The sequence below is a fragment of the Muricaecibacterium torontonense genome (assembly GCF_004793925.1).
Taxonomy (GTDB): domain Bacteria; phylum Actinomycetota; class Coriobacteriia; order Coriobacteriales; family Atopobiaceae; genus Leptogranulimonas; species Leptogranulimonas caecicola.
This window is the reverse complement of record NZ_SRYE01000002.1, coordinates 1-115,343: the sequence shown is the minus strand read 5'-3', so window position 1 is coordinate 115,343 and position 115,343 is coordinate 1. Positions and strand designations below refer to the sequence as shown.

Genomic DNA, 115,343 nt, shown 5'->3' with positions numbered 1-115,343 from the left:
TCGGATCCCTGCTGGCGCACGAAGGCGTAACCTACGCCGTCAGCTTTGGGCTGCACAGAATAGGTGTAGCCGCCATAGGAGATGCCTTGGTTCTCGTCGTCTTGGGTTTGCTCCACCCGTTGGTCTGCCAGGGGCACCGAGCTGGTGTCCAGCGAGGTAGGCACAGTATTGAGCGCGTTGAGCACAAAGAGCACCAGGCCAACGATGACTGCAGCGGCCACCACCACGATGCCGATGACCGCTGGGCGGCTCAACGAGCCGCTGGAGCGCGGGCGCTGGCTTACCTGGGGGCGCGCCTTGGAATTCATGCGCACCGGACCACCCTTGCGAAAATTATGGCGCGCCGCCGAGGCCGCCTCAGACGCCGAGTCGCGATCATGTAACACCGCCCCCTGGCCAGACGCCAAGGTGGAGAAGCTTCCCGTGCGCGACGGATCCACCCCGATGGGACGCGGGGCATCTCCCGAGATCGCCTCCAGCGCATCCTGCGCCCCCAGCGAAGCTGGCGGACGTGCGGCACCCTGCGACAGGCGCGTGGCGCCCTGCGCTGGAGCGACATCCTGCGAGATTCCGTGAGAAGCACCTCGACGCGCGCTGTAGCTGGGCGCTTGTCCGGGGCGCGCCGCATGGCGCCCATGCTTGGGCGTGTAATCCGAGCCGTTGGGAGTGGGAACCATGATCTCCTCAAATGATTGAGTGCCTGAAGGGCACCGGAATAGCCTACCTGGCCATCTTAGCCCCTTTGGCCCCCATTCTCTAAGGGCAACGGCCACCGACAAAAGACTGCCACCTCCAAACGGCCCTGATGCAGCCTTCGCACATCACCCGTACACAAAAACGCCCGCCGTTGGCCTTGAAAAAGGCCAACGGCGGGCAGCAGGCAGGTTGCGGGGGCGAGGGCTTCTCGGCAGCGGAATTGGAAGGGAACAAGACCAGGAGGAGAAGCAGGCAGGCCAAGGCCCTGCCTCACGACAACCCTGAGCATCAGCCCTGAGAGCGGCGGGCTCCTAGGAGCGCATGGGAGACGGCGCCTCGAGCGGCCCCATAGCTCACGGCGAAGTAGCCTCCATAGACCACTAGGAAGACGACGCCAGCAAAGAGCAGGCCGGAGACCATGTCGAAGGGCAACACAAGCGCAAAGAGGTCCATGAGGGAGAACAGGGCCACCAGCGAATGGGCGATGCCCATAAGCAGCGGCAACAGGAAGAAGAAGAGCGTCTGGGAGAGCAGCGAGCCTGAGAGCAGGCGCTGGGGGCAGCCCAGGTCATAGAGGAGACGATAGCGGGAGGTGGAATCGGCTACGCCGGAGAGAAGCTGGATGGCCAGCACCGCAGCCACGCTCATGACCAGCACAAAGCCAATATAGACGGCCATGTAGCCAATGATGGCGGTCATCTGGTTCATGGACTCCACAATCTCTGTGCGGGTGTTGTCACGGAACAGCACATCCTCGCTTTGAGAGACAGCGGCTTGAAAGTCCAGGTTGTCGGTGGCTTGTTCCACCTGGCCCTCGTAACCCTCGTTGGCCTGGATCTCCAGGTAGCTCATCGAAGGACTCATGTTGGCCACCACTTCGTCGGGCACCACCAGGTAGGGGTCTGCGCCTTCGCCATTGGAAAGCATGAGGCCCTGTTGCATCTGATCGTTGGCCGGCCTGAGCGTATGGCCGTTGAGGGTGATGGGGGTGTCAGCCACAAGCACGCGGTCGATGCCGGCTTTGAGGCGGTCCAGGCTTCCGCAGGTATACATGAGATAGCCGCCTTCGGACACCTCTACCGGGGGCTCGCCCTGCAAGGCCAGCAGCTTGTTGTACTGAGAGACCGGGATTGCAAAGATGGGCACGCTTCGCAAAGACTCTTCCAGGTCTTTGCTGTAGGTGCTGAACTCTGCATAAGCCTCGCGAGCATGGGTGTCTGGGGAGTCATCAAAGAGGTCGCCCACGGTATAGCGGTCGCCCTCGATCTCGCCCTTGGGCACCACATAGGTGTTTACCTGGGTGTAGTGGGAGTGGCTGGCAACATCTGGGTTGTTGGACTCCCATACCTGGGCAAGGTCGACGGGTTGGATAGGCGTGGATTTGTCTACCTGGTGCTCGGAGCCCTCATCGTAGAGATCGCGCAGGTAGGTGGCGCTCAGAGCTGCCGTATAGGGAGCCGAGGTGCCCCAGTACGTAGTGAGGCCGCCAGCCAAAGCCATGCCCGTAGACACTGAGGTGAGCGCCAGGAAGAGCACTACTGCAGTGACTGCCATGGCAAAGGAGCTGGAGTTGATGCGGCTCACCAGCTGGCGGATGGTGAACATGTTGAGACCGCGCAAGTAAAGTGCACGGGTCTTTTGGCAAAGGGTGGCAAGCACTGTGGGCAGCGACCAGAAAAAGGCGAAGGTGCCCACCAGCATCATGCAGGTGGTGATGAGGAAGTCGAGGTTGGACTTGCCGCCGTCCAACGAGCCGCCAAAGACTTCTACGGGATAGCCCAGGATGAGCAAGCGATAGTAGGCCCAGACGATAAGGGCCACAGAGGCCACCAGCATCACCGAGCACAAAGGCAGGTTGCGCAGGCGCACGCTCTCGTTCTTGCGGCCAGAGCTCATAAGGTCTACCAGACGCACCTTGGAGATGGAGCGCAGGTTGAGCAGGAGCATGACGCAGAAGGTGACAGCAAAGCACACCGCCACAGCCAGAAGCGCCTCGGGAGAGAAGATGAAGGTGAAGTTCTTTACCGTGTCATGAAAGAGCGCTGCGGTCACAAAGACCAGCAGCTGAGAGATGCCCACACCCAGCACGATGCCAGCCGCAAAGGCTACCAGCGAGGTAAGCAGGGTTTCGATGGCCATGATGGCGACCACTTGGCCGGTGCGCATGCCCAGCACGCGATAGAGGCCAAACTCCTTCTTGCGTCGGCGCACAATGAAATTGTTGGCATAGACCATCAAGAAAGCCAAAAAGAAGGCCAGCACCACGGTGACGCCAGTGAGCAGGTCTGCCACCATGAGGATGACGCTGGAGATGCTGGCCGAGAGGAAGTCTGCCTGGCACCGAATGGTGTTGAAGGCATAGAACACCGCCACACCCAGCGCAATGGTAAGAAAATAAATGGCATAGTCGCGATAGGACCGCTTCATGTTGCCTAGGGCGATCTTAGTCAGCATCGGCCCCTCCGATCACCGAGACTACGCGGCCAATCTCATCAAAGAATTCCTTGCGGGAGCGAGCGCCGCGGCGCACCTCGGTGAACAGGCGCCCGTCGCGAATGAAAAGCACCCGCTGGCAGAAGCTGGCGGCATAGGCGTCGTGAGTCACCATGAGCAGGGTGGTGTCATAGGCGCTGTTGAGCCCCTGGAAAGCCTCCAGCAGCACGCGGGCCGCTTTTGAGTCCAACGCGCCGGTTGGCTCGTCGGCTAGCACCAGCGCCGGGTCGGTGACAATGGCGCGACAGGCAGCGATTCGCTGGGCCTGACCTCCCGACACCTGATAAGGGTATTTGTCCAACACATCGGCCACGCCCAGGGAGCGCGCGACCTTCTCGGCACGTTCTACCACCTGCGCGGGCTTCACATGGTCGATGGTGAGGGGAAGCTCGATGTTCTCTCGACAAGTGAGGGTGTCCAGCAGGTTGGAGTCCTGGAAGATGAATCCTAACTGGGTGCGTCGGAAGTCGGCCAGGGCGCGCTGGCGCATGGTGGAGATGGAATGGCCGTCGACCTCCACCTCGCCGGAGGTGGGCCTGTCGATGGTGGCGACGCAGTTGAGCAGCGTGGACTTGCCGGATCCCGAAGGCCCCATGATGGCCACCAGCTCGCCCTTGGCCACCGAGAAGGACACCTTATCCAGCGCGGTGGTAGTGGCGGCCAGACCACCTCCGTAGACCTTGGTGAGGTCGCGCACTTCGAGCACGTTTGGCATAACAATCCTTTCTTGAGGATGCAAAGCTTCAAGGCGCGGGCGGCAGGCGCGGATGCACGGCGGGTTACGAGGGTGTGCCTGCCGCCCACATGTCACGGAACGTCGGGCTGCCAACCCCGACGAGGCTCCCGGAGGGGCCTTAGCGCGAGAAGATCCAGAGCGCTGCCATCATGGCATAGCCCAGAATGTTCATGCCCAGCGTCCAGAGGGCCAGCTGCAAAGTAGACATAGTGCCGTCGAGCACTGCCTGGTTGCGGTCAAAATACGTGGATACTGCATGACGAAACATAACGTCCTCCTTTGCACTACCCCGGATGCGGGGCACCCGTCGCTTGGCTACCGTGTGACTTTATCTTCGCCGGCCGGCCGTCCTCCTGCCATCGATCCCGCTTACAGTGTCGTGACAGCTCTGTAAGATTGCGGGCGTATCCTTAGCTCCAGCTACCAAAGACCAGGCTGCCGAGAAACCCTGCTATTCCGTCATGGAAGACGGTTTGTACCGGATGCGCGCGAGGAGAAGGCTGACATGCGAGATATGCGGAAAGAAGGTGCCGGCGCTTACGTGCGGGATGTGCGTCTGGAGGATGCAGCTTACGTGCGGGATGTGCGTCTGGAGGATGCAGTTCATCTTCTCAATATTTATGATTACTATGTGCGCGAGACGGCAGTCTCTTTTGAATGGGAGACGCCCTCGCTGGAGGAGTTCGTTGGCCGCATGAAGCACATCAGGGAGCGCTATCCCTACCTGGTGGCGGTTGATCGAGGCGCTGTTGCAGGCTATGCCTATGCCCAGCCCTTTGTGGAACGCACGGCCTACGACTGGACCTGTGAGCTCACCATTTACCTGGATCCTCAGGTGCGCCGCCGCGGTCTGGGGCGCCTGCTCTACGAAGCACTTGAGCAGCGCTTGCGCGCCATGGGAATCTTGGACCTTTATGCCTGCATTGGAGTGCCCCACGTGGAGGGGCGCATCAAGCTAAACCCCACCGGCTCACACGCCTTAGACGACCCCCATCTGTCCTGGGACAGCCCCCGCTTCCACGAGCACCTGGGATTTCGCGAGGTGGGGCATTTTGATAAGTGCGGCTACAAGTTTGGCCGCTGGTACGACATGATCTGGATGGGAAAAACCATTGGCCCCCATCTAGAAGTGCAACCCCCGATAGCGTGGTATCCGCAGCGGGAATAATGCGGCACATTTTAGATTCCAAGATATTATGGGTGCTAGGGACAGCAGTCAGCATTAGCTACGTGAATTCACGTAGCTAATATTTTTTGTGACCTGGAGTTTCCTCATTCACTCCGTGAATCCACGGAGTGAATGAGGTCATTTTGGCTTCATAATTCACGTAGCCAATGTCCAAGGATCCGTTACTGCTTTCTTGAACCTCTACCCCAGAAGAGTTAGACCGTACAGTATATTCTTGCTTATTTTATTAGTAATAAGTTTATCCAACCTTCCGCCATCAACCTGGGTTTTCCCTCTTGGTGGTAGATCCACTTTCAAGATGGCCGCTATTTGGCCTAAAAAGTGCTTTCAAAATGAGACATGCCTCGATATGAGAACTACCCCAATCCAAAAAACTGCCTCAGAGACGAAGGGCTCAGGGGCAAATAGCAAGTCGTGCCAGGTACAGAAGGCATGTCATCCTAAGACAGCCCCTCCAACCTGACACGACTACAGGATTCAAATGGTCCAACGCCTCTAGAACACCTCAGCTAGGCGTCCCGACGGGCCTCGATGGCGCGCGCAAGAGTGACCTCGTCAGCATATTCCAGCTCGCCGCCCACAGGAAGCCCCAGGGCAAGCCGAGTGACTTTGACCTCCAACGGGCGCAGAGTGCGCGCCAGATAGGTGGCCGTAGTCTCCCCTTCCACATCGGGGTTGGTAGCAAGGATGACCTCGGAGACCTCGCCAGATGCCAGACGGCTCAAAAGCTCGCGCACGTGCAGCTGCTCGGGACCAATCTTGTCCATAGGAGAGATGACGCCGCCCAACACGTGGTAAAGGCCGCGATAGGCTCCGGTACGTTCGATTGCCGAAACATCGCGCGGCTCAGAGACCACGCAGATAGACGTGCGGTCGCGGCGAGGATCCGCGCACACCTCGCACAGATCGCCGGTAGCGTAGGAAAAGCACACCGGGCAAAAATGCACGCTGCGCTTGACGTCCAAAATAGCCTGCGCCAACCTGCGCGCTTCCTCCGCGTCTGCAGAGAGCAGATGGTAGGCAATACGTTGCGCCGATTTTGGCCCAATACCTGGAAGCCGCGACAATTCGTCTAACAACCTCTGCAAGGCGTGGCGATCGTTGCGACCATCCACATCCCCCTCGCCCGTAGCTGCCGAGAAGGACGTGCCATCCCAAGAAGCACCGGTATCCGCAGTTGTTTGGAAATCATTAAAGTAACTAGCCACGATTTAGAACAGGCCCGGGATATTCATGCCGCCAAGGCCGGTGGCTGCGGCCACCTCGTTGTTAGCAGCTTCAGAAGCCGAGGTCAGTGCGTCATTGACCGCCGCCAGGATCATGTCCTGCAAAAGCTCGACGTCCTCGGGATCCAGGGCCTCAGGATCGATCTCGATGGCCTTGAGCTGCATGTCGCCCGAAGCGGTGACCTTCACCATGCCGCCGCCCGCGCTGGCCGAGACCTCCAGATCCTTGGCCTTGTCCTGCGCCTCAGCCAGGCTCTCCTGCATCTTTTTAGCCTGCTGCATGATCTGGTTCATGTTCATGCCGCCCATACCACCACGGGGCATACCGCCACGAGGCATACGATTCTTAGCCATAACTCACCTTTCTGTAAGCGTTCAAAGACGCGCAGTTGCATTCTTAGCCGTCGATGCAGCCAGCATCCGCCCGCACACCAACCTAGCCACTCTACCCTACTGAGATAGGGGATTTGTGGGATCTGCCGGAAGCACCCGCACCTCCGAGCCAAAGGCTGCCTCCACAACCTGGAAGACTCGTTGCTCCTCGGCAGACAAGCCCTCCGGCATCACCGCGGCCGGGGCATCAGGCTCTATTGGCGAGGCCGACGCCGCTGAAGGCTCTGGGGCCACAGAAGCTCCCTGGACAGCCTCTATAGGCGCGATTTCTGCAGGTGCGGGAGGCGTCACAGCGGGTTGGGCCACCGGAGCAGCAGGTGCGGACACAGGGCCGGGCGCAGGCGTCGAAGGCGCCTGAGGCTCCTGGGTCGGCTCAAAAGAGCCAAAGTCCTCGTAGCTTTCTGCCGGGACGTAATCGTCGTAGGGCGGCATGTCGTCGGGATAGGACTCAGGAGCAGGAGCGGGTTCCGGCTGCCGAGAAGGAGCCTCCTCCCAAGGCGGGGTCATAGACGCTGCTGAAGCCGCAGGCGAACCGCTGGGAGCCGGGGTCAGCGAGGGAGCTGTCGGGGGCGCGGAAGCTGGCGCGGGCTTCGCAGCGGCGGGCACAGGCAACGGCGCAGCAGCGGATACCTGAGTGGGCGCGGGCTGAGGCGCAGGAGTTGACACAGGCGCGGGCTTCGCAGCGGCCGGTGCGGGTTTTGCGGCGGGTACCGATGCGGCTTGGCCCTCGGTGCCAAAGCGCACGCTGCGGCGTCCGAGGACCGACTGGACCTGGGCATCGATGGTGGGCTTGATATCGGCACGAGAGAGAATGCCCAGCGCAAACCCCGAGGTTGCAGGCAGCAGAATCTCAAGCGTCTGGCCGTCGTCGCTCAAAGGATGCGACGCTGCGATAAGCGCATGGGCTGCGGGGATGGCCTTTTTGAGCTCTATCAGCACCTTTTGCCAGGCGGCCTCAAGGTCGGCATTGGCGGCAGACGCGGGGGTCGGTGCGGCGGCGGACTGCGTGGCAGCCGTAGGCTGTGGCGCCGGTTGCACTGCGGATGCAGGCTGGGGCTCTGCTGTGGGCGCGGGCTGCGGGGACGGCGCAGGCTGCGGCCCGGACGCAGGCTGCACAGGCTGGCTAGGTGCCGTGGCCTGCGGCTGGGCAGCGGGCTTCGGCTGGACAGCGGACCTCGGCTGGATTGCAGGTTGCGGTGCGGGCTGGGGCTGCGGTGCAGGCGCCGTAGGGGATGCGTGTAGGGAGGGCGTGAGCTTCTCGGCACGGGGGGCGCCAGAAGCAGGCAAAGTCTGAGGCATCGCGGGCGAGACCGGCGCCGCAGAAGAGGTGGACGAGGCGGGTGCAGGGACGCCGGAAGCGAGGGCCTGCTCGAGGGCCTCGACGCGGGCGGCCAAGGCAGAAAGCGTGGCGTCGTCCTGGGGGCGCGCCATGCGGATGAGGGCCACTTCGCAGGTGAGCCGGGGGTCGGGGGCTCGGCGCAGGTCAAGCACCAGGTCGCCTAGGGCCATAAGCAGATTTAAGATGCGCTGGGGCGAGCCAAAGGCAGCCGCTTGGGAGGCCAGCTGGGAATACTCGTCGCCGGTGGCGGAGACCAGCTCAGGGACGTCGCCTGCAATGGCAGTGACGTAGAGGTCGCGCATGTGGGACTCGAGGCCGGAGGCGAACTGAAGCATCTCCTCGCCGTCGGCTGCGGCCTGAGCCACGAGCTTGAAAAGCGCAGGCACGTCACCGGATTGTAAGGCGGCGCACACGAGGTTGAGGCGGGATTCGTCGGCCATGCCAAAGAGGGAGCGGGCGGCGTCTACGGTGATCGACCCGTTGCCAAAGACCGAGAGCTGCTCCAAGCTCGAGAGGGCATCGCGCATGCCTCCGCGAGCATGGCGGGCAATCATGGCGAGAGCCTCGGGTTCTGCGGTAAATCCCTCCTGCTCGCTGACGAAGGCCAGGTGATCTTGGATCTCTGCATTGGTGATGGAGTGGAAGTCGAAGCGCTGCACACGGGAGAGGATGGTTGCAGGAATCATCTGAGGATCGGTGGTACAGAGGATGAAGACCACGTGCGACGGCGGCTCTTCCAAGGTTTTGAGCAGCGCGTTGAAGGCCGCCTTGGTGAGCATGTGGACCTCGTCGATGATATAGACCTTGTATTTACCCTTGGTGGGGGCGAAGTCCACGCGGTTGATGATCTCGTCGCGCACCGCGTCGACGCCGGTGCGGCTGGCAGCATCGAGCTCATGGACGTCGGGATGGTTGCCCTCGGCAATGGCCTGGCAGGTCTCGCAGGTGCCATCAGGCAACTGCCCTTCACCCTGCTCGCACAGCAGCGCTTTGGAGAGAATGCGCGCCATGGTGGTTTTGCCGGTGCCGCGAGGGCCGCAGAACAGGTAGGCGTGGCCCAGGCGGTTCTCCTGAATACCGCGCTCTAGGGTCTCCACCACCGGTTTTTGACCAACTACCTGCGAAAATTTTTGCGGTCGATAGGCTCTATACAGCGACTCCATGGACCATCCTTCCAAAGCTTAGGTGATGGTTCATTCTAATAAAAAAGGCGCCCTTACGGAGGGCGCCTTTTGGGTGTCGCGAGAGAGAGGGGAGCGCGGCAACCCAATGAGGAGGTTATGCGCGCGCCTGCAAGAGCTTGAGGATGGGGCAGGAGACTGTGCGCCGCGATCCTCTAGGGAGAGCCAAGGAGAAGGAAGGGAACAGGCGCGCGCTGCTGATTGAAATGTCCCCTCATTGAAGGCCCCCAAACTTCTCATAAAGGAGTCCGTTGATTCTTCACTTTTTAGCCACGACCTGGGAGTCAACCTGAATACTTACGGCCTTCCTGAAAGAGTTGGGACGACCTAGGAGCCGACTGAGACAACTTAGTAGCTCAAACAACTGCCGCGCGCAGATCCCTACTGCTGCTGCATGTCCTGCTCGATCTCGTCCTCTTCGCGGCGGCTCTTAATCTTGGCGCGGATGGCGCCGCCCACCGCAGGAATGAGGCTGATGACGATGATGCCTACCACTACCAGCTCAAAGTGCTCTTGGACCGCAGGAATGGTGCCAAAGAAGTAGCCCAGCAGCGTAAAGAGGGACGACCACACCACGCCGCCCAGAATATTAAAGCCAAAGAAGTGGTGCCACTTCATGCCGCCCACGCCGGCCAAAAACGGCACGAAGGTACGGATGAAGGGAAAGAAGCGACCCAAGAAGATGGAGAGGCCGCCCCATTTGGCCATGAAGGCCTCGGATTGGGCCACACGCTCAGGCGTCAGCGCCTTGATGCGCCCGGATTTGATGATGCGTGTGCCCAAAAAGTGACCGATGAAGAAGTTGCACTGATCGCCCAGAATGGCGGCCGCCCACACGCAGAGCAAAAGCTCCCACAAAGGCAGCGCCTCTCCAGCAGCCCCGTGACACAGGATGCCCGCTGCAAAGAGCAGGGAATCGCCCGGCAAAAACGGCATGACCACCACACCGGTCTCGATGAAGATCACCAAAAAGATGAGGCCCATCGCCACCCAGGGACCCTGCGCGATCCAGCCCTGAATCGCACCCATAGGATCTTGAAGAAGGCCAACGATAAGTGAGACGAAATCCATAGATGACTCCTCGAAGTCCGCGCATCTGTGGCCGTGCATCCGCCGGTAAAAGCCCAGGGAGAGGTGGTGCGGGTTTCTCGGCAAGGAGGGCGATGCAAGCCCATAGACACCGGGCCCAGGCTTTTGCCCCGCCTAGAGCTGCCGAGAAACGCGCCCCCATAGCAAGAGGCCCTCGCTGCAATGAGGCAACGAGGGCGGCTCCCAAGTCTTCTCCACTGAGCCGGGTGCCCGCCAGAGGCCCCTTATGGCTGCTACCTCCCGGTCCTGACCAGGTTCGGGACGTGACGTCACCCGACCCAGTGGAAAAGGCTCGCAGATGAGTATAGCGGTTATGGGCCCGGTCAACCATTGCGCCGCTAGATTCCTATTTTCGCCAGACCATGCCAAAAGGGGTTCCTTTAATAGCTTAGACTGAGGAGCCAAGAGCATAAATGAACGCCTGGATGCCTGGAAAACTCGCGGGAGGCAGAATGATAAATAAGTTTTGCAAGACGCCGTTGTGGGAGTGCAATCGAAGGTTGGTGCGCGTGGCCCAGGGTCTGGAGCCGGCGGACACAGTGATCAAAAACGTGCAGCTGGTGAATACCTGCACAGCCGAGGTGCTGGATGGGCAAGACATTGCGCTGGCTTCGGGGCGCATTGCTTATGTGGGCGATGCCAGCCATTGCATAGGCGAGCTCACCGAAGTTATCGACGGCACCGGTCTGGTAGCCACCCCCGGCCTCATGGACGGCCACATGCATGTGGAGAGCTCCATGGTGGGCGTGGCGGAATACGCTCGGGCGGCGGTGCCCCACGGAACTACCGGCATCTATATGGACCCCCACGAGGTGGCCAACGTGCGCGGACTGCGCGGCGTGGCCGTGATGATGGAGGATGCGGCTCGCACGCCCCTTAAAGCCATGCTCACCACCCCCTCCTGCGTGCCAGCCATCACGGGCTTCGAGGACACCGGCGCCTCCATCGACGCCGACGACGTCGAGGAGACCATGAAGTGGGACAGCTGCGTGGGCTTGGGAGAGATGATGAACTTCCCCGGCGTGCTGGCGGGCGACGACCTGCCTTTGGACGAGATCAACGCCACCCTGCGCGCCGGCAAGACGGTCACCGGCCACTACTCCACCCCCGAGACCGACCGTGGTCTTCAGGCCTATATCGCCTCCGGCGTGTCTTGCTGCCATGAGTCGGTGCGCCCCGAAGACGCGCTGGCCAAGATCCGCTGCGGCATGTACGCCCAGCTGCGTTATGGATCGGGATGGCACAACCTGCCAGATCTGGTGGAGGCAATTCTTAACAAGGACATCGACACGCGCTTCTGCTGCTTGGTGAGCGACGACAACCACCCCTCCACCATGGTCCGCGAGGGCCACATGGACCGCATCTTGCGCAAGGCCGTCGAGCTGGGCATCGAGCCCGCGGTGGCCGTGCAGATGTGCACCATCAACACCGCCACCTGCTTTGGCCAGCAGCAGGACCTGGGCGCCATCGCGCCGGGCAAGTGCGCCGACATCGTGCTTTGGGACAACCTGCGCGACTTCAACGCCCAGCAGGTGTGGATCGATGGCGAGCTGGCAGCCGAGGCCGGCGTCCCCACCTTCGAGCTGGACGAGTTCATTTGGCCCGACTGGATGACCTCCACCATGAACGTGGGTTTCGACATCGAGCCGGAGACCTTCTGCATCCCGGCGATCACCCAGTCTGGGGAACCCATTGCTGCTGACAAGTGCCTCGTCCGCGTCATGGAAGTGACGCCAGGCAACACCATCACCCACGAGGTGCATGAAGAGATGCCCGTGGCGGCAGGCTTGCTAGAAGCTCAACCGGACCAGGACCTGCTTAAAGTCTTTGTGTTCGAGCGCCATCACGCCACCGGCACCTTCGCCGCGGGCTTTGCCAAGGGCTTTGGCATCCACGGCGCCCTGGCCCAGACGGTGGCCCACGACGCCCACAATCTGCTGGTGTTGGGCGACAACGACGAGGATATGGCCTTGGCCGCCCAGACGCTGGTACGTTGTGGTGGCGGCGAGGTAGCCGTGCAAGATGGTAAGGTGCTTGGGTTGGTGGAGCTGCCGGTGTGCGGCCTCATGAGCGACCAGCACGTGGAGAAGGTGGCCAACCAGGTAGCCCATATGGAGGAAGTCTGGAAGGCTATGGGCTGCACCATGCCCTCGCCGTTCATGACGCTCTCGGGCCTTTCGCTGGCCTGCATCCCCGAGCTGCGCCTTACGGATCGCGGCTACGTGGACTGCGTGCGTTTCTGCCAGGTGCCGCTGGTAGTGGAAGAGTAAGGGCGCTGCGAAAACACTGCGCCAATGCGGGGGCTTGCTGCGAGACATGTTCGCAGCAAGCCCCCTCTTTTAAGGGGGCAGCGTTTAAGGAGGCGGCATTTGTGTTTTCGCTGCCTCGTCGCACTGGGGTTTTATAAAACCCCAGTGCGACGAGGCACTACATCGCATGTGTGCCCTCAGGCCTTGAGGAGCACCTTGTCATCGGCCAGCTCGGAGCCGGCGCTGGTGCGGAAGAGCTCCAGCAGCCCGTCCACATCCATGGCATCGCGCTCAGAACCCAAGACGTCTGCCACAATGCGGCCGTCGTGCATCACGAGCGTACGGTCACCATGGGCCAAAGCGTCCTTGAGATCATGGGTGATCATCAACGTAGCCACGTTCTGCTCGGCAACAATACGGTCCGTGAGCTCGAGAATGCGCTCGGTGGCGGCCGGGTCCAGCGCAGCGGTGTGCTCGTCCAGAAGTAGCAGCTCCGGGTTGCCGATGGTAGCCATAAGCAGCGTCACCGCCTGACGCTGCCCGCCAGAGAGGGTGCCCACCGGCACGTCCATGCGGTCCTCCAGGCCAAAGCCCAGAGTTTCCAGGCGGCTGGCGATGAGGTCGCGCTTCTCCTTGCGCATGGCGCGCCTGAGGCTGGCTCCCCGCGTGGAGCGGCCTAGGGCGAGGGAAACGTTCTCGGCCACGGTGAGGTGCGGCGCAGTGCCCATGAGCGGGTCCTGAAAGACGCGGGACAGGGTGCGGCTGCGCTGGTAGTCGGGGTCGAAGGTCACGTTGCGGCCGCCCAGCTTGATGAGGCCCGCGTCGGGGAAGATGGCGCCCGCAATGGCGTTGAACAGCGTGGACTTGCCCGCGCCGTTAGACCCCACGATGCAGGCGAACTCGCCGGGAGCCAACTGCAGATCCACCCCATCCAGCGCTTTGTGATCCGTGGGCGTTCCAGGGTTGAAGGTCTTCTCTAAAGCCCGCACTTCAAGCATGGGGGCTTGCCGAGAAACCCGCGCCCCTTGAGTTGGCGCCTGCACCTGAGGCTCTTGCGTTTGGGTTGCCATGGCTACTCCGCCTTCCTGGAATCAGCGCTGCTCGGCGCGGGGCTCGCGGCGTTTCCGGTGAGCGCTCGGGCGTCTTGGGCCAGCAGGCGCTCCATGGCCGACTTGGCGGTGCGCTTGGAGGCGCCGTTGGCCATTGCAGAGCGCACCGCGGGCAGGGCCATGAACACGGCCACGATGACGGCGGAGACCAGCTTCAGAGCGTTGGAGTCCAGCAGGTTCACGGCCAGGGCCAGCTGGATGATGAGCCGGTAGACCACCGAGCCCACCACCGCGCAGGACAAGCCCCAGGTCACTGAGCGGTGGCCGCCAAAGACCTCGCCGATGATGACGGAAGCCAGGCCCACCATCACCATGCCGGTGCCGCTGGCGAGGTCGGCAAAGCCCTGATACTGAGCCAACAGAGCGCCCGTGAGGCCCACCAGGGCGTTGCCCAGAGCCAGGCCGCCCACCTTCACCAGGTTGGTGTTGATGGAACTGGCCCGGCTCATGGCCTCGTTGTCGCCTACGGCGCGCACAGCCAGCCCGGCTTCGGTCTTGAAGTAGGCCGACAAAAGCGCCACCACCGCACACACCAACACCACCACAAAGGCCATCTTGACGCCATCCAGAGTAAGGGGGCCGTCGGCGCCGCCTAGGGCGGTGTAGAGGGGGTCGAAGACGCGGGTGGCATTGAGCAAGCTCACATTGGGAGCGCCCAACACATAGATATTCACCGAGTAGAGCCCTGTCATGGTGATGATGCCAGCCAAAAGCGGGTTGATGCGAGCCTTGGTGATGAGCAAGCCGCTCACGCAGCCAGCAGCGGCGCCAGCCACTGCACCCAACACCAGGCCCAGGTAGGGATGACCGGCTACCGCGGCCACCGCCGAGCAGGCCATGCCAAAGCCAAAAGAACCGTCGACGGTAAGGTCGGCCATGTCGAGGATGCGAAAGGTGATGTAGACGCCCACGGCCAAAAGAGAGTACTCAAAGCCCAGCATCAAGGCGTCGTAAAAGACGGAGAACGTCATGGATTCCTTCTTATAAGTTCACAGGGGGCAATGCGACATAAAGACCAGTCCAAAGGCTCCCAGGGAACCGGCGGCAGAAATGCCGCCACCTCGCCCGAGATCCCTTCGCAGACTAATCGATCACGCGGTAGTCCTGGGAGATGGAGAGGCTGTCCAGGTTGATGCCCAGCGCCTTGGCAGTGGCGCCGTTGACGGCGTAGTCATCAGAAGCCAGCACCTCCACGGGCAGATCGGAGATCTTGGTGCCCTCCAGGGCCTTGATGGCCATGTCGGCGGACTTGGCGCCCAGGGTGGTGTTGGAGCAAGAGACAGATTCCAGGGCTCCGTCCTTCACCATCACGGGATCGGTGCCGAGCACAGGGATGTTGGCCTTGGTAGCGGTCTGGGTGAGCTGGGACATGGCGCTCTGAACCACCGAGTCTACCGGCACGTAGATGCAAGAGACGCCCGAGGCCAAAGTAGCTGCGGTCTGCTGTACCTCGGAGCTGTTGGTGACGGTGCGCACGTCCACCTCGATCTGGCGGCCCTCCAGGTACTCCTGGGCAGCCTTAGCGGTGACCTCGGCGTTCTTCTCACCGGAGCAGTAAAGGATACCCACCTTGCCCGAGAGCGCCGCCGGGTCCAGCTCCTCGGCGAACTCGAAGATGGCCTTGACGTCGGACACGTTGGAGGTGCCGGTGATGCCCTTGTCAGGCTTCTCCAGCGAGGAGGTGATGCCGGCAGCCACAGGATCGGTGACGCTTATGAAGATCATGGGCTTGTCGATGGCCGCATTGGCGCAGGCCTGGGCAGCCGGGGTGGCAATGGGCACGATGACGTCGTAGTCGGCGCTCTTGAGCTGCGCTGCGATGGAGTTCAAGGTGGCCACGTCGCCTTGGGCGTTCTTCACGTCGTAAACCACGTTGGTGAAGCCCTGGTCTGCCATCTCGTCTTTGAAGCCGTTCATCATGGTGATGAAGGCGTCGTTTTCCACTACCTCCACAAAGCACACCCTGACTTCGGTGTTCTTGTCAAGCGAGCCGGAAGCCTGGGAGACATCTGTGCCCCCGCCGCCCGAGCAGCCCACCAGCACCACTACCGCCAGAAGGCACGCCATAAGTGCGCCCAGCTTGCCCAAAACGTGCTTGTGTACCTGAGAAGTGAAGTTCATCCTGCGCTCCTTTCGAGAAGCCTCGCGCCGTTGAGGCTTTGGGGAGCGACACAAAAAAGCGCTCGCCCCCAGTCTATTTGGACTCAAGGACAAGCGTCTCATCTCGAAACACCTGCGGTGCCACCTTGATTGGCAGGTCTCCCTGCCCCCTTTGAGGCGCTTACACGCCCTGCTCTGTCACGGGAGCTCCCGTCGCGGCTTCCACCTTAAAGGCTTCTCCGCGCCCTCAGCGGGTCCATTATGCCGTCCTGCTACCGCCCGCATCTCAGCTGCACGGGCTCTCTGTAGGCGCTTGGGACGGTTTTACTTCCGCTTCGCCGGTTTGGTGTACCGAATGTCGGTTATGTGGGCATGCTACGACGCTTTAGCCGCCCCTGTCAACGCCTTGAGGCCTCTCTCAGGCTCCCCTGTTACCCAATGGAAAAGTTCCGAGCCTCGTCTCTCACCCATCCCACCTCGAAGTTGCAGGCGAGGACGGTGGGGGTTTCTCGGCAGGGAGGGGAGACGGGGGCGCCCTGAGGCCCAGGAAAGCTTCGCTGCCGAGAAACGCCCCTGGGTGCCAGAGAGGTCCCCATTGGCTAGAATCATTCTGTTAGCGATATCGCACGGTTTACGAAGGGAGCCTGAAGTCATGGCTGCCACGTCTTCTTCATCTGCGGCGTCACCCAGGCCGCTCTATCACGCCACCTACGAGCTCACCAGCCTGATGACGCAAGATGCGCTCTCGATGCTTACACCCACCGGCGCCTCCAACCCGGCTTATATCGCCTGCGCGCTGTTGCTGGCAGCCATGCTCATCTACGGGTTTGTGCTCGAGCCTCAAACGGTGGTGATGGTGGTGATGGCCACCCTCTGCGCAGGCCTCATGGTCGTTGGCGGCCGCTGGTCCACTTACATGCTGGCGAGGCTTCAGCGCTCCGGGCTCAATGCGGTGCAGCTGCCAGAAGACGGTCGCCGCTATATCGTGGACGTGTGGGATGACAGGCTGGAGGTGACTCAGCCTTCCGGCGAGATGGGGGTCTATCCCTTCAACGACATCAAGCATGTCTACAGCACGTCTCGACTCATCCTGGTGGACATGAAGACCGGCGAGCTGGCACTCATCCCTGCCAAGGCGCTCTCCACCAGCCGCTACGAGTCAGTGCGCGCTTTGCTTTCCGCCCAAAAGTAACCCTATTGGAGTGACTCCATGGCAAAAAAGAAGCATCCTTCTCATCCGCTGCCAGCCGGCGTGCCGGCAGGCTCCCTCTTTGTGAACGAGACCACCCTCACCAACGACCAGGTCAAGGAGGCCTGCAGGCTCACGGTCTCCCCCACGCTCCGAGTGTTCTACTTTGGCTGCGGCATCCTTATAGGCGTTGCTGCGGTGCTGGCCCGCGTCTTTTGGCATATCTCGGGGCTGACCTGCGCGCTGGTGCTGCTCGTGGGCCTCATGACAGTGTGGCAGGGCAACCGGCTTCCTCTAGACAACGCCCGCCGCATGATCGCCGCGCTGGATCGCGCCGGCGAGGCAGCCCGCCAGCGCACCACCTATGCCACCGAGAAGGAATTGGGTGTCATCTTGAGCGACGGCACTCGTCGCACCTTTGGGTGGAGCGAGTTCAGCCGCGCGGTGGCCACCTCTCGCCTCATCTGCCTCACTCTGGCCAAAGGGTCGCTCATCTTCATGTTGGACACCCAGGGCTTTACCAAAGGCGACGCCGCAGGGTTCATTCAGTTTTTGGCCACCCATGTGAGCGAGCCCCCTCGAAACGCAGTGGCTCGCGCCTGCGACAAGATCTGCTCTACGCTGGATTCTTGGAGCACCGTCCAGGCTGCTCAAAAAGAACGCGACGCCGCCAAAAAGCAGGCGCGTCAAGCCCGCAAAGCCCAGCGCAGAGAAGGCTCCAAAAAGGACGCCTCCTAACCCTCCGCGCCCCAGCGCCTGCGCCGCAAGCCTCTGCCGTCCTGGCCGCGCATCGGCGCCGGCCCGCCCTTTATCTGACCCTCCATCCAGAAAGCCCCGCCCTATGAGCTCCCCCATCCTTGATTCCACCCCTGCCAAGGCCGCCTGCGATTTCTCCGCCGGCGATGTGCGCTTCGAGTCCACCTTTGAGATGGACGAGCCGCTGCTGCGCGAGGTCATAAGCGCCCGCGACCGCTCCTTGAACAAACGCGACGGCCTCATCTTCGCCGTCGTCTTCCTCATCGTGCTGGCAGCCTACATTTGGGGCACCGTCTCGGTGTGGGACATCACCCCCTGGGGCATCTTCTTGGGGCTCATCATCATCTTCTTGCTAGGCTACAGCATGCTACTTGCCATCAAGGGCTTCACAGTCTTCTGGCCTGCCCGCAGCTGGCGCAAGACCTGGAGCCACTGGTTCTCCCGCCACGGAGCCCCCGTGTCAGACAACCCCCGCTGCACGATCCGCACCTCTGCGTGCACCACCGAGGTGCGCACCAGCGTCCTTGTAGACGGCAAGGTGTCCGGCACCATCTCCAAGCCCTACAGCGCCTTCTCCCACCTGGAGGAAACCGAGCACTTGGTGGTGCTCGTCAACGGAGAGGTGGAGGTAGGCAACCTCTTGCACAATATGGTTTCTTCGGACTATGCGCAAAAGCTTGAGCAGCGCGCCGATCTCGAAGACATGATCTGGGATAAAAACCACCTACAGGGAGGCACCCCAGCCCAACTCAAGGATTATCTCGAGCGCAAGCTGGGTCATCGCGCCTAACCGCTCGGCACAAAAGGCCCAGCAAGTTTCATGGCGCCTATCCGCACCGCTTCTAAGAGCCTCCCCCACATCACATTTTTTAGGGAGGCTCCCTTTATGCCGTTGACTCAAGCGTTTGCCGTGCCCCATCCCCCTCTCATCATCCCTCAGGTTGGCCAAGGCCGAGAAAAGGCCATCCAAGCCACCATCGACGCATACGACGCCGTAGGCAAAGCCATCGCCCAGGACGCCCCTGACACCGTTGTCATCTCCAGTCCCCACGCCCCGCTCTACGGCGACTACCTGCAGATATCTACCGGAGAGGGCGCATACGGCTCCTTTGCCTCCTTTGGCGCCCCTCAGGTGACTGCCTCCATCGACTACGACCAAGAGATGGTCTCAACCCTCTGCGACGCCGCCCAGGCGGCCGGCCTTGCCGCAGGGCCGCTAGGGCGCCAGAATCCCGAGCTCGACCACGCCACGCTCATCCCGGTCTACTTCATTCAGAAGCATTGGCCTGCCAACAAACCCGCCCCTCGCTACGTGCGCCTCTCCCTCTCCGGGCTCTCGCCCAAAGACCACTACCGCCTGGGCGAGCTGGTGCGCCAGGCAGCCCAGGAGCTTGACCGCTCCATGGTTTTTGTGGCCAGCGGCGACCTCTCCCACAAGCTGGCAGACGAGGGGCCCTACGGCTTTGCTCCCGAGGGCCCGGAGTTCGACGCCCTGGTGTGCGAGTCCTTTGAGTCGGCGGACTTCTTGCGCCTGCTCTTGGTGAGCCCCGACTTTGCCGAGCGCGCCGGCGAATGCGGCCTGCGCTCCTTCCAAATCATGGCAGGCGCTCTGGACGCCACGCCCCTAGACGCCAGTCTCATGTCCTACGAGGGACCCTACGGCGTGGGTTATGCAGTGGCTTCCTTCACCCCTGATGGCTCCGCAGGCTCCGCCCCCGAGCGCGCTTTTGGGAAGGACTACGACACCGCCCGCCGTGCCGAGCTCGAAGACATCGCCCGCCCATGAAGACACCTACTGCGCGCTGGCGCGCCTGTCGCTGGAGAGCGCGGTGCGCGGCCAGGGCGCTCCGTCCGACGCCGCAGCCCAGGCCATCGTCGCCGCCAAGAACGCTTCTCAGGCAAATCTCGAAGCCCTTGAGCTCCCCGGCGCTTGCTTTGTATCCCTTAAAAAGGATGGCCGGTTGCGCGGCTGCATAGGTACCCTCTCCCCCGTCCAGCCCAACCTGGCCGCCGAGATCATGGCCAATGCCATCTCTGCCGCCCTCCACGACCCCCGCTTCTCGCCGGTCACCCCAGAGGAGCTGCCCGAGCTGATCTACGACGTAGACGTCCTTTCTCAGCCCGAGCCCGTCTCCTCCACCTTGGAGCTGGACTGCACTCGTTACGGCGTCATCGTCTCCACCTCCGACGGCCGCCGCGGCGTCCTGCTCCCTGACCTGGCCGGCGTCGACTCCGTGGACGAGCAACTCTCCATCGCCGCCTCCAAGGGAGGCATCGACCTGTCTCGCGACCGCGTCTCCATCCAGCGCTTCCAGGTGGTGCGCCATGTTTAGGGAGGCTGCGTCCTTCTCGGCCAACACGCCGCTCAACCCCCAAGCCGCTCCCGCCTCAGCAGCGCCCCAGGATACCCAGAAACCCCTCCGCGCCACCTGCGAGTGCTGCCCTCATAGGTGCTCGATGGCTCCCGGCGCCACCGGGGCATGTCGGGCGCGCACCAACGTGGGCGGCCGGGTGGTCGACGAGAACTTTGGGCGCGTGACCTCGGTGGCGGTGGATCCCATAGAGAAGAAGCCCCTGGCCAGGTTTAGGCCGGGCACACTGGTGCTTTCGGTGGGATCCTACGGCTGCAACCTGCGATGCCCCTGGTGCCAGAACCACTGCATCGCCCAGGCGGGAGCCGCTCGGGCGCCCTGGCGTTATCTGTCGCCCCAGGATTTGGCAGCCACCGCAGCAGACATGGCCGCCTCCGATCCCGAGGTTGCCGGCGTGGCCTACACCTACAACGAGCCCCTCTGCGGTTTCGAATACGTGCGCTCCTGCGCCGAGCTGGTCCACGGCGCAGGCCTCTGCAATGTGCTGGTGTCCAACGGGTGCTTTGAGGCGCCTGTCATCGACGCCGTAGCCCCTCTTATGGACGCCGTGAACATCGACCTTAAATGCTTCAATGCCCAGGGCTACGCGCAGATTGGCGGCGACTTGGAGTGCGTCAAAGCTGCCATTGCCGCCTTTGCGGCCACACCCAGCTGCCATGTGGAGATCACCAGCCTCATTGTTCCGGGGTTCAATGACTCGCCAGAAGAGATGGAGGCTCAGTGCCGTTGGCTGGCCCAAATAGACCCTTCCATCGTGCTCCACATCACGAGGTTCTTCCCGGCGTTTCGCTGCACTCAGTTGGAACCCACGCCGTGTGAGGACATCTATAGGCTCAGAGACATCGCCCATGCGCACCTTCGGTGGGTCTATACCGGCAACTGCTAGATGCCAGCTACGTAACTCCGCTACCTAAGAGGCCACAAGCTCGCCTGGCACCTGTCTGCAGGCCCCCTGCTCGCCATTGGGAAAACTACTGACGTGCAATTTTTCCCAGGGACAAGCCTCGCCAGAGTACCTTACGGCATGGTCTAAGATGGTGAAGGTTGCGTCTGCCTGTCCCTCTATTTTGGCCCAGGCAGCCATCTCTCAGTTTTTGGTATTTCTACAGCCTGACGCTTGGACGTTTACCTCTGTTCAAAGGAGACACATGTCAGATACCGCCTACGTAAGCACGGGGATCGCCCTCACACCCCGCATTTTGGCCGGCATGCTCACCGGCAGCAGCGTGATGGGCATCAATTGGGCCGCCAAATTCGCCGAGATCGGCGATAACGAGGTCTTCGAAAATGCCACTATCCCCACCCTCCGCGAATCTCTGGGCAACGCCGGTGACGATATCTTGGCCGCCCTTTTGCCCCCGCAGATCCTGGTGGAGCTTACGGCTGACGAGTCGGTCATCGACCATGTGCGCGACGGCGAGTGGCCCGCGCCTCTCCTGCAGCACGTCACCCAGCAGTTCTGCGCAGAAAGCGGCGAGGCCTGCGAGGAGGTCTACGCCCGCTGCGAGCGCCTCATGACCGGCGCCAACACGGTGGTCTTCCACTGGAACGCCAACTACATCATCCACATGCTCTCAGTGGAGAACCTGGACAACGCCTCCGTGCGCAAGGCAGCCAACTTCTATGAGCGCTTCGCTGACGCCGACCCTGTAGGCGGCCTCTTCGCCCTCTTCATGCTCTCGCTTCTGGGCCCCGCCAACTTCGACCAGGTAGTAGAGCGCCTAGGCGAAGCCTTCTAGGTCGTCGCCAGCACTTCCCCGCCCCACACTCGCACCTAAAGATGGAGGCTCTTCTCGGCATGTCCTTGCCGAGAAGAGCCTCCGTTGCTTTGTTATTCAGCTTATAGGACAGACAGCGTGCTGTGATAAGGGGTGCTGACCTGCGCCAGACCTGCGCCAACACCCCTTAACCTGTAGGCCGAATTCACCTTCATTATTTACAAGTACTCTTTGTTTACAAGTACTCTTTGTGCTCAGAAGGGGGGGGCAGTTTGAGAGTAGCACTGCTTTCACACTGCAAAACCCCGGCTAAATCATGGAAGGTCAAAAGTAGACCTACCTTTGAAATGGGGATGCAGGGCAGATGAGGTTCAGGCTGGGCGCCACCTCACGCCTACTAAGTACCATTTCACGCCTACTAAGTACTTAGTAGGCCGATTTTGCCCAAAATCTGCGCCACTTTTTATTTAAGCATTACATTACCCAAGCTCACAGAGTTGGTTTCATATTAAATTGTACTTAGTAGGCGCGTGCCGGAGGAAATGCACGGAGGAAATGTGCTTAGTAGGCGCGGGCGCTGTCGCTCCTCTGCATCCTGGCTCCGCAAACCCCGCAGATCGCCTTTTTCATCGAGCCCTCCTACCTCTAGGATGTAACGACTCAGTTTTGCAGCCTTCATCTGAGGCACCACTGCATTTGATAGCACACCCTCTGTCCGGGTCCCCGTGTGTAAATGAGCCTTCCGGATTTAAACGCCCAAAAAAGGGGACGTTGACCTGCGTCAACGTCCCCTTTTACTTCTCAAGCTCCCAGACAAACTTAGAATATACAGCAGTATAATAATTTATTATACTGCTGTATATTCAATACATTACTTAGTTACCTCTCCAAATGCCTATAACTCCCTCTTCACGAGAGACGAAACAATGGATTAAACATTGCACTGTCTCCCTAATCCACGATGGGCCAGCGCTTTCCCGTCTCTGACCAGGCGTTCCAGTCGCGCACGTCGCCGTTGATGGCCCATTCTTTGATGGCGTAGTAATCAAAATCGGGATGGCTTACCGAGGTGGCATGGTAGTAGCGCGTGCGGGGCTGGTCTTCTGGCACCTCGTCCACCGGCGTGCCCCACTCAGAGTAGTTGGGGTCCCCCATGGCCTTGAGGAGCGTGGCTGCCAGGTCTCGCTGGCTCACCGGGGCCCAGGAAGTCTTCATGGGCTCGGCGGCTTGGGCCGCATCCTCTGCAGGCTTCACCAGCAAGAATGGGCTGGTGGGGCCGTCGATGTCGTCGGCCAGATACCAGTAGCCGTGATCTGCAGTCACGATGATGGTGGTTTGGTCATAGATGCCCAAGCGCTTGAGCTCGGCCATGTACTGTTCCACCGCCAACAGCGCGCCGCGCGTCTGGGCCACCACATCGGTGTCCTCTGCATCCACACGCTCGCCCTTGTCATTGAGGGTGACCGGGTAGTGTGAACCCATCATGTGGATGAGCTTATAGGTGCCCTTGGAAGTGACGTCCTCGTTTTCCTGGAATGTGAGCCCATCGCTCTTGAGGTCCTCCAGATACTTGGCATCGTCCAGGACAAAGGGGTCGTCGCCCGTGGAGGCAGCCAGGATATCGCCGGAGATGTCTCCAGAGTAGAACCAGAAGGGCGGCTTGAGCGCCCAGGGAAGCGAGCGATAGAGCGACATTTGCCAGAGGGATGAGACCGTGGGCCAGAACTGGGTCTGAATGTCGAGGACATGGATGTTGTCAGCCCGACCCTCCAGAGGGGTGGTGCCCTGGGGGATGTCGCTGGAGTAGAGGTCCACGCTATAGCCGTTGTCTCTCATGGCGTCCACCAGGCTTTCCGCCTCATACCAAGATGAGATGGTACCGGTGCCGTAGCTTTCGTCCTCATCGGTGAGATAGCGGCCGGTAATGAGATCCGTCATGGCATAGCGGGTGGGGATCATCATGCCCGAGCAGTTGGCGTAGTGGGTAAAGCCGGTGTAGTTATCAACGATGTCCGGATACTGCTCCAACACCTGGTCGAAGTAACCGTTGTCCACCGTGTCCAGCACGAACATCACCACGTTGTGTCCTTCTGACACCGTGTCTCGATCTTGAGTGGTGACCATGGGGCGGCCGGTCCAAAGGGTGTCGGGGGCACCCATGGACGCAAGGTCGCCCTCGGCTTGCTGCAGGCTGCTCACCAGCACCCCCGACTGCACGCCCACCAGCACGATAGAGAGAATCACCACCGCTGCCTTAAGCGTCTTGGCGCTAAAGAGCGCCCAGGCCACCGCTGCCGCCATCAAGGCCACCCATACCAGCGAGCTCACCAAGGTGATCTGGAGGAAGTTTCCCCATACCACCTCTTTGCCGTCGGCCACAGGCAAGCCTACGTTCATAAAGCTGCCTTGGACAAACACTGCCACCGAAAGAGCGCCGATAAGAGCGGCCACCACAGTAAAGGCCCTACCCCTCACCAGGGAGGTCAGAACAGAGAGGGCTAGCCAGAGCGTCGCGGCAAACACCAGCAGCGCAGGGGTTACCACGTCCAGGCCAAAGATGAAGCTGTCCAGACTGCTGGCCATCATGGAAAGCGGAGTCACCACGCCCAGCGAATAGATAAGGCAGCCCCAGGCCAAAAGCGACAGCACGAAGCGAGGAGCCCAGCGCAGGTTCTGAGGCTTATGAGGGCCTACCAGCTTCTCATCCTCCAAGGCTTTGCGGTTGGCTTCGCGCAGCAGTTGCTGGCCCTCATCGGAAGCCGGATTCACCTCATGAACCACAGGGTCATGGACCTTGTCGCGGTTCTCGTCGATGTTCAATGCCTTATAGAGGCGCTTGCGCAGACGGCGCCATACCACGCCCAACACCGCAGAGAGCGCCACCGCCACACCTGCCAGCGCCTGGATGGTATAGGTCACCACCGAGGGATCCACGTAGGCTTGGGCCTGCGTGGCAAAGCAGGCCAGATAGAGCGCGGCCAGCACACACACAAAGAGGCCGTCGAAGAACCAGAGAAAAGGACGCCTTAGCTGCTTATTCATGGGAGTCCTCCTGCTGGCTAGGCTTTGCAAAATGTTTGGGAGTGTAGGGCTTCTCAGAGACGTCTGGGGAAACAGGCGGCGCGCCCTTCTCGGCAGCCTGGGCGTCGTTGGCATCCTGGGCCTCAGCGACTTCTTGGGCATCTGCCGCGTCCTGGGGATCCTGGGTGTACGGGGCATCAGCTGTGTCCTGGCGAGGAACAGGAGCAGAAAGACCCTCGCCCTTCTTGCCCTTCTGAGCTTGGGCCCTGAGCACGGCATCTAACAAGTAGCGACCTGCGGCCTCGCCGCCATGGTCGTGGTTGAAGATGAAGGTGTCGTAGACTTCCTCGATACGGTCGTGCCACTGGGAGGCCTCGTCCACCATAGAGCGGGCGATAGCCCCGATGGAAGCCACCTCTTCCACAGCCACCGACTGGCCGATCTGGTTGCGCAGGGAGATCTCGGTGGGCACGAGGCCAATCTCTTGCCAGTCGGGGTTTCCCACCTTCATGGGCGTGTCTACAAAGAGGGTGGGCTTGTCGGTGGTGAAGGAGAACTCGCAGGCGATGGAAGACCAGTCGGTGAGCAGCACGTCTGCCGCAAAGATGGAGCCTTCGCCGGAGAAGTCGTCCTCAAAGGTGACCTGGCCCTCGGGCACTGCCGAGAAACGCTCCTTGAGGGCGTTCCAACGGGCGCCATAGCGTTTGACATATTCCGGATGGGGGCGCACGGTCACGTCGAAGCCGGCCTCCAACAATGAATTGATAGTGTCGGCGGCACAGAGGTCCAAGATGTTGTCCTCTTGCCAGGAGGGGGCGATGAGGGCCTGGGGGCGATGGGTGGCCTGCGGGCGACTGTGCTTGGGGAGCGTTTCTTGCAGCTCTCGATACTCTTGGCGCTCGCGGTCGAGCAGGTCGTAGCCGATGGGCACAAGATTTTTCGCGGGCACGCCGCGAAGCTTCTCGGAGGCGCGAGTCTCGGCGATCTGGTGGGGGCCGGCGCAAAAGATGGTGTCGTAGTGGTCGTGACAGTTGGCGGCGCCTACCAAATGCATCGAGGTGGTGTGGTGGAGCATGTCCACGTACTCGATGTCTTTGCGCACATAGGAGCGCTTGAGGTAGTAGTTGTCCAGGTCTGCCAGGGAGGCCACGAAGACGTCGCAATCCATCTTCATCATGACGGTGATGAGCTTTTGGACACTCATGTAGTAGGGAATGAGACGTGGCTGGCTTTGGTGAATCTCAAAGACCTGGTCGTTGGGGTCGTTGGTGATGTAGTGGATGCGGATGTCGGAGTGCTCCAACAGCCACTCGATGGCGCCCCGAAAGTACTTGTAAAAGCCGCTGCCCTCGCTATAGAACACGATGGATTTGTCCACCACGTCGTAGAAGCGCGCGATGTCCTCGCGCTCGCGCTTGGCCAGCGGGTTTTTCTCGTACCACTTCTTGTCTGAGGCCGAGAGGTCTTCCAGCGCCTGGAGCTCTGCTTGGGAGGCGCGCAACGCGTCGTAGTCCACGAGCTTCTTGGGATTCATGATGAGGTTGCAGGCCAGCTGCACCACGATGGCCATGAGGTTGGAGCAGATCCAGTAGAAGACCATGCCGCTGGCCACCGAGACCCCCAGTATGGCAGACAGGCCAATGGAGAGGCCGTTGGTGGAGGCCTTCTCCGCTTTGCCCTGCTCTCGCTGGAGAGGGTTGATGTGGTTTTGGGCCACCCCCAAGATGGCCGAGGAAGCTGCTGCCAACACCGGCATGATCCATGACCAGCCGCCGTCGGTTACCGGCACAAGACCCAAAAGCGCCGTTCCCGGCTCGCCCGAGGCTACGATGGAACGGATGACGTCTACCAAGCCAAAGAGGATGAGCACCTGGATGGCCAGAGGCAGCATGGAAAGCAGGGGATGATAGCCCTCCTGCTTATAGAGCTTGTTCTGCTCCTCGCCGATGGTCTCCTTGTCGCCAAAGTGCTTCACTTTGATGGCGTTTACCTGGGGCATCAGGCTCACTACCAATAGAGAGTTCTTTTGGCACCAGAGCGAGATGGGCAACAGCAGGATCTTGGTGACAATGGTGAACAGCACAATGGCCAACCACCAGTTACCGGTGACCGTATAGCACGGATCCAGAATGGTGCTAAAGAAAGCAGCCAGCATTTCCAGCATGTACGTATTCCTTATTCGAAGGCTTTATCCAGGGCACGAGCGGAGTCTGCCCAGGTAAACGCGGTTTCTACTCGATGGCGAAACTCATCAGAACGGGCTTGACGATCCTCTGGACTCAATGCCGCCAGACGCTCCAAAGCCGCCTGCACAGAGCCTGCTTCCAAGCTGCAAAGCTCCCCAGGGCCGCCATCTGGGCCCAGCACATCTTCTACACCGCCCACAGGGCTTATGACCGGCAGCGTTCCCCAGGCTCCCGCCTCCAAAAGCGAGGTAGGCATACCCTCCGACAGGGTAGGCGACACCCAGCAGTCAGCCTGGAAGAGCAGGGCCGACACGTCAGCCTTATCCAGGCGCCCCACATAGGTGGCGTTAGAAAGCTTGCTGCAGCGCTCGCGCACCTCATCGTCCAAAGGCCCCGATCCCGCAAACACAAAGGAGACCTGCGGCAGGCACTCAGCCACACCCAGGCAGGTAAGCACGCCTTTCTCGGCTACAAAACGGCCGATAAACGCCGCCACAAAATCCTGGGGCCCAGTAGATGCCAGAGAGCGGAAGTCGCGATTGGAGGCCTGGGCCCTAAAAGCAGCGGCAGCAATGGCGTTGGGAATCACTCGCTGAGTGCGGATATGAAATTCTGCGGCAAGCCAGCGGCACGCAGCCAGCGAAATACCTGCATAACGAGGCTCATAGCGAGCACCTAGGCGGGTGATGATCTTCTCGTAGGCAGAGATAGCGTGGTCTGCCAGGGGGTTTCCCAAGGTAAGGGGCGCCGACCCATGCTCAAGCACCACCGCAGGGACGCCCTTTGCCTCTGCGTAGCGAAGGCCCTCCAGCGAGTGGGGGTAAAAGCGCGTGTTCACCAACACGCGATCACAGGGAAGCTCCAGCAGGTAGTCCCAAATGCGCTCGTAGGCTGCCGTGCGGTGGGTGATAGGCAGGCGGCCGTTAAGCAGTTGATAGGCAGGAAGCCTCACCACCTCGAAGCCCTGGGTGTCTTCGCGGCTCGACGTGTTGGGCACCTGAGAGGTGACTACGGTCACTCGGTGGCCCTGGGAGGCGAGCTCTTTGGCCAAGGAGGCAGTGAAATTCTCGACACCTCCCATGGATGGAAGATATTGAGCCGAAAAGATCACGTAGGCATGGGTTGAGGCCATAAAAATAATCTTTCTGGTCAAAAGGTTAAAAGGGTGGCCGCCTCGTATGTGTAAGAGATACTAGAGGTATGGACACTTTGGCTCTATAGACAAGGTATAGAAGCGTTCACATCATAGAATGTCGACCTCAAACCCTGGAGTAACCCCATGGAAACCACACCCTATCCTGGCGATTCTCTAGATCGTCTCCATCATGAGTTGCTGGAAATGCTCAAAGTCTTTGACCAGGCCTGCAAAGATGCGCACCTCACCTACTTCATCGAGGGAGGCACGGCCCTAGGAGCCCTTCGCCATGGCGGCTTTATCCCCTGGGATGACGACGTAGACGTGTCTATGCCCACCGATGACTACACCCGCATGCTGGAAGTGCTCCCCCGCTACTTGCCGAAGGGCTATTCCCTTCATACCTGGGAAAATACCCCCCACTACACCCGCCTTTGGGCGACGCTCTGGCGCGACAACACCCGCTTTCAAGACAGCGTGGCAGTAGAGGCCGGCATGGAGCAGGGCATCTTCTTAGACACCTTCCGCCTGGTGCGCCTGGATCGCAACCCTGGCATCGCCGCCCGCCAACGGCGCCGTCTGCTCTTTTGGCAGCGCATGGCCTACCTCAAGTATCTAGCTCATCCCCACAACGTGCCCAACCGCGCTCTCGAGCTGGCCTGCCAGGCGGCCCATGGAGTGGTGCGCCACATGTCAATGGCCCACATCGCCCAGATGTTTGAGCGCGCCTGCCACACAGAGAACCCCGGCGACCTTATGGTGGACGCCACCTATGCCGACTACGAGCCCATTCCCGCCCAGGACCTGCTGCCCCCGGTTCCCATCAAGTTCGAGGGCGTCGAGCTTATGGGCCCCCACAACATCGAGGCCTACCTCACTGCCACCTATGGCGACTGGCAGGCGCTTCCCCCTGCCGACAAACGCTACACCCATGCACCGGAAGTCTTGGATTTTGGCGACGGCATCAACGTGGTGGAGGCTGCCAAGAAGCAGTCCTAGCGACTGCGCCGGATCGGCGCCTGGCCACCCATAACGCACACGAAAAAGGGAAGTCTTTCTCGGCTATGAGAAAGACTTCCCTGCTTGCGATGGCGACTCGCGCGCTGCCGCTCGGATTACGCGCTCTTCTTGCCAGGGATGAGCTCGCTCCAATCGTCGGCAGAGGCAAGCACCGTGCCGCAGAGGATGGCGATGCAGCAGACGATCTCGATGAGGCTGGGGACGTGGCCCAAAAGCACCAGGCCCAGCACCACGGCCCAAGCCGAGTAGGAGATGTTGGCCGCCATGGCCTTGGCGGCGCCGATCTTGTCGATGCCCTTGTAATAGAAGAGGTAGGAGACGGTGCCAGCCAACGCGGCGCCGGCGATCACGGCGGTGGCAGGGGTGGCGAACACCTGGACAGCGAAGGGCCAGGCGGCGAAGAGCGGCAGGATCACTGCCAGATAGACCAGGCCAGAAGTGGTCTCGCGGATTTGCAGGGCGGTCTCGTTGTCCACCGAGTCGTCGCGCATGCCCCAGGCCAAAAGCACCGCCTCGCTGCCCCAGCCCACTACGCAAGCAAGAGCGGCCAGAATGCCCACCAGCGCGTCTCCGGGCATCTCCATATCGCTGGCGGCCACGCCCATCACGATGATGGCAGCCATAGCGACAGCTAATGCGATCCAGCGCTTGAGCTCCATCTTCTCCTTGAGCACGAAGACGGCCAAAAAGGCGCCAAAGGCCGGGTAGAAGCTGGAGATGATGGCGGTGATGCCCGGGCCCAGCTGGTTGATGGCCACCACATAGCCGGTCATGCCAAAGGGGCCGCCCAGAAGGGCCGCGGCAGCGACCACCTTGCCGCTGCGGGTTTTGAGGGCGGCCACCGTGTCTTTGAGACGCCCGCGCACGGCCATGATCACAAACATCCACACGGCGCAGAAGACGTCGTGAAAGGCGGCGCTCACAATGGCAGCGAAGGCCAGCGCCTCAGCGGTGCCCACGTAGGGTGCCATGGAGAGGGCGATGCCCAAGATGACGGTGTCCAGGCCCCAGAGCAAGCCGCTGGTAAGTCCGTATCCCATAGATGATCCTTCTTTCGTCAGGTGAGCCGTGCGGCAAAGGCAGGTGGGGGTGATCCTGCGAGATGACCAAAAGCGACTAGCAGGCGGGGGCGGGTTTCTCGGCATCGCCTGCTAGGCCATAGAGCTCGGCTGCCAGGGTGAGGTACTTCTTGGCGTAGCGGTAGTAGATGTAGAGCCACTCGCCGATGAAGTCGCCGTCGCTCTCCTTGAGCAGGCTCCAGCAGTACCAGCACCAGCCGCACATGCCGATCATGGCCAGGTTGTGGCGGCGCTCCTCGGGCGTGGGGCGACCTTGATAGTAGAGGTCGATGGCGTCGTCCACCTCTTCGTCGGAGAGCTCGCAGCAGACCGAGAAGGTGGCCAGGTCGTTGGTGGAGTCGCCCATGCCGGCGTACTCCCAGTCGATGAGGTTGAAGGTGCCGTCCTGCTCGATCAAGAAGTTGAGGTAGAAAAAGTCGTTATGGGTGACGGTGACGGGGGCGTCGTCTTGCTCCATGGCAGCATGCACGCGCTCTGCCAGCTCGTTCCAGACAGCATACTCCGGCACCTGGATGGGGCCTTTTTCGAGCAGCAGCGACTCGTAGTGCTTGGCCTCTCGATAGAAGTCGAAGGTGCTCTCGAGCTTGATGTCCGACTCGTGGAGCTTGCGCGCCACATCCATAGCCTGCTTGAGGCCCTCGTGGCTGTGCACGTCGATGGTGGTGGCGTGGGGAACGAAGCGCGAGATCTTCCAGCCTTCCTCAGGGTTCGCGCAGATGAAGGTGGAGTCCAGGCCGTTGTCGCGAGCGGCCGTGAGGGCGTCCAACTCACTTTGACGGTTGATGATATTCTCGGTACCTATGCCGGGATGGCGATAGACGTACTCGCCGTCGTTGGTGGCAAAGTGGCAGGAGAGGTTGGTGAGGCTTTCCTTCAAGGGGTAGACGTCGTGGATCTCGGTGCGAGAGCAGCCTAGGGCGGCCGTGATGTTGTCGATGATGTCGGAGTCGATGTTGTCTAGGAAGAGCGGGTCAAACTCGCGCAGATCATCCAGGGAGTCGAACTCGTGGATGATGGGGGTCTCATAGCGGCGGATGCGCATGTCAAGCTCGCCGATATGGTCGATGTAGAGCTCCTCCCAGAGCTTGGGCGCGGTGGCGGGACGGTCGTACTCCTCATCGAGGATCTCGCGGAACTTGACCGAGAACTCGCGGTCGAAGTAGACCTGGCCCAGCATGTACCAGCCACACTGGCCGCCGATCTTCACCTTGGTGATACGCCCATGGGGCCCGCAGGTCATGACCCACTCAGAGGTTTCGCCCTGGGCGTACTGGGCAGCGTAGTAGGACTTCCATACGTAGGCCTCGAAAGGGTTCTCCTCGAAGTAGTCGTCAGAGCTGCAAATATACGTGTTTGCCAGCTTGTCCTCTACCGCCTTGAGCGACGAGTTGTTGTTGCGGGAGGCATACTCGCGGTTCACCACGATGGTGACCTGGGGGTATTTGTCTTCCAGATAGAAGAAGAGCTCCTGCTTATAGCCCACCACCACATAGATCTTTGGGATGCCGGCGCCGATAAGCTGCTCGATCTGACGCTCGATGAGCACCTGGCCGCGCACTTTGAGCAGACCCTTGGGCTGCTCGTAGGACAGCGGCACGAAGCGGCTGGAGAGCCCCGCCGCCATGATGACCGCGTTGTCCACCTTGTAGGCTTCCAGCTCTTCTTGGCCTTTGGGGGTGAGTCCCTGCTCATTTATCAGGTCGCGCCCATCTAAGCTTTTGAGCGCTTTGTTCACCGTGGCCACGCCCAGGTGCGCCCGTTCAGCCAGAGTGCGCTGGGTAGCCATGCCGTCCAAGAGCGCCCGAGCCACACGAAACTCATTATGATCAAGAGCCATAAGGGGATCCTTTCTTCTCGAATCCATCATGGCTCTGTTCTAAAATCTTGTCAATACGTTGTTTGCGAACACGTACCCCATTGCATAAGCGAACGACCCGCCCCTGCCGAGAAACCCGTCCCCTCCTTCAAAGCCTGCTCCTGCGGTCGGACACTCCCCTATTGCCGAGAAGCGCTGCCCTCCTTGGCTGCGCAGCCCCTAAGCCCAGAATTTCTCTTGGGGCCTGGGATAGACCACATCGGGCACCAAGTCTTTCGCCGCATCGTAGACATGCTTGGCATAGACCAGGTCTTGGAGCGCGATGCCGATGTTGTAGACCAGGATGCGCTCCTCGTCCGAGGTGCGGCCAGGCTTCTGGCCGCTGACTACCTCTGCCACCTCGGTGAGGCGGGGCTCGAAGGCAGCGTAGTTCTTGAAGTTGTGCAGATGGCCTCGGTCGTCGCAAAAGACCTTGTCAAAGGTGAGGTCGCACTGGGTGAACCCACGCGTGTGAACGGGAATGAGCGTGATGCCTGGCGCGAAAGCAGAATCGTCATCGATAAAGTCTTCAGGCGTATAAGTGACGCAGGAGAAGGCCACCTGGCTTTGAGCCACCAGCTCTTTGACATCGTCTACCACGTGAAAGGTAACCTCGGGCATGGCGGCGAAGCGCTCTTGGAAACCCTCTTCCTGCCCCTTGTAGGCCAACAACGTGACTTCAAGATGCCGCTCTGGCACTGCGGCGCGCAGACAATCCAAGGTAGCGCGCGCAGTGTTTCCCAGACCGATAAACCCGACCCGCGTAAACCCGGGGATCCCCAGCAGCGCAGCGCTATGGGCTGCCACCGCACCCGTGCGCGCATTGGTGATCCAAGTGGCATCCATCAAGGCAGAGACGCTATTGGTCGCAAGATCTGAGAGCAATAGGTTGCCGTCGAGAGCCGGCTCTGCATGGGGCAGACGAGTCACCAGCTTGACGCAGGCGATGTTGAGAGCCGGCGCGATGGTGGGCATCACGTTGTAAAAGCTTCCCGACAGATGAGGGGGCTTGAGGGAGATCTTTGGAGGAAGCATGGCATCGGCTTTGCGCTCGAGCGCCTCTCGCGTCCACTCAAGGCAATCCTTCGGGGTAATCCCCAAGTTCTTGATGTCTTCGAACGAGATGATTTTCACAGGGCCACCTCACATCTCATAGCGCGGGTCGACCTCTTGGAGCTCTGCCAGAGAGTCGATCTCGTTGATGTCGTCAAAGGTGCAGGGCTTGATATGCACCTGGTAATGGTCGCGGAAGAGCACGCAAGGGACGTCGTCCCAGAAGCGTTGGCGGTTATTCTCGGCATCGAAGGCTTCGACGAGGTCAGAGGCCAGCTGCTTGCCGTCGGCGGCAGTCCAATAGCTCACGCCATACATGTGGTAGCAGTCTTTTCCGCCCTTGTGGAGGTCGCGGATGATGCCGTCGTAGGCGTCGAAACACCAGTCGGGGGTGGAGTCTACCGGCACGCCCAGGTACCAGGAATGGAAGCTGTAGGGGGTAAGCAGCTGGGGGTTCTTGAGGTAGAGGTCGCTCTCGAAGACGAAGGCGTTCTCAAAGTGGTTGCCCGCCGCCAGCGCGCTGGAGATGTTGTTGGTGGTGGCGTAAAGGGGGTTGTAGATGAGGGTCACCTGGGGGTATTCCTGGCGCAAAAGCTCGAACTCCGGGGCCAGATAGCCGGTGACCACGTAGATCTCTTGGATGCCCAGGGCGACAAGGGGCTCTATGAGGGTCTCGATGATGCGGCGGCCGTTCACGTTTACCAGCGGCTTGGGGGTGTTGATGGTGATGGGGAGCAGGCGGCTCCCCATGCCGCTGGCCAATAGCACGGCGCGCTTGGCCCGATAGGGCTCCAGCTCCTCCAGCTCCTGCGGGCTCGCCTCACCGGCCATAGCCTTGCTCGCCAGCACCTCGAAGCGCTCTTCTGTCAATGGGCTCACGTTGCCTCCTGTGTCTTTAGGGCTCAGATGTTAGTGCAGGGATGCCTGCTGCAGGCGTTTCTCGGCAGCTTTGCCAAAGGTGACTGCCGCTTTATACCAGGTGTAGAGCCACTGGCCCACAGGGTTTCCCATAGCCTCCTTGTACATGGCCCACACATACCAGTACCAGCCCACCACGCATACCGCTGCCAGAGCGTGCCATTGCTCTTGGGCAGTGGTCTCGCGGCCATAGTAGAGCGGCAGGATATCCAAGGTCTCCTCCACGGAGTAACCCGAGCCCTGGGCCACAAAATTTCCCAGGTCGCAGATGGGGTCGCCCATGGCGGCGTACTCCCAGTCGATGAGGCGCATCTCGTCGCCGCGCACCAGGAAGTTGGGGCCATAGAAGTCGTTGTGGCAGAGCACGGGCTCTTTGACCAGGGAGCGCATGCGGGTGGCGATGGCTTCTACGCGGGCCATGAGCTCGTCGAAGTCGCGGGGCAGCGGATAGCCGCAGCCCCTGAGGAGGCCGGCGATCTTGACGCCCTCGGAGAAGAAGTCGAAGGACCAAGGCGAGACCTTGCCGCTAGTGTGCAGAGTGCGAGCCATGGAGAGAGCTTGGGCCACCTGGTCGCGGCTGGCGTAATCCAGCTCCGAACAGCCGTCGACGAAGCGGGAGATCTTCCAGCCCTCGACAGGATCCTCGTAGATGAAAGTATCGTCTAACCCCAGGTCACGGGCTACGGTCAAGGCAAAGGTCTCTGCCTCTCGATTGATGATTTTATCGGTACCTGTACCGGGGTGGCGGTAGATGTAGCGCTTGCCCTCCACCGCAAAGACCGTGGAGAGGTTGGTGAGGCCCGCCTTCACCGGGCGCACATCGCAAATCTGCTCGCGCTGGCAGTGAAGCGTCTTGCAGATGTTGTCCAGAATACGGGAGTCCACATTGGCAAAGAAGTCCCGGTCAAAGGCCGTAAGGTCTGCCAGGTAGTCAAATTCTTGAATGACACCGGGCTCCACCAGGCGCACGGCCATAGACAGCTCTTGGGCATGCTGAGAAAAGATGGCCTCCCAGAGCTTGGGGGCGGTGTCGCTGTTGGCATACTCGGCCTGAAGGATGGACAGATAGGTCTCGCAGAACGCTCGGTCCAGATAGCAGGGCCCTTGCATGAGGTAGTCGCCAGTGCCGTCTTCGCGCACTTCGAGCACGCGGCCTGCAGAATCTGCCACCACAGTCTCCTCGTTGGAAGAAGCCTCGAGCGGGCTCACCGTGCACCAGGACTCGTAGGAGTACGCGGGGAAGATGTTTTTAGTGAAGTACTGGTCTGATGAGATGATGAGCGAGTTGCCCAAAAACCGCCTGGCAGCCCAGAGGGAAGAGTGGTTGTTGCGGGTAGCGTACTCTGTGTTCACCACGATGGTGACGCCGTAGCGCTCCTCAAGATAAAAGAACGCCTCTTTCATGTAGCCCACGACGATCACGATCTCTTGAACGCCGGCCGCATGGAGCTGCTCTATGAGACGCTCGATGAGCACTTGGCCGTGCACCTCGAACATGGCCTTGGGACGCTCGAAAGAGAACGGGGCGATGCGCGCGCCCACGCCAGCCGCCAAAATGATGGCGTTGCCTACGCGATAGGGGGCCAGGGCGGCCTGGGCCGCAGCCGTGGGCTCCCCTGCCTCGTTCAGCAGACCGGCAGCCTCAAGCTCGTGCACCGCCTTGTTCACCGAGCCCAGCGCAATCCCTGCTTCTTGGGCAATAGCCCGCTGAGAGGCGCGGGGGTTGGCCTGCCTCACCCGAAGCGTCTCGAATTCATAGCGCGTCAACATGAATGAGTTCCTTATATAGTAGGGACAGCGCCCTGCTACTCGCGCGTCCTCGCACTCGCTAGAACTAGGGGACGCTGCACATTTATATATACCACTGCATACTATAACGTTCATGTATGCACGATAGCACTATCACCATGAACACTCCTGAAAGGAACCTTATGCCACTGGTGGATCGCACCCTCCCCTACGACGAGCTTGTGCTCGTCTACCCCGATGCCGCCCATACGGCGAGCAACCGTGCGGCCAGCGACCTTGCAGCTGATGCTACTGCTAATGCTACGGTCGCCAGTGCCACCATGAATATCAACTGCACTGCAACATCCTCGCTGCCCAGCATCCCGTTGCCCGACGGTTACCGCTGGTGCGCCCACCCTGAGCAACACCGATCCCAGTGGTCCCAGCTTATGGTCGCCTGCGGCTTTCCCTATACCGCCAACGAGGCCCAAAGCTTTTGGGATGTCATGGAAACCGCTGATCCTGCGGCTTTCGCCGCCAACCTCTTTTTCATTCTTGATGCCGATAATAACCTCGCTGCCACCTGCAGCCTTTGGCCAGGAGCGCACTTTGACCCCGCACGCTGGAGGCTTCATTGGGTGATGTGCGCTCCCGAACACCAGGGGCACGGGCTCGCCAAAGCCGCCTGCCTGGCTGCCTGTGAGGCCTACAGCCAGGCTGCTGCAGCCGGCACGATGCCGCGCCCTCTCTATGTGGTGACCGAGGCTCAATCCTGGGCAGCCATACGTCTCTACGAGAAGCTGGGGTTTGTGCCCTACGAGGGAGCTACCTGCAAAGCGAGCGCCGAGGAAAACCACGCTGCTTGGCGGCAGGCGCGAGGGCTGATCAAGGAGCGCTACGGATTTGAAGTGTGAGGCGAGGCCTAGGCTCGGTGCCTCGAGAACATCCCCTTGGCCACTGCTGCCACCACGCTTTGACGCTGGCGGCCATAGGGCTTGCCAGAGAGGATGAGGCTTTCCACTTTGAGCTCACCGAGACGCTCGCGCCCGCATTCGTAGGGATTGCCCGAAAGAATGGCCATATCGCAGATCTTTCCGGCTTCCAGCGAGCCGCGCTCTTGCTCATCGAATGTGGTCCAGGCGCCGTTATAGGTGCACATACGCAAGGCTTCCTGAGGCGTAAGCGACTGCTCTGGAATGTCGTGGTTGCAGGCGCGTTCCATCCAAAGAATGGGGTCGGGATCGGTGCAAGGAGCATCACTGCCCGCAGAAAGCACGATGCCCGCATCCCAATAGCTGCGAAGGGGGTTGAGTTTCTCGGCACGTGAATCGCCGAGGATCTCGCGGAGATAGGAATCGGGTTCCTGAGGCCAATTGATGAAACTGGTTTGCATGGGGAACTGGATGTCATGGGCAGCGCAGAGCTCGAGGCCCTGTGGTGTGGGAAGGCAGGCGTGAATGATGCCGTGGCGGTGATCGGGGCGGGGGTTCTCGTCGATGACCTGGGCCAAGCACCGGGCAGCCTGGTTGAACGCGGCGTCGCCGATGGCGTGTATCTCGATTTGCAGCCCGGCGCTGTGGGCGGCTCGGCAGAAGGCGAGAACCTGCTCGTCGGTGTAGTAGAGGACGCCCGAGTTGGCTGAGTCATTGGAGTAAGGCTCCAAGAGTGCTGCATCCTGGCTGCCAAAACAGCCGTCGAGGGCGCACTCGAAGCAGCCGCCGATGCGCGGAAGACCGCGCTTTTGAGCCACCTGGATGTCCATTGACTGGGGAAAGACGCGGATGGCGAACCCCTCCTGGGCGCTCTTGGCAAGCCAGGTCTCCAGGGTGATGTCCAGGTTTCCCGCGAAGCCCACCCCGCTCACACTGTGGACCATACCGATGCCCTTGGACGCTAGGTAGTCCATGGTCGCCTGGATGTTGGAAACGAGCTCAGGAAGGGAGAGACTGCCGGTGATGAAGTCTGAGACCGCGAAGAAGGCTTCCTGGTTCATCTCGCCGCTTTGAGGGTGGTAGCCGCGCAGATCTTTGACCTTGGGTTTGACGAGCTCCAGGAGCGCCGAGTTCACGATGCAGGCATGGCCGTCATACTTGACCATCATGATGGGCCTGTCAGGGCAGGCTTCGTCGAGCTCCCGGCGAGAGAGCAGGCAGCCCTCCTCCACCGAGTAAGGGGAGGCACCAAAGGCGATGAGGGTCTTTGCCCGGGACTTCGCAGCGAAGTCGCGGATCATGCTTTGAATCTCTTTGTTGGAGCGTGCGTCCATCACATTGAGCCCTGCATGGAACGTCGCGAAGGATGCCAGATGCTCGTGAGTGTCTACGAAGGCGGGGCAGGCCACGCTGCTTCCCAGATGAATGCAGGGAGCCGAACAGTACTCCCGAGGCAGCCCGTTGCCCACGTAAAGGATGCGACCTTGGTCTTCTACCAGGTAGGAAGCCACGGAATCCTGCGTATCCACTGTGAGAATAGTGCCTTCGTAGACCTGCATTGCTCCTCCTGAAAGTTGACTGCCGCATGATTTATTGTGGCATAGATGCGGGGCCCAGGATTTGGGGGCTGCACTGAGGGATGGGTGCGAGCTGCGATGGAGGGGCTTCTCGGCATGGAGGGTTACCAACACATACCGGTGAGCATAAGGCGTGCCCAGAGATCACGACGCCGAATTTGTGCTTGACCGCTCCAGTCAAAGGAATATCCCAGAATATTGGCAATGCGTTCAAAGATAAGATTGCGACGAACCTCATCTTTACATATTGTACTATCCATGGTCACTACCGTATATCCCAATCGTTCCATTACATCGCGGCGCTGACGATCTTTTCTGATTTGATTTTTATTCTCATCATGCTCTTGATTGCTATCGTATTCATAAACCAGATGGTGATTGGCCCACAAGCCATCAGGTTTTATTGCTTTTGATCCACCCAATAGATAGGACAATTTGGGCTCTACCTCTATAGTTGCATTGAGCTCTGGAGTAGGCAGACCACAGCCTCCCAACTTTTTAGGCAGTGAGAGTGCAAGCTGCACAACTGTTTCCATAGGCGAGTGAGCATTATTTGCCACATAGCACATGGTAGTTATAAGCCGTTTTATGCCCAACGGTTTGGCTGAGAACGAGCGTGCCAATTGAACGATTGTCTGAGTAGAACACAAAGGTTGCTTGAAGTAAGCACATGCATCTTTGTGAGGCAAACAGAAGTAATCGCCGCAGAGGTTTGAAATCAGTACTGCTAAATGAACTACATCCACTTCACGGGCGCGAAGAGCTAGGTATCCCGCAGGTCCTACTACTTGAAGCGAATCCAGCCCCACAGGCGGTTTGACATTAAAGAGAAACCCGCCCGGCAGCATTGCCGTGTATTGATGGGTTACCACACCGTTTTGTTTTCCTGCTCGATTGACCGGCAATGTAAGAAAATGCAGCGGCACCTCATGTGTGGGAGGTGTCCCCAACAGGCTATGCGCGAAAGCTAGCTGGGACTCCCACCAAACTTGAGATCTCACTGCCTTCGCACAGGCAACATTTGAGGACGCCTGAGCAAGAAGCTCTTGGCTCTCTGCCGTTGGGATACTTGTCGCTGGCAGCTTGGATGCAAAATACATCCAGGCGACTATGTCACAAAGAATCGCGTTCATGGGCAGAGCGTGCAACGGAACTCTGTCCATTTTCTGGCACAAATCTGTCACTTTTTTGTCATTTGGTACCATATCTTATTGATGTATTTATCTTATTAAGAAAACCCGCTGGTAGCTTTATGGATGCATTTTTGATTTTTCCATAACTTATTCATACTGCTTTTTTCTTTTCATAGAGTGTCCATGATCTGGTGGGTACGTCGAGATAGCTCTGATGGCACCTCTTGTGCACGAAAGCTTTGACATGACTTGTGGCCCATCGAGGCTGCACGGAAAGCGTATGTGTCTGCCAGCTGGTGCACTTTGGAAGATATGAATGCCAACCAGGTCAGACTGGAAGGCTTTTGGTGTCAGAACTCTGCCATAGAGGCAAGAATGGCGGCGGCTTTTGCTAAACCTCAAGATAAAAGTAAATAGATTGGCAGATCTAAGGTATTTGCATCCTGCCAAGGATGCTGGATTGGAAGATTGCGCTGCCAAGGAAACCAGGTTGGCAAACCTTTTTTGCCAAGATCACGCTGGGCGTTCTTACACGGGTCCTAAAGCAATAACCTCGGCCATCATAACTGCGACCAAATCTAGCCTCAGCCCTCGGCAATAGCTACCAAATGCAAAGCACCTGGGCACATAACCCAGGTGCTTTGCAAAGACATACAAGCGGATGAGTTGCATAACCAGCTAGCTGAAGCAACTCAACCAGCCCCTACTCCCCCAAAGCCTCGACTACCTTGGCGGCCATGGCATCGGTGGAAAGCACACACTCGGCGGGGGTGGCGTCATCGACGATGTCGACGGTGCGCCAACCGGCGTTGAGCACGGACTCCACCGCAGCTTCGATGGTGTCGGCGGCAGCAGACTCCCCGAGGCCGTGGCGGCACATCAGCGCCACGGAGAGGATCTGCGCCAGCGGGTTGGCGATGCCCTGACCTGCGATATCGGGTGCCGAGCCGTGGCTTGGCTCAAAGAGCGGCGTGCCATCGCCCAAGCTGGCGCTGGCCAGCATGCCCAGGGAGCCGGCAACCATGGAGGCCTCGTCGGAGAGGATGTCGCCAAAGGTGTTCTCGGTGACGATGACGTCGAACTGCGCAGGCCGTGCCACCAGCTGCATGGCGCAGTTGTCCACCAGCATGTCGGAGAAGGCCACCTGGGGATACTCGGCAGCCACACGGTGGGACACGTCGCGCCAGAGGCGGCTGGTGTCCAGCACGTTGGCCTTGTCCACCGAGCACACCTTGCCCTGCGGACGCCCCGCAGCAGCCTCGAAGGCATAACGCACCACGCGCTCGATTTCGCCCTCGCCGTACTCGCAGGCATCGGAGCACCATATGCCCGGCTCGCCATCCATCCCCGCACCGGGAGCGTCCTCGATGCGCTCGCGCGCACCAAAGTAGAGGCCACCGGTGAGCTCGCGGACAATGAGCATGTCGACTCCGCGCACCAGCTCGGGCTTTAAGCTGGAAGCATCCGCCAGCGCGTCAAACACGTGCACCGGCCGCAGGTTGCAGTAGAGCCCCAACGCCTTGCGAATACCCAAAAGCCCCTGCTCAGGTCGGGGGTGCGAGGGGTCGGTGGAGTCCCACTTGGGTCCGCCCACGCTGGCCAGCAGCACAGCATCGGCAGCTTGAGCTGCCTCCAGCGTAGCCGCAGGAAGCGGGTCCCCACACTCATCAATGGCCGCACCGCCAATGAGCTGCTCCTGGCAGTTCACCTCAAAGCCAAAGCGCGACGCAGCCGCATCGAGCACCTGGCAACCGGCCGCCATGATCTCAGGGCCGATGCCGTCGCCGGGCAAGCAGCAGATGTTATAGCTCCTCATGAGCGTCCTCCAAAGTAACGCGTGCAGTAAATAGGAACGTCGCAGCTCAGGAAGCTGCAGGGTTATCGGCGCCAGGGTTATCGGCTGCGGGGGCGGTGGCAGCAGGGGCGGTTGCCATCTTGCGGCGGGTGCGCTCCACAAGGCCACCGGCGTCAATGATCTCTACCAGAAAAGGCGGGAAGGGCTCTGCCGAGAAGGACTCGCCCGTGTCCAGGTTGCGGATGAGGCCCTTGTCGGTATCGACGGCAACGGTCTGGCCATGCGCGATGGCGTCGACGGCGGGCGGGCATTCCAAAATGGGGAGGCCCATGTTGATGGCGTTTCGGTAGAAGATGCGGGCGAAGCTCTTGGCGATGACGCAGGAGACGCCGGCGGCTTTGAGGGCCACCGGAGCGTGCTCGCGGGAGGAGCCGCAGCCAAAGTTCTCGTCGGCGACGATGAGGTCGCCGGGCGTCACCGAGGCAGCAAATGTGGGATCCAGGTCCTCCATGGCGTGGGCGGCCAGCGCGGCCGGGTCCGAAGTGTTGAGGTAGCGGGCGGGAATGATGACGTCGGTGTCGACGTCGCGCCCGTAGCGAAACGCGCGTCCTTCAAAATACATGGCGCTCCTTTCGAGCGGAAAGCGTGAAGTCGGAAGGCGTGGGGCCGGAAGACGGTGGACAAAGCGGGGTGAAGCGTGGGGCGAGCTGCCGAGAAACCCGTGCTCCCAAGGGTCGATGCCCCTGGGATGCCGGGGCACAGGGCGGCTGCGCAGCCAATCGCGGCGTTAGTCCAGGTCAGCGGGGGCGGCAATGCTGCCGGCCACCGCGCTGGCGGCAGCGACGGCAGGGCTTGCCAGGTAGACCTCCGAAGACTTGGCGCCCATGCGGCCCACGAAGTTGCGGTTGGTAGTGGAGACGCAGCGCTCGCCCTCGGCCAGGATGCCCATGTAGCCTCCCAAGCAAGGGCCGCAGGTGGGGGTGGAGATGACGCAGTTGGCGTCCAGGAAGATGTCCATCAAGCCCTCGATCATGCACTGGCGCCAGACCTCTTGGGTTGCCGGGATCACGATGCAGCGGACCGTGGGGGCCACCTGGCGGCCTTCCAGCACGTCGGCAGCTTCGCGCATGTCCTCGATGCGCCCGTTTGTGCAGCTGCCGATGACCACCTGGTCGACGGCCACATGGCGCGACTCAGACACCGGCCGCGTCGCCGAGGGCAGGTGCGGCCAGGCCACGGTGGGCACGATGTCGGCGGCGTCGATCACTAGAGTGCGCGCATAGATGGCGTCGGGGTCGGGAGCGTAGGCAGTCCAAGGGCGCTGGGTGTGGCCGGCAAGCCAGGCTTCGGTCTTCTCGTCCACCTCGAAGAGGCCTGCCTTGGCTCCCGCTTCGATAGCCATGTTGGCGATGGTGAGGCGGCCTTCCACCGAGAGATCGCTGATGGCCGAGCCACCAAACTCCATGGCCTGGTAGAGGGCGCCGTCCACCCCAATGGTGCCGATGATATGCAGGATGACATCCTTGGCAGAGACGTCGGGGGCCAGCCGGCCCTCCACCTGGACGCGCAAGGTCTCGGGCACGCGGAACCAGGCGCGGCCGGTGGCCATGCCCACGCCGGCGTCGGTGGAGCCCACGCCGGTGGAGAAGGCGCCCAGCGCGCCGTAGGTGCAGGTGTGGGAGTCGGCGCCAATGACCAGGTCGCCGGGTACCACCACGCCCTGCTCGGGCAGCAGCGCATGCTCGATGCCGGCGCGGCCCTGCTCCCAGAAGTGCGTGATGGAGTGGGCGTGGGCAAAGTCGCGCATCTTCTTGGTTTGCTCGGCGCTCTTGATGTCTTTGTTGGGCGCGTAGTGGTCGGGCACCAGGCAGACCCGGTCTGCATCCCACACGCCGCCGCCCAGATCCTCCACCACATCGATGGCGATGGGAGCAGTGATGTCGTTGGCCAGCACCAGATCCAAGTCGCACTCCACCAGCTGGCCCGGGTGCACCTCAGGCAGTCCGGCGTGGGCAGCCAAGATCTTCTCAGCCATGGTCATAGGTCGGGTCATAGATTGCTCCTTCGAGATATGTCGATATCGCAGGCTGGGACGCTGCAGTCTCAAAAGCTGCCGAGAAACCCGCCCGTCCCTACCAGGGGTGGCAGGGGTTCTCGGCATTACAGGCGCCAGGTTAAAGCAGGTGCCAGGTTAATTGCCGGAGCGGTCGCGGGCGTCTGCGATGAGGCGGTTGAGCGCGTTGATATAGGCCAGGGCGGAGCTCACAATGATGTCGCCGTCGGAGCCGCGTCCAATGTAGACGCGGCCGTCGGCAGCCACCACGCGCACCGTGACCTCGCCCAAAGCGTCGATGCCGCGGGTGACGGAGGAGACGGAGAACTCGGCAAGGTCGGCGCCTACGCCCACCACCTGGTCGATGGCCTTATAGGCAGCGTCCACCGGGCCGGTGCCGTAGGCCACCACGGTGGTTTGCGCGCCGTCTTCGCCGGTCATGGTAAGGGTGGCTGTGGGCGTGAGCGGCTGGCCGCAGGAGATCTGGATGGCGTCCAAGGTCCAGATGGCGGCACTGGTGCGCTGGCGCTCGTTGACGATGGACTCCAAATCCTCGTCGTAGACCTCTTTCTTTTTGTCGGCCACCTCCAAGAAGGCCTGGTAGATGGGCTCGAACTCGGCGTCGGTGAAGCGGTAGCCTAGCTCTTGGTATCGATGGCGCAGGGCGGCGTGGCCGCTGCGGGCCGAGAGGATGATCTGCGAGCCGCCGGCGCCCACCATGGCGGGATCGATGATCTCGTAGGTGTCGCGGGCCTTGAGCACGCCGTCTTGATGGATGCCCGAGGAGTGCGCGAAGGCGTTGGCGCCCACGATGGCCTTGTTGGCCTGGACGTTCATGCCGGTGATGGAGGAGACTAGGCGGCTGGCGCGGGTGAGCTCGCGGGTCACGATGTCGGTGTGGGCGTCCAGCTCTTGGCCGTGCATGGCCAGGGCCATGACCACCTCTTCCAGCGAGGTGTTGCCGGCGCGCTCGCCCAGGCCGTTGATGGTGCACTCCACCTGGGTGGCGCCGTTGCGGATGGACTCCATGGCCAGGGCCGTGGCCATGCCCAGGTCGTTGTGGGTGTGCACAGAGACCGTGACGTTCTCGATCCCGGAGACGTTCTCCATAAGCGAGCGGATGCGCGCGCCAAAGTCCCAGGGCAGGTTGTAGCCGGTGGTGTCCGGAATGTTGACCACCGTTGCGCCGGCGTCCACCACTGCTTGGATGATGCGGTTCAAGAAGGCCTGGTCTGCGCGGCCGGCGTCCTCGGCGTAGAACTCCACGTCATCCACGAAGGACTTGGCGAAGCGCACGGCGTGGACGGCGCGCTCCAGCGCCTGGTCCTCGGTGAGGCGCAGCTTGTCGCGCAGATGCGAAGGCGACACGCCCAGACCGGTATGGATGCGGGGGCGCTTGGCGGTTTGCAGGGCCTCGGCGGCCACCTGGATGTCTTTGTCCACCGCACGCGTGAGCGCACAGACCGTGCAGGCGTCGCCGGCCAGCCTGCCGATCTCTGCCACGCTCTTGAAATCGCCGGGGCTCGACACGGGGAAGCCCGCCTCGATGACGTCCACGTTCATGCGAATGAGCTCGCGGGCCACGATGAGCTTCTCCTCGGTGTTCATGGACGCGCCCGGCGACTGCTCTCCGTCGCGCAGCGTGGTGTCGAAAATAGCGATCTTGCGGGTCATGGCTCCTCCTTAGCTTAAAGGGCCGCTCCCGATGCACAAAAAAGCGCGCGGCGGCCCCAGGTCGACGCGCGCTTCTGACAGGCAGTGGTTAAGCTCGCGTCTTGGTAGCAAGAGCGAGCAGAAGCTCAGAGGACCAGCAGGCCCCGAGGATGATTGCAGCACGACGAGTGCCAACGCAGACGACACGATGGGTGCTCATGGGGCCTCCCTTCCCTAAAGCTTCAAGCCAACTGAAACGAAAGTATAACCCAATGCGCCCTTACGCACAGCCCCCGTAACCTGACGGCTACCTAAACGCCCCGTTGCCCAAAGCAGCCAGGAACCCAAGGGCGCCCACTGAGACTGCGGAGTTTCTCGGCAAGGATCGATACCGAGAACCCCTGCCGCCTAGGACAGGAGCGCCGGGTGGGATGAAAGGGATTATCGGTAGCTACATGACTTGGAGGTCGTCGGGGTCTAGCTGGGACTCCTGCTCTTCTTGGGCCACATAAGCCGCGATGTCTTGAGCCTCTTTGGGCACCGGCTTTTTGAGAAGGGTGTAGACCAGGGCGATGGTGGCGGCGTCGGCCAGGATGCCCAGAAGCCCGGCCCACCAGAATTGGCCCATGGTGGGAAGCATGAGGAACCCGCCAAAGGGAACGCTGGCCCCAGCCCCTTGGGTAACGGCCATGATGACGGCGCCGGCCACAGCACCTCCGCATCCGGTGGCAATGACGCCCCGCACCAGGTCGTTCATGATGATGGGCAGGGTACCTTCGACGATGTTCACCACGCCCATAGGGACGGCGGTTTTGAGGGTCTCCACCTCGGCGGCAGTGTAGATGGGCTTGCGGAAGAGCTTGGAGACCAGGTAGGCGCAGCCAAAGCCAATGGGCACGCCGGTGTTTGCCAGCTGAAGGACGGTGACAGGGCCGTCGATGCCCTCTGCTTGGAGGGTGAGGGAGAAGGCGAAGACCGTCTTGTTGATGGGGCCGCCAAAGTCCACCACGCCCAGCACGCCCACCAGCGCGCCAAAGAGGGTGTTGGACGCGCCGCTCATGGAGTGCAGGAAATCGGTGAGGGCTTGGGTGAACCAGGCCACCGGAGCGCCAAAGACGTAGACCATCACCAAGCCGGCGCCCAGGCAGGCCACAAAGGGAACGATGAGTGTGGGGATGAGGCCCTGGGCCCAGTCGGGCACCTTGAGATAGCGCAAGGCTGCGGCGGCCAGCCATCCGGCCACGTAGCCGCCCAGGATCCCGCCGATGAACCCCGCCTGCACGGTGATGGCAGCAAGACCTGTGACTAGGCCTGGGGCAATGCCGGGCTTGCCGGCGACGGCAAAGGCGATACCGCAGGAGATGATCATGGGCAGCATGTTGAGGGCCGCGCCGCCCAGCGAGGCCATGGCATCCCAGAGGCTGTAGGAGCCTGGTGTGAGGGTTTGAGCCTGCGTGCCGCCCAGCGCCATGCCTATGGCCATGACGAATCCCGCCCCGCACACGATGGGGATCATATAGGAGATGGCGGTAAGCAGGGCTTCTTTGAGGGCAGCGGGTTTAAAGAGGTCTCTCACGGCGCACTCCTTTGAGGCGGCAGACTTGCAGGCACCGCTGACGCTCTGAGGTTCTGGCGCGACCCTGCACTTTAATGCGGCCCGGTCGCGTGGGTTTCCTAGCAATTACGGGACGTCAGCTGGCCTTCAGTCTACAGGTTTCAGGGATGCGGCCAAAACCCACTAATCTAATTATTAACTTCCATCCGCTCGATGAAAAGCACGGGAGGCCCCAAACCTCTCACCCGAAGCCTCTCGTGCCGGAACCCTCAATGCGCTTGGAAGCACGCGCTACCTAGACCGCCTGGCGGGGCCCGTCTGGATAGCGGGCGCAAAGGCGCTGATAGGCGGCAACAACTTCCTGAGGCATCTCCACATGGGCCAAGAAGCAGCTGCCGCGAGGCCCATAGCCCTCCGGAGTGTCCCAGAGCCGCTGCACCTCCCCAAGCAACAGGGAGCGATAGTGATCCAGCGACCACATAGCCTCGGGCGCCTCTAGGTATACCAGCTTCCCATCTTTCATGCCCACCTGGGCCTGCCAAGCAGCGTAGTTGACCCAACAGGCCTCCGAGGCCTCCAGCTCCATGGTGGACGAGATGCGACGTTGAAACGGCATGTCATGGATGAGCACGAAGCGCGAAGCGTCGATGGACCGCTCATCCAAAAGCGCCAATAGATTGATGACGTTATAACCGCAGTTGGTAGATTCTTTTTCTAGCAGGTCTACAGAGAGCCCGTAGCGATGGCCCAGATAGGCATTCAACATCTCTGCCTCGCTGGCCCCCGGCGAGATGGCACCCTCTGGCAAGCGAGCCGAAAGCGCATCGTAGACTCGCGAGGTCGTATGCCCATGACCGCCGGCTATGGCATAGCGGGTGGCCACCCCTGCCTTCATGGCAGCGGCCAGAGCATCTGCGGTGGCAGGGCCGCCCCCACCAAAGAGCACGGCCACGTCTGCCGGTCCACCCAACTTATCTTCCACCGCGCAAGCGGTGAGCTCGGGCACGTCGCGTACACCCACAAAGCTCGCGATAAGGTTGAGATCCTTTGCATCTTGCTCCAGGGCCGCGCACTCCTTAGAACCCTGAGCAAAACCGGTGCTCTGGCAGTCCTCAAAGGTGGTACTCATAAAGGTTCCTTTCCACAAGGGGCGGGTTTCTCGGCAGCATAAGCGATGGGACAGGCAAGGAAGCCCTGATAGGAAGGCGGGTTTCTCGGCAAGGCCAGGCTGCCGAGAAGGACCCCGTCTCAGAGCTTGCAGGCGCGCCGTGGGATGGATGGGCGCGTGAGGGTGAGACACTAGCAGGCGTCGCAGGAGACGTCCTGGCTAAAGCCCAGGACGGTGGGGGTGGAGCGATAGCCGATGCCCATGCAGTCGATGCCGCGGTCGATGAGCTCGAAGAAGTGCATCTGGTCGCGGATGGCGCCGAAGCCCTTCACCTGGATCTCGCCGTTCCCCGCTTCCATCATGAGGTCCACTACCTCGTGGGTGGCGCCCCTCTGCTCGCCGCCGGTGTAGAGGCCGGTGGAAGACTTGATGAAGTCGGCGCCGGCGTCTACGGCGCAGCGGGTGCCGCCCTTGATCTGCTCGGGGGTGAGGGAGTCGGTCTCGATGATGACCTTCACCACGACGCCCTTGGCGTGGCAGGCATCCACCACGGCGCGGATGTCCTGGGTGACGTAGTCCAGGTCGCCAGAGCGCAGGCGGCCGTAGTTGGCCACGATATCCAAGTCCTGGATGTCATAGCCGTCCATGATGGCCTGGGCTTGGGTCACCTTGGACTGAGTGGAGCTGGCGCCAAAGGGAAAGTCGCACACTACGCAAAGGCCGGTGTCGGTGCCCCCCACGATGGGAGCAACGATGGGCAAGCTGGAGGGGTTGATGCAGATGGTGGCACATCCGTAATCGATGCCCTCCTGGGTGTACTTCTTGATGTCTTCGACGGTGAGCTCGGGCTTGAGGACAGACTAATCGATGTAGGCAGCGAGCTCGGCACGGGTCATCTCAGAAGCGGGCTTGGTGGGGACCATGGTATTCCTTTCTGGAAGGGATTTTAAGGACGATTAGAAGATACGACCCGCTGAGCGCGTCTTCGTCCAGCCCTAGAAAAATGGCCCTTTGTTACTGAGCGTTCTGTACATTTGCCTTACCCCGGCACGGGCCTCGCCTGCTCCTCGCGTGCCTGCCATCTCACCGACCTGCCACACATTTGCCTGCCAGCTCCACTGCTATCTGCTCCACGCTTTGTTGCCACCCCCACTCCAACCTGCCAGAGAAGGCAGATTGGAAGGCCTACAAGCCAAAGTGGGTAGAGTGGCAGGCTTTTGCCCTCAAATCGCGTGATTCTCCACCGTTGGCCTGCCAATCTACTTAGTTTTGTCCCGGGATTTGACTGCGCCCAAGATAAAACTGCCTAGATTGGCAGTTTTATCTTCCACACCGGACAGATTGGCAGACCTACAAGCCTCCGGATAATCCAGCTCCCCATTCCTTACGAACTTGTGAGCAATCGTAAGGCCGCCGTCACGGACAAGGACAAGCCTTACGCCCACCATAGAAGCGCCACCACGTCGTAAGGAGGCCTCTATGGAGAGGCGCTCGCCCTACACTCACCCTGCTACCCTTGCTACCAGGCAAAAGTCCCAGGCTCATCCGCACTCCCCACAGGCTGGGTCAGACTTCCCTAGGGCGCCCTACTTCCCTGCCAATCCCTACCTTGCAAAAAAGCCTGCCGAGAAACACCCCCATCCCAAAGCCCGCATCTGGTCACTGGTACCCCGCCTGCGCCGAAATCTGCGACCCCTTATAGCCGCCGTCCTCGTGCTTCTCCTTGCTGTGGGGGTTCTGAGCTGCGCAACCTCTGCTCTCAGGGACTCCCAGGGAGCCTGGATTAGCGATCCAGCCAGCCAATGGCGGCTAGGAACAGTGCCCCATCTCTACCAAACCGATCCCGCCTGGTCCCAGAAGCCCTACGCCGGCGCCACCATCGGCACCTCCGGGTGCGGACCTACCTGCTTATCGGCCGTCTACATCGCCCTCACCGGCAACACCGACTTCACGCCGGTAGACGCTGCCGCGCTCGCCACCCGCGACGGCCACATCATCGACGGCCTCACCGCCTGGACCCTCATGGACGCCGGCGCCGCCACCCTGGGCCTCACGTCCCACACCATCCCCGCCGATCCCCACGCAGTGCAGCAAGAGCTCTCCTGCGGCCATCCGCTCATCGCCTCCATGGGGCCTGGCGACTTCACCTCCAGCGGCCACTTCATTGTGTTCGCGAGCATCGACGACGCCGGCCAGCTCCGCGTCATGGATCCCAACTCCGAGCCCCGCTCCCAGCAATCCTGGGACTTGGAGCGCACGTTGAGCCAGGTGCGCGGGTTGTGGTCGTTCTCGGCAACTGGATAAGCCACGGGCGTTCCGACTCGCCACGGCTTTCCTTGTCGATAAACCTTCTTGCCGATAAACCCTACAACCTCTTACAGCGCCTCGGCGGCGCACTACTCGGCCCTCGCGGGACAACTCGTCAAAGCAGCGGCACCGAGGCCACCAGTGCCAAGAGATCCATGGGCATCGCCCCTTTGATCTCGTTGCTCTCCTGCTCGGCTGATCACACGCACCTGCAGCACGACTACGCCTCCCATTATGCCAGCGTTAAACCTGAGGACCGGAAGAAGGGGACATGCGGACAGCAAAGTCTTTAGATATAACCGCAAACTCCATGATTGCAGGTCGTCTTTTCGATTACACCCGAAGACTTAATGTATATAGGATAAGTTATCGGCTACAACCGTAAATCTAGTCAGTATACTAGGGTTTATCGGCTACAACCGATAAACCCTACCTCAGGAGAGCCCATGAATCTCGTCCCTCGTCCCCAGTATGAAGAGCGCCTAACCCAACTGATGGAGCTTGAGGAAATCAAAGTCATCACTGGCGTGCGTCGCTGCGGCAAATCCTCCCTGCTTAACTTGGCAGCTGAACGCCTTAGGAAAACGGGCGTCCCTGATTCCAACATCTATCAACATGGGTTTGACGAATACGGGACGCCTCTACACCCCACCGCCGAGTGGCTGCTTGAGATAGTGGCCCCCAGGCTTGAAGAGGCCTCCAAAGCTCACCCCTTCTACCTGTTATTAGATGAGATCCAGGAAGTCTCGCACTGGCAGGAAGCTATTCGCAGGCTTCAAACGCTCCCTCAAACTCAAATCCTTCTCACTGGCTCTAATGCCCACGTGCTCTCGGGAGACCTCGCCACCCTCATCGCGGGACGCTATGTCGAGCTTTCTATGATGCCGCTTTCCTTCGAAGAGTATCTGGCGTTTCGCCAGAGCGCTGGTGAAAAAGCTACTACAGACGAGCTGTTCAACGACTATCTCCTCTTTGGCGGCATGCCAGGCTTAGCTCGACTTCCTCATACAAGCATTGATGAGCGTCGAGCGCTCCTTAGCGCCATCTTCGACACTGTGGTACTCAATGACGTTGCCACCCATGGACACATCCGGGATCTGGAACTGCTCAATAGGCTTATCGCGTTTACGTTTTCTACCTCGGGCAATCTAGTTTCTGCAAATAATATATGCAATGTATTAAAAAGCACTGGACGCAAGGTCTCCCCTGAGACCGTAGACTCCTACCTGCGAGCCCTTGAACAGGCCTATGTCGTGACTCCCTGCCCCCAAACAGGAGTGGGGGGCAAAGAAGTACTTCGTCCTTTGCGAAAGCTTTATCCCTGTGACACCGGACTTCGCAATCTACCCAATGGGTTTGACCCTACTAAGGATCGCGGCTTCATGCTGGAAAACGTGGTCCTCAACGAACTGCTTCGCCATGGCTGGACACCACGAGTCGGAGCACTGCCCAACGCCGAGGTGGATTTTGTTGCCACACGCGGTGACGAGCGCCTTTATGTGCAAGTGAGCTGGTCAGTAGCCGATGAGATCACCCTCCAGCGCGAGCTAGAGCCCCTGCGCCGTCTCACCGATGCCTATCCCCGACTCCTCCTCACCACCGATCGCTTGGGTACCGGCACAACTTCAGAAGGCATCGTCATTACCAACATCTGCGATTGGCTGCTAGGCCAGTAAACGCATCTTTGTCGGCACATCCCTGCCGAGAAAAGCTCGCCCCCTTAAAGCCGGAGGCCTTAAGGGGGCGAGCGTTGGTGCACTAGGTTGGAAGCGCCAAAGGGTACCGTGGCTCCCGCACCCTGAGTGAGAGTCATGAGCACCGCGCCGCCGGCTGCGCCGCCGCAGGCAGAGGCAGCAATGCCGCGCACCAGGTCGTTCATGATGATGGGGATGATGCCTTCCACAATGTTCACTACGCCCATGGGCACCGCAGACTTCAGCGTCTCGATCTCGCCCTCACGGTAGATGTGCTTGCGCATGACCTTGGAGACCAGGTAGGCAAAGCCAAAGCCAATGGGCACTGCGGTGTTAGCCAGCTGCAGCACGGTCACCGGACCATTGATACCCTCAGCCTGCAGGGTGAGAGTAAAGGCGTAGACCGTCTTGTTTGTTGGGCGATTTGATGGCCATTTCGGTAGGAACTTTCACCACGCGCTTGCCCTCAAAGCGCTCTTGGCCAGAAACGTTCACGTCCACTGCCAGAATGACGATGTCTGCAGCAGCGATCTCCTCATCGGTAAGCTGGTTCTCGATGCCGATGGTCCCCTGGGTCTCGATGCGCACATTGTCGCCCGCAGCTTGGGCTGCATCGATGAGCTTTTGCTGAGCGATGTAAGTGTGGGCGATGCCAACGGTGCAGGCAGTGATTCCAACGATGTTCATGGTGTCTCCTAAGCGTCTCGTGATTGATTGCACTTGTTGTTTGTATTTTTTATTTATTCTGAGTTCGCAGTGCCTTCGAGCCCCGGCATCTCAAGCTGCCGTGCTCCCATGCACGCGATAGGTTGTGGCGATAGGTGCGCCTTTAGGTGGCTCAAGCATCAGGGCTAAAGAGCCACCCCGGTCTTGGCCTCGAAAGACTCCTTGAAGCTCACGATGGCGTCGTCGATGTCCTCTGCCAAGGAGAACAGCCCGGAGCTTCCCACAATGAGGATGTCAGCGCCGGTGTCGTAGAGCGTGCGGAAGGTGGACTCGTTGCACTGGCCATCCAGCTGGATCTGGAAGCCTAGGCCCGCCTCGTCCCTCATCTTTTTGGCCGCCTCGATCTTGGCCAGCATCTCGGGGATGAAGCGCTGACCTGCAAAGCCGGTGTCCACCGTCATGATAGTGAGGATATCGATGCGCTCCTTATAGCCTTCGATGGCAGAGAGAGGCGTAGAGGGGCTCAACACCACGCCAAACCTGTTGCCCTTATCGTGAACCCGCTGGGACAGCCTAAAGGCATTGCGCTCGATGGTCTCGGCCTGGAAGGAGATGGAGTCTTGAGGTCCCAACTCCAGCATCTCCACGAACATGGCGGGATCTTCCACCATGAGATGCACGTCTATGGGCAAGTTGGTGATCTTGCGCAGGCTGTTGGCAAACTGCGGGGTCAGCGCCATGTTGGGGCAAAAATGCCCATCCATGATGTCCACGTGATAGAGGTCGAAGCTGCGATCCATAGATTCCACGTCGTGAGCTACCTGGCTCACATCCATGCACATGAGGGAGGGGGCGATCTGCGGCTGAGCCATGAGAGAGTCCTTTCGCGTCAAGCGTACGAGTAATCGTTTACTCACTAGTCGTAAAAAGAAGCGAGGCGTCTACCTCGCTAAAAATACAAAACCACTGAGACCGCCTTTACATTCTGCCCTTCGTTTAGGCTGAATGAGTAATCGTTTACTCTTTGGTTGATATTGAGAGTAAACGGTTACCCATAGAGCTGTCAACAAACGATTTTGCCCCACCGCTCACCGGCCAAAGACGCCCGCTCGCAGGCATCGGTGCAGGTAGAAGCACTGGATGTGAGGGAAGGGTCTCTCGGCATGGATGCTAAGAAGCCCTTTCGCCAAAGGCTCAAGCTATGGGTGGGATGCGCGCAAAGGAGAGCGGTTAGAGATCGGCTCGGCGGGTGGATTCGCGGCGTACGAGGCCCACCGGTACGAGAATCGAGTTGCTCTCGATGGGCTCGTCTCGGACCATGGAGAGGATGAGGTGTGCAGTACGTGTGCCAATCTGGGCGGCGTCCTGGTGGATGGTGGTAAGCGGCGGCCGGCCAAACTGAGCGATCATAATGTCGTCGTGGCCTACCACGGCTATTTCCTCGGGCACGCGGATGTGATGGGATCGCAGCACCTCCAGGGCGCCGATGGCCTCCCAGTCGGTTTGGGCGAAGATGCCGTCGAAGGGGTAGCCGGAGGAGATGAGGCGCTCGGTCATGATGCGGCTGGTCTCATAGCCGGTGACCTGGGGCGTGAAGATGGACTCGGCGGGAAGCTCGTAGCCCAGGTCTTTCAGGCCGCGCACAAAACCGGAGGTGCGCATCTCGGTGACGGGGGCGTCGGGGCGCGGGGTGATGGTCACCGGGTGTCGGCTCCCGCTGGCCCAAAGCTCTTCTGCCGCTAGCTTGCCGCTGGCGAAGTTGTCCGAGGAGACCGAGGCCACGTTGGAGCCCATCTCGTCTGGGTCTAAAAAGCGGTCGATGTAGACCGTGGGCACCGGGCGGTCCAGGGCCAGGCGCACATCCTCATGGCTGTTCACCGAGATGATCCCCGCCACATTTTGGGCCGCCAGATGGGCATGGCACTGGCGTTCCATCTCCACCGAGCCGTTGGTGTTGTAGATGATGATGGAGAACCCCTCGTCAAAGAGCTCTCCTTGAAGCGACAGGATCACCGAGGAATAGAACTCGTTGGCAATGGAAGGCACGATGACGCCGATGGCGTCGGTACGGCGTGCGCGCAGGGCACGGGCCATCTGATTGGGCTGATAGCCCAGCTCCTCGATAGCCGCGCGCACTCGGTGCTCGGTCTCCTGGGAGAAGCGCCCGTTGTTATTGATGACCCGCGAAACCGTAGCCACCGAGACCCCGCACTTCTCGGCGATATCGCGGACAGTCACAGTGCGGCCCATAGGTCTCCTTACGGCGTTGTGTAATCGGTTACTCATGTTAGCAAGCTTGGCCTTCTCTGGGTACTCCCCCACCTCTATAGACACCCTATACGCCAAAAGCCCCTGTTGCCTAGGCAACAGGGGCTTTTTGGGATGTGGGCGTCAGGTTAACCTGGGCCTTCTCGTTGCCGAGAAGCCCTCTCAGCTGCTCCTAACGACGCTCTTTTACCAGCAAGACGGTGGCAGCCGCCACGCCAAGGAGCGCCATGACGCCCAGAGTCAGAGGCAGATAGGCGTCCTGATCGCCGGTGGGCACGATGTGGGAACCCTTGGGCACAACTTGGGTTTTTGCAGGGGCGGGCTTCTCGGCAGTTTGGGTGGTCAGTGGCCCTTGGGAAGCGCTGGTACCGGGGGCGTAGGCGGGTAGCGAGGCGTTGGAGATGGAGCCGTTTCTCTCCAGATACTCATCCCAGCCCCCAGGAGGATCGAAGCGCTGCCCTGGCTCGATGGTCTGAGGGGCGCCGGTATTGGCGTCGATGGTGACGCCAGCCGGGCTTTCGCCAGAAGCCTCGGCGACATTGCCGATGTCTGCGCCCAGGGCGTCCTCGGTGATGGTGCACTGGAAGGTGAGCGTCGCCTGAGTGCCGCCCAAAAGCGTGCCTGCGCTTACCGCCAACAGGCGAGTCTCGGGATTATAGGCGCTGTCAGGCACATCGTGAGCGGCGCCCGCAGGATCGACGAGCTTGATGGTCCCTGCCACCGGCTCCAGGCCCTCAGGCAGCGGGTCGCGGATGACCGCGTTGTACCAGGCGGTATGGGGCTTGCTGTTGGAGAGCACCACGGTATAGGCCACGGTGTCGCCGATATAGGTGGCGCCGTCGTCGCGCGAAAGGTTCTGGGCCTCCTTGGAGATCTTGATGTCGCTCTTGGACTCGTCTTTGTCCACCTGGGGGCTTGCCGGAAGCACCGGCATGGCGTCGGGATCGGAGGTGGGGCCGGACTGCTTTTTGTCCTCGTCCATCTCATCCCAGGTGGTCCCATGGTCCTCAGGATCATAGGGCTGGCCAGGCGTAGGTTTCTCGTAAGGCTTCTTATCGCCGCCGGGGTTGTCGCCGGGGTTGCTGGGATCGTCACCGCCACCGGGGTTGTCATCTCCGCCGCCAGGGTTATCGCCACCGCCACCGGGGCTGTCAGGGTCTTCGCCGCCAGGGTTGTCGCCCGGATTCTCAGAACCGGGATCGTCATCGTCGTCGCGATGCTGGTTGCGCCATTCCTCCGTGGGCGTGTCGCCATAGGTGGAAGCGTCGATGGGCAGGTCCTGGGGGCGGTCAGGATATTGGGGATCCTGGTCGCGGCGGGTCTCTTTGGTGCTCAGGACCTCGGCGTCAAAGGTGAGCTGAGCGGCCTCTCCACCATAGATGTCGCCAGCGGTCACTGCGATGGTGCCTGTCTTGGGGTTGTAGGCGCCGTCGGGCACTTCGTAGACCTTGCCGGTAGCATCGGTGAGCCGCAGGGTGCCAGGGATGGGCTCGATGCCCTCGGGCACCACCACCTTGATGACGGCATCTGCCAGCTTGGTGTCTGCCTCAGTGTTGGAAGCTGTGGCAGTCACCTTGAGCTTGTCGCCCACCAGCGTGCGATCATCCTCGTGTTGCTCGATCTTCTCGGTATTCTCCACTTTCACCGTGGTCACCAGTGAGCCGTCTTTGGGATCAGCAGAAATGATGGGGGTCTCACCAGAAGGCGCGGGGTCACCGGCAGGCGCGCCGTCGGGATCCGGGTTGCCAGGCAGCGGCTCCCACTTGAGAGGGCTGGTAGGGTCAGAGGGGTCGCTGGGCACCTGGGCGTAGCCGTTGTCGTCGATCACCTGGATGTCGGCGTTGGTGAGCGGCGTCAGGGGCGTGGCGGGGTCATCACCGGGCTGGAACTCGTCGCCGCTCTTGCCAAAGCTGCCAGAGGCGTCGTGCTGGGGCTTGAGGGTCTTCAGACCCTCCTCTTCGCCGGGACGGTTGGCCGAGCCAGGCTGCACCTGGGCGGTGAAGCGCACCGAGGTGGACTGCCCGCCGTACACCACGCCGATGCCCTTGGTCACCGCATCGTTGGCGAAGACATAGCCGTCCTGCTGGGCGTCGGACTTGGGGGCCACATCCTTCCAGTCCAGGGAGTCCCAGTCGAACCCCTGGTAGAACGCGGCGGTTCCCAAATAGGTCTTGTCGCTGTGGGTGGGGTAGTTGGCAGCCAACTCCACGCTGTTGTCGTTGAACTTGAGGTGCTCGCGCATGGTGTCGATGAGCTCGCCTGCCTTCCAGGCCGAGCCGGGCGTGATATTGAGGCCCGACACCGTGTACTCGATGGTGTCGCCGGGACGCGGCGGCGTATCGGCGCGGTTGGCCTGGGTAGCAGTCTCTGGCGCACGGGCCTTCAACGTCTCAGCGAGCGAAGGCTCGCCGGTGACAAATGTGGGGGCGGGAGCGAACTTCAATGCCGAGAAACGCGCGGCCACAGGGGTCTCCTGGCCTGCCTCGCCCATGGCGGTGAGATTGCGCCAGGTGAGGCGTACCTGGATCTTGGGGCGCAGGGTGGGGTCGGGTGCGATGTTCACCGTGATGATGTAGCGGGTGCCGTTGTAGAAGGCATTGGCGCCCTGGTCCATCACCAGCACGGTGGTGCCACAACTGTTGACGGAGATCTTGAGGTTGCCCTTCTCGTCCAGCTGGGGCTCCCCGTCCTCGCTGCGCGCAAAGTCCACCACTGCAGGATTAACGTTGTAGTAGGAGATAGGCGCCGAGGAGCTGGACTCCAGCTTGAGGTCAAAAGTGCTGGGCTTCTCAGGATCCTGAGGGTCATGGAATGCGCCATAGGACGCATTGATGGTCTTGCGCACGATCTTGGTCTTTTGCTCGGGAACCAGCACCACCGGGAAGTCGTCTTGGGGATCTGAGGGATCTGAGGGGTTCGACGGCTTCAAAGGATTGGTCGGGTCAGTTGGGTCATAGGGATTGAAGGGCCAGTTGGGATCCACCGGATAATCCGGGTCATGGGGATCCGAGGGCTTTATGGGATCGGCGGAATCGGTAGGCGTGTCCGTGATGGTGACGCCGTCGCCGGTCACTTCGCTCTCAGGCGTCACGGGCACGATGACGGCGGTACCGTCATCTTGGTTCTCGGGGTTCTTATCGGCGCCTTGGATGTAGTTCTTATCGGCGAGGTACTCGATGTTGACCTTGTGCTCGCCACCCGATGCTGCACCTTTCAGCAGTTGAAGCAGGCCGTCGCGGTTGGAGGGGTCGAGGTAGTAGACCGCCTGGGTGCCATGGCGCGTCTGGGTAGAACCGTCGGGGCCCGTGGCTGCCATGTCGTCGTGTGTCAAAGTGGAATAGGCCGAGGCCTTGAAAGCATCTTGGGTGAGGGGAATGGGGTCGCCCACGTTCTTGCCATCGATGGACACCTGGAAGGAGCCGGTAGGAGAGGCACAGGTGAGCGCTTCTGTGTTGGCGCTGCGAATGGTGAAGTCCAGCTTGAGGCGGTTGCCTGCCTTGCCCTCGTCGGACTCGTTCTGGGTGATCTCTTGCCAGTCGCCCGTGGCCTCATCCAAGTAGCCCCACTGCACGCTGTTCACCGTAAGCACTGCGGGGACCGGGGTGATCTCGGACCAACCGGCGATGCGGTGGCCCCAATAGCTCTTGCCAAAGTCGGTGCCTTCTTTGGCGTATTGCTTGGAGATGAGCTCGAATTTGAAGATGCCGGTGTCTGCGGGCATGGAGCCCGTGGTGATGACGCTGCTCCCAGGCAAGGGACTGCCGCCACGCTCGTTGTATTGCTGGTAAGAGACGCTCACCGCAGAGGCATCGTTGAGCACCTTGCCTGATTCCTCGAATCCAGTGGTGTTGATGGGAGTCTTGGAAACGTCGAGGGTCTCGAAAGGCTCGCCGTCATAGGGCTTGGTGAGCCTGCCGAACGAGGCCTGCTCCTCTGGTGTGAGCTTGTCGATATCGATGTCAATGTAGCGCTTGAGCAGGGAGCCGCCGCCTACCTCCTCAACGTAGAGAGGCTCGATGTTCTTCTCAACACCGGCATTGTCGCGATAGGAAAGCGTCACGGTAACCTTTTGGCCTTTGGCGCTCAAGGGGAGCCATAGATAGAGCTTGCCGTCATCCAGATAAGAGGGAGAGCCGTAATTCTGCTCGAAGTTGTTGATCTCCAGCTTCCACTTGGTGATGGGCACCGTCTTGTTCTCGCCGCTGCCAAACTCGCCAGAAAGGTCGATGGCCACCATCTGCACTTTGTCGTTGTCGCTCAGGCGCGCGCTTGAGGTGAGGGGGTCTCCGCCCGCTTCGCGAATGACGTCGTCCCAGTTGGCGACATTCTGAGTGTTGTAGGCAGTGTCTCCCAAACCTTGGAACATGGGGCTTGTGGTACCAGGACGGTCCTCCACCAGTACCGAACCGCCAGTCACGATGGTATAGCCTTTGCGTGCGCCAATGCCATACATGTAAGGATCGGAAGAGGTCTTGTTGCGCACGCGAGAGATGACCGTACCTCCGGTCACTCGAATGACGTGCCCCTCGTTGGAAGCGCCGCCGTGGGCGCAGCACTGGCCAATGGCGTTTCCGTGGTAGGCAGCATTGGCAATAACATAGCCGCCGTTGATGGAGATGTCGCCCGCCACCGTCATGAAGTTCGCATTGTTGGGATACTGCATGTTAAAGGGCGCATTGCCATCTTGCGCAGACACAGTGCTGTCTCGCGTGAACGGGCCGTTGCCCATATAGCTATAGGTAAACGCCTTGGCATTGGTGCCGTCTTCAGGAATGGCAATGGCATCAGGCAATGCAGATCCTGAAACGTGGCCAGCTGCTCCCGTGCTCGTAGACACATAACCAAATCCCGCGCCGATACCTGTGCCGCACGAACCTCCGGTAGCTTCAACCCTGCCGCCATTGATGGTGATGATGGTGCCAGAGCCACAGGCGCCGCCGCCGATTCCAGAGCCGTTGGGCAATCCCCAGCTGCCGCTGCCATTGAAGTACTGCACCTGAGAAGTGATGCGGCCGCCGTTGATGATGATGGTGCCGGCGTTCTCTTTATTGCCGCCGCCGATACCTGCCGAGTGGGCGCCGCCAGTCACCGTCAATGAGCCTGGATTGACCGCATCCATCTTGGTCAGGGGATCGCCTGCCTTGAGGCTTTGGCCGCCAATAAGGGTGACATCTTGAGCCACCATGCCGTTGAAGGGCGTCACGATTGCATTGCTCGTATCCAGATTGCGGATGGAATCGTCGATCACCAGGATCGAGCCCCAGCCTACGCGCAGGCCGGCACGGCCGTTATAGTCTCCATTGTGAGTGTTGATAAGAGTGTTGATAGACCCATCGGCAAGGGTCAGATGAAGCTTGGTGGGATGCAGGATCTCGCTGGCCTGCACGGCCTTCTGCCCTGTCGCCGTATCCATGGAGTTGGTGACCATATTGATGGGCGACGTGGCATCGCAGGAGATATTGACGCCTGCCAGCGTAAGGTCAGCCTTCACGCCAGCGTTGACCTCGATATTGTGGGCTGTGGCCACTGCACTGTTGGTGTTTTTCACCGTGAGCGGTGTGGAGGTGAGGATGTGCAGCGTGGGTGCGGTGAACTGGAAGTCCACGCCCGCAGTGCCGCCGCTTACTTGAAAGTCGCCCGCAGCCACCCAGGCGCCGTCGCGGCGAAGAGGCTCCTGGCTTGCTGGGGCCGGCGCCTCGTCAGATACCGTGAGCTGGGCAGGGGCCTCAGATTCTGCCGACAGGGAGGTCTCCTCTACCTCAGGAGTCTCTTCCTGGTTCGAGGACTCGGGTTTCTCGGCAGCCAAGTCTTCTGGCTCTTCCGTCTCCTGGGGCAGAGACGCTTCCTGAGTTAGAGACGCGGCTCCCGAAGCCTCGGTAAGCGTGCGCGCCCAAGCCACCGAAGTGACGCCTGGCCCAGATCCCAGCGCCAGAATGAGAGTCAAGAGCCCGGTGATCATTCGTTGTGCGAGTGGGTTCTTCATTAGTCCCCCTTTAACACCCTTGCATATTCTCTCTTTTGGTACACAGGTTGCCCATGTTCCTTAATTTATGCTGTAAGGATGTTAAAGTTGGTCCCTTCATTATGCAACTGTCATTTTACGAGGTTACTCGAACGTTATTTTGGTAACCAGGGTCCTATTTGATCTTATTCTTGAAGTATCCGTGCTTAGTATTCGATCTTTATCTATATATTTCATTGCATCTCTCCAGGCTTTTTTACATTTATGTATTTCGATTAACGGCAACAGGGGCTATGACTGGGCGCCGGGATCGCTGCCAAGGAAGGGAGCCTTGGGCAAAAAGACGCGGAACACCGTGGTGCCTCCACCGCTTTCCACCGAGACCAGGCCTTCGTGGGCTTGCACGATCTCCTGGACGATGGAAAGGCCCAGGCCCGTGCCACCTTCTTGACCTCGTGACTCGTCACCGCGCACAAAGCGTTCGAAGACGTGGGGAATGAGCTCGGGCGGGATGTCCGGGCCGTGGTCTGCCACCGCAAGCTCCACCGCTTCGGGGCCCCGGGAAGCGGCGCCCTCCGAGTCATGGCCATTCATGGGCGCCGCAGCCGACATGGCAGCGGCCTCAGCCTCGGCAGGCGGCGCCGGGGCGCCAGGAGCCGGAGTCATCACCGCAGGCACATTGGGTCCTTGAGGCATAGAAGTGCAGGTCACCGCCACCGATATTTCTGTGTGAGGCGTGGCATGCGCCACCGCGTTGCGCAGCAGGTTCCCCAACATGCGGGCGATGCGCTCAGGGTCTACCGAGCAGATCGCGCCCTCCTGAGCCGTCACTTTGATAGTGAGATGGTGGTCGCAAGCATCGGGGTAGGCTTCGTCGGCAACCTGCTCGGCCAACATGGCCAGATCCACCTCTTGGCGCTCCAAGGGGATGGTCTGCAAGTTGAACCTGGTGATCTCGAAAAGCTCCTCTACCAGGCCCTCCAGGCGCACCGCGCGATCGCGGGCGATGGCGATGTAGCGCTCTTTGGCGTCATTCGGCAGCTCTGGAGCTTCGCAGAGCAGGTCGAGATAGCCTATCACCGAAGTCATAGGCGTCCGCAGGTCGTGGGCCAAGTAGGTAACCAGCTCATCCTTGCGATGCTCGGCGGCGTGAGCCGCCTTATCGGCAGCAATACGCTGGCAGCGCACTTGGTTGAGCTCTTGCTCGGTGACGGAGAGCTCGTCTGAGAGACGCACGGGATCTTCGGGGTTTGCCACCAGCTGCGCCACTGCGCCCGTAAGCTGAGCATAATACCCAATGGATCGGCGAAGCACCAACCCCGCTATCACCAAGAGGCCCAGCAGATAGGCACCCAGCGCCAGCGGCCCTTTGAGGGCGCGCAACTGCTCGTAGATGGTAATGTCACGCACATAGTAGGTAGGCTCGCCCGCCGCGTCGTAGATCATTTGGACCTGATACTCGCGCTCGCCGTTAAAGAGGCCGTGCTCCACCAGCGCGTTATAGTCTGCAGTGGAGTACTGCTGCCAAGGGGACTGAGTGCGGGCCACCGCCTCGCCCACCGTATGCCAAAAGTCCTGGGTGGTGAGGGCAAAGAGCGCACAGAAGAGCGACCAGACGACCACCATCAGGGCCAGCCTGAGCCAAAGCGAGCGAGATAGCTGGCGCGTTTGCGGATTGTTGTGGATGTTCACAGGGGCTCCCTTGGTTACGCGGTCGATGACAGGCAAAAGCCCTCAAGACATAGTGCGCGCCCTCAACCACAGGAGCCTATCGCTATGCCTATTGGACATCCCCCAACACACGATACCCTACGCCCCAGACCGTTTGGATGTATTCCTCAGAAGCATCCACCCGCTCCAGCTTGCCGCGCAGGCGGCGGATATGCACCATAACGGTGTTTTTAGCCGACTGGTCTGCGGGCGCATCCCACACGCGCTCAAAGAGCTCCCCCACCGAGACCGGCTCGCCGCCAGCACGCAGAAGCTCTTGCAGCAGCCTGAACTCGGTGGGTGTGAGCTGCAGCTCCTTGCCCAGCAGACGCGCCTTGTGGCTCACCGGGTCAAGCTCCAAGGCTCCCACAGAGAGCTCGGGGCGGTCGGGGTCTTGGATGCGAGCCGCGCGCAAGCGGGCATGGATCCTGGCCATAAGCTCTCGAGGACGGAAGGGCTTGGTCACATAGTCGTCGGCCCCAAGGGTGAGGCCTACGACCTTGTCGGACTCGCCGTCTTTGGCCGACAAGAACACAATGGGCACGCCGGGCGAAAGGTGCCTGATTTGCTCGCAGGCCTCAAATCCGTCCATGACGGGCATCATAAGATCAAGGATCACCAGGTCAGGACCACAGTCTGCAAAAAGACGCAGGGCCTCTTGCCCATCGCGGGCACCAATGGCATCCATGCCGTCAGCGCGCACGAGGGTGCACACAAGCTCGACGATGGCCGCATCATCGTCGGCTACTAACACCAGAGGACGCTCCAGAGACATTGGCTTCCCCTTTCTGTCGTGCTTCAGCTTTACATAGCAATGTAAGTGTAGAAGCACGCAACAGCCAAAGGCCCCTCATTACGCGCGTCTTACGAAACCGAAAGATGCGGGTAAACCCCTTCACATAGCTTCAAATGAGAAATGTTTACAACATTGTGAACCATAGGTGTGCCTAAGGGGCGCCAGCTCATCGCATCTACCGTTGCCGATAATTGCACCCTTGGCAGTCCCGGCACACCTCTTACCCCACGCTTTTTAAGGCTAGAGACTCCAGTTGGGGTCGGCGTCCATGGTGAGCGGGGCGAACTTCTTCGCTCGGTATTCCCGCAGGGCCACCAGGGCGATCATGGCCGCGTTGTCGGTGCAGGCAGAAAGCGGCGGCAGCGTGACACGCACCCCTCGCTGGCCCAGCGCCCGAGTATAGGCTTCGCGCAATGCCGGATTGGCAGCCACTCCGCCACCCACGCAAAAGTCGTCCACATCGCACTCTTCTGCGGCGGCGAGCGCCTTGGCCACCTGCACGTCGATGACCGCCGCCTGGAAGCTGGCCGCCAGATCGGGCAGGTTGATGGGTCTGCCAGCGGCGTTTTCGCCCTCGATGTAGGTGATCACCGCCGTCTTCAATCCCGAAAGCGAGAAGCGATAGTCGTGGCTGTGGAGCATGGCCCGGGGAAAGGCGATGGCCTTGGGGTTTCCCTGCGCAGCCAAGCGACTGATGACCGGGCCGCCGGGATAGCCCAGGCCTAGCGCCTTGGCCACCTTGTCAAAGGCCTCGCCCACCGCGTCATCGATGGTCTCGCCCAACACCTGGTAGTCGCCCCAATCACGCACATGCACCAACATGGTATGGCCGCCAGAGACCAGACTGGCCACAAAGGGCGGCTTAAGATCCGGCGTCTCAAAGAGGTTGGCGTAAAGATGGCCTTCCAGATGATTCACCCCAATGAGAGGCAGGCCGGCTCCTGCACAGAGCCCCTTAGCAAAGGCCACGCCCACCACCAAGGCGCCTACCAGCCCGGGGCCTTGCGTGACGCCTACCGCCGCCAGATCTGAAGCCAGAAGGCTGCCGCAGCCCAACGCCGTGCCCGCCTGTTCCAGCGCCTCCTGGTAGACGCCCACGATAGCCTCGGTATGTTTGCGGCTGGCGATCTCTGGCACCACGCCGCCAAAGCGCGCGTGGAAGTCGATCTGCGTGGACACCACGTTGGCCAAGATCGTGCCGCTGCCGTCGATGACGGCCATGGCGGTCTCATCGCAGGAGCTCTCGATAGCCAAAATAAGAGGCTGAGCTGCCAGGACGGCTTTGGCGGCCTCGCTGCTGCGGCCCAGATCTTCCATCGGCCAGGGAGCCACCTGAGAGGTGGGATCCGGCCTATCGTCGGCAGGCTTTACCGAAAGCGGGAGCGCCGCCGTCATGATAACCGCATCTTGACCGGTACCGTAATAGTCGGCACGCACGCCGGCCTCGCTATAGCCCAGCGACTCGTAGAGCGCCCGGGCCCCGCCATTGGCCGAGAAGACCTCCAACGAGGAGCTGCGCGCCCCCAGCACCTGGCCGTCATAGGCCACTCGGGCCAAAAGGCGCGCGCCGATACCCTCGCGGCGGCGCGCGGCAGACACCGCCACGTCCAGGATCTCCAGGTCGTCGCCGGCCAGTCTTCCGCCCGCAAAGCCCACTACCTGGCCCTCATCATGAGCCACCCACCAGGATCGCCCCGGCTGACCCAACTCTTCTGCAAACATCGATTGGTTCCAGGGGGTATGCTCGCTGCCCGCAAAGACCGCATCCTCCAAAAGCGAGACCGCCTCCAGGTCGTTTACCGACATGGGACGCAGCTGCAGATGACGATCGGCCAGCGCATCGTCGCAGCCGGTGGTGGCAGCGGTGGCAGGCTCAGAAAGCCCCAGGCGCTTGAGCTCGTTTTCCTCGGCATCTGAGAGCCTGGTATAGACCGGCAGCACCAGCGCCGGATGGCCCGGGAGCTCACCGGGAGCTGTAAGCTCTGAGGGCGCGTGCTTCTCGGCAGCCGCGGCCTCAAGCGCCGCCGAAGCCGCCAGCAGAAGCGAGGCGCCCGAAGGCGCCCAGAGCTCTTGGGGCAGCAAGCGGGTGAGGCCAGCCTCGCGATAGAGGTCGGCGTACTTTTTGAGGCCGTCGCCGGTGAGCTGGATATCTTGGGCGTCGGCACGGAGAGCCCAGAGCTTTTGGGCCTCGGGGGCCTTGAGCACCGTCTCCACCGAGAACAACCTGGTCACGCCGGCATCATCGATGCCATAGAGACCAGGGTAAACCTCATGGCGCATGGCGTCTCCCACCACGCCCACCAAACCGCGCACGCCGGCTTCCCAGGCGCGCCATGCCACTGCATCAAGGGTTGAAACGCCCATCACGGGACAATCGCGCCCGCAACCCAGGCCTTTGGCGGTGGCAATGCCAATGCGCACACCGGTAAAGGAGCCGGGGCCTCGGCCCACCACGATGCCCGCCACCTGGTCCATGACACAGCCGGCCTCGTCCAACAGCTTTTGGCATGTGGGGACCAGCTCTACATTGGCCTGGCGGCGGCAGGCAAAGTCAGACTCCGCCGCTACCGAGAAACACCCCGCCTGAGCTGCAGCTCCTGGGTGAGGATCGAGGCCGTCGAAGCGGCCCAGGGCGCAGGCCAGCTCGTCGGTGGAGGTGTCGAAAGCCAGCACATAGGAAGAAAGGGGGAAATCCATGGGGGCTCCTGGATGCTCAAAGAGACAGAACGACGCCAGACAGGCGCACAAGGCAGCCCGCCTGAGACTAGCAGGCTCTGGCGGCAATGCCTGCACCAGAGCCGTCACACATTTTACCCGGCTTGACCTCTAGGAGGACGGGGCATCTGCCACGGCCTTGTCCCAGGCCTGAGCCAGCGCGCGGCCACGCTCACCGCAGCCGGTCACCTGAATTTGACGGGCAGGCTCCCCTGCCCCCTGACCCACGCGGGAGATGGCGACCTCCAGACGGTCATCGCCCAACAGGGGTGCGAAGGGCTCGCCCCATTCCACCAGGCTCACGCCCTCGACGCCGGCAATATCGAGAACGCCGGCATCGCCCAGCTGGTCTACATCCTCCAAGCGATAGAGGTCAAAGTGGTAGAGGGTGAGGTCGTCCCCCTCATGGATGGCCAAGATGTTGAAGGTGGGGCTGGTCACAGGCTCAGAGACTCCCAACGCCCGAGCCACTCCCTGAGTGAGGTTGGTTTTGCCGGCACCCAGATCCCCCGTGAGAATCACCAGGTCGCCCTCGCGCACACACCGGCCCAGGAGGACCCCTAACTCTTGGGTGGCGAAAGGAGAAGTGCTCAGGTAGCAGCTGTCGCTAGGACGGGTAAGATCGCTCATTTAAGCTCCTTGGGGCGGCTCGTGGGTGGCCAGCCACTGGCCCAACAGGGCGAAGTCCTCTTCTAAAAAGGCCTGCTTGGTGCGGTCGTAGATGGCGGCAGCCGGGTGAAACACCGGAAGCACCCGGAAGTGCCCCGTCTCATAGAAACGCCCGCGCAGCGCGGTGATGCCCTTCTCGGTATGAAGGACGAAGCGAGTGGCGAAGTTGCCTAGGCACACCAGCACCTCGGGCCAGATGGAGCGTATCTGCTCACGCAGGAAGGGGCTGCACTCGGCGATCTCCTCGGGGCGCGGGTCGCGATTTGAAGGCGGCCGGCATTTGAGCACGTTGGCGATATAGACCTCGTCGCGACGCAGGTTCGCGATCTCTAGCAGCGCGTCCAGCTTCTTGCCTGCGGCGCCCACAAAGGGGACGCCTTGGAGATCCTCGTTTTTGCCCGGAGCTTCCCCAATGATCATGACCCGGGCATGGGGGTTGCCGTCGCCAAAGACGATATGCGTGCGGGTCTCCCACAGAGGGCACCTATGGCAATCCCCCAGCTCGGCGCGGATAGCCTCCAAGGGCACCTGCCCCGGAGCCGGCGAGGGGTATCCGGGAATCTCCAGCATGGATGCTCCTTCCTAGACGTAGACCTTCTCCAGGCGCAGGCCAAAGTCGCAGACCACCTCGTAGTTGATGGTGCCGCGAAGCTCTGCCAGCTCCTCTGCCGAGATGCGCTCGCGACCGTCGGCGCCCATTATGGTCACCAGGTCGCCCTCCTCCACCGGGGCAGAGGGGGCATAGGAGCGGTTCTCGTTCACATCCACGGCAAACATGAACTGGTCCATGCACACGTTTCCCACTTGATGGTGGCGCTGGCCGGCCACGATGACGTCGGCCTTGTTGGAGAGGGTGCGCGAATAGCCGTCGGCGTAGCCCAGGGGCACCGTGGCGATTTGGATGGAAGACTTGGGCACCCGATAGGTCATGCCGTAGGACACCCCGGCCCCTACCGGCGGATACTGAGCCCGCGTCACCCGCGCCCGCACGCTCATCACCGGCTTCAGATCGACGAGGGGCTCAGAGGCGTCGCAAGGGTGAAGCCCATAGAGCCCCACTCCCACGCGCACCATATCGTAGTGGGTGTCTGAGTGCAGCACCACCGAGGGGGTGTTGTCGCAGTGCACCAGCCCCGGATCAAAACCCGCCTCTCGCAGATTGGCGACTGCCTCGTCAAAGTGCGCGCGCTGAAGCTCCCAGTCCCAGTCGCCCACCACGTCTGCGGTGGCGAAGTGAGTGAAGGTGCCCTCACACACCAGGCCGCTGTGGAAGTCCACGGCGCGCCTGAAGTCCACGGCATCTTGGTAGCGCACGCCAATGCGCGTCATGCCAGTGTCCAGTGCCAGATGATAGCGGCCCTGAGCTCCCGCATTGGCGGCGTACTCTCCAAAGGCCAGCGCAAACTCGATGGTGTAGACCGAAGGCATGATGCCATAGGCCAAAAGGTCTGGGATGGACTCCTGGGGCGGCTGAGAGAGCAGCAAGATGGGCTTGTCCACATACTCACGCAGCTCGATGCCCTCTTGCACCGTGGCCACCGCGAAAGCGTCGGCCCCGGCAGAGGCCATGATGGGGGCGCACACCGCCGCGCCGTGGCCATAGGCGTCGGCTTTGACCACGCACATCATCTTGGTGTTGCGGCCCAAGAGCTTCTTGTAGGCCCGCACGTTGGAGCGAAGCGCGCCTCTGTCGATCTCCACCCAGCTCCAGCGCGTCTCAGGGCACCGGGCGACCGAGGGGCGCGCGCCCTCTGCCTCCCCATACCGAGAAGAGCCATAACCAGCCGCCATGAGGCTTACCTCCCTGAGACCTGCGGGTGAGCCGCATCGCCCTCTTGGGCTGCGCCCGACACCGCCATGGACACCGATTCCTCCATTGCATCTGAGGCCAGCCCCAGACAGGCGATGACGTCAGAGGCCATCACTCCGCGGCTGCCGCAGTTCTCGGCGGCCAGCGTGCCCGCCAACCCATGGACTTCGCAGGCATAGGCGCACAGAAGGGGCAGAAGCTCGTTGGACTCCAAGCCGCGGGCCAGCGTGGCCGCCATGGTGCCCGCCAGCACGTCGCCCGAGCCGGCAGTTGCCAGCGCAGCAGGGCCCGGCTTGGGCAGAAGGGCGATCTCCACGCCCACGCAGCCGGTAGCCTCGCCTTTGGCCACCACGCAGATGTCGGTGCCGCCGTCGGCCCAGACCACCCGGCGCGCCGCTTCCAGGGCCGCCGTCAATGAATCGGGGGGATCGTTGGGGGTGCCGGCAATGCGTCCCAGCTCCCGACGATGGGGCGTGAGCACCAGGGGGGCTTCTCGGCGGATGAGCTCGGGGAAGTTGTCCAGGCGGTTGGTGGTCATGCGACCCAGGGCGTTCAGGGCGTCGGCATCGAGCACCAGGGGGCGCGAGCACTCCAAAAGCGCTGAGGTCACCGCCACCGTGTCTGCGCTCACCCCCATACCGGGGCCGCAAAGCACGGCCGAGGCCTTCTCTGCCATGGACACGATCTGGGCCTTTCCCTCTACCGAGAATTGCCCCTCGGGCGTAGAGGGCATGCCTACCACGGGGATCTCCAAGAGGTGGGTGCGGCAGACGGTAGCGACGCGGTCGGGCACCACCAGCGTCACGTAGCCGGCGCCCGCACGAGCTGCCGCCTGGGCTGCCATGATGGCCGCGCCGGGGAAGCGCAAAGAGCCTGCCACCACCAGCACCGAGCCGCGGGAGTACTTGTCGATATCCTGGGTGTCGCAGGGCAGCACCTCCAGATAGTCCTGGGCGTCGCAGCGCCACGCCACGGGGTCTGCCTCGACCACCAGGCGATCGGTTTGCGAGGCCAGAGGGGCCAGCACGATGGAGCCGCAAAGGTCGCGGCCGCGACCGGAGATGAGGCCGGGCTTGAGGGAGATCATGGTCACCGTGGTGTCCGCGTAGACCGCTTGGCCGGGAGCATGGCCGGTTTGGGCCGAAAGGCCGCTGGGCACATCCACTGCCACCACCGTGGCAGAAGTGCGGTTGACCTCTTGGATCCAAAGGTCGAAGGGGGCCGCGGGGGCGCCGTGGAAACCGGTGCCCAAAAGCGCATCCACCACGACGTCTGAGGAGGAGAGCAGCGCCGCCAGCTCGTCGGTGCTAGGAGCCACCGTATAGCTCACGCCGGCAGCCACCGCGCTCTTGGCCACCATAAGGGCCAGCGAGCTCTTGAGATCCTGGGGGTCTTGGGGCGCCACCACCTGCACGGCCACCCCGGCCTCATGGAGGCGTTCGGCGGCCACCCAGCCGTCGCCGCCGTTGTTGCCCGTGCCGCAGAGGATGGCGACCCTTTGGGGACGGGACGCCAGCACCTCCTGGGCCACGGCATGACCGGCGCGGCGCATAAGCTCGGCCAAGCTCACGCCTTCCAAGGTGAGCGACTGCTCCACCTGACGTACGTCCTCGATATTGAGCACAGGTTGCATGGGATCACTCCTTTGGAGGGGAGGCAGGGTGCGATGGGGAGGCCTCAGAGGAGGTCTCGAGGGAGTGGAGCCCGTCTTCTGAGACGCGTTCCAGCTCGTCCAGGATGGAGCGGGCCTCGCGGAACGAGGCGGCCATCTCTCGCTTGGGGTCGGGTTTCTCGGCAGCTTTAGGGCGCGCAGACTCCGTCACCAGCACGGCGTTGGCCACCGCCACCTCCCGGGTGTGGGAAAGCGACAGCGCTACCTCTTGTACCCCGAGCTCTTGGGCTCGTGCCGCGGCGGCTCCGGAAAGGCGGGCGGAGGGGGCGCCGGTGCGCTCGTCCACCACCACCTCCACGTCCTTGAAACCCATGCCGACAAAACCTGTGCCCAAGGCCTTGAGCACCGCCTCGCGGGCGGCGAAGCGAGCCGCATAGTGCTCGGCGGGACGGGCGCGACGCTCGCAGTAGGCGCGCTCGGCGTCGGTGAACAGGCGGCGCTTGAGACGGGGGCGGCGGCAGATGGCCTCCTCCATGCGCGCGATCTCTACCAGGTCTACGCCTACGCCAGCAAATGCCATGGGCGCTACTCCACCGTGACCGACTTGGCCAGGTTGCGGGGCTTGTCCACGTCGCAGCCGCGGGCCAGGGCCACGTAGCGGGCCAGCATTTGCAGATGCACCACCGCGATCACCGGCACGCAGAAGTCCGGTGCAGGGGGGATCAACAGCAGGTAGTCGGAGAGCTGGGCTACTTTTTGATCGCCGTCGGTAGCCACTGAGACCACAGTGGCCCCACGGGCTTTGACCTCCTGGATGTTGGAGATGGTCTTGTAGCGCACGCGATCGTCGGGACACACCACGACCACCGGATAGCCCGGATCGATCAGGGCGATGGGGCCGTGCTTCATCTCGCCGGCAGGATAGGCCTCGGCGTGCAGATAGCTGATCTCCTTGAGCTTCAACGCACCCTCGGCCGCTGTGGTGGAAGCAATGCCGCGGCCTAAGAAGAGCGACGAGTGGGCGTTCACAAAGGCGCGGGATGCAGCCTCGTCTTGCCAAGCACGGGAAAGCACCGTGCGGATAAGGTCGGGCACTCGCTCCAGGTCATGGAAGCGACGCTGGACCTCGCGAATGCCCAGAGAGCCATTGTGTTGGGCCAAGAAGAGCGCCACCAGCATGGAGGCCACCATCTGAGCGGTATAGGCCTTGGTGGACGCCACTGCCACCTCGGGGCCGGCCTGGATGTAGACCACGCCGTCTGCCTCGCGGGCGGCCGAAGAGCCAATGACGTTGGTGATGGCGATGACCTTGGCGCCGGCGGCATGCATCTTGCGAGCCGAGGCCAGCGTGTCTGCCGTCTCGCCGGACTGGGTGATGATGATGCAGAGGGTATGGTCGGTGACCAGGACGTCTTGGTAGTTGAACTCGCTGGCGGGCTCCACAGTCACGGGCACTTTGGCCCAGGACTCGATGAGAGTGCGGGCGATGAGGCCTACGTGGAAGGAGGTGCCGCAGGCCACGATGTAGATACGGTCGATGGCGGCGATCTCCTCGTTGGTGAGATCCAGCTCGTCTAGACGGATGCCCTGACGTCCCAGGCGGTCCTTGAGCAGGCGCTCGATGGCCTCTGGCTGCTCGGCGATCTCTTTGGCCATGAAGTCGGGATAGTCGCCCATGGAAGCGGCAGAGGCGTCCCAGTCCACCGAGTAGGTCTCAGGAGTGTCCACAGGCTCCAGGTCTGAAGTAAAGACCTGGCACTGGCCCGTGGGCTCCAGCCGCGCCAGCTGGCCGTCGTCCAGGTAGATGACCTCCTGTGCGATGCCTGCCAGGGCGGTGACGTCCGAGGCGGCATAGGCGCCATCGGCTGTGGTAGCGATAACCAGGGGCGAGCCCTTTCGCGCGCACACGATGCGGCCAGGGTCATCTGCACTGAGGCATGCGATGGCCCAGGAACCCTCGAGGCGGCCGCACGCCAAAGACAGGGCCACCAAAAGGTCGCCCTTCGCCGGGCCTTCCATGGCCTCTTCGATGAGGTGCGCGATGACCTCGGTGTCGGTTTGAGACACAAAGCTGTGCCCGGTCTCTTGAAGCTCTGCGGTGAGCGCCTGGTAATTCTCGATGATGCCGTTGTGCACCACCGAGATCTTGTGAGAGCAGTCCTGGTGGGGATGGGCGTTGACGTCTGAGGGCTCACCGTGGGTGGCCCAGCGAGTATGGGCGATACCGCAGGTGGAGGTGGTGTCATAGCTGCCACAAAGCTCGCGCAGGGCAGCCACGCGGCCCTTGCACTTGATTTGCAGGAGGCGGCCGTCTGCCTGCTCGAGGGCAACGCCTGCAGAGTCGTAGCCGCGATACTCGAGGGTCTCGAGGCCTTGGAGTAGGAAGGGCAACACTTGCTTGGTACCGGTATAGCCAACAATGCCGCACATGGGCAGGTCTCCTCTGCTCTAAGAAGCGAACGTATAGACGAGTTTCTCGAAGGGATGCTAGGCAGTGGCGGCGCTCACGGCCTCTGCCACCTCAGAGGCCAAACGATCGGCCACCGGCTCGGTCTCTGCCTCCACCATGACGCGGATGAGCGGCTCGGTGCCAGAAGGACGTACCAGAATGCGGCCGTTGCCTTGAAGCTCAGCCTCTGCTGCGGCGATGGCCTCAGCGACGCTGGCAGCCTCCAGGGCCGCGTCCTTATCGGCCACGGTGACATTGATGAGGCGCTGGGGGAAGAGCTTGACGGGGCGGACCAACTCCGAGAGGGTCTCGCGCTCGGCGCGGATGACTTCCATGATGCGCAGAGAGGTCATGATGCCGTCGCCGGTCTTCTCGATGTCGCCAAAGATGATGTGGCCAGACTGCTCGCCGCCCAGCGAATAGCCGTTCTCGCGCATGCAGGCAAAGACGTTCTTGTCGCCCACCGCGGTGGTCTCGTAGTTGAGCTGGGCGATGTCGAGCGCCTTGAGGAAGCCGAAGTTGCTCATGACGGTGGGCACCACCGTGCCGCCCGCCAGACGGCCGTGCTTGTTGAGGTACTTGCCGCACACATAGAGGATGAGGTCGCCGTCCACCACGTGGCCGCGCTCATCCACTGCCAAGCAGCGGTCGGCGTCGCCGTCGTAGGCAAAGCCCACGTCCAGGCCCTGCTCCACCACCAGGCGCTGGAGGCGCTCGATATGGGTGGAGCCGCAGTCCACGTTGATGTTGAAGCCGTCGGGGGCGTTGTTGATGACGCGGACGTCTGCACCCAGAGCGTCGAACACAGGCTTGGCCACCGAAGAGGCGGCGCCGTTGGCGCAGTCCAAGCCCACCTTGACACCCTGGAGGGAGAAGTTGGCGCTGGCGATGAGGTGGGCGATGTAGCGGTTGCGGCCCTGCATGTAGTCGACGGTGCAGCCGATCTCATTGCCGGTGGCCAAAGGCACCTCGAACTCGCCGTCGATGTAGGCCTCCACACGCTCCAAGACAGACTCGTCCATCTTGAAGCCCTCGCGGTTCACCAGCTTGATGCCGTTGTCATAGAAGGGATTGTGGCTAGCGGTGATCATAATGCCACAGTCAAAGTTGCCGTCGCAGACCTCGTAGCACACACCGGGGGTGGGGATGACGTGGAGCATGTAGACATCGGCGCCGGAGGCCACAAGACCCGAGATCAAGGCTGCCTCGAACATATAGCTGGAGCGACGGGTGTCTTTGCCAATGACGATGCGGGCCTTGCGGCCCTGCTCAAGGCCATAGTGATGGCCAATGTAGCGGCCGATCTTGAAGGCCTGCTCGACATTTAAGCCTTCGTTTGCACGGCCACGAAAACCATCGGTGCCAAAGTACTTCATGGGCTCTCCCTTAGGAACGAATGTGGAGCGTGCGGGGACGCCTCGGCGGGCACTTCTATTGATGCCTATAGATACAATGCCCGATCCTATTAAACATGTCTTATCCTAGCGAACATAAAAAGGCCCGTCGCCAGGACGGGCCTTTGAAATGCGAATCTTCGCTGGGTTCGCAGAAAACCTGCGGATTAACGCTTGGAGAACTGCGGACGCTTGCGGGCCTTCTTGAGGCCGTACTTCTTGCGCTCGACGGCGCGGGCATCACGGGTGAGGTAGCCGGCCTTCTTGAGCTCGGGGCGATAGTCGCCAGCCTCGAGCAGGGCACGGGCTACGCCCAGACGCACAGCGCCGGACTGGCCGGAGATGCCGCCGCCGTTGCAGTTGGCGATGACGTCGAAGGAGCCCTGGGTGTCAGTGACACGGAAGGGAGCCAGAGCCACGTCTACCAGGTGCTGACGACCAAAGTAGGTGAGGGCGTCTTTGCCGTTGACGGTGAACTTGCCGGTACCGGGAACGATGCGAACACGAGCCACGGCCTCCTTGCGGCGGCCGGTGCCGTAATAGACAACAGTCTTCTCTGCCATGGATTAGCCCTCCAGCTCGATCTTGACGGGGTTCTGGGCAGCATGGGGATGCTCGGGGCCAGCGTAGACCTTGAGCTTGCCAAACTGCTGACGACCGAGAGTGGTCTTGGGAAGCATGCCCTTGACAGCGTGCTCGATGACGCGCTCAGGGTGCTTGGCCATGGCCTCCTCGAAGGACTCAGTCTTGAGACCGCCCAACCAGCCGGAATAGCGCCAATAGCTCTTCTTAGCAGCCTTGTTGCCGGTAAGCTGGACCTTATCGGCATTGATGACGATGACGTAATCGCCGGTGTCAGTGTGGGGGGTGTACTGCGGCTTGTTCTTGCCACGCAGGATAGTGGCAATCTGCGTAGCCAGACGGCCCAGGATGGCGCCGTCAGCGTCGATGAGGACCCAATTGCGGGCGACCTCGCCGGGCTTGGCGTACTTGGTCGACTTCATGGATAGAACTCCTCTTACTTGAGTAGTGCGGATTCTTTTACGAGGTTACGGGGCTCTGCAAAAGAAGCTCACTGATTGTACACGAACTGAGCCCAAAAGCACCGGTAGATCTCTAGTTCGCGCCTTCTTCACACGCAGATACCACCACAGGACGGCCTTCCGACGCTACCCCGCCCACCAGCTCCTGAAGGAGTCCCATGGCCATGCGACGCCCGTCCACATAGAGCTCCAGCAGCTTTGAGCCGTCCTCTTCCAGGAGGTCCAGCTCCACCGGCGCCGAAGGCGCCACCACGTGGGCAACTCCGGCAGCCTCCAGCTCGAAGACGTGGTCCAGCTGCTGGTTGTAGCGTTCTCCTCGGCTCGCCAACGCCTCAAGGTAGTAGGGATAGTCACCATAGAGCCGTCGCGCTACCTGCATGAGCGAGTAGGTGGGGGACTTGCGATAGCCCCGGTGTTGGGTGAGCACCACGATAAGCTGCTGCGCACCCTCCGCCAAAGCGCGCTCCACCGGAACAGAGTCGCAGGTGCCGCCGTCCAGCAGGCGACGGCCTTCCCAGGTGACGATCTCTGAGAGACAGGGCAGCGAGGAGGAGGCCACGATGATGTCCATCTGCTCAGGAAGCCGGCTCACCTCTAGATAGGCCGCCGTGCCAAAGGTGAGATCCGAGGCCACGGCGGTAAAGGGCACCGGACTGGCGTTGAAATGAGCGTAGTCAAAAGGATCCAGGGAAGCATTGACCTTGGTGAAGAGAAATTCCCGGCCGGTGATGTTGCCGGTGAGCGCCAGGCTAGCCAAGCTCATGAACTCGGGGTTGTCTCTGAAGGCCAAGGTGTCGCGGCAAAACCTGCCGATCTGGCCCGCTTTGAAATTGGCGCCGTTGATGGCTCCGGCTGAGACGCCGTAGATGTGACTAAAGCCTACAAGGCCTTGTTCCAAAAACACGTCCAAGACGCCGGCGGTGAACATGCCGCGAAGGCCGCCGCCCTCAAGGACCAGCGCTACCTTTTGCTTTGACAATGGCTCCATTCCTATCCCTTCGGGGCGGGAAGTATGATCTTGAGTCCCCGCTTGTTGTGGATGGGTAACCGTCACAGGATACCAGCTTGCGCAGATGCCCCCTTCCCTTTCTGCCGAGAAACGCCCAACCTAAAAAAATTGGAAGTATTAAGGCGAATCCAGCATGTAATGAAAGCAACCTGAACTTTGATATCTTCTTCTTAGCACTCCCTCAAGGAAGGATTGACCATGATCTACACCGTCACGCTCAACCCAGCTCTCGACAAGACAATTTATGTGGACAACTTCTCCTTAGACGAGGTCAATCGCGTGCTCGCCCTGCGCGAAGATCCCGGCGGCAAGGGCATCAACGTCACTAAGGTGGTGGAAGCTCTGGGCGGCTCCTCCGAGGCTTTGGCCCTCTTGGGCGGCTCGGTAGGCGCCCGTATCCAGCAGATGCTTGATGCGGCCCACATCAAGCTCCATGCCTTCCAGGTGGCTGGCGAGACCCGCACCAACACCAAGGTGGTGGACGAGGTGCGCCACACCAACACCGACATCAACGAGCCAGGCCCCACCGTCTCTGAAGCAGACTTGGACTCCATGCTCCAGGTGCTCTTGGACCTCATCTGCCCCCAAGACATCGTGGTCTTGAGCGGCAGCCTGCCTGCCGGCGCCCCTGCCGACACCTATCGCACCTGGATCGAGGCCTGCTCTGCCGCCGGCGCCCGCGTCTTTTTGGATGCCTCCGGCGAGGCCTTCGAGAAGGGCCTTGAGGCCAAGCCCCACCTCATCAAGCCCAACGAGGTGGAGTTAGGCGCCATGCTGGGCCGCGCCCTCGATACCGACGACAAGGTGGTGGAGGCGGCCCGCGCGCTGGTGGAGGACGGCATCTCTTGCGTAGTGGTCTCCCGAGGCGGCGACGGCGCGGTCTATGTGGACAAGGACCACGTGGTGGTAGCCCGCTCGCCCAAGGTCAAGGTGGCATCCACGGTGGGCTGCGGCGACTCGGTGGTGGCTGCGCTGGCTTTGGGCGCCGACACTTCCATGGAGCTTGACGACCTGCTGGTGCTGGCCATGGCCACCGGCTCCGCCAACGCGATGCAGTCGGGCACCCAGCCCGCGCCTCTGGAACTGGTGGAATCCCTCAAAGAGCAGGTGACCTTCGCCTAGAGCGGCGCGTTTTTACAGAGCCGCGAACTCCCAGGCCCTCCTTTGCCTTTGTGCCTGCACCCCAAGCATGCTAGGCTCATCTGCGCCCCAGCCCTCCTCGAGAGGGGTCGGGGCGCCGCTGTATTCTGCCGAGAGGAGCAATCCTGTGGCCCAAGTGCCTCTAGAGAGAGTCGTGATACAGGCGGTCGCCGTCCTTGTGGGCATCGGAGCCTCCCTGCTGGCCCCGGCGCTCGCCCTCGACGCCCCGGCCCTGCTCGTGGCTCTTTTGCTCTGCTGTCTTTTCGACCTTACCGGCCACCGTGCGCGCACCGCCTTGGTGCTGGCATCCTTTGGGCTTCTGGCGTTGTGGAAGCCCTTCTCGGCCTTTGGGCCTTTGGTGGCCTGTTTGGCCTGCGCCAGCCAAAAGCAGCCCTTGCGCTGGCTTTGGATAGCCCCTGCACTGCTCAACGCTCGCTTCTTTGAGTTGGCCTGTGCCTCCGGGTTGGAGATCTTCTCGGCAGCCCTGTTTGTCTTGGCTCGCAGAAGCGAGCGCGCTCTGGCCGAGAAACGCACCTTGGAGGCCGCGAGAGACAGGCTGCAAGAGCGCGTCATGGTGCTGGACGAGGAGAAGAGCGTTCGGGAGGCTCATACGGGGCAGGCGGCTTCGGCGGCTCAGGAGGCGATGGAGGGGCTCACAGAGCGAGAGCAGTCCATCTTGAGCCTGGTGGCAGAGGGGCTCGACAACAAAGAGGTGGCCGGACGCCTCTATCTGTCCGAGGGCACTGTGAGAAACCACGTGAGCGCCATTTTGCGCAAAAAGCAGCTTCACAACCGCACTCAACTGGTGGCGCTCTACTTTAGAGGCCCCAATGGAAGCGTTGGGAGTTCATAGCCATTTATCTGCGGCGTTGCAACTGATGACAGAAGTCACTTCCTCCTCAGGGCCACGATGAGGCAGGCTGTGGGCACTGGTTTTTAGCCTCGCCAACCAAAAGGACACATCATGAACGAAAGCACCTCGCCTTCCGCCGCAGTGAGGGTGGACAATCTGGTGAAGCGCTACGGCGCCTTTGTGGCAGTGGACCACATCTCCTTTGAGATCGAGCCTGGGGAAGTCTTTGGCCTCCTTGGCCCCAACGGCTCCGGCAAGACCACCACTATCGATTGCATCCTGCAACTGCTGAGCTACGACAAAGGCGAGATTTCTCTCTTTGGCCAACCCATGGCCCCCACCCGCTACGACCTCAAGCGGCGTCTGGGCGTGGTGCCTCAAAACATCGCCGTCTTCGACGAGCTCACTGTGCGCGAGAATATCGACTACTTTTGCGGCCTCTATGTGACCGACAAGGCTCGTCGCGCCCAGTGCGTCGAAGCCGCCATCGAGTTTTGCGGCCTGGAAGATTTTACAGCCTGGCGCCCCAAGAGGCTCTCCGGCGGCCTGTTGCGGCGCTTAAATATCGCCTGCGGCATCGCCCACAAGCCTGACCTGGCCTTTTTCGACGAGCCCACCGTGGCGGTAGACGCTCAGAGCCGAGCCCAGATCCTGGAGGGCATCCGCGCCATGAACCAGGCGGGCGCCACGGTGGTCTACACCTCCCACTACATGGAGGAGGTAGAGGAGCTCTGCGATCGCGTGGCCATCTTGGACCACGGCCACATCATCGCCGCCGGCACGGTAGACGAGCTTAAGGCCCAGGTAAAGGCAGGCGAGACCATCTCGGTGGAGCTGCCGGAGCTTCCCGATGGCCTTGCCCAAAAGCTCAAGGCCATGCCCCGTTGCCTGCAGGTGGCCTATAAGGACCATACGCTGACGGTGCGCTGTGCCAACGGCCCCCACAACCTCTTGGACGTGCTGGGCGTGGTGCGCGACTGCCACGGAGTGCCCGGCCGCGTGTGGAGCCAACCGCCCACCTTGAACGACGTCTTCCTAGAGCTCACCGGCCGCGAGCTGCGCGATTAAGGAGGCTCCCATGTGCAAAAACTGGCGCCTCGCGCTACTGGCCCTGGTGCGAGACAAAAACTTTCTCATCTGGTGTCTCGGCCTGCCGTTGGGCCTCGCCACCATCTTCATCTTCATGTTCCAGCCCATCGACAAGCTCGCCGGCCTCGACCAGCTGCCCATCGCCGCTGTGCGCTTGGACGCCACCCAGGCCGCCACTCCCCAAGGCCACGCCTACACCCAGTTCCTGGAAGCCTTAGGAGGCGCCGCGGACGGCGCCTCCGGATCGCCTACCATCACCGTGGACTGGCAGGACAGTGCCGAGGAGGCCCGCCAGGCAGTCCAAGGGTCCCAAGGCGCCGAGAAGCCCCTCCCAGGCTTGGTGCGCTTGGGCCCCGACTCCCAGCTCACCTTCGAAGCGGCCCCCACCAACGACTCGGTGACCCAGATGGAGCAGTCCGTCATCACGTCTGTCTGCGATAGCTGGCAGGCCCGCATGGATGCCGCCGTCACCCTGGCTGCCCAAGACCCTGCCCTGCTGGCTCACACCAGCGTCCAGGCCGCCCTGGCAGATGCGACAGACTTGGTGCAGAAAGTCTCCCTTACCGAGAATAGCCCCCGTGAGACCTGCGCCTTCTACTTCGCCCTGTTGGGCTTCACCGCCCTGATGTGTGCCCAAAACAGCCTCCTGGCTGCGCTGACGCTGGTGCCGGGCGCCTCGGCCTGCGGATCGCGCATCACCGCCTCCGGCCAGCCCCGAGGCCGCCAAATGCTCGTTTGGCTCACGGCTTCCTGGGCTGCTTCCTTTGCGGGCCTTGTCATCTGCCTCACCTATGTGTGCTGGGCCGCTTCCATCGACTTTGGCGCCCGCACCGGCTTGGTGGTGCTGGCACTGGCAGCAGCTTCCTTCATGGCCACGGGCCTAGGCGGCCTCGTCGCGGTAGCCGGCCCTCGTGAAACGGGCGCCAAGGAGGGCGTCCTCACCACCGTCACTTGCGTAGGCGCGCTCTTTGCAGGCCTCTACGGCGAACCGGTCATGGAGATGGCCAACCAGGTGGCCAAAGCCGCGCCAGTCACTGCCTGGATCAACCCCGTGCGCCAGGTGATGGAGTCCTTATCGGCATTGATCTACTACGACAGCCTGGCTCCCTTCTGGATGCATCTGGGCTTGGTGGCCGCCGCAGGGGCGCTTTGCTGCGCGATAGGAGTGCTGCGTTTAAGGAGGCTGCGCCGTGAGAGTGTGTAAGTACGCCCTGAAGATGGCCGCCCGAAGGCCGCTGTTCTTTCTCATCTATGCCGTGGGCTTAAGCGTCATGGGCGTAGTCATGGCGCTGGCAGTGACCGGGGCCGAGCCTGCCGGCAGTCTGCAGGACGTGGTACGGCCTCAGCTGCAGTGGGGCCTTGTGGATGAGGATCATTCACAGCTGGCAGCAGGCCTCATAGACAGCCTGGGCGAGCTGGGGCCGCGCGTAGAGGTGGCGCAGGATCGCCTGGCCCAGGAAGAAGCCGTGGCCCAGGGCAGCGTGGACTGCCTGTTCATAGTACCTGCCGGCTTTGAGGAGGCCTTTTTGACGGCCGCCCGCGCTGGAGAAAGCCTCCCCTCCTTGGATGCCGCCTATGGCTTTACCGGAGCCGGAGGGGCCCTCGCTTCTGCCGCAGCCGAGCGCTGGCTGGCCTCTGCTGCCTTGGCCGCTGCCGCTCATCCGGAAGCCTCAGCGGCTCAGGTGGCAGAAGAGGCCGCGCGCGCTGCTCGAAAGACAGCCTCTGTGGAGCTTATGGCCACCCCGGATGCCGCTGAGGCCGGCTCCGCCAATGCCTTCACGTTTTATTTGGAATGGTCCATCTACACCACCGTCGCCTCCATCATCGCCTGCACGGCAGCGCTCTTCACCACCTTCAACCGCACCGACGTTCGTCGCCGCGACCTGGCGAGCCCTCTCACCTATCGCTCCTTCACCCTCCAGGTAGCCTTGGCTGCCCTGGCGGTCACGCTGGCCTGTTGGTTTGTCTCCACCGCCATCGGCCTTTTGGTCTTTTGGCAGGATGCGCTGGCACTGGGGACCATCGGCCTTGCCTTCACGCTTCTGGCTTCGCTGGCCTTCATGCTCTTCCCGCTTTCAGTGTCGTTCTTGGCCGGCCAGTTTGGCGTGAGCTCTCAAGGCGCCAATGCGTTGGGGAATCTTTTGGGCATGGCCATCTCCTTTATGGGAGGAGCGTGGATCTCCATGACGCTTCTAGGCTCTGAGATCCAAGCGGTGGCCCGTTTCACACCGGGCTGGTGGTACACCAACGCCCTTATGAGCGCTCAAGAGCTGGCTGGATCTTCCCATGCAGCTGCGGTGGGATCATCCATTCTCACCGATGTAGGCGTGGTGGCGCTCTTCTCGGTCGTGCTTTTCTGCATAGCCCTCATCGCAGGGAAGCTCCGAGAGCAAACGACTTGTGCCGGAGGCAATGGGGCGGTTCAGGAGAGTTAGCGCCCCGCCTGTTGCCCTATCTTATGCTCGCCTGAATCTCCTAGGGGGAACAAATTCCAAAGCATTTGCACCATCGCGTATCTGCCGCCAATGACTTTGGACGAGGACCCATGGCTCATACCACCCATTCCAGTTTTTATCAGCTGCTGCAACTCTCCCCCACTGCCCTTTGGGCTGCCATCCGCACCGCCCAAGGACCCGAGCGCACCCGTCTGGTCTTTGCCATGGCGGTGCGCTCGCTCTTGCTGGTGGCCTTCGCCATCCTCTTCATAGGCGGGCTCACGCCGGTATTTGGCGCTGAGAACAGTTGTTTGGTGGTAGGCGGCTTCTGCATGCTGCTGGGCATCAAGTTTGTGTCCTTTGGCTACAACGCCAAGGACTCAGTACTGGCTTTGGCTCTAGTCCTGGCCCTTACGGTGGCCGGCGGACAAGTGACCGCCCTGGGGATGCCCTGGCTCTCCTTTGCTGCCAACCTGGTGTTTCTGGGCATCGTCTTGCTGCTGGTAGCCCAAGATCCCCGCATGGGAAACGCCGGCACCTATGTATTCGCCTACGTCTTTGTGAGCCAGACGCCGGTGACAGGACAGGCACTGGGCCTGCGCTGGATGCTGGCAGGGGTGTTGCTGCTGCTATGCGCGGGCGTGCTTTTGCACAAGCACCTGCATGCCCATGCCCAGGTGCGGCTTGGCGATGTGCTGCGCGCCTCCTCTTTCAAAAACCCCGAGACCCGCTGGCGCCTGCGCATGGCTATAGCGGTGGCCTTAGTGCTTTTGGCAGGCGATCTTTTGCAGGTGCCCCGAAGCCTCTGGATGGGCTACGCCTGCATGTCGGTGCTTCTGCCCTACGATCCCGAGGGCAACAAAGCCACCACCACCCTCCGTCGCGGCTTGCAGCGGGCAGGTGGCGTGCTGGCAGGAAGCGCCCTCTATTGGCTGCTGGCCGCCATCGTGCCTCCTGAGGCCCACAACCTCTTTGGCCCCATCGCCGGCCTGTGCATTGGCTTTTCTGCCCACTACTTTTGGAACAACGTGCTCAACTGCTTTGGCGCCTTGCTTTTGGCCAGCGCCCTCTACGGCGCTGCCGGAAGCGCCTTGCTACGCGTAGGCGACAACCTCTTGGGCATCCTCTTTGCTCTCGCCTGCGCCCTGCTGTGGTCCTGGATGGACAGTTGGCACGCCGCCCAAGCCCAAAAGGAGCGCTAGTTGCGATGAGCGGGCTTCTCGGCAGCAGCCGAGAAGGGCTCCTAGCTGCACAGATATTCAATGTGCCCTTAATAGGCAAAGCGCCCCCTAGCTCAGTAAGGCTAGGGGGCGCTTTGAGGGGATCGGACAAGCCCTTAGTCGAACCAGAGGATGGGTTCGCCAGCCTTGACAGGACCAAGATCGCGCTTGGAGAGCGTCTTGCCCTCAGGGGCTTCAAGCACCACGACTATGACGGTAGGGTCAAAACCAGCCTCTTTGATGGTAGCCGGGTTCATAAGGATGACGGCGTCGCCAGCAGCGACCGAGTCGCCCTGAGCAGCCTTCACCTCGAAGCCCGCGCCTTCCAGCTCGACCGTATCGACGCCCGCATGCACCATGACAGAGAGGCCATCCTTCTCCACGCCATAGGCATGGCCCGTGGGGAACAGCGCAGAGAGCTCGCCGTCCATAGGGGCTATCAGCGCAGTGCCGGAGGGGACGATGGCGATGCCGTCGCCCATGGTCTTCTGGGCAAAGACAGGGTCGGACACAGACTCGATGGCCACCAGCTCGCCATCGATGGGAGCCAACACCTCCAGCTTGGCGGGTTTGGCCTCTTTGGGATTTCCCTTAAACAAGCGATCGAACAGTCCCATAGTCTCGCTCTCCTCTTCTCCTCAACATGCTACTTAGTCTCATATTTGTCGCACTAGCCGTTATTCAAGCGCCAGCTGGCAAAGGCGCATACTGCCGCAAATGCAATTATCACCAGCGAGCCAGATAGATCCTTGAGCACGCCTGCTGCTCCGCGCTCTTGCCGCCAGACAGCACTTTCAGAAGCGGTAGGCCTCCAGATGCGCCAAAGCAAAAGCACGACGCCAGCAACACCAGGGACGCTTTGCATAAGCATCTCGGCGCAAAGGATGCCCACCAGGCTTCCCATCGCATAGCCTCCATCGCCGTCCTTATAGTGACGATAGGCAATATGTATGAGATAAGCTGCAAACGGTTGTAGGCATGCAGCCAAAAAGCTCACCAAAAAGCGCGGGTTTTGCGCCATGAGTTCCTGAAGGTTGCTCATCGAGGCGGCGTCCAGGTTGAGGGAACCTGCCAACCCTAGGCTCACAAAGGGCACCACTACCAGCAGGATCTCCACACCCATAAAAAAGCGCTGGGTAAGCTTCTCTTTGGCGGACATGCCGCGAGGAGCAGCCTTCTCCTTGACATGAGGACTCAGGGAGGCAGCTCTCTGGCTGCGGCCAGGGTCAAGCTTGGCGCCTCGCTGAGCTTCGCGCGCACGATGTTTCTTGGTGGCCATAAAACGATCTTCCTCCTCAGGAGTCCTCTAGGCGAGATAGCGCGTCCTGGAACCAGCGGACAGCAGCAGGTCGCTGGTTCCAGGACAGCTTAGATTGGTAGTTTAAAGATACAAAACGTCGAGCTTGGCCGATGCCTTAGGAAAGCTCGGGCCAGAAACCCTTGTTGGCCTCGATGAGGTCGTCAAGCACATCCTTGGCGATCTTGGCGGAGGGGATAGTGGCAGAAAGGGTAAGAGCCTGCCACAGTTTCTGGTAGCTGCCCTCGGCCCAAGCCTGAACCACAAGCTTTTCCACAGAGACCTGCTGCTCCATCATGCCCTTCTGGAACTGCGGGATCTGGCCCTGGCAGATCTTCTCGTAGCCGTTCTTGCCCACGATGCAGGGCACCTCCACCATGGCCGTGGGATCGAAGTTAGAGATGGCTCCGTCGTTAGGAACGATGAGCAGAAAGCGCTCGAGGGTATTCTCGGCCAGAGCGCAGGCAAGGTCCACGATGTAGGTGGCGTGGGCGTCGGCCTCGAAGTCGGAGCCTTTGGCAGTGCCCTTCTCGATGATCTCGCGGCAGGCGCCAAAGACCTTCTTCTCACGGCCGTCCATGACCTCGTTGGCGCGGGTGTAGTCGGGGTTGGAGGTCTCTACCACGTAGTCGGGGAACAGATAGTACTTGAGGTAGGTGTTGGGGATGGTCTCGGGGTCTACCGCGTAGACATCCTTGGCCTTGCCAAAGGTATGCACCCAGGACTCGTCGATATGCTGAGCTTTGTCACCGGCGGTCTCGAAGCCATCCATGTAGCCGTTCTTGGCCATGTGGCGTTTGATCTCGGGCATGAGGTCGTTGCCCTCTTTGTCATAAATCTCGGTGAACCAGCCAAAGTGATTGAGGCCAAAGTAGCTGTACTGGAGCTCGCGGCGATCCTTGATGCCGCACATGTGAGCCATCTTGTCCATGAGGTCGATGGGCATGTCGCAGATGTTGATGATGCGGGAGTTGGGGCGAAGCAGGCGACAGGCCTCGGCCACGATAGCCGCCGGATTGGAGTAGTTGAGCATCCAGGCATTGGGGCTGTACTTCTCCATGTAGTCCAAGATCTCGAAGACGCCGCCAATGGAGCGCATGCCGTAGGCAATGCCGCCGGCGCCGCAGGTCTCCTGGCCCAACACGCCATGCTTGAGAGGGATCTTCTCGTCCAACTCACGCATGGCATAGAGGCCTACACGGATGTGAGCCAGCACGAAGTCGACACCGGTGAAGGCCTTCTCGGGATCAGTGGTGTAGGAAAAGTCCAGGTCTGGAGCGTTCTCCTTGAAGTAGATCTCACAGGCCTTGGCTACGATCTCCTGGCGCTCAGCGTTGTTGTCATAAAAGACCACGCGGTCTACCGGAAAACGATCGTGCTCCTCCAGAAGCATCAGGGCGATGCCAGGGGTGAAGGTGGAGCCGCCGCCAGCGATGGTTACGGAGTAGCTTTTCTTAGCCATAAGAATGCTTCCAATCTTGGCCACAGGCTCATAGGAAGGGACGCCGCAGTGGCCGCGGACGGCGTCCCGCACAAACGCAATGGAACAAGGAGGTTAGACGCTAGGAGTCGAGCAGGTGGTCGAACCTATCGCGCACCTTGGGGACCTTGAGGCCAATGATGACCTGCATGGCGCGTCCGTTTTTTGGCGCAGCCGCTGGTGCCGATGGCTTTGAAGTCGGCATCGTCTGCCACCTTGGACTCGTCTTTAACGGTGACGCGCAGGCGAGTGACGCAGTTGGTGACGTCTTCGATGTTGTCGGGACCGCCCAAAAGCTCCAACACCTGAGCGGCCGTCACGGCGTAGGGGTCGCTATTCTCGGCAACAGCGCCACCAGCCTTAGCTTCGCGGTAATCGGCCTTGGATTTGAAGCTCACCTCTTCGTCGTCCTCCTCGCGACCAGGGGTCTTGAGGTCGAGTTTCAGGATGAGGAAGCGGAAGACCACAAACCAGATGAAGGTGAAGCAGAGGCCCACGACCAGAGCGGTGAGGTAGGCGGGCCAGTGGTTGGCCATAAGCGGGATGAAGTTCAAGGAGGCCATCTCGATGAGGCCGCCGGAGAACACGCCCACCACGCCCAAGGCACACATGACCATGGCCAGAATGCCTGCCAAGATGGCGTGCACGATGAAGAGCAAGGGAGCCACAAAGAGGAAGGTGAACTCGATGGGCTCAGTGACGCCGCAGACAATGGCCGTCAGAGTGATGGGGATGAGCAAGCCCAGCAGCTCCTCGCGCTTCTCGGGCTTGGCGGTGAAGTAGAAGGCCAGCGCGATGCCCGGGCAGCCAAATATCTTGGACCAGCTGGAGCAGGTAAAGGCCGCATAGGGGGCCAGCTCGTTCAGGGGCGCCGAGGAAGCTGCGATCATGGGCAGGTCCTTGGCAAAGGCTGCGTAGATACCCCCGTTAACCACTGCGTTGTCGTAGTAGAAGGGGCTATAGAGCAGGTGATGCAGGCCAAAAGGAATGAGCGCGCGCTCAAGGAAGGCGAAGATGCCTACGCCAGGGAGACCTACCGAGGCCACAAACACCTGGAAGGCGCGGATGCCCTCTTGGACATGAGGCCAAATGAGGCAGCAAAGGAAAGCCACCGGAATCATCACGAAGAAGGTGGCAGCGTAAACGAAGGTAGAGCCAGAGAACACGCCCAGCCATTCAAGGAGCTCGAACTCGAAGAGGCGGTTATGGAGCCAGATGATGATGCCCGAGATAGCCAGAGCTCCGATCATGCCCATATCCAGAGTCTTAATGCTTGCCACCATGGCAAGGCCGCTCTCGCCACCGGTCTCTGCCGCATAATCCACACCAAAGAAGCCGCCCCACTGAGAGAGCATAGTAGCCATGAAGTAGTTGAAGGTCAGGTAGCCGACCAGCACTTCCATGCAGCAGCGAGCATTGTGCTTTTTGGCCAAGCCAATGACCACGCCTGCAAAGGCGAAGAGCAGCACTGGGGTGAACATGGCACCGCCAAACTTTTGGATCTTCTCCATCATCTTGGTAATCCCCCTTTCTATTGGTTACTTATGCAAAATCGAACGACCAGCAGGTTGTCGCCCAGAGTCAGTCCCGCGGCGCCACGGAACGTAACTTGTTCGTACAAGGCGTGCATTCATAGTGCCTCAACTTGTTCGTATAAGTTGTGCTTCAAACTGTTTTAAAGGCGAGCGGCAAGAATTGAGCGGTGAACGTTGTACGTACAAGCTAGAAGATGGGTTAAGGTATGTCACGCCGATAAAACCGCCATCCCCTCCCGGGAGACAGTGGAAAGAAGAACTGTGCCTAAAGCCATCTACCAGCAGATTTACCAGGTGCTTAAAGAGGAGATCATCTCAGGGCATCTCCCCTACCAATCCCTCATGCCCTCTGAGCATGACCTCTGCGAACACTTCCAATGCTCCCGCAGCTCGGTGCGCCGCGCCCTATCCCAGCTGGCTGCAGAGGGCTTCGTGCAGCCCATGCAGGGCAAGGGAGTGCGAGTCATCTATAACCCGCTCCATGAAAGCCCGCGCGATCGCAACGACTACGGCTTGGAAACCTATCAGGAGCTGAGCGCCCGCCGCGGCTTTGCCCCCTCCACCCGCACTGTGGTGCTAGAGCGCGTGATCACCAACCCCGAGCTCTCACAAATCACCGGCTTTGCCCCTGGCAGCGAGCTCACCCATATCCTCCGCGTGCGCTATGCCGACGGCCGAGCCGTCGGCACCGATGAGAGCTACTACTTGGCCTCCAGCGTCCCTGGGCTCACCACCGACATCGTGAACCGCTCGATCTACCAATACCTGGAAGACGAGCTGGGCATGAGCATCGTCACCAGCAAACGCATAATTACCATAGAGCCTGTGAATCGCTACGACGAGACGCTTTTGGACCTCGACGGCTTCAATGCCATCGCGGTCATGCGCTGCAATGCCTACGACACCAACGGCATCATGATCGAATACACCGAAACCCGACAGGTGCCCGGCTTCTTCGAGCTTTGCCAAACCTCCCAGCGCACCCATGCGCCCCGCAAAGTCCCAGCAGCCCCTTAACGTCCAGACGGGAGGCGCACGGGCTTCTCGGCAGGCATAAAGACAAAAATGCGGAGCCTGCATTCCTTGTGCAGGCTCCGCGTGCAATGTGTGGTGGAGCCTAAGGGGAAGCAGTCGAACTCGGCGGCTTCCCCTTTAACAAAAGGGTCGCCGTCCGCTCCTTTCAGCATATCCCACGTGATTTCGGTCTTATCCTCCGAATACCACGAGGTCACGACCAGCTTCTCGTCGTAGAGATAAATCTTATCGACGAAATATTCCAATATCTTATCGCGCGTCTCCGGGTTGTCGAAGTCCGCGTGAAGGAACTTCTCGAAGTACGCCTTGATGCTGTGCTCGTCCTCGCACAGCGAGACCTTGACGTTCTCGGCCTGTATCGCGTCGTTCAGGGATGCCTTCTGCGCCTCAAGCTGGTTCAGGCGCTCTATGAGGGTGTCGCTGAGCGCACCGCCCTCGATTGCCTTCATCAGGTTCGCGATACCCTTCTCGACCTCCTTGCGCCTCGCCTCAAGACCTTCGAGGTATCCCGTCTCCTTGTAATGCTCCTTGTAGTACACGGCGGCGTCCACCGCAAGGGACATCAGGTTCTCCGAGTCGTCGATGATGTACCTCAGGACGTCGGTCACGAGGTCCTCAATCCAGTCCTTCTTGACCTTCTTCTTCGTGCACAGCTTCTTCCGCTGGGCGGAGCAATAGTAGTAGTAATACGTGCGCCCCGTCTTGCTCGTGCCCGAGACACCTTGCATCGTCTCCCCACACTCGCCGCAGTACAGCTTCCCGGTCAGCCAGTAGCGAGGAGCGCCATCCTCATCCATTCCTCGCGCCCTCTGGGAACCCTTGCGCTTGTTCTCGGCGAGGCGCCTCTGCGCCCTGTCGAACGTCTCCTCGTCGACCAGAGCGGGCATCCCGCCGGGGACGACGAACTCGCCGTGCCTGTACTCGCCGATGTACGCGCGGTTCTTGAGCATCCTGTGCATCGTCTTCACCCCGAAGGGGTTACCCCTCGACGTACGCAGACCGGCCTCGTTGAACTCGTCGCAGATGGACTGCATGGGTTCTCCTTCGGCGTACTTCGTGAACATCAACTGCACGAACGGCGCGGTATCGGGGTCTATGACGTACTTGCGCTTCTTGTCCACCTTCTCCGTCTTGAAGCCGAACACCTTATGGCCGTTGAAGTTCGCGTGCTCGGCGTTGAAGTCCATCCCTCGTTGGATGTGCACGGACAGGTTCCGGCTGTAATACTCCGCCAGAGCCTCCATCAGCCCCTCGATGAGGATTCCCTCGGCGGTATCCGTCGGAATGTTCTCGGCCAGCAGGTGTATCTCGCACCCCGCGTCGCGAATCGTCTTCTTTGCCATCGCCAGCACGTACTTATCGCGACCCAAACGGTCGGTCTTCCATGCGATGAGAGTGTTCGGACGGATTTTTGCGACCTCCGACAGCATAAGCTGGAATCCCGGACGGTCTTCCTTCGTGCCGGATATGGCCGCGTCCTCGTACTCTCGGACGATTTTCAGCCCGTGCGCGTCCGCCCATTCGTGGGCAAGCTCGCGCTGCTGTTCGATGCTCGCCTCGTTCTGCGAGTGGGAGGAGTAGCGATAGTACGCGATGGCGAGGTTATTGTCGTTGAGCTTTGATTTCTTTCTCGCCAAATGAATCACCTCCAAATTACTTATTTAATCAATTATACAATTAGTCAATTCAAAAGAATGCCCGCCGCCCATAGGAACGACGGGCATCTGCTTCCGTTATCGGTTACCCTTCGCGCGATTGTGCGTCTTGCAGAGCATCTGACAGTTCGCCTCATCCGTTGCTCCGCCTCGGCTCCATGCAGTCACATGGTCGGCGTCCATCTCGGTCTCCTTGTAAATGCGTTTAGCATTTGCATCGTGTCCGATGGCGCACAGCGGGCAATTCGAGGTGTCGTTCGCCTTCGCAGCTTCAGTCTGCTTGCGATACACGGTCTTGATTGTCTTCTTATCGAACACCCGAATATTCAACAGGCGCTCGTCCTTCTCTCCGCCAAGCACATATTCGAATATGCCTCTTTTGTCGGTAACTTGAGAATCGTCAAGCAGGGCCTCGACGCGTTCGGCGACCTTATCTCTTGAGTACGCGTTCTTATGATACTCGCGATACAGGCGTCCCCACTCAAGCCCGCACATCTCGCTTCCAGCGTAATCGAACACCGAATCGACCCAGTCGATGACCGTATCGAAATGGTTCTTCAGCTCCTCGATGTCTGTGTCGGTGCGATGGGCAGCCATATATTCGTCTATGTGGCCTTCGCTCACCCAATCGAGCGCGGTCTCAAGAATCGCCTGACGCTTCGGGTCTCCCTTCACGTACGTTTGCCAGCGATTCATGTTTGCATTGCCCGTGTTCGAGAACACCTCGCGCGCCTTCGTCACGAACGGTCCATGATATGCGGCGTTGCGAAGCTCCTGCTTAACAAGCGGGACCCCCGCGATATTGATTGTCTCGAACCACTCCTGAATTTCCGAAGGTTCGCCCTCGCATACATAAATCGTCAGTGGGGCATCGGTGACGAGCCTTTTCTTGTCGTCGTCCAGACTGTTGAAATAATGCGGCTTCCCATCAATCTCGACGGCGAACTGCCACGATTGATTGACAAAGCGAGCGAACGAAGTGATTCGCTGCCGACCGTCCAGAACCTCGTACATGCCGTCTTTGTTCTTGACGAAATAAATCAATCCAAGCGGATACCCCTTCAACAGGGATTCCACCACGGCGACATCGCGCTTGCCATCGCCGTAAATATAATTGCGCTGATATTCCGGCTGGATGATTAGCTGCCCATCAAGACCGAAAAGGCCCTTGCCTTCGTTCTTGTCAAACACGAAGCCCTTGCAGACATCGCCGACCGTCCAGTCGGTATGAAGAGTTGTCTTCATTAAGCGTTTCCCCCTTTCTTCGAGCGAATGAGAATGCGGCGATACGGAACTACTGCCTTGCCATCTGCCGTGTAATATCCCAAATCAGGATGACCGGGCTTCATCGAACCAGTACCACCCTGTGCAAAATAATCATCCAAAAATTCCTTACGCATTCCCGTATATCCGGGTGCGTCTCTGCTCATGGAAATGATTTCAAATTGTGCTGGATTGTACTTATCTAAAAAGGTAATAGGAACGCCCATTACACCGTCGAAATCGCTTGGAATGGATTCGACAAACGGAACATAAATAGCATCGTAATTATCGTAAACCGGATACTCGATAGCGCCTTGCTCTTTCTCCAGTTTTTTGCGCAACTTTTTATTGAATTTTAGATTATGCCCCATCGTATCAAGAAGAAGCAGCTCATGACGTTTGCCGTGGTCAAGGTTCGTGAACCAACATGCAGAAGCCAAGCGCCCCATTACCACTCCGTCAATAATCTTATATGCAGAGCCTTCTTTCTTATTTTCAAGAAGCCACTGGCGACGCTCTTCAGGCACATCGAAATACATATCCTGATTCAGAGATTTGTATCCAAGCCAGATTTTGTTGTCCTTCAAGAGCGGGAAAACCTCTTTATAAGTAATAGCGTTCATGTTTCCAAGAATCACGAACTGCTTTCCAGCTTCCAGAATCCATGCCAGAAATTCGCGAAAAAGCGAAAATGGTGGATTCGTAATGATAATGTCCGCTTCGTCACGAAGCGCCTTTACCTCACGAGAACGGAAATCACCGTCCCCTTCAAGGTATCCCGAAAACTCAATATCATCGGTATCCACGCGGCCAGAGCCATCCTTGTCGCGCGTAAGCGTAAAGACCTTTCCGTGGTCGTCGTGCTTGTCAGCGTCATAAAGCGGAGAATCCATTTCAAAAAGCGTCAGCTGCTTATTGCCGTCACCCTTAGCATAGGACGTGCTAATCAGCTTCTTCAGACCAAAACGCTCGAAGCTTGCAGCGAAATACTTCGTGAAATTCGACCACTCTGGGTCATCGCATGGAAGCAGAATCGTCTTACCCCGGAATACATCGGGATTGAACTCCACATAGGCGTTCATTTCGGCTTCAATATCGCTGTACTGCGTATAAAACTCATCGTTTTGTGCTGTCTTAGCAGCCCCCAAAGCGCTATTACCCGCCATTACTCAGCCACCTCCTTCTGATGCTCCGCAATCCACTCATGGATAATCGCGGCAATCGTCGTCTCCTTCTCAGCCGCCATCATCTTGAGCGCCTTCTTGTCGCCCACCGTCAAGGACAACGAGAGGGTCGTGCGCTTCTCGTCGGCGGCGGGAGCATCTGCGGAAACGGTCTTCTCTATCTTCTCCTGCTCGGCCTCGCGGTCGGCAGCGTATTTCTCGAACATGTTCGCCATGGCTTAGCCTCCTTTAATCATTTAATCATTTGTACAATTATACATCACTTTGTCTCATTTGTCAAACCTAACGAACCTTTGACCTGCGGTTATTCCGTCGGGAACCCCGCAATCTCCCGCACCGTGTTCACCATCGACAGAGTCGCCTTCGCAGCCTTGCCCCTGCGGTCGTACTCGACGACGGACTGTTCACCGGCCCCCGCCTGAACGAACGCCTCGGACTGGGGAAGCGTGACCACCGTCTGGTCGCCAGCGAGACCCCCGAACCACTCCATGAAGTCACGGGACGCCTTGAAGCGGTTCCAGCCGTTCATGACATACACGATTTTCGCGCGGCTGTGCTTGAACACCGCCTTGCGCATGCGCATCAGCGGCTCGATGTCGCGGGACGTGGTGCGGGTGGGGATGACCACGACGTCGGCCTCCTTGAGCCAGTCGGCAAGCGCCTCCTGCAACGCCCCCGGCGTGTCCACCACGGCGACCTTAGCGCCGTCGACCTCGCGGGTCTTGTGCAGGGTCCCGCCCTGCGCGTCCAAGTCGTAGAAGCTCGTCGGGATTCCCGAGCGCTCGAACGAGAACGCAATTTCGTCGGCGACGAGGGACTTCCCGACGCCGCCCTTCTGATTGCAAACCAAAATCGTCTTCATATCTCTCACCTCATATGTATTTAATCAATTACTCATTTACGTATTTAGTTACAGTCGTATGGTCCCTCGAAGGGTTCCATGCAAGACCCTTCGAGGGGCTTTCCGAAGCCCACCGTTCCATCGTTTCCAAAACCTCTTCGGAACGATTTTCGGGAATCGTCCCGTAGACGAGCCGAAGTCGATTTTTCGACATTTCCGCCTCTTTCGGGGAGAGACCCTTGAAAGGTCTTTCCCAAGCCCATCTCAAGCCCACCCGCGCTCTCGACCGCCGATATGCCTTCGGCATCGGGTCGGCGCGTGAAGGAGAAGGCCCGAAAGAAAGGGAGACGCGAAATGAACGGCTACGGTATCGAGACCTATGCGGACTTGGCCAAAACGGTCGGCGGGATGGTCCTCGCCAACGAGATGGCGCATCGTCCGCTGGAACTCGTGAGCGGGGATTTCACACCATGGGACGAGATATTCCAGTGGTACATCATCAGCTACCCCGACTTCCTGATGGAGCACACGGACGAGCCGGTGTTCCATGACGAGGAACTCGACCTGTACGTCTGGGGAATCACCCACTTCGGTACAGGCTGGGACTGCGTGCCCGCCCCCGAGATTCACTGAGAATGAAGGTTCCCGCAAGGGAGCCGTCATTTTTTACTCCCCGAGGTACTTGTCCTCGTCGCGCACGCGCTCCGTCGCCTCGGCCGTCTGCTGCATCTTCGGCGTGACGCCGCGATGCTTGACGGTGCGGGCGGCCTCGTTGTCCAGAGCCTCCTCGGCGGCCTTCAGGCGCTTCTCGGCGTCCCACATGTTGCCGCGAGATTCGTAGAGACGACGCTCGGCGTCCTCCTGCATCCTGCGGCGCTGGTCCTCCATGAACTGGAGCATCATCATGCGGAACATCCGGGCCATCATGTCCGACATCATGCGGGAGACGGGGTCGGTCCCGGTCCTGCTCGCCAACGTGTACAGCCCGAATCCCATCGCGAGGCTCGGGCAGACCCCCTTCAGGGCGTCGCGTGCCTCCTTGGAATCGCGGAACTCCCTGCGGGCGCGTTCCACATCGGCGCGGAGCTGGGCGAGGGCGTCTTCCGGGTCGTTCTCTGCATTCGCGAGCGCCTCGTACTGCTCCCCGGCGATAGGCATGCCCTCGCTCTTCCTGCGGCGGGCGTACACGCTCTTCAAATCGGAGGCCATGTCCTTTACGTCGGACTCGCTCGGTTCGTACATGTCAAAATCATGCTGGGCCGGGGAATCCTGCTGCGTATCCTCCATGCCGACCGTCTGGGAATCCTGCTTCGGAACTGGAGATGTCTCCAATGCCTCACGGGCCTGCTGTCCCTGCTTCTCCTTGAAGAACCGCTCGACGCCTTCCTTCGTCAGGTCGTCTGCGAGGTTCGAGGCACGGCGCTTTCGGGTCCTTCGCTTCGGACCCCATTCGTCCCGCATCCTGTAAGACCATCCGACGGACTTCTCGCCCGTCTTCTTGTCGACTTTCGATGTCTCATTGAGGGTCACTCCAGCGAACGCAAGACGCTGCTTGAAATCATCAATATCGCTGGCGTCGTCCCTTGCTTTTGCCACCGCATCGCCGAGATGTCGGTCGAAGGAATCGTAGTCGAACGAGTCCCGTTTCTCCGCCCATGTCGACTTGTCCTTGTCCGCTCCAATCACGGACATGCCCCACTCGCGGCTCAGCTCGTCGTTCACCGCCTGCACGCGCGGGGCGAACAGGCTCGTGTCGTCCTTGTTGATGACCTGCCCAGTGCGGCAATCGTGGTTCGCGATTGTCGCGTGGGCGTGGACGCATCCGCCCTCGCCGTCCACGTGCATGGTCACCCAACACGGGGAGTCGGGGGCGAGTTTATGGCAGAGCAGGTAGGCGTGCTCCATGCCTCTCTGCACATCGTCGGGATTGCCCGGATTCAACTCGTCGAGCGCCCATGAGACGCGAAGCTCGTAACCCTCGTTGACCATGTTCGGATGGACGGCATGAAGCCCGTTGCAGTACGCGATGAACTCACCTCGGGAGGGCATGTCGCCCATCTGGGCGGCGATGCGGTCCGTCCCGTTTTGCAGGTGGTCGCGTCTGCGCTTTCCCTCTCCGAACTCGGTGTACGACATGCGCCCCCGGACGTCGGGCAATGCCTGCACATACGTCGTCGACATCAGACATCACCTCCCGTGATTCCGCCATGCAAATCGGCTCGAAGCTCCTTGACCTCGTCCGACAATCCGTCGATGGATTCCCTCAGGCTTTCGAACGCCTTCTTGTCCGGTTCCATCTTGATTTCCTCAAGCATGCCCATCCCTTTCACGCGGGCGTTGAAGGCCCGTGCAATCTGGTTGATGTTCACGCCGATTCGGTTCAATTCCATCAGCATCCGGTCGAGCTGCGGAGTGTCCGCAACGACCTCGTGCTCCGTGTGGGAACTGGCGGAACCGTACAGCGCGCCACGCAGATAATTCGAGCGCGTGCGTCCGCCTCTCTTCCCATCCAGAAGGGCAAGCTCCTCGGCGTTCATGCGCACCTGAACCACCGCCTCGCGACGGTCCTTCTTGTAGCGCTGGCGGGTCGCCTTGCCGCTTCTTTTCTCAACTTCTTTTGCCATGCAAAACACCTCCTTATTCGCAATCCAAATGCGATGCGCATTTCTCGTCGCACTTTGCTGCAATCTGCGAAACGGGGAAGGGAGCAAGCATTGACCATGTACGTACAAAATGCGAATATCGCATTTTTCCCGCCATGGTCAGCTTGCGAGGGGACGGCGAAGCCGCCCCCTTCGAACCCCCGAATCTGTCCCCTCCGACTCAACATGTTCTGTCCGACAGAACCACGCGACCGAATGTCGGACACGGGGACGACTCCTCATGTCCGAACCTCTGGCGCGTTTTAATCGAAGGGACGGCGCTCGGGACTGAACCCCTCGACGCCGAGAGAACCGCGGCCGCCGTCCGAAGAATCGGCGTCGCCCGCAGGTTCGCGCACGACTGCGTTCGGGTCACCATCGGAAGGATTTCCGCCGTTTCCATGTCCGGCGTCCTTGCGCAGTGTCTTGACGAACGCGAGCACCTCTTCGGCGGAACCCATTTCCTTCACTTCGGGGAAGACCGCCACGAGGGCGTCGGCGTACGCCTTGGTCTTCGCAGCCTGCTTCTCGCGGCGCAACTTCTTCGCCTGAGCCTCAAGCTCGCGCGCCTTCTTGTCTATGTCATCGAATCTCTTGATAGCCATAATCAATCACTCCTTATCTATTTGAATCTATCTCTTCACTTGCGGTCGTTTCTCCGGACACCATGTACGCCGGAATCGACCCCACCTTGTTCCGCACATAGCCTCGATAGCTGTCCTTCACGTCGGGCTGCGCCAGACGCATCTTGTCGTTTCCCCGGTAGTCGCGATTCATCCACTCCTGTACCTGATATTCGAGAATCAGCATCTCGGGGACATCCATCCGGTTCGCCGAGCGGACCTTGTCCTGTAACTGCCATCCGTATTCCGGTGCAATCAGTTCGAGCGAGGAATAGAAGGAGTTCCGGCTCAGCATCTTTCCCTGAGGGACGTTCGTCTGGAACCAGTAGCGGTACAAATCGTATAGAAACTTGCAAGGGAGCAGGTCCCATGTGGCTTGGTCAAACACCTCGTCCGCGAACTGGCGAAGAGGGTCGTTGTCGACTCGGAACACGTCCAGCGACTTCTCGGATGCTTCGGGAACGCTGAACTCGTCGAAATCCATCTCGTACAGGGTGTGGAACAGGACGTATTCGAGGACATCCTTTCGTCCCAGATAATCGTCCTTGATGTATTTCCGCTCGCAGCCCTCGAATCGCTTCTCGAACGGAATCACGAGCAATCGCCTGTACATGGATTCCGACTTGTCCTTGAGCTTTGGAATCTCGTTCACGCATTGAATCATCAGCCCGCGGAAAAGGCACGGCATGGGAGCCTTGTACTTGCGGTTGAGCAGGAACGGGTCTCCCGTGATGACCGACTTGAGCGTGGCCGCCTTGTCGATATACGTTCCGACGTCGTTCTCGTCCGTGTTAATCGCCTGTACGCGGGTAAGCTCCTCAAGCATGAAATCCTGCCCGAAATCCTTCAGGGGAATCGAGGCCCAAGAGCCTTTCCCGAGCAGGTTCCGGACGAGGGCGCAGAACGTGCCCTTTCCGTTGTTGCCCTGAGTAGAGTACAGCCAGACGGATTTGTTCCACGGCATGTTCGGACGCAGGGAAGCCCCCAGCACCTCCCAGAGAACCTTGACAACCTCGGGGTCGTCGGAAAGCTCCTCCATCCACGAGACCACGTCCCAATCCGTTCCGTCTTGGTCGTTGTGGATGACCGGATTCCGGGCGTTCGGGACGAAATCCACGTTCGACTTGCTGGTGAACACGTACTTCGGGTCGAAATCCAGCAGAATCTTGTTCTCGTAGTCGAAGATTCCGTTGTTCACGGGAACGAGTGCCTTGTCTTTGCAAGGCTCCACCTTCGGCACGAGGACGCGCAGCTTGTTCTCGGTGTTGCGCATGTCCACATCGCTGATTCCCGGGTGGAGAGCCGTAATCAACCTCCGGACCGTCTCGGTGCGGGTGTCGTACAGCCCTCGCCGTTCCCCGTGGGATTGGTAGACCCCCACATCGAAATTCCCGTCGCCCTCCTGACCGTTCAGGCGGATTCCGACCGCGTGGTACAGGCGAATTATCACGCTCGCCACCTGCCAAGGCGTCAGAGCCTTCAGTTTCCGTACGCGGTCAGCAGGGGCTTTCGCGTTTGGGTACGCGTCCTTGACGGGCGCTCCCATAGGGGCGTTCGGGTCGCGGGGACCGAGGTTGTATTCCTCGATTGCGTTGTTGGTCGCCTGAAGAAGCTCCGCCTCGATGCTCTCGAACGGCAGGTCGGCGTCCTCGTCGAGGCCGTCCAGATAATCGTCCGTGACCGCCTTGAGCAGTCCGTTGTATGTTAAGTCTTGAAATTCGCTCATATCTGTGCTATCATTAACACAGTTGAAAGGTACCGTCCCGTAAGCGTCGCCAGCGCTGGGGCGGTTTTCTTTTTGCCTCATAACCTCACCTCCTTAATGAATCCCGTGAGACACCAGATATTTCTCGAACGTCTCGCGGTGAATACGACGACTGCGAATCGTGTCAGTCATCACCACGAAGTCCGCGTCATCGGCCTTCATCAGCGAACGCACGCGCCCGATTCCTATTTCGAACAGGGTCGACGCCTCGGCACTCGTCAGGAACGGCTTCGCCTTCAGAGCCGTGATGTAGGCCGCGTATTCCTCCATCGTCAGCTCGCTCCCGCCGAGAATCTTCTTCGTGAACCCCTTCTTCTGTTTTGCATTTGCCATAAAGCAACCTCCTTTTTCCTGTCTATAAACGCAAAAAAGCGGCGAACCAGAATCCAGCAATCAAGCTGAAATCTGATTCGCCGCTCGTCACGTTCGTGCGATTTCCGTCCTATTTGGACGGGTAGACGCTGTTGCCATCCCGTATCGGCTCGTCAGACCGATGCAGTTTCGAGGGCGGACCCTCATCGGCTTCCTCCCGAGCCTAAGGCTCGGTCTCAGATAGGCTTACGTCGGTATATCCCGGCCGCTATCCATCGGCAATCATGTCGCGAATTTATGCATATATTATACAACACAAAATGACGGAAAGCAATACCAAACATCACATACCAGCAGGTCAGGGGCATGTCTAACACTATTTCCCGCCATAAATGAGCAGAAACATTATGCAAAAAAATCGCAGTACAGGGGGAAGAGGGGTGCTCTCAGGTAAATGTTCCAGTTTTGTTCCACTTTTGTTCCAGTTTTTTCAGGCAAAATGGAACGCTGATTTCCCGATGGTTCTCGACCCGAAACGCCGTTGTTCCAATTGTTCCAGTTTTTTTCAACAAACTTTTTTATATATACGGATTTCTCTTTTTTCTTCTCGCGTAAATAAAGGTTTATAAAAAAGTGGAACAAATGGAACAATCGAAGAAATGCCCCGAGAATATGCGGGTTTCGTCTGTTCCAATTTTGTTTTGAGAAATGGAACAAGATTTTTCAAATCGGGCTGGAACACCGAGAAAATGCGGGAAATGTCTGTTCCAACTTTTTTGGAACAAAATGGAACAACAATACCTTGAGCACGTCACCCTTCCCATGTACCCAGTCCATAAAGCGCATCGAGCGAAGCGAGATGCAGGTTGTGCTCTTACATTCTTTTCAGAACGTCCTCAAAGCCGTTTTAGGGCACAGAAAAGCCCGAAGGGTAACAAGTACCTCCTCGGGCTTAAAACGTCTTAAAACGCAAAATACGATGTCAGAAAAACGAAAAGGGGACACCCTAAAGGGCATCCCCAAATCTATACACAAGCGCGAACTCATTCTTGATGAAGAAGAGTTCGACGCTTCCTCTTTTGGTGGAGGCGCGGAGAATCGAACTCCGGTCCTACATGGCCCCCTGGCAGGCATCTCCAAGCTCAGTCGTCGAGAAGGTCTCGAGAGGGGCGTGTGCGACGACGCACGGGCCCCGCTCCAGTTGGTTCGATCTTAGCCTGCGGCATACCAACTACGTCCGCAAGTGCAGCTTCCTAAGATGACACCGCAGGCAGGACAGAAGCGATCCTGCCTTTGGCGCGCTGGTTAGTTAAGACTAAGCAGCGAGGGCATACTGCCCAGAGAACTCATTGTTGTCAATTAATTGTTGACGGTACCCCTGTTTAACGTGGCGAGGAGACCACGGCTTGCTTCCTGCCTCAGGGCCATCCAGTCGAAACCAGTCGCCCCCTTGGTAAAAGGAAGGGCATTGTACCACAATGCCCTATAAATCATCAACTCATCTAAGAGAAGCCGAGAAACCCCGGCCGCTGCCGGCCGCACCCTTGGGGATGGGCTCGAAGCGAACCCTAGGCCTCGACGTCCTCTTCTACCAGCTCGAAGAGCTCGGGGCCTACGCCGCATACGGGGCATACGTAGTCCTCAGGCAGCTCGGGCTCGTCGATGGTGACTTCATAGCCACAGACGGTGCAACGGAACGTGTAGGTCTTCTTCTCATCAGCCATAGTCAGACTCCTTTGTGGTGGCGTGGGCGCGTCTCAAAGGCGCGCTGCGGTGTCACAGGGGCGGTTATCCGCCTTTGCTGGTGTAGTGCTTACCCAGACCAGCCCAAATCATCCCCCTTTTTTCGAACTCATTAATTGGCCACGTAGCTTGCAGCCTTGGGAGGCGTCTTGCCCTTGAGGGTGGTGTGGTACTCGGTATAGGTGAGAGGGGCCGCATCCCCGAGCTTCTCGGTCTGCACCACTTCGCCCACAAAGAGCAGGTGCGTGCCCATATCCAGCGTCTCCGAGACCCTCACTGCGATCATGGCGCACGCATGGTCCGTGGCATAGACGTCGCCCAGGTCGCTGGTGGCCACATCGATGCCCTCGTACTTGTCGATGTCGCGGGAGCTCCTAAAGCCAAAGCGGCCGATAAAGGGCATGTCCACGGTATTGTCCAGCACCGTCAGGGCAAAATGGCCCGCCTCCAGCATGCGCTCGCAGGTCACGTTCTCCTTGTTCACCGAGACCGCCACTTGGATGGGGGTAGCGGTCACCTGGGTGGCGGTGTTGATGACGCAGCCCGAGGAGCCCTCCTTTCCCGTGGCAGACACCACATAGAGGCCGTAGGTGAAGTCGAACATAGTGGTGGGATCGATCATTGACACACCCTTTCTCTTTCGCGCAGGCTCCTTTTGAGCCTGCCGCCCACATTGGGCGCCCAAACGGGCCCCAATGGTGTCATGCCCTGCGATTACGCTCTTTCAAGGCGCGGGCGATCTCGCGGTCCGAATCGCGTTTTGCCATATCGGCGCGCTTGTCGTAAAGCTTCTTTCCCTTTCCCAAGCCGATAAGAACCTTCACCCGGTTATGCTCGTCGAAATAGAGCTCCAAGGGCACCAATGCCGTACCTTTGGCTTTGAGCTTGCCCTCCAGATAGTCGATCTGACGGCGATGAAGCAGCAGGCGGCGGGGTCTGTCGGCGTCTACGTTCCAAAGGTTGCCATGGCTGTAAGGCTGAATATGCATACCGTGAAGCCACGCCTCCCCGCGGCGGATGAGCACGAAGGCGTCCGTGATCTGCGCCGAGCGCTCTCGCAGGCTCTTGACCTCGGTTCCCCTGAGCTCAATGCCTGCTTCCAAGGTCTCTTCGATGGAATACTCGTGGCGCGCTGCTCGATTCTTAGAGATCGGCACACGCTGGGGTTTGTCTGATTTGGCCATCTTCACTCTCCAGAGGCGTCTTGGGGTGCCTGTTGAGGGGCGTCAGGAGCCGTCTCTGAGCTGCGGATAAGATCCAGCAACAGGGCGCAGGCGTCCTCGCCCACCAGGTTGCGGGCTTTGAGGGTATAGCGGGTGGCGAGGGCCCGATCGCCCTGGGCCGCCGCATCGGTCGCGCACATGAGCAGGCACACCACGATGTCTGCGTTGGCGCCGTCGGGCAGCCCCTCGGCTTCCACCAGCTGGCTGGCAGCGGCAAACTCCATGGCAGCTGGATCGGCGGGAGTCCCTGCCACCGCAGCTACCAGCTCGTCCAACGGCTCATAGGGAGTCTCGAAGCGCAGGGCACATGCCAGGCAGGCTGCCTCGGCGTCTGGACGACCGGTATCGCCAAACCAGCGGGCAAAGTTGACATAGGCGCGAAGCAGGTGCTCGACCTCAGAAGCCCTGGCAAAGACCGAGAAGGTCAACGCCAAATACTCCTGAACATCTCCGGCGATGCGATAGAGCTCAGCCAAGTCCAAGCGGTAGCCGCAGCCCATGGGGTTCCAGCGCACCGCATGCTTGAGAGCGCCCATGGCCCCCTGGTAGTCCCCAGTGGCCACCAGGCCAAAAGCCAGGTCTCCATAGAGACGATCCAAGGGCTCGCCCACCGGCTTCAAGGTGCGAGGGTCGTGCTCCACTCGGCGGTAGGCAAGCCTGTCAAAGAGACTGGGGAAGCTGAAGTACTGCACCTGCTCGGTGGTAGGGCAGTTGCGGTCCACGTATTCCTCGGCGTCAGCCGCCATGGCGGTGAGCGCCTGGACTGCCGGCTCATAGTCTCCGGCGGCCAACAGGGCCTCCTGGGCTACGAGATCTGCCGTCATTTGGGATAGATCTATATTCATCGATGGTTCTCCTTGGGTTGGGGCGCTAGGGCGAAGTCGATGCGTCCTCGCTCGACATCCACCCCGCTTACCTGCACTGCGACCGGCTGACCCAGCCGCCACAGGCGGCCGTCGTCCTCGCCCACCAGTTGTAGGTGTTTCTCATCATAGGTAAACCACTGGTCGCCCAAGGCCCTCACCGGCAACAAACCCTCGGCGCCGGTGGCGCTCAGGCGCACAAAGAGCCCATAGCGCTCGCAGCCGCTGACTATACCGGTCTCGATGGCGCCGATGCGCTCGCTGTAGAGCTCGGCCATCTTGATCCGCTGGCTCTCGTACTCTGCCGCAGCAGCCGTGCGTTCACCCTCGGAGCAGTCGCGGCAGAGCTGGGGCAGCAGCTTGTCTTGCTGGCGCATCTCGCGCGACTGTGTCTGGTGGCTCATCCATGCCTTGAGGGCCCTATGCACCACTACATCTGGATAGCGCCTGATGGGGCTGGTGAAGTGGCAGTAGGCAGTGGCGCCCAGGGCGTAGTGGCCGTCGTTTCTCGGCAGGTAGATGGCCTTCTTTTGCGCCCGGAGCAGCAGGGTGGACACCAAAAGCTCATAGGGAGTCCCTGCCGCGCGCTCGAGCACCCCCTCAATGGCGAAGGGGTTGCCGGCAGCCACGGCCTGGGCTTGGAGGGAATCAACCAGATCGAACTCTGCCAAGATGGGCACCACCTTGGCCAGATCGTCTGGCGAGGGTGGCTCGTGGACGCGAAAGGCGGCAGGCACGCGGGCTGCGCTCAGGATGGCTGCCACCGCTTCGTTGGCGCAGAGCATGGCCTCCTCGATGAGGCTGGTGGCTCGGGTGGCAGTGCGCACGGTCACGCCAATGGGAGTGCCGGCCTCGTCCAGCTCCACCTTGGACTCCGAAGAGGCAAAGTCGATAGAACCACGCTGATGGCGCAGGGCGCGGCGCTTGGCAGCCAGCTCATCCAGGGTCACTAGGGACTGAGCCACCTGTTCCTGGGAGTCTGGACGCACCACCCCAGCAAGATCTTGGGGACTCGCTCCCTGGTCTAAAAAGGCATCCACCTGGTCATAGCTAAAGCGTGCGGCCGAGCAAATGACTGCCTTGGCAGGCTGGGCGCCCAAGAGCGCTCCCTGGCGATCCAGCTCCATGACCACTGCCATGGCACAGCGATCTTCGCCGGGCCTGAGAGAGCAGACGTCGCAAGAGAGCTCTTCTGGCAGCATGGGCAGCACGCGATCGGCCAGATAGACAGAGCAGGTGCGCTTGCGGGCCTCCACATCCATGGATGATCCCCATCCCACATAGCGGGTGACGTCGGCGATGGCCACCGTGAGCTCATAGCCCTTCGGGGTTTTGCGGGCAAAAACCGCGTCGTCAAAGTCGCGTGCCGTAGCCGGGTCAACGGTCACCAGCAACTGGTCGCGCAAATCTCTGGTGCCTGGCTCTGCCAACGCCCCTTGCGTATCTGCCACCACACACGAGGCCTCCTCTTGGGCGCGAGCAGGAAAAGCCACCGGCAGGCTATGGCGAGCGATGACCGATTCTATGGCCACATCGATCTCTTCTGGTGCCCCCACGCGCTCCTCCAGCGTCACCACGCCGGCTTCTCCACGCTTGGGGTACTCCAAAATGCGTGCCACCACCACATCGTTGCCAGCGACTCCCAGCCTCTCAGCCGAAAGGTCGTCTGGCAGCACAAAAAAGTCCCGGCGTATGCGCTCGTCCAGCGGCGTCACCACCCCCAGAGGATCCAGGGGCTGATAGATGCCCAAAAAGCTCGAGGTGGCACGCTCGATGACCGTTTGCACTCGGGCCAGCTTGTGGCCGTCTCGACCTGCAGACACCGTCACTCCCACGGTATCGCCATTCATGCCCTCACGAAGGCCTCCAGAAGCCAAAGGAAACGTGCCTTCAGCGGTGATCACCTCGCCCGCGCCCGGGCGCACTACCTTGAGCGTCCCCGTGAGTGCCCCATGGTGTTTGCGGCGAGTATGAGGCGGACGCCTTCTTGAAGCACTGCTGCGTCCCTTAGCCATAACGTCTCCTTACTGCAGTAATTCGCAATCTTTGGGTGTGTACCCTAACCTCTGGCAGGGCACCTCCAGCCCCCCAATTAAAGGACCCTCCGTGCCACAAAAACGCCCCGCGACCCTTGGGGGAGTCGCAGGGCGGAGGTGTCAGGGCTTCTCGGCAGGCCGAGCTGCCAAACACATCCAAAGCCTAGGAAGCTGCTAGACCTTGAGGTAGCGGCCCATGGCGATGGCAGAGCCAAAGAGGCCGATGATGAGGCCTACCAAGAGCAGCGCGCCATAGGTAACCCAGGTGACCTGAGGATCGATGGTGATCACCAGGAACTGCAGGCTGCTCTCCAGGCGGGGAAGCAAGAACGTGATGATGGCCTGCAGCGCGCCGATGGCCAGGATGGCGCCAAAGAGGGCTTCAAGTGCGCCTTCCATGAGGAAGGGCCCACGGATGAAGCCGTTGGACGCACCCACCAGACGCATGATGGCGATCTCGCGGCGACGGGCCGAGATGGCCAAGCGAATGGTGTTGTTGATGAAGACGAAGGCCACAAAGGTAAGCATGATGACCAGGACCACCGCGATGACACGAATGTAGTTGGCTACCGAAAAGAGCCGCTCCACGGTCTCCTGGCCGTACTGGACGGAGGCAGAGGGATTGTCTGGGTCGTCGCAGATGGCGGTGAAGTCGCTATCGCTTACCAGCTTTTGAGCGGTGGTAGCTACCTGCTGGGGATCGGTGAGCTTGATGACCAGAGAGGCAGGCACCGGGTTTTGGCCGTCCAGCGCATCCACAGCTGCAGCTGCGTTCTTGTTGGACATGGTGGTGCGATACTCCTCCAAAGCCTCGTCTTTGGACTTGTAGGTCACCGACTCTACGTTGTCCCAGCCCTTGATGGAGTTTTGCAGAGCGTCTACTGCATCCTGAGAGGCCTCGTCAGAGAGGAAGGCTTGGATGGTGACTTTGTCCTCCACCGACCCCACCATGTTGTTGATGAGGGTAGAGCCCAAGATGAAGACGCCGATGATGAAGAGTGACAGGAAGATGGTGACCACGGCACCCAGCGCCGTGGAGAGGTTCCTCCTAAAGTGATGGCCGGCCTCGCGCAGCGAGTACCCAAAGTTAGATGGCACCATAGTAGCCGTAGCCTCCCCTCTCTTGGTCGCGAACCACATGGCCGCCCTCTAGGGCGATGACGCGCTTGCGCATGGAGTCCACCATCTCGCGGTCGTGGGTGGCCATGAGGATGGTGGTACCGGTGCGGTTGATGCGCTCCAAAAGCTTCATGATGCCCAGGGAGATGGCCGGGTCGAGGTTGCCCGTGGGCTCGTCGCAGATGAGCAGCGGAGGGCGGTTGACCATGGCGCGGGCCACAGACACGCGCTGCTGCTCGCCGCCGGAGAGCTGGTCGGGGAACATGTCCATCTTTTCCTGGAGGCCCACCAAACGCAGCACCTCAGGCACCTGGGCCTTGATCACCGAGCGAGGCTTGCCGATGCACTCCAGCGTGAAGGCCACGTTTTCGTAGGTGGTCTTATCGGGCAGAAGCTTGAAGTCCTGGAATACGCAGCCAATCTGGCGGCGCAGGTAGGGAACCTTCCAGTTGCGCATGGTGGTGAGGTCCTGGCCGGCCACAATGACCTGACCCGAGGTGGCCCGCAGCTCGCGAGTGAGCAGCTTGATGAAGGTGGACTTGCCAGAGCCGGAGTGGCCCACCAAAAAGACGAACTCACCAGGATAGATGTCTACCGAGACGTCTTCCAGCGCCGGCTTGTTGGGCTGAGCCGGATAGATCTTGGTGACGTTGCGCATGGAGATGGTGGGGTCGCCGGTGCGGTTGACGCGCGGCTCGTCCTCGGCAGGGCGCAAAGGCGCGAACACGCTGGTAAAGCCCGGCTGGGCGGTAGGGTCAAAAGCGCCCTCTTGCACCGAGGTGCGCGCCGTCTCTACCACGACAGGCTCAAGATTGGTGTCCGAGAGCGGCTGGCCGGAGGGATTGGTGAAACCGGTGTGAGGTGCGGGACTTTGAGGAGCGGCGGAGAGATCCTGCTCCTGAGAGGTCGCCGCTGGGTTTGGGGAGGCTGCCGGCGTAGGTGCGTCTTGCCCCCCGTCACGCCTAAAGTGGTTGGCCACGAAATGCTCCTTTTGTCGTACGGTGGTGGTGAAGCTCGATGGCACAGGGCCCGAGCTGGCGAGAAGCAACCGTGCTACTGTTCCGAAGGCTTCCAGTCTTTGGTGGCTAAAAAGCCCTCCAGCGCCTTCTTGATCTCGTCCTTGTTGAGGATGCTGTCAACGGAGGCCACGTAGGCTTTTGGGTGCTCGATCTTATCGGCAAAGTCAGCCTGGGTCAAAATGAGATCGCCGCCAAAGCTGTCGATGTCGTCCAAGGACCCGTGCTGCGTGATGATGGGAAAGCCGTTCTCCTTGATGACTTGGTCGGCCTTGATCTTGAGCATCATCGAAGAGCCCATGCCCGCCTTACACACTACGAGCGCCTTGTACATATCCAACTCCTTCGAAACCGCACTGTTACTCGTGCAACCCTATAAGAGGGCAACTGCCTACATTACCACGGGGTTTCGGACAAACATAGCTGCCTAGAGCCATACCCACGGCTTTTACAAAGCACCTTACCGAGAAACGCCTTCTCGGCAGACGACAGCGCTTTTGTGGCAGACAGCCTCAAGTAGCAGCGACGCTCTAAAACCATAAGGCCATCCCGAGCGTAGCGGCCCTACAGGGGCGAAGGGACGCCTAGGTGCGGTCGATGGAGCGGAAGCCTTCGCCAAAGGCTTCGTGAATATCTGAGATTACCACCAGTGCCTCAGGATCCTCTGCCATGACAATGGACTTAAGGGTTACCACCTCATTGTTCGAGAGGATCACGAAGAGCATGGGATGAGACGCTCCTGACCACACGCCGCGCGCCTGAATCTCCGTGCAGCCGCGACCCAGCCCATAGAGGATTTCTGAGGCGATGGCTTCGTGGCACTCTGAGATGATCCAGGCTGCCTTTTCGCTGGCGGGACCGTCTACCACCAAGTCGAGCACACGGCCCATGAGATACATCATCACCATGGCGTAAAGGGCGTTTTGCAGGGAGAATACCGGAATCGAAGCCACTACGATAGCAGCATCCACCAGCACGCTGGCAGTCCCCAGAGGCATTCCCAGGCGGCGGTTCATGAACTGAGCCACGATATCTGTGCCGCCGGTATTGCCGCCGGTGCGAAAGACCAGACCTAGGCCAGCTCCGCAGGTGACACCTCCCCAAAGGGCGCAGAGGAGCAGGTCGCCGTTGCCCATAGGAGGCACGACGGGGGCAAACAGGTCGATAAAGAGCGAGCTGGCAACGATGCCGGCAATGGTCTTGACCAGATAGCGAAGACCGCCAGATTTAACCACCAAAACCATGAGCAGGGCGTTCATGACCAGAGTTTGGGTGCCTACAGGGATGACAAAGCCCGCCTGCTCGCCCAAGGCGTAGATGATGGTGGCAAGGCCTGTGACCCCGCCCGCCGCCAGGCCTTCAGGCACTGCGAACGCGTCCACTCCAAAGGCATAGAGCGCAGATCCGACGACGATGAGCAGCGCGTCTGTGAGGACTTTGCGTTTCTCGGCAGGTCCCATAGCCCGGGATTTATGCGGAGGCCGGGGCGGGCGCCCACCGGCTTCTACCGGCTGTTTCTTGCGGCTCATGAGGTATGCCCCAAAGCCCAGCGGTGGTAGGCCACGATGAAGGGGTCCAGGTCGCCGTCATCAAGCACTGCCGAGACGTTGCCGGTCTCTTGACCTGTGCGGGTATCCTTCACCAACTGGAAGGGGTAAAGCACATAATTTCTAATTTGATTTCCAAAGGAGATGTCGTGCTTGGGGCCGCGAAGCTCATCGAGCTCTGCTTCTCGACGGGCCTTCTCCTGCTCGTAGAGGCGAGCCTTGAGAATTTGCATGGCAGCAGCCTTGTTTTGAAGCTGGCTGCGCTCGTTTTGGCAGGTCACCACAAGTCCAGTGGGCAAGTGAGTGATGCGCACTGCAGAGTCGGTGGTATTGACCCCCTGGCCGCCGGGGCCTGAAGCGTGATAGACGTCGACGCGCAGGTCGCCGGGGTCGATTTCTACCTCGATGTCGTCCGGTAACACTGGAAGCACTTCCACTCCGGCAAAGGTAGTTTGGCGGCGCTTTTTGGCATCTGTAGGAGAGATGCGCACCAGACGATGGACGCCTTGCTCTGCCCGGAGCATACCGTAGGCATTCTTGCCCTCTACTGTGAAGGTGGCACGATCAAGACCTATGACATCTCCTGCAGGGGCATCGTTGATGTGGACCTTCCATCCACGCCGCTCACAGTAGCGCAGGTACATGCGAAACAGCATGTCAACCCAGTCTTGGGCCTCGAGGCCGCCCTGACCTGGTGTAATGGTCACAATGGCATCACCATGGTCCAACTCGTCGGTGAACCAGCTGGTGAGCTCGAGCTCAGACAGGTTGCTTTCTAGCTGCGAGGCCATAGCCTCAGCTTCTTGGCGTAGCTCCTCGTCATCTGTCTCTTGCGCCAGCTCGCTCGCCGCCACTGCATCATCCAAGAGCACACGAGCTGCCTCTATGGCCGAAATGTCTTCTTTGAGCCCAGAAAGCTCTTCCATGGTGCGCCGCGCAGCATCAGCATCGTCCCAAAAGCCCGAAGCGGCGCTCTGAGTTTCTAGTTCTGCTGCTCGCGCACGCTTCCCATCGAGATGGAGATATCCCTCCACCTCGATGAGTCGTGCGTTAAGAGCTACAAGATCCGTAGGCTCCTCGGACACTTAGCCCCTCTTTCCGTGACAATTCTTGAACTTCTTGCCTGAGCCACAGGGACACAGGTCATTGCGTCCAACACCGGCGTAGGGGTCGCCGGACTCCGCCTTCACGTAAGGCTTGCGCACCGGCGGCTTGGAACCCTCGCCGTTGCGTGCAATGTTGCTGGTAGCGGCGATGCGTCCACGACGCTGTTGGTTGCCCTGGTCGCCATCCACCTCGGCAGGGCCGGAGAAGGTGGCGTGAGCCAGAGGGTCGGGCTCTGGCTGGGGAGCCGGACGACGAGAGATCTCGATACGCAACAGGGTGCGTAGAAAATCCTCGTACATTACCGCGACAAACTGCTGGAAGGCACGAAAAGCCTCCTGTTTGTACTCCACCAGCGGGTCGCGCTGACCAAACCCACGTAGGCCAATACCCGTTTTAAGATAATCCATCTCCTGGAGATAGGTCATCCAGCGCTGATCGATCACGCGAAGCATGATTTGCTGAGAGAGATCGGCCATAGCCTCTTCGCCCAGGCTCTCTGCACGCTGCTCGTAGAGGCCCTCGATATAGTCATGGACGACCTTGGTAACCTGCTCGCGGTCCATCTCGCTATCGAAGACGGGAAGGTCTTTTTTGCCCGTGAGCTCTTCGAGCCACTTAGAGAGGCCTTCGAGATCCCACTCCCCCGAGGTGGAGCTGGAGCAGAACTCACCGATGGCATTGTCCACCACCTGATCGAGCACCTCTTGGAGGTGGCCTACCAGGTCTTCGCCATCCAAGATGCGGTTGCGCTCGGCGTAGACCACCTTACGCTGCTCGTTCATGACGTCGTCGTAGTCAAGAACGTTCTTACGCATGCCAAAGTTGATCTCTTCGATCTTGCGCTGGGCGCCTTCGACGGCCTTGGTGACCATCTTGGCTTGCAACGGCATGTCATCAGGCATGTCGTAGCGCTGCATCATGGTGCCAATGCGATCCATGCGATCCCCACCGAACAGACGCATTAGGTCGTCTTCCAGCGACAGATAGAACTGGGTCTCACCCGGATCGCCCTGACGGCCAGAACGGCCGCGGAGCTGGTTGTCGATACGGCGGGACTCATGACGCTCAGTGCCAATGACGCAAAGACCGCCAGCATCCACCACGTGCTCACGCTCGGCGGCGCAGATGTTCTTAGCCTCAGCCAGAGCTTCGTCGCGCTCGGTATCGGTGGCCACATCGAGCTCAATGCCCTTGTCCACCAAGATATCCTCAGCCAACACCTCGGGGTTGCCACCCAGCAAGATGTCGGTACCACGACCAGCCATGTTGGTAGCAATGGTGACTGCACCCTCACGACCTGCCTGAGCGACGATTTGAGCCTCGCGTTCATGGAACTTCGCGTTGAGCACCTCGTGCTCGATGCCACGCTTGTCCAGAAGGTTAGAGAGGCGCTCGGAGTTCTCGATGGTGACAGTGCCTACCAACACCGGCTGTCCCTTCTCATGGCGACGCTGAATGTCGTCGGCCACGGCATTGAACTTATGCTCGATGGTGCGATAGACCTGGTCATCGTGATCCTCGCGAATCACGGGGCGGTTGGAGGGGATCTCCTGAACCGGCAGGTGGTAGATCTCGCGGAACTCGCCGTCCTCTGTCATGGCCGTACCGGTCATGCCAGAGAGCTTGTCGTAGAGGCGGAAGTAGTTTTGCAGTGTGATGGTGGCTAACGTCTGGTTCTCTTCGAGCACCTTGACGTTCTCTTTTGCCTCGATGGCCTGGTGAAGGCCATCGGAGTAGCGGCGGCCTTCCATAATGCGGCCGGTGAACTCGTCGACGATCTTTACCTCGCCGTTGGTGACCACGTACTGCTGATCGCGATGGAACATGTACTCGGCCTTGAGCGCTTGCTGGAGGTGATTGACCATCTGGCCTGCCAGATCTCCATAGATCTCAATACCCAAGCGGTTCTCGATCTTCTTCAAGCCCTCGTCAGTGGCCATAATGGTGTGCTTGGCCTCGTCCATCTCGAAGTCCTCATCGGGAGTCAAACCACGCACTGCACGTGCGAAGTCGCGATAGAGGGAGGCGGACTTGCTCCCCGCGCCAGAGATGATAAGAGGGGTACGAGCCTCGTCGATAAGGATGGAGTCGACCTCGTCCACGATGGCGTAGTGATGGCCGCGCTGCACACGGCGAGAAGCTTGGGTCACCATATTGTCGCGCAGGTAATCAAAGCCAAACTCAGAGTTGGTGCCATAGGTAACATCTGCATCGTAGGCCGGGTGTTTGGCAGCCAGCGGCATGCCGTTTTGCAGCAAGCCCACATTCATGCCCATGGCACGATAGAGGCGACCCATCCATTCGGAGTCGCGCTTGGCCAGGTAGTCGTTGACGGTCACGATATGAACGCCCTGCCCATCCAGAGCGTTAAGGTAGCCAGCCAGAGTGGAGACCAACGTCTTGCCTTCGCCGGTTTTCATCTCTGCGATCATGCCACGATGAAGCGCGATGGCGCCAATGACCTGCACGTCGAAGTGACGCATGCCAATGGTGCGCTCAGACATCTCTCGCACTGCCGCGAAGGCATCAGGCAAAAGATCGTCCAAAGACTCGCCATTGGCATGGCGCTCCTTGAACTTGGGAGTCATGGCGGCAATCTCTGCATCGCTCATGGCTGCATAGGTAGGAGCCAGTGCGTTGACGCGATCCGCCACTTTTTGGAATTCTTTGAGCTCTTTATCAGAACCCATCGAAAGAATCTTTGAAAACAGTCCGGGCATGGGTATCTATCCCTTTCGAAACGAATTGCCATCCATCAATGCATTTGGCAGTCGTTCTACTATACCTGATCTACTTTCATGCCTCATACAGTATTGTGGGCTTATGAGTATTAAACAGGTAGTTTCAGCCTCCCTAGACCCCAGCTTACCCATCGTCTCTCATCAATCTATCGTCCCCTCTTTATCTCGCGCTGCCAGCGATGCTTCATTCGCCTTCTCCAGCGCCTCTTCTTCCAGATAATCCAACTCCCATTTACGCCCTGCAGGCTGTGCCCAACCCTCACCAGCCTCCATCGAACGCAGGCGCACCAGCTCATTGGTAAGTGCATTCATTGTGGCACCAGGACTCTGCCTGTACCGCCTTCTCATCTCCACCCTAAATTCCCGGCATACCTCTTCTGCCTCACTAAACCGACGCATATCCATAAGAGCCCGCACCAGCTCAGTACACGCATCTTCCCTACAAGGCGCGAGGGCAAAAGCCGCTCGAGAGAGCTGCAGCGAATCTCTGGGATGCTGGATCTCCCTCGCTCTATGTGCCCCTCGTACCAGCGCATCGAGGTAACGCTGTTCCAGAGCGTCATGTTCATGAGCGAAGAAATCCGAGGCTGCGCCGATAGGCGGCACAAATAGCCCACCACTATAAAGCCGAGAAGCCCTTAACGCCTCAGTCGCACATACACTGGCGCTCCTCGCCCCTAACGCGCTGTCGATGTGCCGACGTAACCGATCGATGTCATAGCTCACTTGCTGTGTATCCAGGCTCACCAGACCATTTTGGTGGACAAGCAGGCTTTTGTCGGCACCTATTGCGCCTAGCGCCTTGCGGGCTGCAGAGACTGCCGAGTAGAGAGCCTGTCTAGCCTTCTCTACAGTTTTGTCAGGCCACAACCACGCGAAGAGCTCATAGCGGTAAGCCATATGGCTCTCTAGGAGAGCCAAGCACTCCAACAAAGAACTTGCAGATGTACGCCGCCACTGTTTTTTGGGCACCAGTTTTCCATCCACACGAATCTGAAGGCCTCCCAACACATGGATAGAAACTGTAGTGCCAGAAGACGCGACTGCCTCCGTTGACTTTTCCTGAATAGAGGCCACTACAAGGGCTTTGCGCAGTTTTCTACGGTCCTCAGCCGCTTTACGCCAGCTCTTTGGCAGCAAATCTTTTAAAGCTGCGCCTTGGAAGTCGAAGCTCAACAATAGGTCGACAAACAGCACCGAGAGCGCGTCAGGTCTGCACTGGCCCAGGCGCTGCTTATGCTCCAGACGTCTTTCCAAAGGTTCGCGCGTCTTATAGAAGAGCGTAGCCACCACCTTGGTAAGGGCACCCATAGGGGTGGTGGGGCTATCGCCCTCCACACAGGAGAGGTAACTCAAAGCCTCATGGTTGCTCAACGCCACCAGCGCCAGACCAAGATCGCGCGCCTGCCCCATCCATTGGGGGAGGCTGGCCGAAAGCAAGGGCTTGAGCATCGCCTCAGCCTGAGCAAAAGCCCCTTCCTGCAAATGTACAAGCCCTGCTCCGAGGCTCAGTAGATTGAGCATCACCTCATCGTGGCTTTCATCGGCCATGGCCCAACTCTCTTGTATGAGGCTACAATCACGCTGCTTTCCTTGAGCAACCTCGACAATCCAACAGAGAGCATTCTCATGGAGCCCCAGCCTCTCCCGAGGGTGAGTTCGCAGTGTCTTAAGAGCTCTAGCGAGCTCAGTCTTAAGATCCAGGGTGACGCCCTCTCCCAGCAATCCACAGGCGCAATAGGCATCTACCACCAACAGGGATCCCCCTACCGTCTCACTAGCTTGAGAACTCATTGCCCAAAAACGAGCTTCTGCAGCGCTCCTCCACTCTCCAAGAAGCAACTGCTCCCTAAACAAGCAATGTTGCTCCAATTGGTCCTCTAATGCTTGCACTGTTGAAGCTTTTTTGGCTTTGGAACGAGACCTGCAGATCCTGCCACTTTGTGCGCTGCGATCTTTATTTTCATCTTCTATAAGAGCACTTGTATCTGGTTCTGGCCATTGCCGATAAAGTGAGAGAGAGCGCTCTAGGCTTGCAAGCGCACCGCCTACAGAACCATCAGACAACCTGATGACTTCTCGCAACTTTGGAGATCGCGCATCTATTACCCCCGAGCATAGCTGAAAGATAGCTCTTGCCTGTGTCAAACCCGCTGACAGCTCTTCTTCTTGCTTATCTGCCTCATAGAGCACTTCACGCAGAATATCTGATCCTGTGGCATTCCATAATTCTAGTGGCATGGTCTCAGCAAGCAGCTTGAGGTCTAGCCACTGACGGCAAGGATGAGCTATCGAAACTACCTGTTTGAGCCGCTGGTTTTTCGTAAGTTGTTGTAAAGCTTCTTTCACAAGCTTTGGGAACTCTTCTCCGATTCTTTGAGCCAGCGCAGGAGGAATGTAGGGGCCGCCCACTATCCGAAAAGCTGTGAATGATGAGTCCACCCCTAAAATTGGAACCTCTTGATAGGCGCATCGAATTAGCTCATCGTCTACGCGCACACCGAGTAAACGCAGCTCTTCAAAGGTACCTTCACCCAGAAGAACCATAGCGGCACGTAATTTTCGATCTTCTTTTATAAGTCCATCTGACACTGCGTTATAGAGCAACATAGAACGCACGGACTCATACGCACTTGAATCAGTACCCCTGTTGAACCATACCCCGTCGCTGGCGAGTCCTTCTAATAAAGAAGCAATGTTACCGGTCAAGGATTCCATGCTTTTGAGGGTCAATCGAATGGAGGAGTCGTGGAACCACTGCTGCACCTCCTCAATACTGGCAAGCAGATCATAAGCCTGGATGCAAGAATACTGTCCCACTGTTTCCAAAGCCGCCAGACTTGCTATATCCATACGCATAATGACGTGAGTCTTCGAAGTAAGTCTCTGTAGGTAGGCGCTGATTGCCTGCGCATCTTCTGTGTCAAGCCGCGTTATTCCTTCAACACATAGGACTTCGAAAGGATAGCTATCCTGGCTGTCTTTTAGTTCCACCAATGATGCTAATGCCTCTCTAACCACATAGCTTGGCATATTGTCACAGCGAATGAATAAAGGCGGTTTCACCGAATTGCTTATCGCACGTGCAACTTCATGGGCAATTGAGGTGGCACCATAGCCTTTGCCCGCACAATAAATTAGAAGTCGATCTTTCTTGAGTTGGATGACAAATGCCTCAAGAAGTTTTTGACGATGAATACGAGGGGCGGCAGGCTCCTGCTCCATCACGGTTCCTGGAGGAAGAAAGAAAGACACCTGTTCAACCATTCCACCTAGAGTAGACCCAGCTGTGATACGATGCGTAGCCATGGCGTGTTCCTATCTCCCTTGGTTTTGTTGTGGCCCTCTTGGTTTCGTTGTGTATATGAGAGCACTAAGTATTCTTACTCAATAAAGGTGCTGGTAAGGCACATTGATCTACGCATCTCAAGAGGGATAGTTTTCGTTTGTATTTTTATTTATAAGGTTCTAACTGGTGTCTCATGAATAGATGCTGCTATTACCACTTTTTAAGGACAGTATCATGTAGGACACTAGATTACATTTAATATTTGCCAAATTATTGTCATCGGCCAACGGTATTTTACTATATATGCGTATATTATCTTCTGTTTATAACTATTTTTGTATTTCTATTCACTTATAGAAGTAATTTCTTCTGAGATACAGTTTCTTAATGTCTCCTACGCAGGACTATCCATAGTTATTTTATTTGTTGTTTATTCATTACCGTTCACACTAGGCTACTGATATCCTTTCCCCCAAACGCAAAAAGCCCCGTTGTCACTGGAGTGGCAACGGGGCTTTGAAGTGACGCCTAGGGCGGGTCGGCGACGTCC

92 protein-coding genes, 2 other RNA genes and 1 pseudogene (1 of these 95 running past the window's edge) are annotated in these 115,343 nt (G+C 60.1%); 21 read left to right on the top strand and 74 right to left on the bottom strand.

Annotated features, from left to right (window positions below; genetic code table 11):
* The 4 genes from E5334_RS03485 to E5334_RS08625 form a co-directional block, all read right to left on the bottom strand.
* Nucleotides 1-677: the 5' portion of a hypothetical protein gene (locus tag E5334_RS03485; RefSeq protein ID WP_136012226.1), read on the bottom strand. 262 nt of this gene lie to the left of the window's left edge; only the first 677 of its 939 coding nucleotides appear in the window; the start codon lies at nt 675-677; its stop codon lies off the left edge, out of view.
* Between the two features lie 307 nt (nt 678-984).
* Nucleotides 985-3,150: an ABC transporter permease gene (locus E5334_RS03480; protein WP_136012225.1), complete on the bottom strand. Its 2,166-nt coding sequence runs from the start codon at nt 3,148-3,150 to the stop codon at nt 985-987.
* Nucleotides 3,140-3,904: an ABC transporter ATP-binding protein gene (locus tag E5334_RS03475; RefSeq protein WP_136012224.1), complete on the bottom strand. Its 765-nt coding sequence runs from the start codon at nt 3,902-3,904 to the stop codon at nt 3,140-3,142. Before E5334_RS03475 ends, E5334_RS03480 begins: the two co-directional genes overlap by 11 nt.
* 139 nt (nt 3,905-4,043) lie before the next feature.
* A complete protein-coding gene (locus E5334_RS08625) occupies nt 4,044-4,193 on the bottom strand; it encodes a hypothetical protein (protein ID WP_167604283.1) in 150 nt (49 codons plus the stop codon).
* A gap of 237 nt (nt 4,194-4,430) precedes the next feature.
* On the opposite strand from E5334_RS08625, the gene E5334_RS03470 reads away from it, so the two are divergent.
* Nucleotides 4,431-5,093, top strand: a complete 663-nt coding sequence (locus E5334_RS03470; RefSeq protein WP_275438909.1) for a GNAT family N-acetyltransferase — start codon at nt 4,431-4,433, stop codon at nt 5,091-5,093.
* A 530-nt stretch (nt 5,094-5,623) separates the two neighbouring features.
* On the opposite strand, the gene recR is transcribed toward E5334_RS03470, so the two are convergent.
* From recR to ffs, 5 genes are all read right to left on the bottom strand, one after another.
* The gene (recR, locus tag E5334_RS03465; RefSeq protein WP_136012501.1) at nt 5,624-6,229 is read right to left on the bottom strand and encodes a recombination mediator RecR; all 606 of its coding nucleotides are present in this window, start codon (nt 6,227-6,229) and stop codon (nt 5,624-5,626) included.
* Nucleotides 6,230-6,325: 96 nt separating this feature from the next.
* Nucleotides 6,326-6,649 carry a YbaB/EbfC family nucleoid-associated protein gene (locus E5334_RS03460; RefSeq protein WP_265592354.1) on the bottom strand — a complete coding sequence of 108 codons (324 nt, stop codon included), beginning with the start codon at nt 6,647-6,649 and terminating at the stop codon, nt 6,326-6,328.
* 141 nt (nt 6,650-6,790) lie between these two features.
* The gene (gene dnaX / locus E5334_RS03455) at nt 6,791-9,235 is read right to left on the bottom strand and encodes a DNA polymerase III subunit gamma/tau (protein ID WP_136012223.1); all 2,445 of its coding nucleotides are present in this window, start codon (nt 9,233-9,235) and stop codon (nt 6,791-6,793) included.
* Between the two features lie 399 nt (nt 9,236-9,634).
* Entirely contained in the window at nt 9,635-10,324 is a 690-nt protein-coding gene (locus E5334_RS03450; protein ID WP_136012222.1) for a DedA family protein, read from the bottom strand.
* A 208-nt stretch (nt 10,325-10,532) separates the two neighbouring features.
* An RNA gene (gene ffs, locus E5334_RS03445) (signal recognition particle sRNA small type) lies at nt 10,533-10,628 on the bottom strand.
* A 166-nt stretch (nt 10,629-10,794) separates the two neighbouring features.
* Between ffs and ade the strand changes: the two genes are divergently transcribed.
* Nucleotides 10,795-12,612, top strand: coding sequence for an adenine deaminase (ade, locus tag E5334_RS03440; protein WP_136012221.1), 1,818 nt, complete (start codon nt 10,795-10,797; stop codon nt 12,610-12,612).
* 176 nt (nt 12,613-12,788) lie between these two features.
* Here ade and E5334_RS03435 read toward each other — a convergent pair whose 3' ends face one another.
* The 3 genes from E5334_RS03435 to E5334_RS03425 form a co-directional block, all read right to left on the bottom strand.
* Nucleotides 12,789-13,661, bottom strand: a complete 873-nt coding sequence (locus E5334_RS03435) for an ABC transporter ATP-binding protein (RefSeq protein ID WP_275438908.1) — start codon at nt 13,659-13,661, stop codon at nt 12,789-12,791.
* A 2-nt stretch (nt 13,662-13,663) separates the two neighbouring features.
* Nucleotides 13,664-14,671: an ABC transporter permease gene (locus E5334_RS03430; RefSeq protein ID WP_136012220.1), complete on the bottom strand. Its 1,008-nt coding sequence runs from the start codon at nt 14,669-14,671 to the stop codon at nt 13,664-13,666.
* Nucleotides 14,672-14,783: 112 nt separating this feature from the next.
* The gene (locus tag E5334_RS03425) at nt 14,784-15,821 is read right to left on the bottom strand and encodes an ABC transporter substrate-binding protein (RefSeq protein ID WP_167604282.1); all 1,038 of its coding nucleotides are present in this window, start codon (nt 15,819-15,821) and stop codon (nt 14,784-14,786) included.
* Nucleotides 15,822-16,452: 631 nt separating this feature from the next.
* On the opposite strand from E5334_RS03425, the gene E5334_RS03420 reads away from it, so the two are divergent.
* The 7 genes from E5334_RS03420 to E5334_RS03395 all read left to right on the top strand — a co-directional run bounded on the left by E5334_RS03420 (nt 16,453) and on the right by E5334_RS03395 (nt 21,856).
* Nucleotides 16,453-16,992, top strand: a complete 540-nt coding sequence (locus E5334_RS03420; RefSeq protein ID WP_136012218.1) for a YcxB family protein — start codon at nt 16,453-16,455, stop codon at nt 16,990-16,992.
* An 18-nt stretch (nt 16,993-17,010) separates the two neighbouring features.
* The gene (locus E5334_RS03415; protein WP_136012217.1) at nt 17,011-17,727 is read left to right on the top strand and encodes a YcxB family protein; all 717 of its coding nucleotides are present in this window, start codon (nt 17,011-17,013) and stop codon (nt 17,725-17,727) included.
* Nucleotides 17,728-17,830: 103 nt separating this feature from the next.
* On the top strand, nt 17,831-18,535 hold the full coding sequence (locus E5334_RS03410; RefSeq protein ID WP_136012216.1) for a hypothetical protein: 705 nt from the start codon (nt 17,831-17,833) through the stop codon (nt 18,533-18,535).
* A 96-nt stretch (nt 18,536-18,631) separates the two neighbouring features.
* Nucleotides 18,632-19,531, top strand: a complete 900-nt coding sequence (locus E5334_RS08770; protein WP_275438907.1) for a class III extradiol dioxygenase subunit B-like domain-containing protein — start codon at nt 18,632-18,634, stop codon at nt 19,529-19,531.
* The gene (gene amrA / locus E5334_RS08765; protein WP_275438906.1) at nt 19,500-20,078 is read left to right on the top strand and encodes an AmmeMemoRadiSam system protein A; all 579 of its coding nucleotides are present in this window, start codon (nt 19,500-19,502) and stop codon (nt 20,076-20,078) included. The genes E5334_RS08770 and amrA overlap by 32 nt, the downstream gene beginning before the upstream one ends.
* Complete coding sequence (amrS, locus tag E5334_RS03400) at nt 20,071-21,003, top strand: AmmeMemoRadiSam system radical SAM enzyme (RefSeq protein WP_136012215.1); 933 nt, start codon at nt 20,071-20,073, stop codon at nt 21,001-21,003. The genes amrA and amrS overlap by 8 nt, the downstream gene beginning before the upstream one ends.
* A gap of 262 nt (nt 21,004-21,265) precedes the next feature.
* The gene (locus E5334_RS03395) at nt 21,266-21,856 is read left to right on the top strand and encodes a hypothetical protein (RefSeq protein WP_136012214.1); all 591 of its coding nucleotides are present in this window, start codon (nt 21,266-21,268) and stop codon (nt 21,854-21,856) included.
* Between the two features lie 930 nt (nt 21,857-22,786).
* Here the strand turns inward: E5334_RS03395 and E5334_RS03390 are convergent.
* From E5334_RS03390 to E5334_RS03380, 3 genes are read right to left on the bottom strand one after another with little or no spacing between them, the layout of a single operon-like run.
* Entirely contained in the window at nt 22,787-24,877 is a 2,091-nt protein-coding gene (locus E5334_RS03390) for a sulfatase-like hydrolase/transferase (protein ID WP_167604281.1), read from the bottom strand.
* Entirely contained in the window at nt 24,870-27,020 is a 2,151-nt protein-coding gene (yidC, locus tag E5334_RS03385; protein WP_136012212.1) for a membrane protein insertase YidC, read from the bottom strand. The genes E5334_RS03390 and yidC overlap by 8 nt, the downstream gene beginning before the upstream one ends.
* An 11-nt stretch (nt 27,021-27,031) precedes the next feature.
* The gene (locus E5334_RS03380; RefSeq protein ID WP_136012211.1) at nt 27,032-28,174 is read right to left on the bottom strand and encodes a glycosyltransferase family 4 protein; all 1,143 of its coding nucleotides are present in this window, start codon (nt 28,172-28,174) and stop codon (nt 27,032-27,034) included.
* Nucleotides 28,175-28,321: 147 nt separating this feature from the next.
* On the opposite strand from E5334_RS03380, the gene E5334_RS03375 reads away from it, so the two are divergent.
* The gene (locus E5334_RS03375) at nt 28,322-29,176 is read left to right on the top strand and encodes a LicD family protein (RefSeq protein ID WP_136012210.1); all 855 of its coding nucleotides are present in this window, start codon (nt 28,322-28,324) and stop codon (nt 29,174-29,176) included.
* Nucleotides 29,177-29,292: 116 nt separating this feature from the next.
* On the opposite strand, the gene E5334_RS03370 is transcribed toward E5334_RS03375, so the two are convergent.
* The 5 genes from E5334_RS03370 to E5334_RS08755 form a co-directional block, all read right to left on the bottom strand.
* On the bottom strand, nt 29,293-30,237 hold the full coding sequence (locus tag E5334_RS03370; RefSeq protein ID WP_136012209.1) for a DMT family transporter: 945 nt from the start codon (nt 30,235-30,237) through the stop codon (nt 29,293-29,295).
* Between the two features lie 76 nt (nt 30,238-30,313).
* On the bottom strand, nt 30,314-32,113 hold the full coding sequence (locus E5334_RS03365) for a phosphotransferase (protein WP_136012208.1): 1,800 nt from the start codon (nt 32,111-32,113) through the stop codon (nt 30,314-30,316).
* Between the two features lie 198 nt (nt 32,114-32,311).
* Complete coding sequence (locus E5334_RS03360; RefSeq protein ID WP_136012207.1) at nt 32,312-33,265, bottom strand: ornithine cyclodeaminase; 954 nt, start codon at nt 33,263-33,265, stop codon at nt 32,312-32,314.
* Nucleotides 33,266-33,274: 9 nt separating this feature from the next.
* Nucleotides 33,275-34,063, bottom strand: a complete 789-nt coding sequence (locus E5334_RS08760; protein ID WP_275438905.1) for a sugar phosphate nucleotidyltransferase — start codon at nt 34,061-34,063, stop codon at nt 33,275-33,277.
* Nucleotides 34,064-34,093: 30 nt separating this feature from the next.
* The gene (locus tag E5334_RS08755) at nt 34,094-35,872 is read right to left on the bottom strand and encodes a phosphotransferase (protein ID WP_265591931.1); all 1,779 of its coding nucleotides are present in this window, start codon (nt 35,870-35,872) and stop codon (nt 34,094-34,096) included.
* A gap of 161 nt (nt 35,873-36,033) precedes the next feature.
* Between E5334_RS08755 and E5334_RS03345 the strand changes: the two genes are divergently transcribed.
* Nucleotides 36,034-36,744, top strand: a complete 711-nt coding sequence (locus E5334_RS03345; protein ID WP_167604280.1) for a GNAT family N-acetyltransferase — start codon at nt 36,034-36,036, stop codon at nt 36,742-36,744.
* 8 nt (nt 36,745-36,752) lie between these two features.
* Here the strand turns inward: E5334_RS03345 and E5334_RS03340 are convergent, their stop codons facing one another.
* The 9 genes and pseudogenes from E5334_RS03340 to deoC form a co-directional block, all read right to left on the bottom strand.
* Nucleotides 36,753-38,321 carry an amidohydrolase gene (locus E5334_RS03340; protein ID WP_136012205.1) on the bottom strand — a complete coding sequence of 523 codons (1,569 nt, stop codon included), beginning with the start codon at nt 38,319-38,321 and terminating at the stop codon, nt 36,753-36,755.
* 122 nt (nt 38,322-38,443) lie between these two features.
* Nucleotides 38,444-39,523 (bottom strand): hypothetical protein, encoded by a 1,080-nt coding sequence (locus tag E5334_RS03335; RefSeq protein ID WP_136012204.1) that lies wholly within the window; start codon nt 39,521-39,523, stop codon nt 38,444-38,446.
* A gap of 652 nt (nt 39,524-40,175) precedes the next feature.
* A complete protein-coding gene (gene leuB, locus E5334_RS03330; RefSeq protein ID WP_136012203.1) occupies nt 40,176-41,288 on the bottom strand; it encodes a 3-isopropylmalate dehydrogenase in 1,113 nt (370 codons plus the stop codon).
* Nucleotides 41,289-41,334: 46 nt separating this feature from the next.
* Entirely contained in the window at nt 41,335-41,889 is a 555-nt protein-coding gene (locus tag E5334_RS03325) for a 3-isopropylmalate dehydratase small subunit (protein WP_136012202.1), read from the bottom strand.
* 165 nt (nt 41,890-42,054) lie between these two features.
* On the bottom strand, nt 42,055-43,320 hold the full coding sequence (gene leuC, locus E5334_RS03320; protein WP_167604279.1) for a 3-isopropylmalate dehydratase large subunit: 1,266 nt from the start codon (nt 43,318-43,320) through the stop codon (nt 42,055-42,057).
* A 138-nt stretch (nt 43,321-43,458) separates the two neighbouring features.
* A complete protein-coding gene (locus E5334_RS03315; protein ID WP_136012201.1) occupies nt 43,459-44,994 on the bottom strand; it encodes a 2-isopropylmalate synthase in 1,536 nt (511 codons plus the stop codon).
* A 430-nt stretch (nt 44,995-45,424) separates the two neighbouring features.
* On the bottom strand, nt 45,425-46,549 hold the full coding sequence (locus E5334_RS03310) for a PTS fructose transporter subunit IIC (protein WP_136012200.1): 1,125 nt from the start codon (nt 46,547-46,549) through the stop codon (nt 45,425-45,427).
* 274 nt (nt 46,550-46,823) lie between these two features.
* Nucleotides 46,824-47,657, bottom strand: a complete 834-nt coding sequence (locus E5334_RS03305; protein WP_136012199.1) for a YdcF family protein — start codon at nt 47,655-47,657, stop codon at nt 46,824-46,826.
* 170 nt (nt 47,658-47,827) lie between these two features.
* Nucleotides 47,828-48,481, bottom strand: a pseudogene (gene deoC, locus E5334_RS03300) (deoxyribose-phosphate aldolase); the annotation flags it as partial.
* 634 nt (nt 48,482-49,115) lie between these two features.
* Between deoC and E5334_RS08750 the strand changes: the two are divergent.
* Together E5334_RS08750 and E5334_RS03290 are read left to right on the top strand one after the other, a co-directional pair.
* Nucleotides 49,116-49,940, top strand: a complete 825-nt coding sequence (locus E5334_RS08750) for a C39 family peptidase (protein WP_275438903.1) — start codon at nt 49,116-49,118, stop codon at nt 49,938-49,940.
* Between the two features lie 449 nt (nt 49,941-50,389).
* On the top strand, nt 50,390-51,619 hold the full coding sequence (locus E5334_RS03290) for an ATP-binding protein (protein WP_136012198.1): 1,230 nt from the start codon (nt 50,390-50,392) through the stop codon (nt 51,617-51,619).
* A 59-nt stretch (nt 51,620-51,678) separates the two neighbouring features.
* On the opposite strand, the gene E5334_RS03285 is transcribed toward E5334_RS03290, so the two are convergent.
* The 18 genes from E5334_RS03285 to E5334_RS03200 form a co-directional block, all read right to left on the bottom strand.
* The gene (locus E5334_RS03285) at nt 51,679-51,987 is read right to left on the bottom strand and encodes a hypothetical protein (protein ID WP_275438902.1); all 309 of its coding nucleotides are present in this window, start codon (nt 51,985-51,987) and stop codon (nt 51,679-51,681) included.
* Nucleotides 51,988-52,009: 22 nt separating this feature from the next.
* Nucleotides 52,010-52,324 carry a PTS fructose transporter subunit IIB gene (locus tag E5334_RS03280; RefSeq protein ID WP_136012197.1) on the bottom strand — a complete coding sequence of 105 codons (315 nt, stop codon included), beginning with the start codon at nt 52,322-52,324 and terminating at the stop codon, nt 52,010-52,012.
* A gap of 164 nt (nt 52,325-52,488) precedes the next feature.
* Nucleotides 52,489-53,175 carry a D-allulose 6-phosphate 3-epimerase gene (gene alsE / locus E5334_RS03275; RefSeq protein WP_136012196.1) on the bottom strand — a complete coding sequence of 229 codons (687 nt, stop codon included), beginning with the start codon at nt 53,173-53,175 and terminating at the stop codon, nt 52,489-52,491.
* A 358-nt stretch (nt 53,176-53,533) separates the two neighbouring features.
* Nucleotides 53,534-54,553: a LacI family DNA-binding transcriptional regulator gene (locus E5334_RS03270; protein ID WP_167604278.1), complete on the bottom strand. Its 1,020-nt coding sequence runs from the start codon at nt 54,551-54,553 to the stop codon at nt 53,534-53,536.
* 190 nt (nt 54,554-54,743) lie between these two features.
* A complete protein-coding gene (locus E5334_RS03265; RefSeq protein ID WP_136012194.1) occupies nt 54,744-60,554 on the bottom strand; it encodes a DUF11 domain-containing protein in 5,811 nt (1,936 codons plus the stop codon).
* A 270-nt stretch (nt 60,555-60,824) separates the two neighbouring features.
* Nucleotides 60,825-62,225 (bottom strand): sensor histidine kinase, encoded by a 1,401-nt coding sequence (locus tag E5334_RS03260; RefSeq protein ID WP_136012193.1) that lies wholly within the window; start codon nt 62,223-62,225, stop codon nt 60,825-60,827.
* Between the two features lie 88 nt (nt 62,226-62,313).
* Nucleotides 62,314-63,018: a response regulator transcription factor gene (locus E5334_RS03255; protein WP_265591912.1), complete on the bottom strand. Its 705-nt coding sequence runs from the start codon at nt 63,016-63,018 to the stop codon at nt 62,314-62,316.
* A 261-nt stretch (nt 63,019-63,279) separates the two neighbouring features.
* Entirely contained in the window at nt 63,280-65,736 is a 2,457-nt protein-coding gene (gene tsaD, locus E5334_RS03250) for a tRNA (adenosine(37)-N6)-threonylcarbamoyltransferase complex transferase subunit TsaD (protein ID WP_136012192.1), read from the bottom strand.
* A gap of 129 nt (nt 65,737-65,865) precedes the next feature.
* Nucleotides 65,866-66,384, bottom strand: a complete 519-nt coding sequence (gene tsaE / locus E5334_RS03245; RefSeq protein WP_136012191.1) for a tRNA (adenosine(37)-N6)-threonylcarbamoyltransferase complex ATPase subunit type 1 TsaE — start codon at nt 66,382-66,384, stop codon at nt 65,866-65,868.
* Nucleotides 66,385-66,993: a uracil-DNA glycosylase gene (locus E5334_RS03240; protein ID WP_136012190.1), complete on the bottom strand. Its 609-nt coding sequence runs from the start codon at nt 66,991-66,993 to the stop codon at nt 66,385-66,387.
* Nucleotides 66,994-67,005: 12 nt separating this feature from the next.
* A complete protein-coding gene (gene alr / locus E5334_RS03235) occupies nt 67,006-68,214 on the bottom strand; it encodes an alanine racemase (RefSeq protein ID WP_136012189.1) in 1,209 nt (402 codons plus the stop codon).
* A 5-nt stretch (nt 68,215-68,219) separates the two neighbouring features.
* Entirely contained in the window at nt 68,220-69,866 is a 1,647-nt protein-coding gene (locus E5334_RS03230) for an NAD(P)H-hydrate epimerase (RefSeq protein ID WP_136012188.1), read from the bottom strand.
* Between the two features lie 4 nt (nt 69,867-69,870).
* On the bottom strand, nt 69,871-70,425 hold the full coding sequence (locus E5334_RS03225; protein WP_136012187.1) for a holo-ACP synthase: 555 nt from the start codon (nt 70,423-70,425) through the stop codon (nt 69,871-69,873).
* Nucleotides 70,426-70,430: 5 nt separating this feature from the next.
* Nucleotides 70,431-72,275 (bottom strand): glutamine--fructose-6-phosphate transaminase (isomerizing), encoded by a 1,845-nt coding sequence (gene glmS / locus E5334_RS03220; RefSeq protein ID WP_136012186.1) that lies wholly within the window; start codon nt 72,273-72,275, stop codon nt 70,431-70,433.
* A gap of 57 nt (nt 72,276-72,332) precedes the next feature.
* On the bottom strand, nt 72,333-73,670 hold the full coding sequence (gene glmM, locus E5334_RS03215; RefSeq protein WP_136012185.1) for a phosphoglucosamine mutase: 1,338 nt from the start codon (nt 73,668-73,670) through the stop codon (nt 72,333-72,335).
* Between the two features lie 185 nt (nt 73,671-73,855).
* Nucleotides 73,856-74,251, bottom strand: coding sequence for a 30S ribosomal protein S9 (gene rpsI / locus E5334_RS03210; RefSeq protein ID WP_136012184.1), 396 nt, complete (start codon nt 74,249-74,251; stop codon nt 73,856-73,858).
* Between the two features lie 3 nt (nt 74,252-74,254).
* A complete protein-coding gene (rplM, locus tag E5334_RS03205) occupies nt 74,255-74,692 on the bottom strand; it encodes a 50S ribosomal protein L13 (protein ID WP_136012183.1) in 438 nt (145 codons plus the stop codon).
* Nucleotides 74,693-74,804: 112 nt separating this feature from the next.
* Nucleotides 74,805-75,719, bottom strand: coding sequence for a patatin-like phospholipase family protein (locus tag E5334_RS03200; RefSeq protein ID WP_136012182.1), 915 nt, complete (start codon nt 75,717-75,719; stop codon nt 74,805-74,807).
* Nucleotides 75,720-75,938: 219 nt separating this feature from the next.
* Between E5334_RS03200 and pfkB the strand changes: the two genes are divergently transcribed.
* From pfkB to E5334_RS03170, 6 genes are all read left to right on the top strand, one after another.
* The gene (pfkB, locus tag E5334_RS03195) at nt 75,939-76,862 is read left to right on the top strand and encodes a 1-phosphofructokinase (protein ID WP_136012181.1); all 924 of its coding nucleotides are present in this window, start codon (nt 75,939-75,941) and stop codon (nt 76,860-76,862) included.
* Nucleotides 76,863-77,007: 145 nt separating this feature from the next.
* Nucleotides 77,008-77,733 (top strand): helix-turn-helix transcriptional regulator, encoded by a 726-nt coding sequence (locus E5334_RS08745; protein WP_275438901.1) that lies wholly within the window; start codon nt 77,008-77,010, stop codon nt 77,731-77,733.
* A gap of 111 nt (nt 77,734-77,844) precedes the next feature.
* Complete coding sequence (locus E5334_RS03185) at nt 77,845-78,801, top strand: ABC transporter ATP-binding protein (protein WP_136012180.1); 957 nt, start codon at nt 77,845-77,847, stop codon at nt 78,799-78,801.
* A 10-nt stretch (nt 78,802-78,811) separates the two neighbouring features.
* Nucleotides 78,812-80,026, top strand: coding sequence for an ABC transporter permease (locus E5334_RS03180; RefSeq protein ID WP_136012179.1), 1,215 nt, complete (start codon nt 78,812-78,814; stop codon nt 80,024-80,026).
* The gene (locus E5334_RS03175) at nt 80,013-81,257 is read left to right on the top strand and encodes an ABC transporter permease (RefSeq protein ID WP_136012178.1); all 1,245 of its coding nucleotides are present in this window, start codon (nt 80,013-80,015) and stop codon (nt 81,255-81,257) included. The genes E5334_RS03180 and E5334_RS03175 overlap by 14 nt, the downstream gene beginning before the upstream one ends.
* 110 nt (nt 81,258-81,367) lie before the next feature.
* Nucleotides 81,368-82,459: an FUSC family protein gene (locus E5334_RS03170; RefSeq protein ID WP_136012177.1), complete on the top strand. Its 1,092-nt coding sequence runs from the start codon at nt 81,368-81,370 to the stop codon at nt 82,457-82,459.
* A 134-nt stretch (nt 82,460-82,593) separates the two neighbouring features.
* Here E5334_RS03170 and E5334_RS03165 read toward each other — a convergent pair whose 3' ends face one another.
* The 4 genes from E5334_RS03165 to E5334_RS03150 form a co-directional block, all read right to left on the bottom strand.
* Nucleotides 82,594-83,094 carry a PTS sugar transporter subunit IIA gene (locus tag E5334_RS03165; protein ID WP_136012176.1) on the bottom strand — a complete coding sequence of 167 codons (501 nt, stop codon included), beginning with the start codon at nt 83,092-83,094 and terminating at the stop codon, nt 82,594-82,596.
* Between the two features lie 53 nt (nt 83,095-83,147).
* Nucleotides 83,148-83,756: a hypothetical protein gene (locus tag E5334_RS03160; protein ID WP_136012175.1), complete on the bottom strand. Its 609-nt coding sequence runs from the start codon at nt 83,754-83,756 to the stop codon at nt 83,148-83,150.
* Nucleotides 83,757-83,892: 136 nt separating this feature from the next.
* Nucleotides 83,893-85,236, bottom strand: a complete 1,344-nt coding sequence (locus E5334_RS03155; protein ID WP_136012174.1) for a 6-phospho-alpha-glucosidase — start codon at nt 85,234-85,236, stop codon at nt 83,893-83,895.
* A gap of 125 nt (nt 85,237-85,361) precedes the next feature.
* Nucleotides 85,362-86,768 carry a PTS transporter subunit EIIC gene (locus tag E5334_RS03150; RefSeq protein WP_275438900.1) on the bottom strand — a complete coding sequence of 469 codons (1,407 nt, stop codon included), beginning with the start codon at nt 86,766-86,768 and terminating at the stop codon, nt 85,362-85,364.
* A 282-nt stretch (nt 86,769-87,050) separates the two neighbouring features.
* On the opposite strand from E5334_RS03150, the gene E5334_RS03145 reads away from it, so the two are divergent.
* Nucleotides 87,051-87,806, top strand: coding sequence for a GntR family transcriptional regulator (locus tag E5334_RS03145; protein ID WP_136012173.1), 756 nt, complete (start codon nt 87,051-87,053; stop codon nt 87,804-87,806).
* Here the strand turns inward: E5334_RS03145 and E5334_RS03140 are convergent.
* The 5 genes from E5334_RS03140 to E5334_RS03120 all read right to left on the bottom strand — a co-directional run bounded on the left by E5334_RS03140 (nt 87,803) and on the right by E5334_RS03120 (nt 92,788).
* Nucleotides 87,803-89,461, bottom strand: a complete 1,659-nt coding sequence (locus E5334_RS03140; RefSeq protein ID WP_275438899.1) for a recombinase family protein — start codon at nt 89,459-89,461, stop codon at nt 87,803-87,805. The two genes, E5334_RS03145 and E5334_RS03140, sit on opposite strands and share 4 nt — an antisense overlap.
* A gap of 96 nt (nt 89,462-89,557) precedes the next feature.
* Nucleotides 89,558-90,724 (bottom strand): HNH endonuclease family protein, encoded by a 1,167-nt coding sequence (locus tag E5334_RS03135; protein WP_136012172.1) that lies wholly within the window; start codon nt 90,722-90,724, stop codon nt 89,558-89,560.
* Nucleotides 90,724-91,908 carry an adenine-specific methyltransferase EcoRI family protein gene (locus E5334_RS03130; RefSeq protein WP_136012171.1) on the bottom strand — a complete coding sequence of 395 codons (1,185 nt, stop codon included), beginning with the start codon at nt 91,906-91,908 and terminating at the stop codon, nt 90,724-90,726. The genes E5334_RS03135 and E5334_RS03130 overlap by 1 nt, the downstream gene beginning before the upstream one ends.
* Complete coding sequence (locus E5334_RS03125) at nt 91,908-92,141, bottom strand: hypothetical protein (RefSeq protein ID WP_136012170.1); 234 nt, start codon at nt 92,139-92,141, stop codon at nt 91,908-91,910. Before E5334_RS03125 ends, E5334_RS03130 begins: the two co-directional genes overlap by 1 nt.
* A gap of 89 nt (nt 92,142-92,230) precedes the next feature.
* Entirely contained in the window at nt 92,231-92,788 is a 558-nt protein-coding gene (locus E5334_RS03120) for a ParA family protein (protein WP_136012169.1), read from the bottom strand.
* Between the two features lie 333 nt (nt 92,789-93,121).
* Here E5334_RS03120 and E5334_RS03115 point away from each other — a divergent pair, with 333 nt between their 5' ends.
* Nucleotides 93,122-93,400: a hypothetical protein gene (locus tag E5334_RS03115; protein WP_132225519.1), complete on the top strand. Its 279-nt coding sequence runs from the start codon at nt 93,122-93,124 to the stop codon at nt 93,398-93,400.
* A 33-nt stretch (nt 93,401-93,433) separates the two neighbouring features.
* Here E5334_RS03115 and E5334_RS03110 read toward each other — a convergent pair whose 3' ends face one another.
* The 18 genes from E5334_RS03110 to E5334_RS03025 all read right to left on the bottom strand — a co-directional run bounded on the left by E5334_RS03110 (nt 93,434) and on the right by E5334_RS03025 (nt 114,813).
* Nucleotides 93,434-94,948: a relaxase family protein gene (locus E5334_RS03110; protein ID WP_136012168.1), complete on the bottom strand. Its 1,515-nt coding sequence runs from the start codon at nt 94,946-94,948 to the stop codon at nt 93,434-93,436.
* Complete coding sequence (locus E5334_RS03105) at nt 94,948-95,391, bottom strand: plasmid mobilization protein (RefSeq protein ID WP_136012167.1); 444 nt, start codon at nt 95,389-95,391, stop codon at nt 94,948-94,950. The genes E5334_RS03110 and E5334_RS03105 overlap by 1 nt, the downstream gene beginning before the upstream one ends.
* Before the next feature lie 281 nt (nt 95,392-95,672).
* Complete coding sequence (locus E5334_RS03100) at nt 95,673-96,014, bottom strand: hypothetical protein (RefSeq protein WP_136012166.1); 342 nt, start codon at nt 96,012-96,014, stop codon at nt 95,673-95,675.
* 13 nt (nt 96,015-96,027) lie between these two features.
* Nucleotides 96,028-97,839, bottom strand: coding sequence for a DNA primase family protein (locus E5334_RS03095; RefSeq protein ID WP_136012165.1), 1,812 nt, complete (start codon nt 97,837-97,839; stop codon nt 96,028-96,030).
* A gap of 12 nt (nt 97,840-97,851) precedes the next feature.
* Nucleotides 97,852-98,130, bottom strand: coding sequence for an excisionase (locus E5334_RS03090; RefSeq protein WP_009270622.1), 279 nt, complete (start codon nt 98,128-98,130; stop codon nt 97,852-97,854).
* Between the two features lie 1,059 nt (nt 98,131-99,189).
* Nucleotides 99,190-99,559, bottom strand: a transfer-messenger RNA (tmRNA) gene (gene ssrA, locus E5334_RS03085).
* A 118-nt stretch (nt 99,560-99,677) separates the two neighbouring features.
* Entirely contained in the window at nt 99,678-99,833 is a 156-nt protein-coding gene (locus tag E5334_RS03080) for a rubredoxin-like domain-containing protein (RefSeq protein ID WP_136012164.1), read from the bottom strand.
* A 131-nt stretch (nt 99,834-99,964) separates the two neighbouring features.
* A complete protein-coding gene (locus tag E5334_RS03075; protein ID WP_265591894.1) occupies nt 99,965-100,474 on the bottom strand; it encodes a flavin reductase family protein in 510 nt (169 codons plus the stop codon).
* Between the two features lie 79 nt (nt 100,475-100,553).
* The gene (gene smpB / locus E5334_RS03070; RefSeq protein WP_136012163.1) at nt 100,554-101,036 is read right to left on the bottom strand and encodes an SsrA-binding protein SmpB; all 483 of its coding nucleotides are present in this window, start codon (nt 101,034-101,036) and stop codon (nt 100,554-100,556) included.
* Nucleotides 101,037-101,038: 2 nt separating this feature from the next.
* Nucleotides 101,039-101,920, bottom strand: coding sequence for a tetratricopeptide repeat protein (locus E5334_RS03065; RefSeq protein WP_265591892.1), 882 nt, complete (start codon nt 101,918-101,920; stop codon nt 101,039-101,041).
* On the bottom strand, nt 101,917-103,953 hold the full coding sequence (locus E5334_RS03060) for a ribonuclease R family protein (RefSeq protein WP_136012162.1): 2,037 nt from the start codon (nt 103,951-103,953) through the stop codon (nt 101,917-101,919). The genes E5334_RS03065 and E5334_RS03060 overlap by 4 nt, the downstream gene beginning before the upstream one ends.
* Nucleotides 103,954-104,148: 195 nt before the next feature.
* Nucleotides 104,149-105,075, bottom strand: coding sequence for a permease-like cell division protein FtsX (gene ftsX / locus E5334_RS03055; RefSeq protein ID WP_136012161.1), 927 nt, complete (start codon nt 105,073-105,075; stop codon nt 104,149-104,151).
* Complete coding sequence (gene ftsE, locus E5334_RS03050) at nt 105,062-106,072, bottom strand: cell division ATP-binding protein FtsE (RefSeq protein ID WP_265591890.1); 1,011 nt, start codon at nt 106,070-106,072, stop codon at nt 105,062-105,064. The genes ftsX and ftsE overlap by 14 nt, the downstream gene beginning before the upstream one ends.
* Before the next feature lie 74 nt (nt 106,073-106,146).
* Nucleotides 106,147-106,443 carry a PTS sugar transporter subunit IIB gene (locus tag E5334_RS03045; protein ID WP_136012160.1) on the bottom strand — a complete coding sequence of 99 codons (297 nt, stop codon included), beginning with the start codon at nt 106,441-106,443 and terminating at the stop codon, nt 106,147-106,149.
* Nucleotides 106,444-106,693: 250 nt separating this feature from the next.
* Nucleotides 106,694-107,638, bottom strand: a complete 945-nt coding sequence (locus tag E5334_RS03040) for a YitT family protein (protein WP_275438898.1) — start codon at nt 107,636-107,638, stop codon at nt 106,694-106,696.
* On the bottom strand, nt 107,635-108,741 hold the full coding sequence (gene prfB / locus E5334_RS03035) for a peptide chain release factor 2 (protein ID WP_136012159.1): 1,107 nt from the start codon (nt 108,739-108,741) through the stop codon (nt 107,635-107,637). The genes E5334_RS03040 and prfB overlap by 4 nt, the downstream gene beginning before the upstream one ends.
* Nucleotides 108,742-111,483, bottom strand: coding sequence for a preprotein translocase subunit SecA (gene secA / locus E5334_RS03030; protein ID WP_136012158.1), 2,742 nt, complete (start codon nt 111,481-111,483; stop codon nt 108,742-108,744).
* Nucleotides 111,484-111,645: 162 nt separating this feature from the next.
* Nucleotides 111,646-114,813 carry an AfsR/SARP family transcriptional regulator gene (locus E5334_RS03025; protein WP_136012157.1) on the bottom strand — a complete coding sequence of 1,056 codons (3,168 nt, stop codon included), beginning with the start codon at nt 114,811-114,813 and terminating at the stop codon, nt 111,646-111,648.
* Nucleotides 114,814-115,343 lie beyond the last annotated feature (530 nt).

Bases quoted from the DNA above. Each gene is read 5' to 3' on its own strand.
- E5334_RS03135 (WP_136012172.1), bottom strand. From the start codon at position 90,724: ATGAAGACAACTCTTCATACCGACTGGACGGTCGGCGATGTCTGCAAG.
- dnaX (WP_136012223.1), bottom strand. From the start codon at position 9,235: ATGGAGTCGCTGTATAGAGCCTATCGACCGCAAAAATTTTCGCAGGTA.
- leuB (WP_136012203.1), bottom strand. From the start codon at position 41,288: ATGAGGAGCTATAACATCTGCTGCTTGCCCGGCGACGGCATCGGCCCT.
- E5334_RS03450 (WP_136012222.1), bottom strand. From the start codon at position 10,324: ATGGATTTCGTCTCACTTATCGTTGGCCTTCTTCAAGATCCTATGGGT.
- E5334_RS03415 (WP_136012217.1), top strand. From the start codon at position 17,011: ATGGCAAAAAAGAAGCATCCTTCTCATCCGCTGCCAGCCGGCGTGCCG.
- E5334_RS03325 (WP_136012202.1), bottom strand. From the start codon at position 41,889: ATGTATTTTGAAGGACGCGCGTTTCGCTACGGGCGCGACGTCGACACC.
- E5334_RS03185 (WP_136012180.1), top strand. From the start codon at position 77,845: ATGAACGAAAGCACCTCGCCTTCCGCCGCAGTGAGGGTGGACAATCTG.
- E5334_RS03155 (WP_136012174.1), bottom strand. From the start codon at position 85,236: ATGGCTAAGAAAAGCTACTCCGTAACCATCGCTGGCGGCGGCTCCACC.
- E5334_RS03475 (WP_136012224.1), bottom strand. From the start codon at position 3,904: ATGCCAAACGTGCTCGAAGTGCGCGACCTCACCAAGGTCTACGGAGGT.
- E5334_RS03395 (WP_136012214.1), top strand. From the start codon at position 21,266: ATGTCAGATACCGCCTACGTAAGCACGGGGATCGCCCTCACACCCCGC.
- tsaD (WP_136012192.1), bottom strand. From the start codon at position 65,736: ATGGATTTCCCCCTTTCTTCCTATGTGCTGGCTTTCGACACCTCCACC.
- E5334_RS03480 (WP_136012225.1), bottom strand. From the start codon at position 3,150: ATGCTGACTAAGATCGCCCTAGGCAACATGAAGCGGTCCTATCGCGAC.
- E5334_RS03255 (WP_265591912.1), bottom strand. From the start codon at position 63,018: ATGTCTCTGGAGCGTCCTCTGGTGTTAGTAGCCGACGATGATGCGGCC.
- E5334_RS03165 (WP_136012176.1), bottom strand. From the start codon at position 83,094: ATGGGACTGTTCGATCGCTTGTTTAAGGGAAATCCCAAAGAGGCCAAA.
- E5334_RS03075 (WP_265591894.1), bottom strand. From the start codon at position 100,474: ATGATCGATCCCACCACTATGTTCGACTTCACCTACGGCCTCTATGTG.
- tsaE (WP_136012191.1), bottom strand. From the start codon at position 66,384: ATGAGCGATCTTACCCGTCCTAGCGACAGCTGCTACCTGAGCACTTCT.
- E5334_RS03420 (WP_136012218.1), top strand. From the start codon at position 16,453: ATGGCTGCCACGTCTTCTTCATCTGCGGCGTCACCCAGGCCGCTCTAT.
- E5334_RS08750 (WP_275438903.1), top strand. From the start codon at position 49,116: ATGGAGAGGCGCTCGCCCTACACTCACCCTGCTACCCTTGCTACCAGG.
- E5334_RS03460 (WP_265592354.1), bottom strand. From the start codon at position 6,649: ATGGGCGGCATGAACATGAACCAGATCATGCAGCAGGCTAAAAAGATG.
- E5334_RS03270 (WP_167604278.1), bottom strand. From the start codon at position 54,553: ATGGGCCGCACTGTGACTGTCCGCGATATCGCCGAGAAGTGCGGGGTC.
- E5334_RS03060 (WP_136012162.1), bottom strand. From the start codon at position 103,953: ATGGCTAAGGGACGCAGCAGTGCTTCAAGAAGGCGTCCGCCTCATACT.
- E5334_RS03045 (WP_136012160.1), bottom strand. From the start codon at position 106,443: ATGTACAAGGCGCTCGTAGTGTGTAAGGCGGGCATGGGCTCTTCGATG.
- E5334_RS03280 (WP_136012197.1), bottom strand. From the start codon at position 52,324: ATGAACATCGTTGGAATCACTGCCTGCACCGTTGGCATCGCCCACACT.
- rpsI (WP_136012184.1), bottom strand. From the start codon at position 74,251: ATGGCAGAGAAGACTGTTGTCTATTACGGCACCGGCCGCCGCAAGGAG.
- E5334_RS03065 (WP_265591892.1), bottom strand. From the start codon at position 101,920: ATGAATATAGATCTATCCCAAATGACGGCAGATCTCGTAGCCCAGGAG.
- E5334_RS03370 (WP_136012209.1), bottom strand. From the start codon at position 30,237: ATGGGATACGGACTTACCAGCGGCTTGCTCTGGGGCCTGGACACCGTC.
- E5334_RS03435 (WP_275438908.1), bottom strand. From the start codon at position 13,661: ATGGCAACCCAAACGCAAGAGCCTCAGGTGCAGGCGCCAACTCAAGGG.
- E5334_RS03125 (WP_136012170.1), bottom strand. From the start codon at position 92,141: ATGGCGAACATGTTCGAGAAATACGCTGCCGACCGCGAGGCCGAGCAG.
- ade (WP_136012221.1), top strand. From the start codon at position 10,795: ATGATAAATAAGTTTTGCAAGACGCCGTTGTGGGAGTGCAATCGAAGG.
- E5334_RS03410 (WP_136012216.1), top strand. From the start codon at position 17,831: ATGAGCTCCCCCATCCTTGATTCCACCCCTGCCAAGGCCGCCTGCGAT.
- E5334_RS08625 (WP_167604283.1), bottom strand. From the start codon at position 4,193: ATGTTTCGTCATGCAGTATCCACGTATTTTGACCGCAACCAGGCAGTG.
- E5334_RS03130 (WP_136012171.1), bottom strand. From the start codon at position 91,908: ATGGCGGGTAATAGCGCTTTGGGGGCTGCTAAGACAGCACAAAACGAT.
- E5334_RS03170 (WP_136012177.1), top strand. From the start codon at position 81,368: ATGGCTCATACCACCCATTCCAGTTTTTATCAGCTGCTGCAACTCTCC.
- E5334_RS03090 (WP_009270622.1), bottom strand. From the start codon at position 98,130: ATGGCAAATGCAAAACAGAAGAAGGGGTTCACGAAGAAGATTCTCGGC.
- E5334_RS03120 (WP_136012169.1), bottom strand. From the start codon at position 92,788: ATGAAGACGATTTTGGTTTGCAATCAGAAGGGCGGCGTCGGGAAGTCC.
- E5334_RS03315 (WP_136012201.1), bottom strand. From the start codon at position 44,994: ATGACCCGCAAGATCGCTATTTTCGACACCACGCTGCGCGACGGAGAG.
- E5334_RS03470 (WP_275438909.1), top strand. From the start codon at position 4,431: ATGCGAGATATGCGGAAAGAAGGTGCCGGCGCTTACGTGCGGGATGTG.
- E5334_RS03425 (WP_167604282.1), bottom strand. From the start codon at position 15,821: ATGAACTTCACTTCTCAGGTACACAAGCACGTTTTGGGCAAGCTGGGC.
- glmM (WP_136012185.1), bottom strand. From the start codon at position 73,670: ATGAAGTACTTTGGCACCGATGGTTTTCGTGGCCGTGCAAACGAAGGC.
- E5334_RS03345 (WP_167604280.1), top strand. From the start codon at position 36,034: ATGCCACTGGTGGATCGCACCCTCCCCTACGACGAGCTTGTGCTCGTC.
- E5334_RS08755 (WP_265591931.1), bottom strand. From the start codon at position 35,872: ATGTTGACGCGCTATGAATTCGAGACGCTTCGGGTGAGGCAGGCCAAC.
- amrS (WP_136012215.1), top strand. From the start codon at position 20,071: ATGTTTAGGGAGGCTGCGTCCTTCTCGGCCAACACGCCGCTCAACCCC.
- E5334_RS08770 (WP_275438907.1), top strand. From the start codon at position 18,632: ATGCCGTTGACTCAAGCGTTTGCCGTGCCCCATCCCCCTCTCATCATC.
- E5334_RS03365 (WP_136012208.1), bottom strand. From the start codon at position 32,113: ATGGCTCTTGATCATAATGAGTTTCGTGTGGCTCGGGCGCTCTTGGAC.
- E5334_RS03080 (WP_136012164.1), bottom strand. From the start codon at position 99,833: ATGGCTGATGAGAAGAAGACCTACACGTTCCGTTGCACCGTCTGTGGC.
- E5334_RS03225 (WP_136012187.1), bottom strand. From the start codon at position 70,425: ATGGCATTTGCTGGCGTAGGCGTAGACCTGGTAGAGATCGCGCGCATG.
- pfkB (WP_136012181.1), top strand. From the start codon at position 75,939: ATGATCTACACCGTCACGCTCAACCCAGCTCTCGACAAGACAATTTAT.
- E5334_RS03240 (WP_136012190.1), bottom strand. From the start codon at position 66,993: ATGCTGGAGATTCCCGGATACCCCTCGCCGGCTCCGGGGCAGGTGCCC.
- E5334_RS03040 (WP_275438898.1), bottom strand. From the start codon at position 107,638: ATGAGCCGCAAGAAACAGCCGGTAGAAGCCGGTGGGCGCCCGCCCCGG.
- E5334_RS03110 (WP_136012168.1), bottom strand. From the start codon at position 94,948: ATGTCGACGACGTATGTGCAGGCATTGCCCGACGTCCGGGGGCGCATG.
- glmS (WP_136012186.1), bottom strand. From the start codon at position 72,275: ATGTGCGGCATTGTTGGCTATACCGGTACCAAGCAAGTGTTGCCCTTC.
- E5334_RS03230 (WP_136012188.1), bottom strand. From the start codon at position 69,866: ATGCAACCTGTGCTCAATATCGAGGACGTACGTCAGGTGGAGCAGTCG.
- ftsX (WP_136012161.1), bottom strand. From the start codon at position 105,075: ATGGTGCCATCTAACTTTGGGTACTCGCTGCGCGAGGCCGGCCATCAC.
- E5334_RS03340 (WP_136012205.1), bottom strand. From the start codon at position 38,321: ATGCAGGTCTACGAAGGCACTATTCTCACAGTGGATACGCAGGATTCC.
- E5334_RS03200 (WP_136012182.1), bottom strand. From the start codon at position 75,719: ATGGAGCCATTGTCAAAGCAAAAGGTAGCGCTGGTCCTTGAGGGCGGC.
- secA (WP_136012158.1), bottom strand. From the start codon at position 111,483: ATGCCCGGACTGTTTTCAAAGATTCTTTCGATGGGTTCTGATAAAGAG.
- smpB (WP_136012163.1), bottom strand. From the start codon at position 101,036: ATGGCCAAATCAGACAAACCCCAGCGTGTGCCGATCTCTAAGAATCGA.
- E5334_RS03380 (WP_136012211.1), bottom strand. From the start codon at position 28,174: ATGGCCTCAACCCATGCCTACGTGATCTTTTCGGCTCAATATCTTCCA.
- E5334_RS03095 (WP_136012165.1), bottom strand. From the start codon at position 97,839: ATGAGGCAAAAAGAAAACCGCCCCAGCGCTGGCGACGCTTACGGGACG.
- E5334_RS03375 (WP_136012210.1), top strand. From the start codon at position 28,322: ATGGAAACCACACCCTATCCTGGCGATTCTCTAGATCGTCTCCATCAT.
- E5334_RS03025 (WP_136012157.1), bottom strand. From the start codon at position 114,813: ATGGCTACGCATCGTATCACAGCTGGGTCTACTCTAGGTGGAATGGTT.
- E5334_RS03180 (WP_136012179.1), top strand. From the start codon at position 78,812: ATGTGCAAAAACTGGCGCCTCGCGCTACTGGCCCTGGTGCGAGACAAA.
- E5334_RS03105 (WP_136012167.1), bottom strand. From the start codon at position 95,391: ATGGCAAAAGAAGTTGAGAAAAGAAGCGGCAAGGCGACCCGCCAGCGC.
- E5334_RS03160 (WP_136012175.1), bottom strand. From the start codon at position 83,756: ATGGCCACCAAGAAACATCGTGCGCGCGAAGCTCAGCGAGGCGCCAAG.
- E5334_RS03100 (WP_136012166.1), bottom strand. From the start codon at position 96,014: ATGGCTATCAAGAGATTCGATGACATAGACAAGAAGGCGCGCGAGCTT.
- E5334_RS03305 (WP_136012199.1), bottom strand. From the start codon at position 47,657: ATGAGTACCACCTTTGAGGACTGCCAGAGCACCGGTTTTGCTCAGGGT.
- E5334_RS03390 (WP_167604281.1), bottom strand. From the start codon at position 24,877: ATGAATAAGCAGCTAAGGCGTCCTTTTCTCTGGTTCTTCGACGGCCTC.
- E5334_RS03115 (WP_132225519.1), top strand. From the start codon at position 93,122: ATGAACGGCTACGGTATCGAGACCTATGCGGACTTGGCCAAAACGGTC.
- alsE (WP_136012196.1), bottom strand. From the start codon at position 53,175: ATGGCTCAGCCGCAGATCGCCCCCTCCCTCATGTGCATGGATGTGAGC.
- E5334_RS03290 (WP_136012198.1), top strand. From the start codon at position 50,390: ATGAATCTCGTCCCTCGTCCCCAGTATGAAGAGCGCCTAACCCAACTG.
- E5334_RS03430 (WP_136012220.1), bottom strand. From the start codon at position 14,671: ATGACGTTCTCCGTCTTTTACGACGCCTTGATGCTGGGCTTTGAGTAC.
- rplM (WP_136012183.1), bottom strand. From the start codon at position 74,692: ATGAAGTCGACCAAGTACGCCAAGCCCGGCGAGGTCGCCCGCAATTGG.
- E5334_RS03265 (WP_136012194.1), bottom strand. From the start codon at position 60,554: ATGAAGAACCCACTCGCACAACGAATGATCACCGGGCTCTTGACTCTC.
- E5334_RS03150 (WP_275438900.1), bottom strand. From the start codon at position 86,768: ATGATGGAGAAGATCCAAAAGTTTGGCGGTGCCATGTTCACCCCAGTG.
- yidC (WP_136012212.1), bottom strand. From the start codon at position 27,020: ATGCTGGAAATGCTGGCTGCTTTCTTTAGCACCATTCTGGATCCGTGC.
- alr (WP_136012189.1), bottom strand. From the start codon at position 68,214: ATGGCGGCTGGTTATGGCTCTTCTCGGTATGGGGAGGCAGAGGGCGCG.
- leuC (WP_167604279.1), bottom strand. From the start codon at position 43,320: ATGACCCGACCTATGACCATGGCTGAGAAGATCTTGGCTGCCCACGCC.